This is a genomic window from Exiguobacterium sp. 17-1 (assembly GCF_023096305.1).
GTDB classification, from domain to species: Bacteria; Bacillota; Bacilli; order Exiguobacteriales; family Exiguobacteriaceae; genus Exiguobacterium_A; species Exiguobacterium_A sibiricum_A.
In genome coordinates this window covers 403,701-519,043 of record NZ_JALIGJ010000001.1, presented here as the reverse complement: position 1 = coordinate 519,043, position 115,343 = coordinate 403,701, and the positions used below count along the sequence as shown (strand labels likewise).

The 115,343-nt window shown below is 46.9% G+C and carries 118 protein-coding genes, 1 tRNA gene, 1 other RNA gene, 3 pseudogenes and 3 riboswitches (2 of these 126 cut by a window edge); of the genes and pseudogenes, 20 read left to right on the top strand and 103 right to left on the bottom strand.

The window, feature by feature from the left end; genetic code table 11:
- Positions 1-381, bottom strand: partial view of a methionine adenosyltransferase gene (metK, locus tag MUN34_RS02535; protein WP_026827677.1) — the beginning only. Its footprint begins 828 nt before the window's first position; the window shows 381 of its 1,209 coding nt (coding positions 1-381); it begins with the start codon at positions 379-381; its stop codon lies off the left edge, out of view.
- Between the two features lie 127 nt (positions 382-508).
- Positions 509-635, bottom strand: a riboswitch (SAM riboswitch).
- Between the two features lie 232 nt (positions 636-867).
- On the opposite strand from metK, the gene pckA reads away from it, so the two are divergent.
- A complete protein-coding gene (gene pckA / locus MUN34_RS02530) occupies positions 868-2,436 on the top strand; it encodes a phosphoenolpyruvate carboxykinase (ATP) (protein ID WP_247856812.1) in 1,569 nt (522 codons plus the stop codon).
- Positions 2,437-2,492: 56 nt separating this feature from the next.
- On the opposite strand, the gene MUN34_RS02525 is transcribed toward pckA, so the two are convergent.
- The 9 genes from MUN34_RS02525 to MUN34_RS02485 form a co-directional block, all read right to left on the bottom strand.
- Entirely contained in the window at positions 2,493-3,746 is a 1,254-nt protein-coding gene (locus tag MUN34_RS02525; RefSeq protein ID WP_026827675.1) for an EAL and HDOD domain-containing protein, read from the bottom strand.
- A gap of 167 nt (positions 3,747-3,913) precedes the next feature.
- Positions 3,914-4,657 (bottom strand): alpha/beta hydrolase family protein, encoded by a 744-nt coding sequence (locus MUN34_RS02520; RefSeq protein ID WP_051525121.1) that lies wholly within the window; start codon positions 4,655-4,657, stop codon positions 3,914-3,916.
- Positions 4,629-5,102, bottom strand: a complete 474-nt coding sequence (ytkD, locus tag MUN34_RS02515) for an RNA deprotection pyrophosphohydrolase (protein ID WP_026827674.1) — start codon at positions 5,100-5,102, stop codon at positions 4,629-4,631. Before ytkD ends, MUN34_RS02520 begins: the two co-directional genes overlap by 29 nt.
- Positions 5,103-5,233: 131 nt before the next feature.
- The gene (locus MUN34_RS02510) at positions 5,234-6,583 is read right to left on the bottom strand and encodes a glucose-6-phosphate isomerase (RefSeq protein ID WP_026827673.1); all 1,350 of its coding nucleotides are present in this window, start codon (positions 6,581-6,583) and stop codon (positions 5,234-5,236) included.
- Positions 6,584-6,695: 112 nt separating this feature from the next.
- On the bottom strand, positions 6,696-7,862 hold the full coding sequence (locus tag MUN34_RS02505; RefSeq protein ID WP_247856811.1) for an iron-containing alcohol dehydrogenase: 1,167 nt from the start codon (positions 7,860-7,862) through the stop codon (positions 6,696-6,698).
- Between the two features lie 126 nt (positions 7,863-7,988).
- Positions 7,989-8,381, bottom strand: a complete 393-nt coding sequence (yugI, locus tag MUN34_RS02500) for a S1 domain-containing post-transcriptional regulator GSP13 (protein WP_014971071.1) — start codon at positions 8,379-8,381, stop codon at positions 7,989-7,991.
- A gap of 867 nt (positions 8,382-9,248) precedes the next feature.
- Complete coding sequence (locus MUN34_RS02495; RefSeq protein WP_026827671.1) at positions 9,249-10,292, bottom strand: ribonucleotide-diphosphate reductase subunit beta; 1,044 nt, start codon at positions 10,290-10,292, stop codon at positions 9,249-9,251.
- Positions 10,261-10,749: a flavodoxin domain-containing protein gene (locus MUN34_RS02490; protein ID WP_026827670.1), complete on the bottom strand. Its 489-nt coding sequence runs from the start codon at positions 10,747-10,749 to the stop codon at positions 10,261-10,263. The genes MUN34_RS02495 and MUN34_RS02490 overlap by 32 nt, the downstream gene beginning before the upstream one ends.
- Positions 10,750-10,767: 18 nt before the next feature.
- Positions 10,768-12,993 (bottom strand): ribonucleoside-diphosphate reductase subunit alpha, encoded by a 2,226-nt coding sequence (locus tag MUN34_RS02485; RefSeq protein ID WP_235188901.1) that lies wholly within the window; start codon positions 12,991-12,993, stop codon positions 10,768-10,770.
- 317 nt (positions 12,994-13,310) lie between these two features.
- Here MUN34_RS02485 and MUN34_RS02480 point away from each other — a divergent pair, with 317 nt between their 5' ends.
- From MUN34_RS02480 to MUN34_RS02460, 5 genes are read left to right on the top strand one after another with little or no spacing between them, the layout of a single operon-like run.
- The gene (locus tag MUN34_RS02480; RefSeq protein WP_026827668.1) at positions 13,311-13,544 is read left to right on the top strand and encodes a DUF1871 family protein; all 234 of its coding nucleotides are present in this window, start codon (positions 13,311-13,313) and stop codon (positions 13,542-13,544) included.
- A 13-nt stretch (positions 13,545-13,557) separates the two neighbouring features.
- Positions 13,558-13,797 carry a NifU N-terminal domain-containing protein gene (locus tag MUN34_RS02475; protein WP_026827667.1) on the top strand — a complete coding sequence of 80 codons (240 nt, stop codon included), beginning with the start codon at positions 13,558-13,560 and terminating at the stop codon, positions 13,795-13,797.
- Positions 13,798-13,855: 58 nt separating this feature from the next.
- Complete coding sequence (locus tag MUN34_RS02470) at positions 13,856-14,650, top strand: glycosyltransferase family 2 protein (RefSeq protein ID WP_247856810.1); 795 nt, start codon at positions 13,856-13,858, stop codon at positions 14,648-14,650.
- The gene (locus MUN34_RS02465) at positions 14,647-15,153 is read left to right on the top strand and encodes an Lrp/AsnC family transcriptional regulator (RefSeq protein WP_081776612.1); all 507 of its coding nucleotides are present in this window, start codon (positions 14,647-14,649) and stop codon (positions 15,151-15,153) included. The genes MUN34_RS02470 and MUN34_RS02465 overlap by 4 nt, the downstream gene beginning before the upstream one ends.
- The gene (locus MUN34_RS02460; RefSeq protein ID WP_247856809.1) at positions 15,150-16,340 is read left to right on the top strand and encodes an aminotransferase; all 1,191 of its coding nucleotides are present in this window, start codon (positions 15,150-15,152) and stop codon (positions 16,338-16,340) included. Before MUN34_RS02465 ends, MUN34_RS02460 begins: the two co-directional genes overlap by 4 nt.
- Positions 16,341-16,608: 268 nt before the next feature.
- On the opposite strand, the gene MUN34_RS02455 is transcribed toward MUN34_RS02460, so the two are convergent.
- Complete coding sequence (locus MUN34_RS02455) at positions 16,609-17,499, bottom strand: MazG nucleotide pyrophosphohydrolase domain-containing protein (RefSeq protein WP_247856808.1); 891 nt, start codon at positions 17,497-17,499, stop codon at positions 16,609-16,611.
- Positions 17,465-17,650 carry a hypothetical protein gene (locus MUN34_RS02450; protein WP_026827662.1) on the bottom strand — a complete coding sequence of 62 codons (186 nt, stop codon included), beginning with the start codon at positions 17,648-17,650 and terminating at the stop codon, positions 17,465-17,467. Before MUN34_RS02450 ends, MUN34_RS02455 begins: the two co-directional genes overlap by 35 nt.
- A gap of 86 nt (positions 17,651-17,736) precedes the next feature.
- Here MUN34_RS02450 and ytvI point away from each other — a divergent pair, with 86 nt between their 5' ends.
- Positions 17,737-18,861, top strand: a complete 1,125-nt coding sequence (ytvI, locus tag MUN34_RS02445) for a sporulation integral membrane protein YtvI (protein WP_026827661.1) — start codon at positions 17,737-17,739, stop codon at positions 18,859-18,861.
- Here ytvI and MUN34_RS02440 read toward each other — a convergent pair.
- From MUN34_RS02440 to MUN34_RS02430, 3 genes are read right to left on the bottom strand one after another with little or no spacing between them, the layout of a single operon-like run.
- Positions 18,845-19,513 (bottom strand): DUF429 domain-containing protein, encoded by a 669-nt coding sequence (locus MUN34_RS02440; RefSeq protein ID WP_247856807.1) that lies wholly within the window; start codon positions 19,511-19,513, stop codon positions 18,845-18,847. The genes ytvI and MUN34_RS02440 overlap by 17 nt on opposite strands.
- Positions 19,494-19,664 (bottom strand): hypothetical protein, encoded by a 171-nt coding sequence (locus MUN34_RS02435; RefSeq protein ID WP_160168607.1) that lies wholly within the window; start codon positions 19,662-19,664, stop codon positions 19,494-19,496. Before MUN34_RS02435 ends, MUN34_RS02440 begins: the two co-directional genes overlap by 20 nt.
- On the bottom strand, positions 19,661-21,094 hold the full coding sequence (locus tag MUN34_RS02430; RefSeq protein ID WP_247856806.1) for a leucyl aminopeptidase: 1,434 nt from the start codon (positions 21,092-21,094) through the stop codon (positions 19,661-19,663). The genes MUN34_RS02435 and MUN34_RS02430 overlap by 4 nt, the downstream gene beginning before the upstream one ends.
- A 353-nt stretch (positions 21,095-21,447) precedes the next feature.
- Between MUN34_RS02430 and ptsP the strand changes: the two genes are divergently transcribed.
- Positions 21,448-23,172 carry a phosphoenolpyruvate--protein phosphotransferase gene (gene ptsP, locus MUN34_RS02425; RefSeq protein WP_247856805.1) on the top strand — a complete coding sequence of 575 codons (1,725 nt, stop codon included), beginning with the start codon at positions 21,448-21,450 and terminating at the stop codon, positions 23,170-23,172.
- Between the two features lie 318 nt (positions 23,173-23,490).
- On the opposite strand, the gene MUN34_RS02420 is transcribed toward ptsP, so the two are convergent.
- The 6 genes and pseudogenes from MUN34_RS02420 to MUN34_RS02395 all read right to left on the bottom strand — a co-directional run bounded on the left by MUN34_RS02420 (position 23,491) and on the right by MUN34_RS02395 (position 31,694).
- Entirely contained in the window at positions 23,491-25,002 is a 1,512-nt protein-coding gene (locus MUN34_RS02420; RefSeq protein ID WP_026827657.1) for an MDR family MFS transporter, read from the bottom strand.
- A gap of 150 nt (positions 25,003-25,152) precedes the next feature.
- Positions 25,153-27,246 (bottom strand): glucose-specific PTS transporter subunit IIBC, encoded by a 2,094-nt coding sequence (gene ptsG, locus MUN34_RS02415; protein WP_247856804.1) that lies wholly within the window; start codon positions 27,244-27,246, stop codon positions 25,153-25,155.
- A 155-nt stretch (positions 27,247-27,401) separates the two neighbouring features.
- Positions 27,402-28,904, bottom strand: a pseudogene (ptsG, locus tag MUN34_RS02410) (glucose-specific PTS transporter subunit IIBC); the annotation flags it as partial.
- 220 nt (positions 28,905-29,124) lie between these two features.
- A complete protein-coding gene (gene glcT, locus MUN34_RS02405) occupies positions 29,125-29,982 on the bottom strand; it encodes a glucose PTS transporter transcription antiterminator GlcT (RefSeq protein WP_026827654.1) in 858 nt (285 codons plus the stop codon).
- Positions 29,983-30,083: 101 nt separating this feature from the next.
- Positions 30,084-30,401, bottom strand: coding sequence for a YuiB family protein (locus tag MUN34_RS02400; RefSeq protein WP_012371179.1), 318 nt, complete (start codon positions 30,399-30,401; stop codon positions 30,084-30,086).
- Between the two features lie 81 nt (positions 30,402-30,482).
- Positions 30,483-31,694: an NAD(P)/FAD-dependent oxidoreductase gene (locus MUN34_RS02395; RefSeq protein ID WP_026827653.1), complete on the bottom strand. Its 1,212-nt coding sequence runs from the start codon at positions 31,692-31,694 to the stop codon at positions 30,483-30,485.
- A 243-nt stretch (positions 31,695-31,937) separates the two neighbouring features.
- On the opposite strand from MUN34_RS02395, the gene MUN34_RS02390 reads away from it, so the two are divergent.
- Entirely contained in the window at positions 31,938-32,933 is a 996-nt protein-coding gene (locus tag MUN34_RS02390; protein ID WP_026827652.1) for an NAD(P)/FAD-dependent oxidoreductase, read from the top strand.
- Between the two features lie 61 nt (positions 32,934-32,994).
- Here MUN34_RS02390 and MUN34_RS02385 read toward each other — a convergent pair whose 3' ends face one another.
- The 4 genes from MUN34_RS02385 to MUN34_RS02370 form a co-directional block, all read right to left on the bottom strand.
- Positions 32,995-33,498, bottom strand: coding sequence for a GNAT family N-acetyltransferase (locus MUN34_RS02385; protein WP_247856803.1), 504 nt, complete (start codon positions 33,496-33,498; stop codon positions 32,995-32,997).
- Positions 33,499-33,509: 11 nt separating this feature from the next.
- On the bottom strand, positions 33,510-34,013 hold the full coding sequence (locus MUN34_RS02380) for a GNAT family N-acetyltransferase (protein WP_247856802.1): 504 nt from the start codon (positions 34,011-34,013) through the stop codon (positions 33,510-33,512).
- Positions 34,010-34,876, bottom strand: a complete 867-nt coding sequence (locus MUN34_RS02375) for an NAD-dependent epimerase/dehydratase family protein (protein WP_247856801.1) — start codon at positions 34,874-34,876, stop codon at positions 34,010-34,012. Before MUN34_RS02375 ends, MUN34_RS02380 begins: the two co-directional genes overlap by 4 nt.
- A gap of 133 nt (positions 34,877-35,009) precedes the next feature.
- Positions 35,010-35,360, bottom strand: a complete 351-nt coding sequence (locus MUN34_RS02370) for a HesB/IscA family protein (RefSeq protein WP_012371185.1) — start codon at positions 35,358-35,360, stop codon at positions 35,010-35,012.
- A 117-nt stretch (positions 35,361-35,477) separates the two neighbouring features.
- Positions 35,478-35,618, top strand: a riboswitch (FMN riboswitch).
- 157 nt (positions 35,619-35,775) lie between these two features.
- Here MUN34_RS02370 and MUN34_RS02365 point away from each other — a divergent pair.
- Positions 35,776-36,342, top strand: coding sequence for an ECF transporter S component (locus tag MUN34_RS02365; RefSeq protein ID WP_026827649.1), 567 nt, complete (start codon positions 35,776-35,778; stop codon positions 36,340-36,342).
- A gap of 63 nt (positions 36,343-36,405) precedes the next feature.
- On the opposite strand, the gene MUN34_RS02360 is transcribed toward MUN34_RS02365, so the two are convergent.
- Positions 36,406-36,639, bottom strand: coding sequence for a YuzB family protein (locus tag MUN34_RS02360; protein ID WP_026827648.1), 234 nt, complete (start codon positions 36,637-36,639; stop codon positions 36,406-36,408).
- A gap of 92 nt (positions 36,640-36,731) precedes the next feature.
- Here MUN34_RS02360 and MUN34_RS02355 point away from each other — a divergent pair, with 92 nt between their 5' ends.
- Positions 36,732-37,784 carry an NAD(P)/FAD-dependent oxidoreductase gene (locus MUN34_RS02355; protein WP_026827647.1) on the top strand — a complete coding sequence of 351 codons (1,053 nt, stop codon included), beginning with the start codon at positions 36,732-36,734 and terminating at the stop codon, positions 37,782-37,784.
- Positions 37,785-37,802: 18 nt separating this feature from the next.
- Here the strand turns inward: MUN34_RS02355 and MUN34_RS02350 are convergent, their stop codons facing one another.
- On the bottom strand, positions 37,803-38,108 hold the full coding sequence (locus MUN34_RS02350; RefSeq protein ID WP_247856800.1) for a DUF1462 family protein: 306 nt from the start codon (positions 38,106-38,108) through the stop codon (positions 37,803-37,805).
- Positions 38,109-38,219: 111 nt separating this feature from the next.
- On the opposite strand from MUN34_RS02350, the gene MUN34_RS02345 reads away from it, so the two are divergent.
- The gene (locus MUN34_RS02345) at positions 38,220-38,447 is read left to right on the top strand and encodes a NifU family protein (RefSeq protein WP_012371190.1); all 228 of its coding nucleotides are present in this window, start codon (positions 38,220-38,222) and stop codon (positions 38,445-38,447) included.
- A gap of 44 nt (positions 38,448-38,491) precedes the next feature.
- Here the strand turns inward: MUN34_RS02345 and MUN34_RS02340 are convergent, their stop codons facing one another.
- Together MUN34_RS02340 and MUN34_RS02335 are read right to left on the bottom strand one after the other, a co-directional pair.
- On the bottom strand, positions 38,492-39,256 hold the full coding sequence (locus tag MUN34_RS02340; protein ID WP_247856799.1) for a TIGR01457 family HAD-type hydrolase: 765 nt from the start codon (positions 39,254-39,256) through the stop codon (positions 38,492-38,494).
- Between the two features lie 6 nt (positions 39,257-39,262).
- Positions 39,263-39,706, bottom strand: coding sequence for a DUF86 domain-containing protein (locus MUN34_RS02335; RefSeq protein ID WP_026827643.1), 444 nt, complete (start codon positions 39,704-39,706; stop codon positions 39,263-39,265).
- A 154-nt stretch (positions 39,707-39,860) separates the two neighbouring features.
- On the opposite strand from MUN34_RS02335, the gene glpX reads away from it, so the two are divergent.
- Both glpX and MUN34_RS02325 read left to right on the top strand, forming a co-directional pair.
- Complete coding sequence (gene glpX / locus MUN34_RS02330; protein ID WP_026827642.1) at positions 39,861-40,841, top strand: class II fructose-bisphosphatase; 981 nt, start codon at positions 39,861-39,863, stop codon at positions 40,839-40,841.
- Positions 40,842-40,877: 36 nt separating this feature from the next.
- Positions 40,878-41,153: a DUF3055 domain-containing protein gene (locus MUN34_RS02325; RefSeq protein WP_114595168.1), complete on the top strand. Its 276-nt coding sequence runs from the start codon at positions 40,878-40,880 to the stop codon at positions 41,151-41,153.
- A gap of 39 nt (positions 41,154-41,192) precedes the next feature.
- Here the strand turns inward: MUN34_RS02325 and MUN34_RS02320 are convergent, their stop codons facing one another.
- From MUN34_RS02320 to MUN34_RS02195, 26 genes are all read right to left on the bottom strand, one after another.
- A complete protein-coding gene (locus tag MUN34_RS02320) occupies positions 41,193-41,645 on the bottom strand; it encodes a general stress protein (RefSeq protein WP_026827640.1) in 453 nt (150 codons plus the stop codon).
- A gap of 84 nt (positions 41,646-41,729) precedes the next feature.
- Positions 41,730-42,119: a YutD family protein gene (locus tag MUN34_RS02315; RefSeq protein ID WP_247856798.1), complete on the bottom strand. Its 390-nt coding sequence runs from the start codon at positions 42,117-42,119 to the stop codon at positions 41,730-41,732.
- A gap of 104 nt (positions 42,120-42,223) precedes the next feature.
- The gene (gene lipA / locus MUN34_RS02310) at positions 42,224-43,162 is read right to left on the bottom strand and encodes a lipoyl synthase (RefSeq protein ID WP_348772888.1); all 939 of its coding nucleotides are present in this window, start codon (positions 43,160-43,162) and stop codon (positions 42,224-42,226) included.
- Positions 43,163-43,185: 23 nt separating this feature from the next.
- Positions 43,186-44,481: a bifunctional metallophosphatase/5'-nucleotidase gene (locus MUN34_RS15950; protein ID WP_247856796.1), complete on the bottom strand. Its 1,296-nt coding sequence runs from the start codon at positions 44,479-44,481 to the stop codon at positions 43,186-43,188.
- 20 nt (positions 44,482-44,501) lie between these two features.
- Positions 44,502-45,347 (bottom strand): DUF72 domain-containing protein, encoded by an 846-nt coding sequence (locus MUN34_RS02300; RefSeq protein WP_026827637.1) that lies wholly within the window; start codon positions 45,345-45,347, stop codon positions 44,502-44,504.
- A 187-nt stretch (positions 45,348-45,534) separates the two neighbouring features.
- Positions 45,535-46,101 carry a dihydrofolate reductase family protein gene (locus tag MUN34_RS02295; RefSeq protein WP_247856795.1) on the bottom strand — a complete coding sequence of 189 codons (567 nt, stop codon included), beginning with the start codon at positions 46,099-46,101 and terminating at the stop codon, positions 45,535-45,537.
- A gap of 90 nt (positions 46,102-46,191) precedes the next feature.
- Entirely contained in the window at positions 46,192-47,589 is a 1,398-nt protein-coding gene (gene sufB, locus MUN34_RS02290) for a Fe-S cluster assembly protein SufB (RefSeq protein ID WP_026827635.1), read from the bottom strand.
- A 32-nt stretch (positions 47,590-47,621) separates the two neighbouring features.
- The gene (gene sufU / locus MUN34_RS02285; protein WP_012371201.1) at positions 47,622-48,056 is read right to left on the bottom strand and encodes a Fe-S cluster assembly sulfur transfer protein SufU; all 435 of its coding nucleotides are present in this window, start codon (positions 48,054-48,056) and stop codon (positions 47,622-47,624) included.
- Positions 48,046-49,269, bottom strand: coding sequence for a cysteine desulfurase (locus MUN34_RS02280; RefSeq protein ID WP_247856794.1), 1,224 nt, complete (start codon positions 49,267-49,269; stop codon positions 48,046-48,048). The genes sufU and MUN34_RS02280 overlap by 11 nt, the downstream gene beginning before the upstream one ends.
- A 1-nt stretch (position 49,270) precedes the next feature.
- Positions 49,271-50,548 carry a Fe-S cluster assembly protein SufD gene (sufD, locus tag MUN34_RS02275; protein ID WP_247857031.1) on the bottom strand — a complete coding sequence of 426 codons (1,278 nt, stop codon included), beginning with the start codon at positions 50,546-50,548 and terminating at the stop codon, positions 49,271-49,273.
- An 18-nt stretch (positions 50,549-50,566) separates the two neighbouring features.
- A complete protein-coding gene (sufC, locus tag MUN34_RS02270; protein ID WP_012371204.1) occupies positions 50,567-51,352 on the bottom strand; it encodes a Fe-S cluster assembly ATPase SufC in 786 nt (261 codons plus the stop codon).
- A gap of 156 nt (positions 51,353-51,508) precedes the next feature.
- On the bottom strand, positions 51,509-52,735 hold the full coding sequence (locus tag MUN34_RS02265; protein WP_247856793.1) for an MDR family MFS transporter: 1,227 nt from the start codon (positions 52,733-52,735) through the stop codon (positions 51,509-51,511).
- Between the two features lie 73 nt (positions 52,736-52,808).
- Positions 52,809-53,645 carry a MetQ/NlpA family ABC transporter substrate-binding protein gene (locus MUN34_RS02260; RefSeq protein ID WP_247856792.1) on the bottom strand — a complete coding sequence of 279 codons (837 nt, stop codon included), beginning with the start codon at positions 53,643-53,645 and terminating at the stop codon, positions 52,809-52,811.
- 33 nt (positions 53,646-53,678) lie between these two features.
- Positions 53,679-54,344 carry a methionine ABC transporter permease gene (locus tag MUN34_RS02255; RefSeq protein ID WP_214853001.1) on the bottom strand — a complete coding sequence of 222 codons (666 nt, stop codon included), beginning with the start codon at positions 54,342-54,344 and terminating at the stop codon, positions 53,679-53,681.
- Positions 54,341-55,363, bottom strand: coding sequence for a methionine ABC transporter ATP-binding protein (locus MUN34_RS02250; protein ID WP_131972343.1), 1,023 nt, complete (start codon positions 55,361-55,363; stop codon positions 54,341-54,343). Before MUN34_RS02250 ends, MUN34_RS02255 begins: the two co-directional genes overlap by 4 nt.
- Positions 55,364-55,443: 80 nt before the next feature.
- Positions 55,444-55,549, bottom strand: a riboswitch (SAM riboswitch).
- 59 nt (positions 55,550-55,608) lie between these two features.
- Entirely contained in the window at positions 55,609-56,775 is a 1,167-nt protein-coding gene (locus MUN34_RS02245) for a bifunctional cystathionine gamma-lyase/homocysteine desulfhydrase (RefSeq protein WP_131972342.1), read from the bottom strand.
- Positions 56,768-57,691 carry a PLP-dependent cysteine synthase family protein gene (locus MUN34_RS02240; protein ID WP_026827627.1) on the bottom strand — a complete coding sequence of 308 codons (924 nt, stop codon included), beginning with the start codon at positions 57,689-57,691 and terminating at the stop codon, positions 56,768-56,770. The genes MUN34_RS02245 and MUN34_RS02240 overlap by 8 nt, the downstream gene beginning before the upstream one ends.
- On the bottom strand, positions 57,688-58,152 hold the full coding sequence (locus tag MUN34_RS02235; protein WP_026827626.1) for an S-ribosylhomocysteine lyase: 465 nt from the start codon (positions 58,150-58,152) through the stop codon (positions 57,688-57,690). Before MUN34_RS02235 ends, MUN34_RS02240 begins: the two co-directional genes overlap by 4 nt.
- 3 nt (positions 58,153-58,155) lie before the next feature.
- A complete protein-coding gene (locus MUN34_RS02230; RefSeq protein ID WP_026827625.1) occupies positions 58,156-58,794 on the bottom strand; it encodes a class I SAM-dependent methyltransferase in 639 nt (212 codons plus the stop codon).
- Between the two features lie 547 nt (positions 58,795-59,341).
- Positions 59,342-59,620: a thioredoxin family protein gene (locus MUN34_RS02225; protein WP_247856791.1), complete on the bottom strand. Its 279-nt coding sequence runs from the start codon at positions 59,618-59,620 to the stop codon at positions 59,342-59,344.
- 100 nt (positions 59,621-59,720) lie between these two features.
- A complete protein-coding gene (gcvH, locus tag MUN34_RS02220; protein ID WP_012371215.1) occupies positions 59,721-60,104 on the bottom strand; it encodes a glycine cleavage system protein GcvH in 384 nt (127 codons plus the stop codon).
- A 64-nt stretch (positions 60,105-60,168) separates the two neighbouring features.
- The gene (locus tag MUN34_RS02215) at positions 60,169-60,522 is read right to left on the bottom strand and encodes an arsenate reductase family protein (RefSeq protein WP_026827623.1); all 354 of its coding nucleotides are present in this window, start codon (positions 60,520-60,522) and stop codon (positions 60,169-60,171) included.
- Positions 60,523-60,558: 36 nt separating this feature from the next.
- Entirely contained in the window at positions 60,559-61,014 is a 456-nt protein-coding gene (locus MUN34_RS02210; RefSeq protein ID WP_247856790.1) for a DinB family protein, read from the bottom strand.
- Between the two features lie 74 nt (positions 61,015-61,088).
- Positions 61,089-62,873: an acyl-CoA dehydrogenase family protein gene (locus MUN34_RS02205; protein ID WP_026827621.1), complete on the bottom strand. Its 1,785-nt coding sequence runs from the start codon at positions 62,871-62,873 to the stop codon at positions 61,089-61,091.
- The gene (locus tag MUN34_RS02200) at positions 62,870-64,060 is read right to left on the bottom strand and encodes an acetyl-CoA C-acetyltransferase (protein ID WP_026827620.1); all 1,191 of its coding nucleotides are present in this window, start codon (positions 64,058-64,060) and stop codon (positions 62,870-62,872) included. Before MUN34_RS02200 ends, MUN34_RS02205 begins: the two co-directional genes overlap by 4 nt.
- 17 nt (positions 64,061-64,077) lie before the next feature.
- A complete protein-coding gene (locus MUN34_RS02195) occupies positions 64,078-66,495 on the bottom strand; it encodes a 3-hydroxyacyl-CoA dehydrogenase/enoyl-CoA hydratase family protein (protein WP_247856789.1) in 2,418 nt (805 codons plus the stop codon).
- Between the two features lie 184 nt (positions 66,496-66,679).
- On the opposite strand from MUN34_RS02195, the gene MUN34_RS02190 reads away from it, so the two are divergent.
- On the top strand, positions 66,680-67,315 hold the full coding sequence (locus MUN34_RS02190) for a class I SAM-dependent methyltransferase (RefSeq protein WP_247856788.1): 636 nt from the start codon (positions 66,680-66,682) through the stop codon (positions 67,313-67,315).
- 154 nt (positions 67,316-67,469) lie between these two features.
- On the opposite strand, the gene MUN34_RS02185 is transcribed toward MUN34_RS02190, so the two are convergent.
- The 13 genes and pseudogenes from MUN34_RS02185 to MUN34_RS02120 all read right to left on the bottom strand — a co-directional run bounded on the left by MUN34_RS02185 (position 67,470) and on the right by MUN34_RS02120 (position 77,881).
- Complete coding sequence (locus MUN34_RS02185; RefSeq protein ID WP_247856787.1) at positions 67,470-68,291, bottom strand: DUF2785 domain-containing protein; 822 nt, start codon at positions 68,289-68,291, stop codon at positions 67,470-67,472.
- 239 nt (positions 68,292-68,530) lie between these two features.
- Entirely contained in the window at positions 68,531-69,448 is a 918-nt protein-coding gene (locus MUN34_RS02180; protein WP_026827616.1) for a proline dehydrogenase family protein, read from the bottom strand.
- Positions 69,449-69,532: 84 nt separating this feature from the next.
- The gene (locus MUN34_RS02175; protein ID WP_247856786.1) at positions 69,533-70,207 is read right to left on the bottom strand and encodes a TVP38/TMEM64 family protein; all 675 of its coding nucleotides are present in this window, start codon (positions 70,205-70,207) and stop codon (positions 69,533-69,535) included.
- Entirely contained in the window at positions 70,204-70,869 is a 666-nt protein-coding gene (gene trhA / locus MUN34_RS02170; RefSeq protein ID WP_247857030.1) for a PAQR family membrane homeostasis protein TrhA, read from the bottom strand. Before trhA ends, MUN34_RS02175 begins: the two co-directional genes overlap by 4 nt.
- Positions 70,870-71,092: 223 nt before the next feature.
- Positions 71,093-71,708 (bottom strand): annotated as a pseudogene (gene hisIE / locus MUN34_RS15990) (bifunctional phosphoribosyl-AMP cyclohydrolase/phosphoribosyl-ATP diphosphatase HisIE).
- Positions 71,705-72,454 carry an imidazole glycerol phosphate synthase subunit HisF gene (hisF, locus tag MUN34_RS02155; RefSeq protein ID WP_026827613.1) on the bottom strand — a complete coding sequence of 250 codons (750 nt, stop codon included), beginning with the start codon at positions 72,452-72,454 and terminating at the stop codon, positions 71,705-71,707. Before hisF ends, hisIE begins: the two are co-directional and overlap by 4 nt.
- On the bottom strand, positions 72,448-73,152 hold the full coding sequence (gene hisA / locus MUN34_RS02150; RefSeq protein ID WP_214722093.1) for a 1-(5-phosphoribosyl)-5-[(5-phosphoribosylamino)methylideneamino]imidazole-4-carboxamide isomerase: 705 nt from the start codon (positions 73,150-73,152) through the stop codon (positions 72,448-72,450). Before hisA ends, hisF begins: the two co-directional genes overlap by 7 nt.
- Positions 73,125-73,712, bottom strand: coding sequence for an imidazole glycerol phosphate synthase subunit HisH (gene hisH, locus MUN34_RS02145; protein ID WP_247856785.1), 588 nt, complete (start codon positions 73,710-73,712; stop codon positions 73,125-73,127). Before hisH ends, hisA begins: the two co-directional genes overlap by 28 nt.
- Positions 73,709-74,290, bottom strand: a complete 582-nt coding sequence (gene hisB / locus MUN34_RS02140) for an imidazoleglycerol-phosphate dehydratase HisB (RefSeq protein ID WP_247856784.1) — start codon at positions 74,288-74,290, stop codon at positions 73,709-73,711. The genes hisH and hisB overlap by 4 nt, the downstream gene beginning before the upstream one ends.
- Positions 74,263-75,234 (bottom strand): pyridoxal phosphate-dependent aminotransferase, encoded by a 972-nt coding sequence (locus MUN34_RS02135; RefSeq protein ID WP_247856783.1) that lies wholly within the window; start codon positions 75,232-75,234, stop codon positions 74,263-74,265. The genes hisB and MUN34_RS02135 overlap by 28 nt, the downstream gene beginning before the upstream one ends.
- Positions 75,234-76,451 (bottom strand): histidinol dehydrogenase, encoded by a 1,218-nt coding sequence (gene hisD, locus MUN34_RS02130; RefSeq protein WP_028105792.1) that lies wholly within the window; start codon positions 76,449-76,451, stop codon positions 75,234-75,236. The genes MUN34_RS02135 and hisD overlap by 1 nt, the downstream gene beginning before the upstream one ends.
- Positions 76,451-77,059 (bottom strand): ATP phosphoribosyltransferase, encoded by a 609-nt coding sequence (hisG, locus tag MUN34_RS02125; RefSeq protein ID WP_012371233.1) that lies wholly within the window; start codon positions 77,057-77,059, stop codon positions 76,451-76,453. The genes hisD and hisG overlap by 1 nt, the downstream gene beginning before the upstream one ends.
- Positions 77,060-77,881: an ATP phosphoribosyltransferase regulatory subunit gene (locus MUN34_RS02120; protein ID WP_026827608.1), complete on the bottom strand. Its 822-nt coding sequence runs from the start codon at positions 77,879-77,881 to the stop codon at positions 77,060-77,062.
- A gap of 131 nt (positions 77,882-78,012) precedes the next feature.
- Here MUN34_RS02120 and hisJ point away from each other — a divergent pair, with 131 nt between their 5' ends.
- On the top strand, positions 78,013-78,807 hold the full coding sequence (gene hisJ, locus MUN34_RS02115; RefSeq protein WP_247856782.1) for a histidinol-phosphatase HisJ: 795 nt from the start codon (positions 78,013-78,015) through the stop codon (positions 78,805-78,807).
- 67 nt (positions 78,808-78,874) lie between these two features.
- Here hisJ and MUN34_RS02110 read toward each other — a convergent pair whose 3' ends face one another.
- The 5 genes from MUN34_RS02110 to hxlA form a co-directional block, all read right to left on the bottom strand.
- Positions 78,875-79,654 (bottom strand): hypothetical protein, encoded by a 780-nt coding sequence (locus tag MUN34_RS02110; protein ID WP_247856780.1) that lies wholly within the window; start codon positions 79,652-79,654, stop codon positions 78,875-78,877.
- Between the two features lie 13 nt (positions 79,655-79,667).
- Entirely contained in the window at positions 79,668-80,048 is a 381-nt protein-coding gene (locus MUN34_RS02105; RefSeq protein ID WP_247856779.1) for a hypothetical protein, read from the bottom strand.
- Positions 80,049-80,740: 692 nt separating this feature from the next.
- Positions 80,741-81,259 (bottom strand): AAA family ATPase, encoded by a 519-nt coding sequence (locus MUN34_RS02100; protein WP_247857029.1) that lies wholly within the window; start codon positions 81,257-81,259, stop codon positions 80,741-80,743.
- Between the two features lie 328 nt (positions 81,260-81,587).
- Complete coding sequence (gene hxlB / locus MUN34_RS02095) at positions 81,588-82,136, bottom strand: 6-phospho-3-hexuloisomerase (RefSeq protein ID WP_247856778.1); 549 nt, start codon at positions 82,134-82,136, stop codon at positions 81,588-81,590.
- On the bottom strand, positions 82,137-82,772 hold the full coding sequence (gene hxlA, locus MUN34_RS02090; protein WP_026827605.1) for a 3-hexulose-6-phosphate synthase: 636 nt from the start codon (positions 82,770-82,772) through the stop codon (positions 82,137-82,139).
- A 205-nt stretch (positions 82,773-82,977) separates the two neighbouring features.
- Between hxlA and MUN34_RS02085 the strand changes: the two genes are divergently transcribed.
- On the top strand, positions 82,978-83,343 hold the full coding sequence (locus MUN34_RS02085; protein ID WP_026827604.1) for a winged helix-turn-helix transcriptional regulator: 366 nt from the start codon (positions 82,978-82,980) through the stop codon (positions 83,341-83,343).
- Positions 83,344-83,398: 55 nt separating this feature from the next.
- Here the strand turns inward: MUN34_RS02085 and MUN34_RS02080 are convergent, their stop codons facing one another.
- The 18 genes from MUN34_RS02080 to MUN34_RS01995 all read right to left on the bottom strand — a co-directional run bounded on the left by MUN34_RS02080 (position 83,399) and on the right by MUN34_RS01995 (position 102,700).
- A complete protein-coding gene (locus MUN34_RS02080) occupies positions 83,399-83,908 on the bottom strand; it encodes a GNAT family N-acetyltransferase (RefSeq protein ID WP_247856777.1) in 510 nt (169 codons plus the stop codon).
- Positions 83,909-83,956: 48 nt separating this feature from the next.
- Positions 83,957-84,436, bottom strand: coding sequence for a hypothetical protein (locus tag MUN34_RS02075; protein WP_247856776.1), 480 nt, complete (start codon positions 84,434-84,436; stop codon positions 83,957-83,959).
- A 9-nt stretch (positions 84,437-84,445) separates the two neighbouring features.
- Entirely contained in the window at positions 84,446-86,482 is a 2,037-nt protein-coding gene (locus tag MUN34_RS02070; protein WP_247856775.1) for an AAA family ATPase, read from the bottom strand.
- On the bottom strand, positions 86,463-86,648 hold the full coding sequence (locus tag MUN34_RS02065; RefSeq protein ID WP_247856774.1) for a hypothetical protein: 186 nt from the start codon (positions 86,646-86,648) through the stop codon (positions 86,463-86,465). Before MUN34_RS02065 ends, MUN34_RS02070 begins: the two co-directional genes overlap by 20 nt.
- Positions 86,638-88,719: a DEAD/DEAH box helicase family protein gene (locus MUN34_RS02060; protein ID WP_247856773.1), complete on the bottom strand. Its 2,082-nt coding sequence runs from the start codon at positions 88,717-88,719 to the stop codon at positions 86,638-86,640. The genes MUN34_RS02065 and MUN34_RS02060 overlap by 11 nt, the downstream gene beginning before the upstream one ends.
- Positions 88,720-88,731: 12 nt before the next feature.
- The gene (locus tag MUN34_RS02055) at positions 88,732-91,860 is read right to left on the bottom strand and encodes a hypothetical protein (RefSeq protein WP_247856771.1); all 3,129 of its coding nucleotides are present in this window, start codon (positions 91,858-91,860) and stop codon (positions 88,732-88,734) included.
- Between the two features lie 193 nt (positions 91,861-92,053).
- Positions 92,054-92,412: a transfer-messenger RNA gene (ssrA, locus tag MUN34_RS02050) on the bottom strand.
- 58 nt (positions 92,413-92,470) lie between these two features.
- Entirely contained in the window at positions 92,471-92,941 is a 471-nt protein-coding gene (smpB, locus tag MUN34_RS02045; RefSeq protein ID WP_014971147.1) for an SsrA-binding protein SmpB, read from the bottom strand.
- A 32-nt stretch (positions 92,942-92,973) separates the two neighbouring features.
- On the bottom strand, positions 92,974-95,331 hold the full coding sequence (rnr, locus tag MUN34_RS02040) for a ribonuclease R (protein ID WP_247856770.1): 2,358 nt from the start codon (positions 95,329-95,331) through the stop codon (positions 92,974-92,976).
- Between the two features lie 14 nt (positions 95,332-95,345).
- Positions 95,346-96,086 carry an alpha/beta hydrolase gene (locus MUN34_RS02035; protein WP_026827597.1) on the bottom strand — a complete coding sequence of 247 codons (741 nt, stop codon included), beginning with the start codon at positions 96,084-96,086 and terminating at the stop codon, positions 95,346-95,348.
- A gap of 100 nt (positions 96,087-96,186) precedes the next feature.
- Positions 96,187-96,420, bottom strand: coding sequence for a preprotein translocase subunit SecG (gene secG, locus MUN34_RS02030; RefSeq protein ID WP_012371248.1), 234 nt, complete (start codon positions 96,418-96,420; stop codon positions 96,187-96,189).
- A gap of 142 nt (positions 96,421-96,562) precedes the next feature.
- Positions 96,563-97,477: a ribose ABC transporter substrate-binding protein RbsB gene (gene rbsB / locus MUN34_RS02025; RefSeq protein ID WP_247856769.1), complete on the bottom strand. Its 915-nt coding sequence runs from the start codon at positions 97,475-97,477 to the stop codon at positions 96,563-96,565.
- Positions 97,478-97,504: 27 nt separating this feature from the next.
- Positions 97,505-98,473 (bottom strand): ABC transporter permease subunit, encoded by a 969-nt coding sequence (locus MUN34_RS02020; RefSeq protein ID WP_051525117.1) that lies wholly within the window; start codon positions 98,471-98,473, stop codon positions 97,505-97,507.
- Position 98,474: 1 nt separating this feature from the next.
- The gene (locus MUN34_RS02015; protein WP_188004655.1) at positions 98,475-99,953 is read right to left on the bottom strand and encodes a sugar ABC transporter ATP-binding protein; all 1,479 of its coding nucleotides are present in this window, start codon (positions 99,951-99,953) and stop codon (positions 98,475-98,477) included.
- A 14-nt stretch (positions 99,954-99,967) separates the two neighbouring features.
- Complete coding sequence (rbsD, locus tag MUN34_RS02010; protein WP_026827592.1) at positions 99,968-100,357, bottom strand: D-ribose pyranase; 390 nt, start codon at positions 100,355-100,357, stop codon at positions 99,968-99,970.
- Complete coding sequence (gene rbsK / locus MUN34_RS02005; RefSeq protein WP_247856768.1) at positions 100,354-101,232, bottom strand: ribokinase; 879 nt, start codon at positions 101,230-101,232, stop codon at positions 100,354-100,356. The genes rbsD and rbsK overlap by 4 nt, the downstream gene beginning before the upstream one ends.
- Positions 101,229-102,209 carry a LacI family DNA-binding transcriptional regulator gene (locus MUN34_RS02000; protein ID WP_247856767.1) on the bottom strand — a complete coding sequence of 327 codons (981 nt, stop codon included), beginning with the start codon at positions 102,207-102,209 and terminating at the stop codon, positions 101,229-101,231. Before MUN34_RS02000 ends, rbsK begins: the two co-directional genes overlap by 4 nt.
- A gap of 158 nt (positions 102,210-102,367) precedes the next feature.
- Complete coding sequence (locus MUN34_RS01995; protein ID WP_247856766.1) at positions 102,368-102,700, bottom strand: hypothetical protein; 333 nt, start codon at positions 102,698-102,700, stop codon at positions 102,368-102,370.
- Positions 102,701-102,839: 139 nt separating this feature from the next.
- Between MUN34_RS01995 and MUN34_RS01990 the strand changes: the two genes are divergently transcribed.
- Positions 102,840-103,160, top strand: coding sequence for a hypothetical protein (locus tag MUN34_RS01990; RefSeq protein WP_026832178.1), 321 nt, complete (start codon positions 102,840-102,842; stop codon positions 103,158-103,160).
- Between the two features lie 493 nt (positions 103,161-103,653).
- On the opposite strand, the gene MUN34_RS01985 is transcribed toward MUN34_RS01990, so the two are convergent.
- The 10 genes from MUN34_RS01985 to MUN34_RS01940 form a co-directional block, all read right to left on the bottom strand.
- Positions 103,654-103,908, bottom strand: a complete 255-nt coding sequence (locus MUN34_RS01985) for a hypothetical protein (protein ID WP_012371257.1) — start codon at positions 103,906-103,908, stop codon at positions 103,654-103,656.
- A gap of 13 nt (positions 103,909-103,921) precedes the next feature.
- Positions 103,922-104,824 carry an acyl-ACP desaturase gene (locus MUN34_RS01980; RefSeq protein ID WP_247856765.1) on the bottom strand — a complete coding sequence of 301 codons (903 nt, stop codon included), beginning with the start codon at positions 104,822-104,824 and terminating at the stop codon, positions 103,922-103,924.
- A gap of 323 nt (positions 104,825-105,147) precedes the next feature.
- Complete coding sequence (eno, locus tag MUN34_RS01975) at positions 105,148-106,440, bottom strand: phosphopyruvate hydratase (RefSeq protein ID WP_012371259.1); 1,293 nt, start codon at positions 106,438-106,440, stop codon at positions 105,148-105,150.
- Positions 106,441-106,513: 73 nt separating this feature from the next.
- Positions 106,514-108,061, bottom strand: coding sequence for a 2,3-bisphosphoglycerate-independent phosphoglycerate mutase (gpmI, locus tag MUN34_RS01970; RefSeq protein WP_247856764.1), 1,548 nt, complete (start codon positions 108,059-108,061; stop codon positions 106,514-106,516).
- Positions 108,062-108,814 (bottom strand): triose-phosphate isomerase, encoded by a 753-nt coding sequence (gene tpiA / locus MUN34_RS01965; protein WP_026827585.1) that lies wholly within the window; start codon positions 108,812-108,814, stop codon positions 108,062-108,064.
- A gap of 27 nt (positions 108,815-108,841) precedes the next feature.
- Positions 108,842-110,026 (bottom strand): phosphoglycerate kinase, encoded by a 1,185-nt coding sequence (locus MUN34_RS01960; protein WP_214722103.1) that lies wholly within the window; start codon positions 110,024-110,026, stop codon positions 108,842-108,844.
- A gap of 123 nt (positions 110,027-110,149) precedes the next feature.
- Positions 110,150-111,157: a type I glyceraldehyde-3-phosphate dehydrogenase gene (gene gap / locus MUN34_RS01955; protein ID WP_012371263.1), complete on the bottom strand. Its 1,008-nt coding sequence runs from the start codon at positions 111,155-111,157 to the stop codon at positions 110,150-110,152.
- A 53-nt stretch (positions 111,158-111,210) separates the two neighbouring features.
- Complete coding sequence (locus MUN34_RS01950) at positions 111,211-112,236, bottom strand: sugar-binding transcriptional regulator (protein ID WP_026827583.1); 1,026 nt, start codon at positions 112,234-112,236, stop codon at positions 111,211-111,213.
- A 117-nt stretch (positions 112,237-112,353) separates the two neighbouring features.
- Positions 112,354-112,617, bottom strand: a complete 264-nt coding sequence (locus MUN34_RS01945) for a glutaredoxin family protein (RefSeq protein ID WP_247856763.1) — start codon at positions 112,615-112,617, stop codon at positions 112,354-112,356.
- Positions 112,614-113,765: an RNA polymerase factor sigma-54 gene (locus MUN34_RS01940; RefSeq protein ID WP_247856762.1), complete on the bottom strand. Its 1,152-nt coding sequence runs from the start codon at positions 113,763-113,765 to the stop codon at positions 112,614-112,616. Before MUN34_RS01940 ends, MUN34_RS01945 begins: the two co-directional genes overlap by 4 nt.
- Before the next feature lie 167 nt (positions 113,766-113,932).
- Here MUN34_RS01940 and MUN34_RS01935 point away from each other — a divergent pair.
- Both MUN34_RS01935 and clpP read left to right on the top strand, forming a co-directional pair.
- Positions 113,933-114,008, top strand: a tRNA-Arg gene (locus MUN34_RS01935).
- A 180-nt stretch (positions 114,009-114,188) separates the two neighbouring features.
- Positions 114,189-114,773 (top strand): annotated as a pseudogene (gene clpP / locus MUN34_RS01930) (ATP-dependent Clp endopeptidase proteolytic subunit ClpP); the annotation flags it as partial.
- 116 nt (positions 114,774-114,889) lie between these two features.
- Here clpP and MUN34_RS01925 read toward each other — a convergent pair.
- Together MUN34_RS01925 and whiA are read right to left on the bottom strand one after the other, a co-directional pair.
- Entirely contained in the window at positions 114,890-115,126 is a 237-nt protein-coding gene (locus MUN34_RS01925; RefSeq protein WP_012371268.1) for a hypothetical protein, read from the bottom strand.
- Between the two features lie 81 nt (positions 115,127-115,207).
- Positions 115,208-115,343, bottom strand: partial view of a DNA-binding protein WhiA gene (gene whiA, locus MUN34_RS01920; RefSeq protein ID WP_026827578.1) — the final stretch only. The gene runs 821 nt beyond the window's last position; the window shows 136 of its 957 coding nt (coding positions 822-957); the start codon falls outside the window, past its right edge; it ends in the stop codon at positions 115,208-115,210.

Here is a 115,343-nt window from a genome sequence, read left to right as displayed (position 1 = left end):
ATCGATTTCTTCATCTGACATGTTTCCTTCGCGTGCTTCAAGCGCCTGGTCGACACCGAGAGCGATGTCTGCTGACTGCTCGTCGATTGATGTCAATACAGCACAAGTGTCTGCATCGAAACCGTATTTAGCGCGTGTGTAGCCGATTTCACGAATGGTTTCACGAACGACTTTCGGGATATCCACGTAAGTTGATGTCGTGATTTCTCCTGCTACTAATACGAGTCCTGTCGTGACAGAAGTTTCTGCCGCAACACGTGCGTTTGGATCGGCTGCAAGAATTGCATCCAAAATTGAATCCGAAATCTGGTCACAGATTTTATCCGGGTGACCTTCAGTTACTGATTCCGACGTAAATAGTCGGCGATTAAGGTTTGTCATGTTTGACCCTCCCAAAAAAGAATTTGACGGTGTACTCATTTCCCCTAGTTGAGTGGGACGGTAAAATGAAAAAAACCTTTCCATGTCCAAAAATGGTCAGGGAAAGGTTGTGCGTTCTTCCTTTACCCTCTTATCGTTCGAAGTGTTTACTTCGCTTCAGGAGAGCACCTTTTCCTACATTAATGATGAAATTAATATAAGACGGTTGCCGGGTTTCTTCGGGCCTTGTTCCCTCCACCTGCTCAGAATAAGAGTATCCGTTACGAATTACATGATATAAACTTGTGTCCACTCTGTCAAGCAACGTTTTAATTTCTAGTCGAAAAAAATCAGAAGAGATGTTAAACTGTTAATGCTGAAAGCGTTTCCAGATAAATAGAAATCAGCGCATGAAAATGATTGCCCTATCATTAGTATGTCATATATAATAAATGTGTCATACTAATAGTAGAGCCAAAACCAACGTAGGGGAAAGGTGGGGTCAGGATGCCGATGACGGTCCTGAATATCGAAGAACTACTCAAGAAGGAGCATGTGTTCAAACAACTGTCCGTTGCTGAACTAGTCGAACATGCGATTCGTAACAAAGAAGGAGTTCTTGCAGAAAATGGTGCTTTGTCTGTAGAAACGGGGAAATTTACAGGTCGTTCACCGAAAGACAAGTTCATCGTCCGTGATCAATCGTGTGAGATGCATATCGATTGGGGTCATGTCAATCAACCGATGGAATCGGACAAATTCGAGCAACTGTTACAAAAAGTTCTTCGTTATATGAACGAAGCAGATCAACTCTACTACACAGAAGCTGCTGCTGGTGCCGATACGCATTTCACCCTTCCAGTGCGCGTCGTAACCGAATATGCTTGGCATAATCTGTTTGCGAAACAGCTATTCTTACGCGAATATCCTACGGTTGCGGCCTTTGAACCATTTACGGTCGTTTACGCACCACACTTTAAGGCGGATCCTGCGGTTGACGGGACAAACTCTGAGACATTCATCGCGATGTCATTTGAACACCGTATCGTCTTGATTGGTGGAACCGAGTACGCCGGAGAAATCAAAAAATCAATTTTCTCTGTCATGAACTATCTCTTGCCACAACAAGAAGTGTTGTCGATGCACTGTTCAGCTAACGTTGGACATGAAGGTGATGTCGCGTTGTTCTTCGGGCTATCCGGGACTGGTAAGACCACCCTGTCTGCAGATGACAGCCGTCAATTGATCGGCGACGATGAACACGGCTGGTCACATGACGGCGTCTTCAATATCGAAGGCGGATGTTATGCGAAGACCGTCAACCTGTCACGTGAAAAAGAACCACAAATCTTTGATGCGATCCGTTTTGGTACCGTTCTTGAAAATGTTGTCCTCGACGGCCAGCGGATTCCGGATTATGATGATACGTCAAAAACGGAAAACACACGCGCGGCTTATCCGATTACTGCCATCGACAACATCGCTATCCCGTCTCGTGCCGGTCATCCGAAAACAATTGTTTTCCTGACAGCGGATGCTTACGGTGTGTTGCCTCCAATCAGTAAACTGACAAAAGAACAAGCGATGTATCACTTCTTATCAGGTTATACATCAAAACTTGCCGGAACGGAGCGCGGCGTCACAGAACCGGAAGCAACGTTCTCGACGTGTTTCGGTTCACCGTTCCTACCGTTGATTCCAGAAAAATATGCGACGATGCTCGGAGAACTGATTGATCGCCACGGCGTCACAGTCTATCTCGTCAATACAGGTTGGACCGGTGGAGCTTACGGTACCGGTAGCCGGATGAAACTCGCGTATACACGGACGATGGTCAATGCGGCCGTCAACGGTCTGCTCACAGATATCCCGACAGAAGAACATCCGATTTTCGGTCTGCATATGCCGATTGAAGTCCCTGGTGTTCCGACCGATTTACTCAATCCGGTCAAGGTCTGGGCGGATCCATCCGTTTACGAACAACAAGCGACTGCACTCGCTCAAAAGTTCACGCAGAACTTCGCACGTTTCGAAAGTGCGACCGATGCCATCAAAGCAGCTGGTCCTCGCGTTTAAAAATATCAATAACACTAAAAAGGTTGAGCTCCTTAACGGATGCTCAACCTTTTGTGTTAGACGATTGAATCTGTCTTGTCCTGTAAATGAAGTTCCTTTTGAGAGAGCCAAACTTGGCTTTCCTTCAGTAACTCGTAGGCGCGGCGCTTCGCAATCCCGAATCGGTTACTCAGCATCTCGAATCGTTCAAATTCTCCTCGGTCTGCGCTGATTGCGAGCAACAGGCAATCTCGAAACGGATGATCCTCGCCTTGCAAAACGTTTTTCAATGCCGGTTCAATCGGAAGCTGATCAATGATTTCATCAATATCTACGGAAAGTAACGCATCGATATGCGACAGCAATCCAATCATATAGGCGCTTTCTGCTTTCAGTGTCTTCGTTTCCCTAGCAAACAACTCGCATAGTTTCGCACAATGCAACGACGAACGTAATAATTCATCTGACCATTTGTATGGACTTGCGAGTTTCATTTCACGCAAGACGATTAACGAAATCCAGCTTTTCAGTTGCGAAAAGCCTAATAAGGAAATCGCCTGACGGACAGAACTGACTGTGTTTCGAAGACCGATTCCCGGAGAATTGATCAATTGCAGTACTTGCACGCTGATGTAGGGATTTCTTTCGATTTCATCGACGACGTCGTCATAATGATCGTCTGTATCCAACCATTTCAACATCTTCAACAGCACAGGTACTTGCGGAGGAACCGCCTTTCCTTTCATCAACATCGGTTTGGCATAAAAGTATCCCTGAAACCAGTCATATCCCATCTCAAGGCTTCTCGTATGGTCTTCATGTGTTTCGACCCGTTCTGCCAAAAAGCGCATATGCGGATAATTCCGCTTCAAGATATGTAAGATTGCACTTTGTTCGCGTGGATTGATGGCTTCGATATCAATTTTAATTAGATCAATCAAATCAAACAGTTCAGCGCCATGATGACGCAACAAATCCGTCACGAAATCATCCAGTGCCAATACGAAGCCCGCTTCTTTCCACTTCTGAAGCGTCAGGAGCATGTCAGCATCAATCTGTACCGTCTCCAATACTTCAATCACGAATTGGGTCGGATCCAAATGATCAATCAGTTCAGACTGTAACAAATCACCTGTGAAATTAATGAATAATCGTTTTCCTTCTGCTACACGATCTACTCCCAGATGAATCAGTGTATTCGTCAATACATCCATCGTCGCTAAGTCACCATCAAAGACTTCAGGTGCTTCAACGGAACGATAGAGGAGTTCAAAAGCGTCAATCGAACCAAACCGGTCTACAATCGGTTGTCGCGCAAGTAAGATTTCCATCTCATATATCCCTTCTAAATCCGTTAATCTGGCTTATTTTATATGTTCTAGTATATCAAATATCGTTTTCCCTTAAAAAATCTCTTTTTTAAAACATATCAATGTTCCCATCATTTGGAGAAAAAACATCTCAATGCGAGGCATTGAGATGTTTTCACACATGTTTTTCACTTGGATAACATCCAATCAATGACTTGTTTCGTCACGAGCATTTTTTGATGGATTGGAAATTGATGCGCATACTGATACACCAACAAGCGGGTCTTTTCCGGATAGCGGGCTGCATAGTTCGTCGCATGACGCAATCGAACGTTTTGATCATACAATCCATGAATCAACAACACGTCTCCTTGAGGTGGAAAATAAAGCGGCGACCGGATGCGGTATTCCTCTAGCCGTTGTTCCGGTACTCCACCCGTGAACCGTCTGAGCATTTTTTGCATCGTCCGTTGTTCTTCATACGTCCAAATCAGATTCGTTACGCCGGCCCACGACACCGTCCGGGCAACTTCACGATGATGCGCCAGTAAAAGCGCCATCTGACCGCCGCGGGAAAAGCCAAAGACCGACGTCCGCTCGACATATTGATCAAGCCAATCAAACGCACTGATGGCGTCCAGGATGTCTTGATGTCCAAAATCTTCTTTACCGGTTCCACCTAAGTTACCGCGGTAAAAAGGAGCCATGACCAAATAACCGGCTTGCGCGAACTGCATTAAGCGGGTCGGCCGAACCATACCGATATTACGTGTCCCACCACGTAAATATAAGAGACCTTGTCCGTTCGCACGAACCGGTAAGATGATGTACGCCCCGACCTGTTCTCCGTCGGACGTTTCATAAAAGACCCGAAAGGTACGGAATGGTCCCTGGCGAGGGAGCTCAAACCAGTCGGCGTTCGGCGAGTACACGAAGAGTCTCCGGAAGGACACGGTCCTTCATCATGAAGCTGTATTGGCGGTTCGTATCTAAACGTTTCGGGATATCGTCTAGTAAATAGGCACCATCCGTCTCATCGACAGCAAGATGCGGGACCAAGGATTTGATTTCGGCGAAGTAGATATTCTTGATGATCGTATCCCCCCGCCCCTCGACCCGGTACTGTCCGATGTACTGGAGGCGTTCAATGCGCCCTCCTGTCTCTTCCATGACTTCCCGGTATGCCGCTTCCTCTGCCGTTTCCCCTGGCTCGACCTTTCCTCCCGGAAACTCGTATCCCCGTTGCTTATGATGCGTCAGTAACCATTTCCCTTCGTACACGGCTATGACCCAGACATGAAGCGGATGGACTGAAAACGGATGGTCCTCAAAACTCAGTTCAACCCGATTTTGATAATAATCTAAAAACGTAATCACGTGCGTGCACCTCATTTCTTCTTCTCTCTTCACTTTACCTGTTTCGAAAGCATTCTAAAAGTGAAAGTGCGTGGGAATTTGCCAAAATGACAAAAAAAGACATCCCTCTGAATCGAGAGATGTCTGGCTTCTTATTTCAAGCGAGCTTCAAGCTCCGCTTTTTCTGCTTCAAATCCAGGTTTACCAAGTAAGGCAAACATGTTTTTCTTGTACGCTTCAACACCTGGCTGATCGAATGGATTCACACCAAGCAGGTATCCACTCATCGCACATGCTTTTTCAAAGAAGTAGAACAAGAATCCAAGATGATACGGTGTCATCTCCGGCAATTCAACTGTCAAGTTCGGAACTTGTCCATCTGTGTGAGCAAGCAACGTTCCTTCTGCTGCCTTGTCATTGACGAATTGAATCGACTTGCCTTCAAGGAAGTTTAAACCGTCTAGATCCTGTGCATCTTTTTCAATCGTCAAGGCATGACGCGCTTGTCCGACTTTGATGACCGTTTCAAACAAGTCACGGCGTCCCTCTTGGACGTATTGTCCCATTGAGTGAAGATCCGTCGAGAAGTCGACTGCTGCCGGGAAGATGCCTTTGAAGTCTTTTCCTTCTGACTCTCCGTACAACTGTTTCCACCACTCGGACACATAGTGTAAAGCGGGTTCATAGTTAACGAGCAACTCGATTGTTTTTCCTTTAGCATATAATGCGTTTCGGACGACCGCGTACTGGTACGCTTCATTTTCCGCCAAGTTCTCATTTGAGAACTGAACTTGTGCATCACGCGCACCTGCCATCAAGTCTTCAATCGAAATACCAGCTGCCGCAATCGGCAATAAACCAACCGGTGTCAAGACAGAGAAACGACCCCCAACGTCATCCGGAATCACAAACGTTTGGTATCCTTCTGAGTCAGCAAGTGTCTTCAGGGCACCACGTGCTTTATCTGTCGTCGCATAAATCCGGTCTTTCGCACCTGTTTTACCGTACTTGTCTTCCATGAATGTTTTCAAGAGACGGAACGAGATTGCCGGTTCTGTCGTTGTTCCTGATTTCGAGATGATATTGACCGAAACATCTTTTCCTTCAAGTACTTGGAACAAATCGTGTAAGTACGTCGAAGAAATGTTATGTCCGGCATAAATGATTTGCGGAGCTTTCCGCTCGTCTTTTGACAATAGGTTGTGGAACGAATGACCGAGCATCTCGATTGCAGCACGTGCCCCGAGATACGATCCGCCGATTCCGACGACTAACAAGACGTCGGAATCCGACTTGATTTTTTCAGCCGCCGCTTGAATTTTTTCAAATTCCGCTTTGTCATAGTTCGTCGGTAAATCGACCCATCCTAAGAAATCACTGCCGGCACCTGTACCGTTGTGGATTGCTCCGTGTAATGTTTTTACCGTATCCGCCATATAGTCTACTTCATGTTGTCCTACGAATTGTAGGGCCTTCGAATAATCAAAACGTACCGTTGTCATTCACTCGTCCTCCTTATTCATTCGCAAACAAATGCGACCTTCCTTTTCATTAAAACGCAAGAAGGAAGGTCGTTCAAGTCTTTTGTGAAAAGATTAGCAAATGTTATGACGCTTACAAAGCAGCTGTTACGATTTGGCGAACATCTTCGTTGCCAAGTGATTTGAAGTTACCAAAGTCTCCACGTGTCATCGCTGACTTCACGATTGAATCGACCGTTTCTTCTTTGATGTCATAATCCGCAAGGCGGTTCGGTGCACCAAGTGATGTCCAGAACGCACTGATTGCATCGATTGTAGCGTGTGCTGCTTCCATTTCTGATTTACCTGCCGTATCGACGTCAAAGACGTTTTCACCGAGCGTGACGAAACGGTGTGCGTTTGATTCATCAAGAACGTGACGCATCCAGTTCGGGAAGAGGATGGCCAGACCGCCTGCATGCGGAATGTCGTGAACGGCTGAGACCGCGTGCTCAATGTTGTGTGACGCCCAGTCACCGCGTGCGCCCATTTGAAGAACACCGTTGAGTGCCATCGTACCGGCAAACAGGATCGTACCGCGGAGTTCAACGTTTTCGAGATCGTTGACAAGTTTCGGTGCAGCTTCAATAACTGCTTTCATGACACCTTCCGTCATCCGTTCTTGAACCGGTGCATGCGCTGTGTGGAAGTATTGCTCGAGGCAATGGCTCATCATGTCGACGATGCCGTAAATCGTTTGATCTTTCGGTACACTGACTGTGTACTTTGGATCAAGGACTGAGAATGTCGGGAACGTCAACGGGCTGCCCCAACCGTATTTTTCTTGTGTCTTCCAGTTCGTGATGACAGAACCTGAGTTCATTTCTGAACCTGTCGCAGCAAGCGTCAAGACTGTTCCGAACGGGATCACTGTTTCTGGTGTCGCTTTCCCGATGACGAGATCCCATGCTGAACCTTCGTACGGGATACCAGCAGCAATCAATTTCGTACAGTCGATGACAGAACCGCCACCAAGAGCGAGCAATGCGTCAACGCCTGCTTCACGTGCAATTTTAATGCCGCGCTCCGCTGTTTCGATACGTGGGTTTGGTTCGACGCCGTCGCATTCGACGTATTCGATTCCTGCCGCACTCAGTTCGCGTGTGACGTCATCATAGACACCATTACGTTTGATACTGCCTCCGCCAAATACGAGCATGACTTTTTTTGCACCTAGTGCTTTTAGCTCGTCTTTAATCTTGCTGACTTGACCGTCACCAAAAATAAGTTTCGTTGGATTACGATATTCGAAGTTTTCCATTGTGTGTTGCCCCCTTGATAAGTAATGAACACCTTACATTATCCACACATTCCCCTTTTGCATCTATTTTAATGCTTATAACGCAAAAAAAAGAGAACCGACCGATGTCGATTCCCTTTCAAAATCTTATTTTTGGAAGTTTGATTTTTCAATCCATTCTTCCAATTTGCCTTTTAACACGTTGAAGCCAGGAGCTTCTTCTTGTTTGAAAGCAGGACCTGCATCGCGACGGCCAGTGTTTTTGCGTGGGCCTTTAGCGCGTGCTTCGCGTTTTGGAGCTTCCTGTGTTGCTTTGATCGAAAGCTTCATTTTTTTGTTAGCTTCGTCGATGTCGAGAACTTTAACAGTTACTTCATCGCCAACTTTTACGTAATCGTTGATGTCTTTTACGTAATCGTGTGAGATTTCTGAGATGTGGACGAGACCTTGTGTTTGCTCGTCAAGTGCTACGAAAGCACCAAAGTTTTGAATACCAGTTACTTTACCAGTAACGACTTGGTCTTTTTCAAAGTTTGCCATAGTTTATACACTCCCTAACTAAATTCATCAACTTATAATAACATACTTTTTACGGATGGTAAAAAATATTTTTCAAATTGTTTATTTTTTATTTTACAAGGGAACAAATTAGTAGCAAGACTTCAAGTATTCCCCCTGATTCTGCCGGACTTTTCGAGTCCGGCCCTTTTTTTGTTTCTTCTTACTCCTCAACGCAAAAAGGACCGATTCGGTCTGCTCGCTTTCCGCAGACAAGTCATCATGCCGCTTCAGATGCGATGCATCTTCCAGGGTCATGATTAACTTGTTTTTCCGCAGGAGTCGAGCATGACCTCACCTGTCCTAGCGTAAAGGAAATTTCACGGTGAAGCAACCATAATTTAATACAGATTGATTACTCAATTAAAAGTCGAAACGTAATTGGCAATGGCCATTTACGAATGAACCTGAACGAAAGTGTTCATCGATCCAGCGGGTTCCGCGATAATGACCGCACACCCAGTGTGCATTACGATAGTGAGGCGTAATAAGACACATTCGAAACTACCTCCTTCCCTTTGAGCAGGGAAGAATGATCCGCAACATCAATCAAATAAGGTTTTACCTGAATACGCATATGTAGTATTGTTTGGTTAAGAAGATTTCAATACTATTCTTGTTCGAGCAGACATTGCAGTGTCTATTCGAACGCAACGCGCAGTTGGAAGTTCATTCTTTCCTGCCGTATTAAAGCAGTTGCGCTTTAGCAGCTGCTTTTTTTACGTTCTTTTCGAATCACCCCCTTAAAAAATCAAAATTTTCGGTTTTTTTCGGCGTTAGAAAAAGAACTAACTGATTTTGTAGATAAATTTTCATCAGTTAGTTCTTTCCACTTACATTTTATTTAGCTTACAAATCGTCAAATCCGTTCGCATCCGTTACCTTCGCATACGACCGTGATTTCTGTTCGAAGAAATCGGATTTCGTCGCATTCATCGAGTCGTCGGAATAGGCGCGAATCCACGGCATGACGTCTTCATCGTGTCCTTCATACAAATCGTCGAGTCCGATGACACGGAGACGTTTATTAGCGAGGTATTTGACGTAGTCACGCATCTCGCTGACATCAAGTCCATCCAAGTCACGTAACACGTATTCACTCCACTCGATTTCAAGATCAACGGCACGTTCGAATGTCGCGTAGACGAACTTCGTGAATGAACCGTCTGCATCGATTTCCGGATGCTCAGTCAAGACGGCACGTAACAGCTGACTGATGAAGTAGGAGTGTTGAAGTTCATCCCGCTGGATGTAACTGATCATCGTCGAAGTTCCGACCATTTTTTGGTGACGGGCTAAGTTATAGAAGAACGCAAATCCGGAATAGAAGTTGATTCCTTCGAGAACGATTGAGGCGACGAGTGATTTCGCAAAGTTTTCCGGTGTCCGGTCGTTTTGGAAATCTTCATACAGATCCAAAATAAAGGCATTCCGCTTCATGACCATGTCGTCATCTTTCGCGATGTCGAAGATCCGGTTTTGTTCCGACAACGGCACAAGACTCGACAAGACATAGCTATACGATTGGTTATGCACGACTTCCTGTTGTGCCACAATCGCCAAAATCGCATGGATTGAAGCGTCTGATGTAAACATCGCTGATTCCAGGATATAGCGGGTCTGGACAGAGTCGAGAATCGACAACAAACCGATAATCCGCTTAAACGAATCCTGTTCCCGTTCGCTCAGTTGATTCCATTGTTGCATGTCTTTTGACATCGAAATTTCGTCGGGAATCCAGAAGTTTGATAATAACTGTTTATAGATCGAATAAAACTGCGGATACGCAATGTCGTTCCAGTTGACGATCGAGCTTGTCTCCCCACCGATGATCGCTGTCGCACGATTCGGATGACGGGCATCAAGCAGTTTGATTTTTTGTAGTTGTTCCATGTTGTTCGGCTCCCTCTTGCTGTAATTGCAGTAGTGTTCGACGTGTCCACTCTTTGACCATGTGCGGTCGGTTTCGCGGCGATTGTTCGATTTTGAGTAATTCACCCGCGAGCGGTACCCCGAATTTCGCGAGATGGTAGGCCATCTCATCGACGGCACGGCAATATTTGACGAACATTTTATCACCTGTTCCGAAGACGGCTGCCTGCGGAATCGCGTGCGGACTTTCCTTTAAGACCAGCTTAAGACAATCCCGCATCTCATCCGGCAATTGTCCGTCTCCCCAGGTGTACGAACCAAAATAGACGATATCATAAGGGACTAGCTGATACGTCGTCACATCATCGGCAAAGATCATCGTCGGTTCGACCTGCATTTCGGAACATGCTTTGGCAATCAGTTCCGCAACCTCCTCTGTATTTCCGCTCATTGACGCATATACGATTGCTGCCTTCATGATATCGTCCTCCTTCTCTTATGATGAACACGACTCACATTCATCGATTTCGACGGTCGTCGAACGTGTGTAGTAAATCGTCTTCATCCCAAGCTGCCATGCTTCCATGTGCATCTCGAGTAATTCTTTTGCTTTGACACTGTTTTTGACGTAGAGATTAAAGCTGATTGCTTGGTCAATATGCCGTTGGCGTGAGGCATTTTGACGGATGCTCCAAAGCTGATCAATCTCAAACGCTGATTTATAGAACCAGTTCGTTTCCGGTGTCAAATCGGGTACTGTGACCGGAATCTTGTAGTTTTTCTTCTCTTCCGCATAAACCTTCTTGTAAATCGGATCGATCGAAGCCGTACTGCCGGCGATGATTGCCGTCGACGAGTTCGGTGCGACTGCCATCAGATAGGCATTTCGCATGCCGTGTGCCGTGATGTCCGCTTGCAGACGATCCCAGTTCAGTTCAGCCGTTGTTTTGTAGTGACGGCGGGCGATGTATTCCCCTGTCTGCCATTCCGATCCCTCAAAGAGACGGTACGCGCCTTTTTCTTTCGCCAGTTGCATCGACGCATCAATCGTCAAGTATGCAATTTTTTCGTAAAGACGATCGGCATACTGAACAGCCTCGACCGACTCCCAGCGGATGCCTTCGAGGGCAAGCAGGTGATGCCAGCCGAATGTTCCGAGACCAACGGCGCGGTATTTTTGATTCGTAATCTGTGCTTGCGGCACGTCAATCGTATTTAAATCAATGACGTTATCGAGCATCCGCATTTGAATTGGAATCAAGCGTTCCAACACATTTTCACGGACAGCACGCGCGAGCGCGATCGAAGATAAGTTACAGACGACGAAATCGCCCGGTGTTTTCGTGATGATGATTTTGCCGTCTTCCGTGTATTCTTCCGTCACGGTCGTCGGACTCATGTTCTGCATGATTTCCGAACAAAGGTTAGACGAATAAATCATGCCCGCATGTTTGTTTGGGTTGGCACGGTTTACTGCATCACGGAAGAACATGTACGGTGTGCCTGTTTCGAGCTGCGAACGCATATAGCGTTTGACGAGATCAATCGCCGGGACCTTCGTCCGGCTCAGACGCGGTTCGTTGACACACGCTGTGTATTTCTCCGTGAAGCTGCCGCCTTGTTCCGTTTCATCAAACGAATCTTCCAGGCTGAAGCCCATCACCGTCCGGATTTCGTGTGGGTCAAACAAGTACCAGTCACCGCGCGCTTCGACCGTCCGCATGAAATGGTCCGGTAAGCTGACTCCTGTGAACAAATCATGTGTCCGCAACCGTTCGTCCCCATTATTCAATTTCGCATCGAGGAACTCGAGAATATCTTTATGCCAAATATCGAGATAAACGGCGATCGAACCTTGACGCATACCGAGCTGATCGACGCTGACCGCTGTGTTGTTCAACTGTTTCATCCACGGAATGACACCGCTTGAAACCCCTTTAAATCCTTTGATGTCTGATCCACGTGAACGGATTTTCCCCATATAGACACCGATTCCACCGCCGCCTTTTGACAGTGTCGCAACATCAGTGTTCGAGTCATAGATGCCCCGTAGAGAATCATCGACTGTATCGATGAAGCATGATGACAATTGTCCATATGATTTACCGGCGTTCGATAAAGTGGGTGTCGCAACGGTCATGTAGAGATTCGAAAGTGCCCAGTACGACTCTTTGACGAGCTCGATCCGGCGGTCTTTTGGTTCTGTCTGCATGAGTGTCATCGCGATGATCATGAAACGTTCCTGCGGTAATTCGTATAATTTTTTGACGTGGTCGCGCGCTAAGTAACGGTCGGATAATGTCCGGAGTCCGATATACGTGAACAGATGATCACGTGACGGATCGATCGATGCCGCAAGTTCTTCGACTTCTTCTTTCGAATACGTTTCTAAAAGGTGGGGCGTGAAAATACCAATCTCCGTTAATTTCTCAATCAAGTGATAAAGCGAGCCGTACCGTTCGTCCGCTGTATAGCCGCGGTTTTCACTCGCTTCAAGATATAACCGGTTCAAGTACGTTGCTGTCGCAACAAATGTCCAGTTCGGTTCTTCTGCCTTCAACATGTCCAGTGCATGCATGGTTAAGAGTTCATAGACTTGATCCGCCTGTAACGTTTTTCCTTCAAGTGCCCGAATCGCGCGTTCTGTGTAACGCTCGACGTCGAGCTCCGAGTATGATGCTGTAATCTGACGGATGACCGTATATACATCTTCTATCGTCATTGCACCTTGATAGATGCGTGCTGTATTCAGTGGAGATGCCACTATGAACCACTCCCATTCTCTAACTTTAAAATAGGTTCCGTTGCCGTAAAAAATGCGCTAAACTAAAAAAAGACGCCCTACATATAGAAAGTGTTATTCAATCTTCACTCTATATATAGACGTTTCAGGCATTTTTAAACCTATTTATCTACAAGATATAGGTTATCACTAAATGCCGGAAAAATAAGCCCTTGCATTGAAATTCAGGTCAAACAAATTTGAAAAGGCGAACTACCGCCTTTTGAGATATATTGAGATAAGGAGTTTTATTGATTATGAGTTCAGAAGAACTTTTAAAAAAATATGATCCATTTCACCTAGGAGAAGGAAATTATCCGACGGAAATGTCTGCTATACTAAGCTTACTGACGGTTCATGATCAAATAACCCCTCTTGCGGAAGCAATCGGGATCGTTTTTGAAGAATCTTTTGATGAACGACCGGATCAGCAGGAATTGATTTTACTCGCAACGAACTTACTTTTATGTGAAGATTCGTGTGAACTTTGAAAGGAGACTGATTATGCAAGTTGACTACACGCCTAACCCGAACTCAGTAAAAATCACCCTCGACGGAGACCGTTTCGGTGCCAAGAGCACCAGCGTCAAAAAAGGGGATACACCGGAAGACGCTTTGCTCGCATCACTCATCACGATTGACGGCATCGATAATCTCTTTGCATACGGTGATTTCGTCACCGTCACAAAAGAAGCTGACGCTGAATGGAATGACTTACTTCCGACAATCGAAGAAAAAATGTAAATATCTCACAAGGACACCTGAATTTCAAGGGTGTCTTTGTTCTAAGGAGACGACTTAAATGCCGATGGTCTCAGTCATCATCCCCACATATAACCGGTTGCGTGAGTTGCGCGAAGCACTGACCGCACTGACAAAACAAATCTATCAGGATTTTGAAGTCATCATCTTGAACAATAATGGAGAGCCGCTGACTTCCGTCGTTGCCGATTTTCAGGACAAACTGACGATCACGGCAATTGATTTGCCGGAAAATCACCATGTCCGGGCACGAAACCACGGTGTCTCGTTAGCAAACGGAAGATATATCCTTCTCCACGACGATGATGATCTGTTGTTACCTTCACATATCGAAGAAGCCGTCGGCGATCTCGAAGCCGGAGCGGACTTGACGTATGTCGATGCGGAACTGTTCACCTACGACTGGCAACAGGATCACCGCGTCGTCAAAACAACGGAACCGTTCGCCTATCCGTATGATCGGGAGGCGATAAAAGAGGACTCGACCTATATCCCGTCCGGTTCCCTCTATCGAAAGTCGCTTCACGAAGAGCTTGGTTTATTTGACGAAGACGTCTTCAACTATTGGGACTGGGACTGGATTTTACGGGTCGGACAGGATCATCTCGTCCTGCACCCGGCCCGGGCGACCGTCCTGTATGCTTTTAATCCGTCCGGCAATCATGAATCCGCAAAACAGGATGCCTCCCGTCGTGTCTATTTTGAGCGTCTTGTGGAAAAACACGAACTGCCGACGACGGAAATGAAAAATTTTCATATCGTCCAAGAAGAACGCCGCTCCCGTCTACGTGAAACACGGCGAACGTTTAGCGGCCATTTGACAGAAAGTGAGTGATTATCGTGTATACAGATAAACAATTGGAATTACTTGAATTATTGACGCAGAATGGACCGATCGATCACGCCCTTGCTGCTCAGATGCTGGACCTGACGGAAGAAGAAGTAGTGTCGTCGCTTGAGGCATTCAAACAAGATGGCGTCCTGCTCGGTTATACAGCCGTCATCGACTGGCAAAAAATCCATGCTCACCATGGCGTGACAGCTTTCATCGATGTCAAAGTGACACCGAAACGGGGACGCGGCTTTGATGAGGTCGCAGAACGCATCCACCGGTTCCCGGAAGTGACGTCACTCTATTTGATGTCAGGCGCATACGATTTACAAGTCGTCCTTGATGGGAAATCCCTGCAGGAAGTATCGCAGTTCGTCTCAGAAAAATTATCGACACTCGATTCCGTCATTTCAACGACAACCCATTTCCGTCTCAAAACGTATAAACATGACGGCGTTTTATTCAGCCAGGATGACGGGGATAAACGATTGAAGGTGTCTCCATGAAACACTTATCTGAACGTGTCGAACGATTGGCCCCTTCCGGCATCCGGCGGTTTTTCGACTTAGCCGGTTCGATGGAAGACGTCATTTCCCTCGGTGTCGGTGAACCGGATTTCGTTACCCCCTGGAATGTCCGGGAAGCCAGTTTTGCTGCTCTTGAACAAGGTTACACGGCATACAGCGCCAATGCCGGATTGGTCGAATTACGACAGGAAATCCGCTTGTACATGCAAGAGAAATTTTCGATTGACTATCAGGTCTCGGACGAAATCATTGTCACGACCGGCGCTTCGGAAGGGCTTGATTTAGCGTTTCGGACATTGATCAATCCCGGAGACGAAGTCATCGTCGTCGAACCTGCCTTTGTCTCGTACGCTCCGTTGATCGAACTTGCAGGCGGCATCCCGATTGCAGCAGCCTGTCGTGCAGAAGATGGATTTACGATTCAGCCGGAAACGATTGAAGCGGTCATCACAGACCGGACAAAAGCGATCATCTTTTGTTTCCCGTCCAATCCGACCGGTTCCGTCATGACACGCGATCAATTGGCCGATCTCGCGTTGCTTGCGAAGAAACATGATCTTTATGTCATCAGCGATGAAATCTACGCTGAACTTTCTTATGAAGACGAGCCGACTTGTTTTGCGACCCTTCCCGATATGCGGGAACGGACGATTGTCATCAACGGGTTTTCTAAAGCTTTTGCGATGACCGGTTGGCGGCTTGGTTTTACCTGTGCCCCACCCGCGATCAGCCAGGCGATGCTCAAAGTCCATCAGTACGGCATGATGTGTGCCCCGACGCTCGTTCAGTTCGCTGGAATCGAAGCCTTACGCTCGCGTCACAAGACAGTTCCGGACATGGTCCGCAGTTACCGGCAACGGCGGAACTATTTCGTCAAAGCCTTAAATGACGCCGGACTGCCGACCCATTCACCGGGTGGGGCGTTTTATGCCTTCCCGTACATCGGCGGGACTGGTTTAACGAGCGAGGAATTCGCAGAGCAACTGTTGCTCGCGGAACGCGTCGCGGTCGTCCCCGGTTCTGTATTCGGTGCAAGTGGAGAAGGCTACGTCCGGGCAAGTTATGCCAGTTCGATCGAACAGCTCCAGCAGGCGATTCATCGAATCAACCGTTTCATGCAACACTTGAATCAGAAGCAAGCCGAACTATCTAATCCCTCAAGATGATCTACACCAAAAGAAGGGGCTGACTCAACAGTCAGTCTCTACAAAGATAAGGGTGGCAGAATCATAATCTGCCACCCTTATCTCGCAAAAAAAAGAATCACTCGCTACACGCAACTCCTACAGGAAAAAGCGCATTTTTGCGCTGTCAGAGACAAATAAGACGCGTTTTCCTGCCTAAATGAGGCAGGAAAACGGGCTTGTGTCTCGCCTGAGGAAAGGGCGTGAAAGACGAGTGATTCTTTTTTTGAGTCAGTCCCCTCTTTTTTAGTTACTCATCAACATGTAGGACGATAAACATCCGGTGATCGTCTTCGGCATGATACGGCGAAACCGGACCGAGTTGCGGAGCATAGACATCAATCCGGTACGGCGCTTCTTTAAACGACAGCGGTGTCTGTTCCTTAATGATTCGTCCGATTTCATCGGCCTGATCTTTGACGCTTCGTAAACTGTCAGTCCGTTCGATTGGAGCCTCGATGACGAATCCATCAATACCTTCAATCCGGGCACAACGCAGGAAGCGGCGTAACGACGGCAGAGCCGTTTGAATATGCGACTCGAGCGAGCGGTCAATTTCATGGACGGGTGCGCCCCAGAGACGTTCCGTATTGCCAGTTGCGCTTCGGAAATGATCAATCGTCGCTTCCGTCACCGGATCACGTGTCAAAGCAAATCGTTTCCGGTCACGATTCAGGTTCTTCTCGTTTGTGCGATCGATTTCTTCCAGGAGGTTGATTCCGAGTGGACGGGCCAATCGAAACAGTTCACGCTGGAGACGGGCGAGCGACGTCCCGACCGGAATGACGTCTTCCGTCTTTTTCGGCGGCTTGTCACCTTCATATCCGTTCATGACACGGGCGACCTGCCCTGCTTCATGAACAAGGCGGTAAAAAGAACCTTGCACCTCGTCTTCCATCGTCTCGAGCTGTTGATGCTGATGTGCTAAATCCGTCACGTATTGATTCGCAAGGCAAGTCGAAATCATCAGGACATCGACCAGTTCCGCTTGAAACGCCGACTCATCTCCGGTTTCGAGCGTCTCTCCCACTTCACCGACTTCCTCAATCAGGCGGGCTAATCCCGATAACGGGCGAAAGTATCCTCCAAGCGATCGAATCGTTTCATCAACCTTTTGTTGAAGAAGAATCATCTCCTGCATCGTCCTGCACCTCCGCCATTCCCTTCACAAGCCGGTCTTCCGATTGTTCCTTAAATCGTTTCGTGAACTGTTGGTTCTTCCGCCATTCCCGGACAGCGAGTCCACTCGCAACGGCGAGCGATACGAGTAATCCCATTTCTTTTCGTTTCATCTGAATTCCTCCCCTTTTGAATGATACGTTCGTCTGACAAACATGATATGATGATGACATTCCATACATAGTAAGAGGTGTTGCTTATGTCGACTGAACGTTTGTGGCAGTTAGCTCGTTTCATTGGCGTCATCCTTGCCATCTTTTTCACCGGTTGGCTGATCGTTCGCTTGTCTTCTTTCATGTACCCGTTCGTCTTTGCTTTTTTACTGGCTTTATTCAGTCGACCACTCGTCGACTTTTTTCAAAAACGACTTCGGATCAACCGCGGTTGGGGTGCTCTGCTATCCATCATTTTAATGAGCGGTTTGTTAATCGGCTCACTCGTTTTAATCATCATGCAGTTGATTCGTGGACTTGTTTTTGTCGCTAACCAACTACCGGCACAAATCCAGGAGCTGAGTCTTTATTTTCAAAAACTCTACAACGAAAAACTGGCACCGATTTGGAATGATGCATCGGAAGCCCTTCGCTCGCTTGAACCGTCACAGCAAAACACGGTCCAAAACAGTATCCAGTCCCTCGGCAGTTCCCTTGCCAGTGCGATCGGTGAAGGCTCCAAAAGTGTCGCCGGGATGTTGCAGACGATTTTAGCGACATTACCCTCCATCGCATTGATTTTAGTCATCGTCTTGCTCGCCTGGTTCTTCATCTCAAAAGACTGGCACAAGTACGAAATCCGGTTGAAGCAATACGAAATGTTACCGTGGTTCGCCCGTGCCGAATCGGTCGTCACGAGTCTCCGGTCCGCTTTATTCGGTTACATCAAAGCGCAACTGACGTTGATTACAATTACCTTTTTCATCGTCCTGATCGGACTGTTGATCATCGGGGTCGAGCATCCGTTTGCCATCGCCTTTATCGCGGCATTTTTTGATATCTTGCCCTACCTTGGAACCGGCTCCGTCTTTTTGCCTTGGATCGCCTATTCCATCATTACGGGAAATACAGGACTCGCTATCGGTCTCGCCATCCTCTACGGGGTTGTCATCTTACAACGTAATATCATGGAACCTAAAATCGTCGGCGATAATATCGGTATTCAACCCATCACTGCCTTGATCGCCTTATTTGTCGGGATTCAGGTGTTCGGCGTCTTCGGATTGATTTTAGGTCCATTGATTGCGGTCATCATCAAAGCGTTACACAACGCCCGCATTTTTCATTATCTTTGGGACTTTATCAAAGGATCACCTACACCATTTCGGTGAAGGTGATTTTTTTAGGTAGTGCTGCATATAACGGAAATCCGGCCGCATCGACTGGTCGATCAGCCGGCATATAGACTGCTGGTAACGTCGCGGCAACTGCAAGCAGACAGGCATCAATCCAGTCGTCTGTCGCGACACCGCGGACAGTCAGCTCCCAGTAAGCCGGACAGTTGTACCGTTGCAACAATTCGATCCGTTCCGCCACTCCCTCGACCGTCCGTTTACTGTGACGTGCCGGATGACCGGTCAGGCGGGCAAAACAGACTTCCGGATGGGATTCCATCATGCCCGGTCGATAACAGGTCCGCACCTGTTGGATTTTCGGTAACAAATACCATGCCTGTTTCGATAGACCAAATCCTGCCTGTTGCTTCGAATAATCGTTTGCTTCCGGATAACCGGCTTGCTCCAGTGCTGCACGCAACGGGGCATTAAAGACACTGCTCGTTCGGCCGGGCTTCAATTCTTCCCGTAACAACTGATCGACCACCCGGCGTTTGTCTTCTTCCAGACCAATCGGCATATCGATATAGGTCCGGGTTCCGCATTCGATTTCGTCGAGTGACGAAGCGACCGTCCAGGAAAACTGACCGTCTCGAATCGATACAGCCACCCATCCGGCTTTCGCCGCATCAATTCCGGTGACGTCCATTGGACTTCTCCCGCAGACTCTTGAGGAGCGATAACGTCGTAAAGACGCCGAAAAAAGTCGCTACCGCCAAAGGAATCTGTTCCCGTGAATCCAGGTACCAGATGATACCGATGATGGTCACTAAAATGAGAACACTGTTGACACGTATCATTTTTCGCGTTCGACGAAATGATACAGACTGCGGACCATGACACCGGTCGCCCCTTTTGGACCAAGCTCCGTCGCGGCTTTTTGTTCGGACGTTCCGGCGATATCGAGGTGGAGCCATGGCGTCTCACCGACAAATTCACCGACGAAGGCACCACCGAAAATCATATGTCCCATTCGTCCCGGTGAGTTGTTTAAATCTGCGACATCGGAGCGTCGGACCTGCTTGATGAACTGATCGACGTACGGCATCTGCCAGACCATCTCGTTTGTTTCTTGCGTCACGGCTTCGAACCGTTCGTACAATGCGGCATCGTTCGTCAATGCCCCGGTGATTTCTGTTCCGAGTGCCACCAACACGCCGCCTGTCAGCGTCGCAAGATCGATGATCATCTTCGGTTTATATTCTTTGGCATAGGTGACAGCGTCTGCCAGGACAAGTCGTCCTTCCGCATCCGTGTTCAGGATCTCGATCGTTTTCCCTGCCATCGACGTGATGACATCATCCGGTTTGAACGCGTCACCGGAAATCATGTTATCCGTCGCTGGAATGACTCCCAAGACGTTTACATTCGGTTTAAGTTGCCCGAGCGCTTCAAACAATCCGAGAACCGCTGCTGCTCCTCCCATATCCCCTTTCATCCCAACGATCCCGTCTTTTGGTTTGATCGAGTAACCGCCTGTATCGAAGGTGACCCCTTTTCCGACGACTGCAATCGGGGCCTCTTCGCCTGCTCCTTTGTATTCAAGGACAATCAGCTTCGGTGGAATCGTCGACCCTTGATTGACGGCGAGCAATGCACCCATTCCGAGCGCTTCCATATCTGTTTTTTCAAGAATTTTTAAATCATGTCCGTGACGCTCGGCAATAAAGCGGGCTTCATCCGCCAAAGCAGGTGCCGTCAACAAGTTCCCCGGCATCGTGACGAGACGCCGTGCGAGATTCGTCGCTTGCGCAAGTGCTTCCCCACGTACAACATCCTGATCTCCTGCGTCTGACCAGATCGTTAAATCCAAGTCATATGTTGCGTGGGTATTTGTTTTATAATGTTTGACTTCATATGTAGCTAAGCCAAACGTCTCAGCAATCAGTTCAACCGGTTGGTCCGGAAAAGTCGTTGCATCAATCGTCACTTTAGATAACTGGCGTACTTTCAAGAACTGAGCCGCTTTTCCGAATAATCGGCGAAGGCTGTCCGTCGTAAGTCCTTCGGCTTTCCCAAGACCGACGAACAACACACGTTCCACAGTTCCCGTCAGTGTCGGCAACAAGCGGAGTTCTCCTTGTTTCGTTGAGATATCCCCTCGGCGTACCCATTCATCCAAACGATCCGGATAAAGTGACCGGATCCGTTCTTCGACCGGTTGGTTTCCTGAAATCCCGACAACGAGTACTTCGACATGAGCTTGTGGATCTACTTGATTCCATCGCATATTCAAATCCCCCTTTAGTGATACGTATTAGTATGAAGCGTTTGATCTGATTTTCCAACTGATAGCCTTCAGGACAAATGAAACCGCTCTCAAAAAAGACGTTCTTTAATTTGTCGATTTGGAGCGTTTCAAACAATTGTTGCCCGTTTCACAATGTGATAGGATTAAACAGGTGAAAAGGACAGGCACTTCTAGCAAACGGTCATTTGGCAACGACAGAAATGTCTACGTTTTCATTCAAAGGGAGAGTCCGCAAGCGACCCGTTAAGAGAGATGCGTTTATGGGTATCTATAGATAGCAAAGAAATGACGTCGCTGCGGCGAAAAAACTTACTGAAAAGAGGGTAATGCACATGGCACAGCATATCAAAGGAATTGGCGCTTCTGCAGGGATTGCGATTGCGAAAGCATTCGTAATGGAAACACCTGTCTTTGACATTCCGACGAATAAAATCGAGGACTCGGCAGCTGAAAAGGAACGTTTCCAGGCCGCTATCGTTAAGTCGAAGGGTGAACTTGAAATCATCCGTGAAAACACATTAAAAGAACTCGGTGCAGACAAAGCGGAAATCTTCTCAGCTCACCTCTTGATCTTGGAAGACCCGGAAATCGTGAGTCAGGTCAACGCGAAAATCGACGATGAGAAAACCAATGCCGCTCAAGCACTTGATGAAGTGTCACAGATGATGGTCATGATTTTTGAGTCAATGGACAACGAATACATGCGTGAGCGTGCAGCCGATGTCCGTGACGTCACGAAACGGACGATGGCCCACTTGCTCGGCATCACATTCGTTACACCAGCTCAGATCAATGAAGAAGTCATCATCATTGCAGAAGACTTAACACCTTCAGATACAGCACAACTCAACCGGAAGTATGCAAAAGGATTTGCTACGAACATCGGTGGACGGACTTCGCACTCGGCGATCATGTCCCGTTCTCTTGAAATTCCGGCTGTCGTCGGAACAAAAGTCGTCTTGACGGAAGTCAAACATGGTGATTTCTTGATTCTTGACGGTACGGAAGGTGACGTCATCGTCAACCCTTCAAGCGAACAAATCGCAGAATATGAAGAAAAACGTTCAGCGTATATCGCTCAAAAAGAAGAGTGGAAAAAACTCAAAAACGAAAAAACAGTCACAGCGGACGGTCATCACGTCGAGCTCGCAGCGAACATCGGAACACCAAACGATGTAAAAGGTGTTCTCGAAAACGGTGCGGAAGCAGTCGGATTATACCGGACAGAGTTCCTCTACATGGACGCTGAAACGTTCCCGACAGAAGACGAGCAGTTCACGGCATACAAAACGGTTCTCGAATCGATGGGCGATAAAAAAGTTGTCATCCGGACACTTGATATCGGCGGCGACAAAGAATTGTCTTACCTCGATCTCCCGCATGAGATGAACCCGTTCCTCGGGTACCGTGCGATCCGTCTTTGCCTGGACCAAACAGATCTCTTCCGGACACAGCTCCGCGCCCTTCTCCGGGCAAGTGCGTACGGAAAACTCGCTGTCATGTTCCCGATGATTGCGACACTTGAAGAATTCCGTGCAGCAAAAGCACTTCTGCTCGAAGAAAAAGCGAATCTTCAAGCAGAAGGCGTGACGGTTTCTGAAGACATCGAAGTTGGTATGATGGTCGAGATTCCATCAACAGCTGTCATGGCGAAACAATTCGCGAAAGAAGTCGACTTCTTCTCAGTCGGAACAAACGACTTGATTCAATACACGATGGCAGCTGACCGGATGAATGAGAAAGTTTCATATCTCTACCAACCGTTCAACCCGGCAATCTTGAACCTCTTAAACAACGTCATCACAGAAGCACATAAAGCAGGCAAATGGGTCGGCATGTGTGGTGAGATGGCTGGAGAAGAACTCGCGCTTCCAATCCTTCTCGGACTCGGACTCGACGAATTCTCGATGTCCGCTTCTTCTGTCCTTCGCGCACGCAGCTTAATGACGCGCTTGAACAAAGCAGAGTGTGAAGCAATCGTCGAAGAAGTACTCGATATGGATACAGCGGAAGACGTCGTCAACTTCCTCAGCACGACATTCGATATCAAAAAATAAGGTGTTTCGGACACGTCCCATCTCGGGACGTGTTTTTTTGTCGCGTCAAAAGGAGTTACTGCTTCTCTCTAGTATTGTGCAACACAAATAAGGGACGGATTTTAAAATCCGTCCCTCTGTTTTTGCTTTAAAGAAATCTTTTGATGCACGAGACTCCTACAGGAAAAAGCGCAGATGTAAACTGCGCTGTCAGAGACAAACAAGACCCGCTTTCCTGCCCACACGGGGCAGGAAAACTGGCTTGTGTCTCGCCTGAGGAAAGCGAGTGCATATGCAAATGATTTCTTTTGAGTCAAATTTTGTTCGTTGATCTTCTTTTTATGCTTGCTTTGTTTTCGGTCGTTCGCCTTGTCCTTCTTTTAAGGTTGGTCGTTCATTCCCCATCAAGAAGACAAAGATAACGCCGAGCACTGCTGGAATCAAGGCCCACAAATAGACCGACGAAATCGATTCCGCAAGTGATGACTTGATGGCATTCGCTACTTCCGGCGGCATCTTCGCAAGGGCTGAAGCCGTCGGGAATTGTCCGCCATCCGGTGCATTTCCACCCGGCAACTGTTCACTGATTGTCGATGAAAACGTCCGTGATTGAACAATTCCAAGAACTGTTACGCCGAGCGTCATCCCAATCGTTCGGAACGTTGATCCCATCGAAGTAGCGGCTCCCCGACGCTGCATCTCAATCCCGTTGATACTTGCCAAGTTGAGTAAAGAGAAGCTGAATCCGACACCAAAACCTAAAATAATCATGTAAATCGTGATGGCTGTTCTTGATGTTTCAAGGGACATCGTGCTTAACAGATAGACCCCTAACAAGAAGAAGACTGCCGAAACGAGCATGACATTCCGGAATCCGTATTTATTCGGTAATCTTCCACCAAGTTGGGCCGAGACGACGGATGCAATCAGCATCGGCATCAAAATCAGACCCGAGTTGGTCGCACTGCCACCAAATACACCTTGGACAAAGATCGGAATAAAGACACTGGCAGAGATGAAGACGAATCCGTAAAAGAAGGCTACGCCTTGTGTCGCTGCAAACAATTGCCGTCTAAATAAACTGAACGTGATGACCGGATCGGCTGCGCGACGTTCGATGAATCCAAAAATGATGAAGGCAACGAGAGCCGCTCCAAACAAACCAAGGATTTGCGGTGAGTTCCACGCATAATCCTTTCCACCCATTTCAAGTGCCAGCAAAAATAGGACAAGTCCGGCAACCAACGTCACGGCTCCAGCATAATCGATTTTTTGTGTCCGATGCACCGGTGACTCCTTGTAAAACAGTGAAACGAGTGTTAATGCCAAAATCCCTAGCGGAATATTGATATAAAAGACCCAACGCCAGTTGATCGCATCCGTTAATACGGCCCCAAGTAACGGACCAAAGATACTTGAAATTCCGAAGACGGCCCCAAACAATCCACTGACTTTCCCGCGTTTTTCAGGCGGGAAAATATCAAAGATGATTGTAAAGGCGATTGGCATTAAAGCACCGCCACCCAAACCTTGAACGGCACGATAAACGGAAAGTTCAACAATCGAGTCGGCCATCCCGCAAAGAATGCTTCCTGCTATGAACAGTAACATTCCAAATAGGAAGAATCGTTTCCGACCGTACATATCACTCAATTTACCAAAAATCGGCATCCCGGCCACAGTCGCAATCATGTAGGCCGATGTGACCCATGCATATTGATCAAAACCGTTTAATTCACTGACGATTGTCGGCATCGCAGTCGCAACGATGGTATTATCCATTGCCGCTACCAAAATCCCGATCAATAACCCTAACACGACGTAGCGTGTTTTCGTCGAAGTCGTAGCCATCGACTCACCTCTTTCTTTTCAAAAAATAGCTAATCTTCATAATAGCTTATTCATTGTATCATCGTATGTGCAAAATCTCATCGTTAAATGTTCGCTGTATGTAAAAAACACGATTCCCCAAAAATGGAATCGTGTTTATCGTATCAATTCTTATTTAATGTCATACGAAATCTTTTCACCGGCTTCAACTGATTTCCCGACATCGACCGAAACTTTCCGGTCGCCGCTGTTCGTGACGATGATCGGTGTCAGGAGTGATGGGACAAGCGGTCGGATTTGTTCTAGATCAACGTTCAGCAACGGTGAACCCGGTTCGACCCGATCCCCTGCCTTCGCTAGCGCTTCAAATCCTTTTCCTTCAAGTGATACTGTATCAATACCGATATGAATCAGGATTTCATCTCCATTATCGGCAAGAATACCAATCGCGTGTTTCGTTGGGAAGAACGTCGTGATTTCACCGGAAACAGGAGAAACGACGTACCCTTCTGTCGGCTCAATCGCATAACCGTCACCCATCATCCGTCCGGAGAAGACTTGATCCGGAACGTCATCGAGTGAACGAATCACACCACTGAGTGGCGAGACGTATCCTTCACTCGGAACATATGCACCATCTGTTCCGGCTAAGCCTGACCGGTCATCGGTCCGCGCTTCCGCTCCTGTCGGGACTTGTGGAATCGGATCGGCTTCCGGTTTAGCAGGTGGTTGATAGTTCGGGTCGTTCATAATTTCTGCCATCTCGGTCTTAATACCATCTGATTTCGGACCAAAGATTGCCTGGACATTATCCCCGACTTCGAGGACACCGGCAGCACCCAACTGTTTCAAGCGATCTTTGTTGACACCTGATTTATCATTGACGGTAATCCGGAGTCGTGTGATACAGGCATCCAAGTGTTTGATGTTTGAAGCCCCGCCAAACGCTTGGAGAATTTCATACGGCAGTTCCCCAGCCGTCGTCGTCGATGCGGCAGCACCTTCCTGAATTGCTTCGCGTCCAGGAATCTTCAGATCAAATTTCTGGATGACGAAACGGAAACCAAAGTAATAAATGACGGCGAATACGAGACCAACCGGGATGACGAGCCACCAGGAAGTCCGGTTTGGTAAAATACCGAACAACGTGTAGTCAATCAGTCCTCCGGAGAAAGTCATCCCGATCTTGACGTTCAAAATGTCCATGATCATGAAGGATAATCCGGCAAAAACAGCATGGACTGCAAACAATAATGGTGCAACGAAAACAAATGAGAACTCAACAGGCTCAGTGATCCCTGTCAGGAAAGAGGTCAGGGCAGCCGAGAAGTATAACCCTTCAACGGCTTTCCGGCGATCCTTCGCAACAGTATGATACATTGCCAGACAGGCAGCAGGAAGTCCAAACATCATGAACGGATATTTCCCGGTCATGTATGTTCCGGCTGTGAACGGAACGCCGTCTTTTAACTGGGCAAAGAAAATCCGCTGATCCCCGTTGACGATATTGCCCGCCTTGTCGGTATATTCACCGAACTGGAACCAGAAACTTGAATACCAAATATGGTGGAGACCAAACGGAATGAGAGAACGTTCAACTAATCCAAAGATGAAGGCAGATAACGTTTCATTTGATTCGATGATCGTTTTCGAGAACGTATTGATGCCCGTCCCGATCGGCGGCCAAATATAGGACAACGCAAAACCAGCGACTAAACTGAATAGCGCTGTAGCAATTGGGACGAACCGTTTACCGGCAAAGAATCCAAGGAAATCAGGTAATTTAATTTTAAAGAATTTATTATAGCTGTACGCCGCAATTAATCCGGCGATGATCCCTCCGAACACCCCCATTTGCAGGGTCGGAATTCCTAAGACAGTCGCATACGATAAGTCACTCGATTTTTGTGCTTCTGTAATCTTTTCCGGCGTAATCTGTAAAAATGAGCTGATAACTTTGTTCATGATCAAGAATCCAACAATCGCGGCTAACCCTGCGACCCCTTCACCATTCGCAAGACCAATCGCGACCCCGACGGCAAACAATAATCCTAGATTGGCAAAGATGATATCCCCGGCATCCTGCATAACCCGCCAAATGACGACCAGTGCGTCATTTTCGAGAAACGGAAGATACTGCGTCAGATTCGGGTTTTGAAACGCCGTACCAAACGCCAGGAGAAGCCCCGCTGCCGGTAGGATCGCAACCGGTAACATCAAGGCTTTACCGATCCGTTGCAACACACCGAACACATTTTTCCACATCAGTGATTTCCCTCCTTTTTTTAACCAAACTACTTACTTCATACCCTTAATGTTTCTCACGCAAAACTATTTGCCTGATGTTTATTTTCACAAAAAAAAAGAGCCTTCCCAAATCGGGAAAGCTCTTTCAATCATTAGACTGATTTTTCTTGTTTACGTGATGCGATGACAGCTTGAATCTCAGATTTAATGTTATCTGATTTCGGTCCGTAGATCGCTTGAACGTTGTTACCAACTTCAAGAACTCCTGCAGCACCTAATTTTTTCAACTCATTTTTGTCAACTTTTGATTTATCAAGAACTTCAACACGAAGACGTGTGATACATGCGTCAAGGTGTTTGATGTTTGATTCAGAACCAAGTGCATCCAGAATACCTGCTGCGAGTTCAGAACCTTGAGCCATTGATGTCTCTTGGACTTCGTCTTCACGACCTGGTGTTTTCAAGTTGAACTTGCGGATTGCGAAACGGAATCCGACGTAGTAAACAACTGCAAGAACAAGACCGACGACGATGACGAGCCACCACTGCGTGCGTCCTGGAAGGACACCGAAGAGAAGGAAGTCAATCAATCCACCTGAGAATGTCATACCGATTTTAACGTTCAAGAGTTGCATTGTCATGAACGAAAGACCTGCGAAGACTGCGTGAACTGCGAACAAGATCGGAGCAACGAACAAGAACGCGAATTCGATTGGCTCTGTGATACCTGTCAAGAAAGCTGTAAGTGCTGCTGATCCAAGAAGACCACCAACAACAGCGCGACGCTCTGGGCGTGCTTCATGGTACATAGCAAGTGCTGCTGCTGGAAGACCGAACATCATGAATGGGAATTTACCAGTCATGAACGTACCAGCTGTCAGTGCAACGTTATCTTTTAACTGTGCGAAGAAGATTGCTTGGTCACCATGAACAACTGTACCGGCTTTGTTCGTGTACGAACCGAACTCGAACCAGAATGGTGCATAGAAGATATGGTGAAGACCGAATGGAATCAATGAACGTTCAATGAGACCAAAGACGAATGCTGCAAGTGTTGGGTTCTTCTCCATCATGAAGTGGGAGAATGTGTTCAACCCGTCTTGAGCGAACGGCCAAACGAAAACAAGTACAAGACCTGCGAATAATGAAACGACTGCTGTAACGATTGGAACGAAACGTTTTCCTGCGAAGAATCCGAGGAATTGCGGCAATTCGAGATTATGATACTTCCCGTAGGCCCAGGCTGCGATTAAACCGATGATGATACCACCGAAGACACCTGTTTGAAGTGTTGGAATTCCGAGTACGTTTGCGTACCCTTGTCCGTTAGCGACCATTTCTGGTGTAACGCCGAGCCAAACGCTCATTGTTTTGTTCATGATCAGGAATCCGACGATGGCAGCAAGTCCGGCAGCGCCGTCTCCTGCTAATCCGATCGCGACACCGACCGCGAATAAGAGTGCTAAGTTACCGAAGATGATATCCCCGGCTGCTTCCATCAATTTTGCAACCTTGATGATTGCATCATTTTTTAAGAACTCGAGTTTTGACGTCAAGTTCGGATTTTGCATCGCGTTACCGAATCCAAGTAAGATCCCGGCAGCAGGCAAAATCGCAACAGGAAGCATCAACGCTTTACCAACACGTTGAAGAACAGCAAAAATCTGTTTGAACATGTGTGTTTCCTCCTTTTGATGTAAAAACTAAAAATAATGAATAATACCAATGACGGGTTGAAAAAAGTCAGACATCCGACCGATTTTTACAGAAAAAAATCAGGCACAAGCGGATTGTAGACAAAATACACTTATCCCGTAAAAATAGAAACGGAAATAAATCATCTTGCCCGACATCCCACTCATGCCTGATCGTATCAGTAACACGTAGTCCGTGCGGTCATTTACCTAAATCGTACTGCACTAAGCGTTGCAGATGCATCGTAAGATACGTCGCTTCACCGCGCGGTACCGCTTTCTTCAACTGACGTTCCATGATGGACATCAGCTCCCAAGCAGTATCATAGCACAGCGGATATTCTTCGCGCAATAGCTTTTCTACTTTTTCTGGCGCCTCTAGGTACTCCCCATTGGAAACCCTTTCAATTGCTGAACGCAGGTGCCGGATTAAACGCTTATAATCCAGTGATTTTCGGTCGATTTTGATTTGCAGACGTTGTTCGATATGACTGGCAATCAGTCCGACCAATTGATGGTGTCGGTTAACTTCAAGGACATCTTTGAAGTTCGTCGCCGAATGGATATGAAGTGCAATAAATCCGGTTTCGGCCGGCGGTAAATAAAAATTCATTTCAGCACTGATGAATTCAACGATTTCTTCCGCCAGCGCATATTCTTCCGGATACAACGCTTCGGTTTCCGCAAGAAATGGATTCGTCACTTCCATCCCTTGCTCAAGGCGCTTGAATGTAAACGTCAAATGATCCGTCAATCCGATATGAATGTGTTCGTCAACCCGTTTCCCGAACCGTGTTTCGATCATGGAGACGATCTCATTCATCAAGGCGATGAAGTTTTCATCCAGATGTCCGACAAGCGCCTTGTACTGCGCTTGTTCGTCTTTATCCTTTAACGTATATACTTTTTCTAGCTTTTCAAGATCCGTTAGTTGATCGCCTGGCTTCCGACCGAAGCCAATCCCTTTTGCGAGGATAATGACTTCCTGGTTGGCACCAGTCGAACAAATGACGACATTATTATTCAAGACTTTGATAACGTGGTACATTTGTTTATCCATTCGCTCTCAACCCTATCTGCTCTTACACATTTTTTAAAAGACACTGTTTTTATTATAACGTGTTTTCACATACTAAAAAAGCCTACTCACTCAAGTAGACTTTAAAACATTTGGTAACCGCTCTTACGCAGGAAACGAATGGACATCCCGGCGATGATGATTCCGGCAAGACCGGCTACGAACATCGTGATGTCTGCCGTCTGCAGACCCATGATTCGTTCCCCGAGTTTCGGAATCGCTTCACGCGCATTCGTGAAATAATCAAGTGTCGACTGATTATCAATCATCATGATGATGATGATCGGATAAAGGACAAGCATGATCCACGTACTGCGTAATAACATGTTTAAGATAAAACCGATACTAAAGAACATGACGAGATAAAGAACGCTCCCAATCACGGCTTGAATGATATGCATAATGTTCCCCCTTTAAATCTCTTTTAGTATAACCGACAAAAAAGGCAAATGCACGAGTGTACATTTGCCTAAAACGTGAACTTAGAATTTACCTTTTTTGATGGCAAGACCAATCTTTTTAAGCTCAAGGAAATGTTTGTTGTCGATGACTTTTTTCATGAACGATGCGTTACGGCCGTAAATCTTCTTACCGAAGACCATTCCGATTCCATCTTTATGACCAAGTGAAGCGACAGTTCCTTTGTTTTCATATGTGAATGTCGATGTTTGACGTCCACTGATTAAGGCTGCAATGTTTTCAGCCACTTTGTGTGCCTGCTGTGTTGCGATTTGCGCAGTTGGTGGGTACGGACGGTTCGAGTTCGGATCCATAACTGCTGAACAGTCACCAATCATGAAGACATTCTCATGTCCAGGAACACGGAGGTCTTCTGCGACGACGACACGGTTACGCATCGCTTCAAAGCCAGATGCTGCAACAACCGGGTTACCACTGACGCCACCTGTCCAAATGATTGTGTTCGCTTCGATTGTTTCTGTTGTTTCACCTTGGAGCGGTCCGAATGTCACGCTGCCCGGTGCACATTCCTTGATGCCGTTACCGAGTTTGAACTCGATGCCTTGGCGCTCAAGCCATTTGTGTGCGTAGTTGACGAGATCGGCATCAAATCCAGGAAGGACCGTTGGAGCCGCTTCAATATTGACGACACGAACGAGTTCGCGTGGGATATCATATTGTTTGCAAAGTTCAGGAATCCGGTTGACGAGTTCACCCATGAATTCGATTCCCGTAAATCCGGCACCACCGACGACGATCGTCAAGAGTGAACGGTTTGTTGAACCTGTCGTTTTATACTCTGCGAATGAGTAATCGATGTGTTCCTTGATTTTCCGGACACTGTTCAATGAACTGATTGTTAGAGCATTCTCTTTCAACCCTTTGATGCCGAATGTTTCAGGGACTCCACCGAGTGCCACGACGACATAATCGTAAGGGACTGTTCCACCGTCGACAAGTTTCACTGTATTGCTTGCTGTATCGACTTTTTCGACGATTCCTTTAACAAGCTTGACACGTGAAGGATTGATGACATCGTTAATATAGATACGTGCTTGTTCAGCAGACATCGTACCTGCTGCTGGTTCGTGCAACCACGTTGTTTGATAATGGTAATCGTGTTTGTTGATTAATGTGATGTTCGCTTGGTCGACGCCAAGTTTTTTCTGAAGGTTGACTGCTGTGATCAATCCACCGTAGCCGGCTCCAAGAATAACAATGTTTGGTGTGTTCATGTTCTGATACCCCTTACGCTTAATAGTTTTGTTGTGATTTTCTTCACATTCAATTGCAGATAAATGCTCAAAAACTTTGTTCAAATAATGTTCACACGTCTATACGTTCATTGAACCATTTTCTATCATAGATTGCAAAGTAAAAATATGCAATCCCTGAAAAAAATGTGAGATGTCCCGTACTTGCAACATGGAACCCCTCTTCCTATATAATAGGGGTATCCAACTTTAGGAGGGACTCAGATGCACCAACCATATGATGTCACAATTATCGGCGGCGGTCCGGTCGGACTGTTCACCGCGTTTTACTCAGGCATGCGTCAAATGAAGACGAAAGTCATCGAAAGTCTGCCGCAACTCGGTGGACAATTAGCGACGCTCTACCCTGAAAAATATATATACGATATTGCCGGCTTCCCGAAAGTCAAAGCTCAGGACTTAGTCGATCGCCTGCTCGAACAAGCAAATGAATTTGATCCGACGTATGTTCTCGGCGAAACGGTCCTTGCTTACGAACGCCTCGATGACGGACTAATCCGTCTCGTCACGAACAAAGGTGAACATTATACGAAAACCGTCATTCTGACAGCCGGGAACGGTTCGTTTGCTGCCCGTCCACTCGGTGTCGCCGATGCAGAACGGTTTGAAGCAAGTAACCTGCATTACTTCGTCAACGAGATGGATCGCTTCAAAGACCGTCAAGTCGTCTTGCTCGGTGGCGGTGATTCAGCGGTCGACTGGTCACTGATGCTCGAACCAATCGCCAAATCGGTCACGCTCGTCCACCGACGTGATAAGTTCCGTGCCCATGAACATACAGTCGAATTGTTGCATAACTCGTCTGTCAATGTCATGACGCCGTATACACTCGAATCGGTCACAGGTGATGACAGCATCGAGACGCTGACGTTCAAACATGCCGAAACGGATGAAGTCATCGTCGTCGGTGCCGATGATGTCGTCTGTAACTTTGGTTTCGTCTCCTCGCTCGGACCGCTCAAGGAGTGGGAAGTCGAATTCGAACGCAATTCGATCCGCGTCAACTCGAAGATGGAGACAGCGATTCCCGGTGTCTTCGCCTGTGGGGATATCGCGACCTATGACGGTCGTGTCAAATTAATCGCGACCGGTTTCGGGGAAGCACCGATTGCCGTCAACCAAGCGAAGTTGCTTGTTGATCCATCGGCCCGTCATCCGCAACACTCCACCAGTCTGTTTGAAAAAGTTAAAAACCATTAAGTATTAACCAACAGCAGCGTCACCTCGATTTGCGAATCGAAGTGACGCTACTTTTTTGAATTTATACATTAGATGATGGTTGAAGCATAATCCGATACGTATACTCAATCAGTTGTTTTCCGCCCCGTTCGATTGGCTGTCCGGAAACGAGACGTCCGCCGAAGCGTTCATAAAAGAAACGGGACGGGTTATCTGCCAACACGTTGACGACGCAAGACGAGCAACCTTGCTGCCGCAGGTCTTCCAGAACGTGGTCAAACAAGCGCTTCCCTGTCCCTTGTCCCTGATGACTCTTCAGAAGATAGAGCGCGTACAGTTCTCCCTCCATCACACTGTTTTTCCTGCTTGGTCCACCGTTCGCAAAACCGATGATTTCGTTTGTCTGATCAAGCGCCACGAAAACCGGACCTTCGGCAAGACTTTTCCGCCAACCCGGTTCCCGGTTCTCCGCTGATAAATGATCGAGATATGGATCCGGCATAATCGTCCGGTACCTTTCCCGCCAGGATGCGACATGAATCCGGGCAATCACAGCAGCGTCTTCAAGTACCGCTGCACGAATCAAAACAGGCCTCCTCATAACGAAATGATGAAGCGACGTGTCTCGCGTCCATTGCGAACAGTCGGTTCGATTTCCTGACCACCGTTCGCTACGATGACACGGCGCGATGCGAGATTTTCGACACCACACGTCAGCAATACTTGATCGAGTCCACGCTGTCGTGCTTCCTCGAGTACGAGCCGAAGACCTGTCGTCGCATATCCTTTCTTGCGCTCGGACGGTCGGATGCCGTATCCGATATGCCCTCCATACAACTTCAAATTCTCCGTCAAGTCATGTCGGAAGTTCAATGCACCGACAATCCGTTGTCCGTCGACCATCCAGTACGTTGAATGCGTAACACGTCCCGGGCTCACTTCCGATTCCTCCGCTTCTTGCTCAGCGAAATAGGCTGCGAGCGGTTCATACGTATCTCCGACAACTTCCGGTACGATCGATTCTCCCGATTCTCGCCAGTCTTCTAAAAAGGCACGGTATTCTTTTTCCCATGCGATCGTTGGTTTCATCAATTGCATCATTTGTGGTTACGGACCTCCTCTTCAATCAGTCGATCGAGCCAGTCATCGACATTCTGGAATAAATACCCTGCTTGCTTGGCTGCTGTCGTATCCATATAGAAGTCATGTTCCGGTGCAAGTGGTGACGAATCTTCGCCTGTCGTCTCAAAACGCGATGTCGTCTCTGCCACGTGATCAATCTTATCCATCAAGTCTTGAATCGACAACACGCCGTCGCTTGCAGCATTAATAGGTCCCGTCATCGTCGAACGGCCGCACCATTCGAGGAAAGCTGCTGCTTCATAACTTGAGATGTAGCCCATCTTCGCATACAAATTTTCAGCGATGATCGGTTGACCGGCCAAGGCGCGTTTGACATGAAAGACTAGTCGTTCCGTATAATCATCCGGTCCCAGGACAACCGGGAAACGAACGGCAATGACCGGGAAGGTCGCCCGTTGGAAAAAGTAACTTTCCGCCTGACGTTTTCCTTCCCCGTAGTCATGTTCTTTTTCAAGGTCATATTTCCCGGGAAACGGATTGTAGGCACGTTCTGAAATCTTCGTTCCACCCTTCTCATAGACCGACATCGTCGACGTCAGAATGTAACGTCCGACTTTCCCCTCGAACGCATCGACCGCAAGCTTCGCCTGATATGGATTAAAGCAGATGTTGTCATAGATGATATCCCAGTTCTGACTCCCTAAGTCTTTCATCGTGCTGCTTGACGTTCGGTCCCCTTTAAAAAATGTCAAGCCTTTCGCGACAGGTGGCGTATGCTCGCCGCGCGTGACAATCGTCACATCATCCCCCGATTCCGCAAGCCGTAATGCCAACCGTCGACCAAAGTAGCGTGTTCCACCAAAAATCAGTACCTTTCGCATCGATAGTCCTCCCTTGTCATAGCATGCTCATGTTCTTGTTAGTCCTTCTCCATCCGCATCGAAAAGTCCTGTTGATCCGCTGCCGAAAACAAAAAAAACGCAGACGGAATCGTCTGCGTTTAGAGTGATTTGATTAACATCCGCCCGGTGTCCCGGCATTAGTTGCGGTCCGGAACGACGTCCCGCATCCGCATGTCGCAATGGCGTTCGGATTCGTGATCGTGAATCCACCGCCGAGCATCGATTGTTTATAATCTACTTCCAGTCCTTTGACGACCGGATAATCTTTTTGATCGACAATGACTTTGACCCCGTGTTGCTCGAAGGTTAAGTCTGTCTCTTTTTCACTGTCAAAGCCCATGCCGTAGGAGAGACCACTGCATCCGCCACCTTGAACGAGCATGCGCAGATTTTGTTCATCGTCCGGCGCCTGCAACATCATCTCTTTGACTTGGAGTGCGGCCGCTTCTGTTAAATGAATCATGTCATCACCTTCCCTTTTTTATTAGTATACGCAATTTTAAGGTGAATCGAAACCTAGTTGCTTGAAACTATCTTGAATTCGTTGTATAAAGGAGTTGTATCAAAAAAAATTAAATCGTTCCATCTTCAGGGCAGGGTGAAATTCCCGACCGGCGGTAAACAGACGATTCGTCTGAAGCCCGCGAGCGAATAGGGCGCTATTTGCTGATTCTGTGTGACTCAGGAGCCGACAGTATAGTCTGGATGGGAGAAGATGGCGGCATGTTTCTATTTCTTGAACCGATTTTTGCAAAAATCGTTCAGGTTTAGTTTACTGCGGACTTCTCCCCTATCGAATACTTCGATGGGGGTTTATTTTGAACGCAGCCATGCCAATACTTCATCGAGAGGAACGAGCAAAAGGAGATTATACTCGTATGAAACGCACACAAAAAATGGTCACATTATCCATGTTAGGTTCAATTTCATTTGTTCTTATGCTACTGAATTTCCCGCTTCCGTTTTTACCGAACTATTTGAAGATCGACTTCAGTGATGTTCCTGCTTTGATCGCCGCCATCATGTTCTCACCGGTCGCCGGCGTCATCGTCGAAGCACTCAAAAACGTCCTGTACTACATCTTCCGCGGAAGTGGTGTTCCGGTCGGCGAGCTTGCCAACTTCGCAGCTGGTGTTGCCTTCATTCTTCCGGTCAGTTGGTTCTATCATAAAAAGAAATCTACAAAAGGTCTTGCAACCGGTCTTGTCGCTGGTACAATCACGATGGCACTCGGTCTTGCAATCCTCAACTATATCTTGATTCTTCCAGCGTACGCTTGGTTCTTCGGCATGGATTACATGCTTGATCCTGCCGTCAAGTGGACGACGATTACAGCCGGTATCTTACCGTTTAACATCATCAAGGCGATGTTCATCTCAGCCCTCTTCATTCCGCTGTTCTTGAAACTGAAACCTTGGATGATGCGTCGTCAACAAACGATCTAAGTCCGAAGCCGCGCCCGCTGACAGACACGAATCCCCGGTCTCATCTGAGACACGGGGATTTTTTTAGAATTCGTTTTCTTCAATTTTTAAATAAATCTTTTCTAACAATTCTTCCGGTGTCTCGCCGACAACCGTTTCTCCGTCAACCAGACAGAAATGATCGAGGGAACAGATGCCGCAATAACCGAGACAACCATATTCGACGACATCGACATTCGGGTCCCGTTCGAGTTGTTGCATGACGACCTGGGTCCCTGTCGCTAAGTTACTGATACAAAATTCAATAATCGGATTCACTTTTTTTCCTCCTTTAAGCAGGAATTATCTTTCCTCATGTCGTATTATACAAGGTCAGACTGATTTAGGGGAACTAAGGGGGATTTTAAGTTATGAAGCAACTGGTTGTTTTAGGTGGTGGATACGGTGGGATGCGGATTTGTGAACGATTTAAGGATGAAGAGGTCGCTGTGACACTCGTCGATCGTTTACCGTATCATGCCTTAAAAACAGAGTATTATGCACTAGCTGCCGGTACATTATCGGATCGTGATGTTCGGATTGCTTTTCCGGAAGGCGAACATCTCACATATAAATATGGACATGTCGTCCAGATTTCACCGGAGACGAACTCCGTCCATCTGCAAGACGGGACGGAACTGTTTTATGACGATCTCATCATCGCTTTAGGGTGTGAAGATAAATACCATAACATACCGGGCGCACAAGAGTTTACCTACAGCATCCAGACACTTGAAGAGTCGCGGAAAACGCAGCAAGCGATTTGCGGACTTTCACCCGGCGCGGTTGTCTCGATCGTTGGAGCCGGTCTATCCGGCGTCGAACTCGCCAGTGAACTGCACGAAAGCCGGAAAGATTTAAAAATCCGCTTATTTGACCGCGGACCGTCCGTTTTGTCTTTCCTTTCGGATAAGGTCTCGACCTATGTCCAAGAGTGGTTCGAAGAACATGATGTCGAGGTCATCAATAATTCCAACGTCACATTCGTCACGGCAGATGATGTTCAAAACGGCGATGATGCCTATCCGTCGAACTTGACGATTTGGACAGCCGGGACACAACCGGTCAAAGTCGTCCGCGATCTTGGTTTTGAAGCGGACAGCGGCGGACGAATCAAGCTGACGGATCACCACCATGTGCCGGAACATGAAAATGTTTTCGTCATCGGGGATTGCGCCAGTCTGCCGTATGCACCAAGCGGACAGCTCGCCGAACATCAAGCCGATCAAGTCGTTGATGTCCTGCAGGCGAAATGGGCCGGCAAGAAGTTACCGAAACTGCCGGAAATCAAGTTACGCGGCATGCTCGGGTCGCTCGGGAAATCAGACGGTTTTGGAATCGTCATGGGGAAACAAGCCTTGACGGGAAAAGTTCCGCGTCTTCTGAAGTCCGGTGTCCTCTGGAAACATAAAAAAATTAAATAAGAAAAACGGCGCCGGTCATCATTCCGGGGCCGTTTTTTGCACTCTCATATCAATCGCCTGGGTGATTTTCTTCAGCTGCACGTATCCTTCATCAATCATCTCGCCATCGAGCAGGACGAGCGGATAAAAATAAACATCGTCCTTTAAGGCTGTCACCCACTCATCTTCGAGCGGCACGGCCTCGAAATCGACATATTCAAAGGTTAATGCCGTCTCGTATTTCCGTCCGAGAACCGCTTGCAACCAACTGTACGTCTCTTCAGAACTCGGTGCCCCGACACAGCTCGGACAAGTCTTTGCAGCCCCGTATACCTTGATTTCCATCCTATATCCCCCTTTTTTTTCTGCACTTCTTTTTTAGTATACAAGTTTTCCAGATTGAGAACATTTTTCAACCCTGTTACAATGAGTTTATAAGAAAGGATGTGTTTACGCATGGAAATGTTTGATCAAGTAAACGAAGTACTCGAAAAATTGCGTCCGTTCCTTCTTCGTGACGGAGGAGACGTTGAACTCGTAGATGTAGAAGATGGTATCGTCAAACTCCGTTTGATGGGAGCTTGCGGCAGCTGCCCAAGTTCAACAATCACACTGAAGGCTGGTATCGAACGTGCCCTGCTTGAAGAAGTAGCCGGCGTCGTTGAAGTCGAACAAGTTTTCTAATCAGTAAAATCCCCACTGACATCCGTCAATGGGGATTTTTTTGGTTAGAGAATCCATTCTGCCAACGTATCAACCATATACGTCGGTTGGGCATCCTGCCCTTGAATGAAGACCGGTGTATGGACGCCGGAGTTGACATGCATCGTCCGGATGCCGCCATTGATCCCAAACAAAATGTCCGTATGGTAGTTATCTCCGACCATGATGAGATCTTCTTTCGCAAGACCAATCATTTCGGCTGCGATATTGACCATGACCGGTTCCGGTTTCCCGATATAAAACGGTTCTTTTTCCGTCGTCACACGTAAAACGGACGTCAACGCCCCGTTTCCAGGCAGGAATCCGCGCTCTGTCGGAATCGCGATGTCTCCATTCGTTGAGATGAAGCGGGCTCCAGCCCGGATTGCCAGTGCTCCGACGGCTAACTTCTCATACGTGATCTGACGGTCGAGACCGATGACAACATAGTGGGCATGCTCATCCGCGACGACTTGTAAGCCTTGACGTTCAAGGGCATCAATCAATCCGCCTTCTCCGATTGCATAGACTTCCGCACCCGGATCGAGTTCTGCGATGTAGCGACCTGTCGCCATCGCACTCGTTAAGACGTGTTCCGCATTCGAATGCACACCCATGCCGCGTAATTTTTCAGCAACGGCTTCCGCCGTCATCGAGGCATTGTTCGTAACGAACAGATACGGTACGCCTTCTTCCTGCAACCGGTTCACGAAATCGACTGCTTCTTTGACGGGTTCTGTCCCGTTATACATTGTACCGTCTAAATCAAATAAATATCCTTTTGCTTTCATCCTGGCTCACTCCTCGTTTGGTAAAAATGCAGAGACGGGTCCGAGTTCTGTCTCTAAATAACGTCGGACGGCGTCCGGAAAACGACGTAATTGTGTTTCTTCTTCCAAAAGACCATCCCGGATTTCCGCTGTACTCGATGTCGTAAATTCACGGACGATTCGTGTCCGCAACGCAACGATACGCTTCAAGCTTGTCGCAAGTGACGCATCAATGACCCGCTCATCTTCTAAAATCATGACGATATCTTCATAACTTCCCGGATCACGCATGATGAAACCATCAATCATACTGTTCCCGATATCGATGATGCTTTCAATCACTAAAAATCCGATTCGTTCCCACGCAAGTGAAACTGTCAAAGCATCCCCTGTTAACTCTTTACTTTGACGCAAGGCCGTTTCAAAACAAACAACGGTTTGTTCAATCTTTTCACGATTTACAAAATACATCTTACATTCCCCCTCACACCCTTCATTTTAGCTCTATCGGCGAAACATGAAAAGCAGAAAGGCTGTTTGCATCACATTGCTCAATGTGTTATCCTCAATTTAGATTTTTACGAAAATAGTATGTCACATTGAGTGACTTGGAGGTTATTCATAGATGGAACGCGAATTAGCACTAGAAATCGTCCGAGCAACAGAAGCAGCGGCACTGGCATCCGCCAAATGGATTGGCCGGGGCAAGAAGAACGAAGCCGATGATGCGGCAACGACTGCCATGCGCGAAGTCTTAAATACCGTCAACATGGCGGGAACCGTCGTCATCGGTGAAGGGGAACTCGACGAAGCACCGATGTTATTCATCGGTGAAAAAGTCGGTACGACAAGCGGTCCGATCGTCGATATCGCAGTCGATCCGCTTGAAGGAACGAACATCGTTGCCAAAGGTCTCGGTAACGCAATGGTCGTCATCGCTGTCGCTGACCAAGGTGCTTTGTTACATGCGCCGGATATGTATATGGATAAACTGACCGTCGGACCGAACTTAAAAGGACATGTCTCACTTGACGACCCGCTCGAATTCATCATTCAAAAAGCAGCGGAATTGAATCAAAAACGAATCGAAGACGTCACCGTCATCATGCAGGATCGTCCGCGTCATGATCACTTCCGGGAAGCAGCAATGCGTGTCGGCGCACGTGTCCGTCTGTTTGAAGACGGCGATGTGTCAGCAGGAATCGCTCCACTTTCTCCTTCAACTGGAATCGATATCTTCATCGGAACGGGCGGCGCACCGGAAGGCGTCATCACGGCAGCTGCCGTCAAGGCGATGGGTGGCGACATGCAGGCCCGTCTGCACCCGATGAATGAGGAAGAGACAGCACGTGTCATCCGGATGGGACTTGCCGATCCGTTGCAATTGTTGACACTCGACGATTTGATTAAAAGTGACGACTGCATCTTTGCTGCAACGGGCGTCACGACAGGTGAGATGCTCGACGGCGTCCGCTTCTTGACGGACGATATCGTCGAGACGACGTCACTTGTCATGCGTTCAAAAACACGGACGATCCGGAAGGTCATCGCAGAACACAGCCTTTCGCGTAAGCCGTACTTGCAAAAGGTTCCCCAAACCCTTTAATCTAATCAGAGATGAAGGAAATGAGGGAACTGACAGATGATGCAAGAACGCGATTTTTTATACGACGATGTTGAACAAACAAAAACCCGGTTCGTCTGCTGGATCGGTGAGACGAGCCGTTTCGATTTGGCCATTACCCACTCCGAACACTTCTTCGGCAAGATTTTGGTGCTGAACCTGTTGTCGAACCGGTTTGCAATCATCGGTCCGGACGACTTTGACGAGCCGGGCTACATCGCTCATGCCTTTGATTTAGAAGATGAGGCGGCAGACGAGCTCGAGGGCTACCTGCGCGACTACATCGGACTATAAAAAAACAGCCAGCTCCCTCGGGAGCTGGCTGTTTTGCTGTTACAGTAACCGGTCGTTTCGCTCATTGAGCGTGTTTGGACCGCTGAAAACGTTTGTATTATCCGATTCATCGTGGGCTTTTCGTTCAGAATGTTGATCCGCTTCATCGCCGACGAGTAAGACGAATTGTCCCTCTTCCGCTGCTTTGTTGGCACGGTTGACATCCTCTTTCGTCAATCCGCTCGCTTCCAGTACATCGCTGTGCGAAGAAGATCCGGCACTGTCCTTTTTAAAGATGCCTTTGATCTCTTGCCATAGATTCATGTGTTCTTCTTGCGACAGACGAGTCGATGTTTGTTGATTGTTCAGATCTGCCAACTCTTCGATTTGTTCCAAATCATATCGATCATGGGCAATGACTTTTAAATCTGTTGAAACAACTCCTGCGACACGTAAATCATGAACAGCACTGACGACTTCTGGTACTGAATGATAAATCCCGACGATTCTCATGGATAGTTCCCCCTATAGGTGCGTAATACTATACTATTAGCCGAAAACACCCAATCGGAAACATCCTTTCAAATGTCATTTTGATTACTGTTCGCTTTTGACTTCGTTTGCTTCTTCTTTTTCCGCTGAGAACTTCCGTTTCAGTTTTAACGTATTCGCCGAAGATCCGTCGAAGCGAGGTGGTGCTTCTTCTCCTTCTACGAATTCCATCCGTTTGACGATAAAGTACGCACAGCCGAAATTGCAGTATTCGTACAAATAATCCGCCACGTGGGAGATCTTTGTATCAAACGTTGCTTTTTCATGGTTATCTTCATAGAAACCACGGAGCCGCAATTGTCCGTGTCCCCAGTCTCCGACGATGTAGTCATATTTTTCGAGCACATCGCTAAAGCGGCCGATGAAGGCTTCTTCGTGGAATCCTTCCCGTTTTTCTTCGACGATTTCATATCTTTCACGATTGACTTGTATCATTTTTCCACCCCCTGCTTCTTTTATCTTACCATAATCATACTTGAAAACGAATCGTCAGACAGCAGAAAACCGTCCCCGCACGCGGCGTGGACGGTCCCTGATCGTCAGTCAATCGGTAGAGCAGCTTTATTTTTTTTCGCAGCGTTGACTTGTTCGTCGGCGTGGTAAGACGAGCGGACAAGCGGACCGGCCTCACAATGCGAGAAGCCTTTTCCGAGCGCAATCTGTTTTAATTCAGCAAACTCCTGTGGTGTGTAGTACTTGATGACATCCAAGTGCTTTCTCGTCGGTTGCAGGTATTGACCAATCGTCATGATGTCGACATCATTCGCCCGTAAGTCGTCCATCGTCTGCAAAATTTCTTCCCACGTCTCACCAAGACCTAACATCAGACTCGATTTCGTTGGAATTTCAGGTGCGAGTTCCTTTGAACGACGCAGGAATTCAAGCGTCCGGTCGTACGTTGCTTTTGCCCGGACCGTTGGTGTCAGACGGCGTACCGTCTCGATGTTGTGGTTCATGATGTCCGGCTTGGCTTCAATCAGCGTCTGTAACGCGTCGAAGTTCCCACCCATGTCGGACGGTAAGACTTCAATCGATGTCTCCGGATTCATACGGCGCACTTCACGCACCGTCTCCGCGTAGACACCGGCTCCGAAGTCATTTAAATCATCACGGGCAACCGCTGTGATGACCGCATGTTTCAGATTCATCAGACGAACGGATTCCGCTACTCGTTTCGGTTCTTCCAAGTCGAGTTCGTTTGGTCGCCCTGTCGTGACGGCACAAAAACGACAAGCCCGTGTACAGATACTTCCAAGAATCATGAACGTCGCCGTCCGGCGCACAGCCCAACATTCATGAATGTTCGGACACTTGGCTTCCTCACATACCGTGTGGAGCTTTTTCTCACGCATCATACTTTTGAGTTCTGTGTATGTCTCATTCGTGTTCAACTTGATTTTCAACCACTCTGGTTTACGTTGTATCTCTCCGCGTCCCATGAATCGGTTTCCCCCTTTATCCGTAAAAACTGACCTGATTTCTGTTACAGTATAACAAATATTCAGTGTTTGCGGACGGGTAATTCACCAAATTCTGACTTCTCCGATAGGCGATTGAACAACAAATCCCGTAATAATTCCGGCATGAAATATTCTTTCGGCATTTCTTTGATTTCCGGAAATAAAGGACCAAATGTAAACATATCCGGAAGGACGACAGTATAGGTTTTCGTATTGTCAATTTGGTGATGATTTCCAGCATAATGCATCTTGCCCATTAATTTACCGCGGAAACCGAGACCGCGCACTTTCAGCTGTTCAAAACGCTCACTGTCGACCTCGGCGATGAACGCTTTTAATTCCACACCCGTCATCGTCACCTTACACGGATTGATCGGATGCGGACAAAGCCGGTGCAAATCAAACGCGGACACCGGTCCCGGGGACAATGAGCCAAGCAACATCCCGGCCGGCACACAGGCGAGGTCCGCCTGACACCAGTCGCGCATCGTATCCGCGAGCAGTTGCGTAAACGGGGACGGGTTGAACCAGTCATTCGCCAGACCTGATGTCCGGCCAATCGGTTGTTTCATCTGACGCTCCGCTAAATACTGTTCTTTATCGAGTAAGACCGATGTCGCCTCGTCTGCCGGATACGCTTCAAGCGGATGCAGGACCGCCTCTTTTTCGCCCGTATCCGTGTTTAAGTAGATTTCCCCTGCGTACTGACCGTACTTTCCGGCCTGGGCAATCAACACGCCGTTTTTGACGACTCCGTCATCGAGGACGTGGTGCGTATGCGCTCCGATGATCAAATCAAGCTCCGGGAACCGTTCCGCCAGTTCTTCATCCTGATAAAAGCCGAGATGACTTAAACAGATCAAGACGTCGACTTGATCCCGCAAAGCTTCGATCTCACGTGCTGCTGCTTCAAACGGATCTTCAATCGTCCATCCGAGTAAGGCGTACAGCTCGTAATAAGGAGCTGTCAGCCCAAAAATCCCAACTTTTCCCGTCGGTAGGTGTTGAATCATGCCGGCTTTCGCAAACGGTGCCGTCAAGTTCGAGACGAGAACCGGGAACGTCGCGTCCGTATATAAGTCCGCCAACCAATCATGCGGAAACGTAATGCCTTCATTGTTTCCGATCGTGACAGCCGTCGGGGACAGTTCATTTAATAGATGGGTATTGATTTTACCTTGCGTCGCTTCCGTCGCCGGTGCGACCCGGTCCGCATGGTCGCCTAAATCGAAGACGAGGGAATCGTACGTCCGGTGTTCTTTCATGAACGACATATAGCGAGGCCACATATCAAAGTGTGAATGCAGATCGTTATAATGAATGACGTGTAACTTCACGCTTAAGCCTCCTCTAGGTGTTAAAACAGGGAAATTTGCCGGGGCGCAAGCGATTCATAATCAAGACCTAAAATCTCGATCAGTCGTTTGGCGTTTGGTACGGCGTCTCCTGCTGAGTTGTTGTTAAAGAAAACATACACGTCTTTTGCCTGTTCGGCAAGTGAACGGATGTGTGTCGCCAAACCTTGCAGTTCTTCTTCCGAGTAACGGTACAGGCAACGGACCTTCCGCCAGTCCTCACTGCTTTGGCCGGGCTTCTTGAGCCATCCGTTGATATTACGGCCGTGCAGACGGACAAATGCCGTCTCTTGTGTCACGACGGGAACAAACGGCACAGATCCGTCTTCCGTCTGCGGTTCATCACAGATCGTATGGATGAACTGATGCTCCGCCAAAAAACGCAGCGTCCGCTCTTGGTACGCTTCGGAATACCAGGACGGATTCCGAAACTCGATCGCGACAGGGAGACCGGCAAGCGACTTCCGGATCGTCTGAAGGTACTCGAGATGCACTTTACTGACATCGAACCAGGGCGGGAGTTGGACGAGAATTGCTGCAATCTTTCCACTCTGCCGCATCGGTTCAATCGAAGCGAGGTATTGTTCAAAGATCGGACCAAGCGGATCCTTGTTTTCCCGGTCATGACCACTCATCGCCCGATGGACCTTGACGATGAACCGAAAGTCATCCGGTGTTTCCGCGACCCATTTTTGATAATTCCGTTCCGGTTGAATCGCATAATACGTCGAATCGACCTCGACTGCCGGAAAATGGCCCGCGTAGGCAGCGAGCTTCTCCTTCCGATCCTGTGGTGTCGGATAGAGGCTGTCGTGATCGCCCCAACCGGTCACGCCGACATAAATCATCCTTCCCCCTCCTCATCTGTGTGTGCTACATATTTTTTATCATAGCATAGCGGAATCGGGAATTTCTTCTTCAAGACTCGTCTTCGAAAAGACGTGTATTCTTCATATAAAAAACAAGCAAATCCTTCCTACTCCTTCAAAAATAAGGAGAAAAAGACTGCCTGTTTCATGGATTCATTGCTGATCATCAGGAGTCGGTTCGAATCCGTTCATACGTCAAGGCGATACACCCGGAAGCAAATGTCTGCTGCTCTACGAGCTGTAAGGACAAGGAATGCTCAAACAACGGAAACATCCGCTTGCCGCCTCCGAGTAAGACGGGATAGATGACGACATGGTAGCAGTCGATCAAGTCCAAGCGGACGGCTTCTGCCGCAAGCGTCGCCCCGCCGATCGCAATCTGTTTCCCGGGTGCCTGCTTCAATGCTGCCAGTTCCTCCGCGAGTGGTCTCGTCGCAAGACGTGCGTTGCCCTCGACTGCTATCATCGTTTCCGAGAACACAATCTTTTCGAGCGCTTGCCATGTCTTCGCATACGCTACGATGATCGGATCTGTGTCCGTTTGATCCGCGGTCTCCCAGTACTGCATCATTTCATACAGACGACGTCCATAAACATGGGTATCAAATTCTGTTTCGTAGTCATTGAAATACTGATGCAGTTCAGCGTCCGGTGACGCAAACGCGATGCTGCCTGACGCATCCTCGATGTACCCGTCGAGCGAGACTTGAAAAGAATAGATGAGATCACGCATGATGGCTCCCTCCTTTTTTAATCCTTTACCCGTTTTTACCTGTTTATTAAAAAAACCCTCTCATCCGCAGATGAGAGAGTAAAAAACGAATTATCCGATTGAACCTTCCATCTCGAACTTGATGAGACGGTTCATTTCGACCGCATATTCCATCGGCAGTTCTTTTGTGAACGGCTCGATGAAGCCCATGACGATCATTTCAGTTGCTTCTTCTTGTGAAATCCCGCGGCTCATCAGGTAGAACAATTGCTCTTCTGAGACCTTCGACACCTTCGCTTCGTGTTCAAGCGAAATGTTATCGTTGAGAATTTCGTTGTACGGAATCGTATCTGATGTCGACTGGTTGTCCATGATCAACGTGTCACATTCGATGTTCGAACGTGCGCCGGTCGCTTTACGGCCAAAGTGGACAATTCCACGGTACGTTACTTTCCCGCCGTGTTTTGAAATCGACTTCGAGACGATTGTCGACGACGTGTTTGGTGCAAGGTGAATCATCTTCGCGCCCGCATCTTGGTGTTGACCTTTACCCGCGATCGCGATTGATAATGTCATACCACGTGAACCTTCACCTTTTAAGATGACGGCCGGGTATTTCATCGTCAATTTCGAACCGATGTTACCATCGACCCATTCCATCGTCGCGCCGGCTTCACAGATCGCACGTTTCGTAACGAGGTTGTAGACGTTGTTCGCCCAGTTTTGAATTGTCGTGTAACGGCAGTACGCGTTTTTGTTGATGAAGATCTCAACGACTGCTGAGTGAAGCGAGTTCGTCGTGTAGACCGGTGCCGTACATCCTTCGACATAATGCACCGATGCTTCTTCGTCAACGATGATCAACGTCCGCTCGAATTGACCCATGTTTTCCGAGTTGATCCGGAAATAGGCTTGAAGCGGCGTATCCATCTTGATGCCTTTTGGTACGTAGATGAATGATCCACCCGACCAGACCGCTGTGTTAAGAGCAGCGAACTTGTTATCCGTCGGCGGAATCAATTTACCGAAGTACTCACGGAATAAATCTTCGTTTTCTTTCAGTGCTGTATCCGTATCTTTGAAGACGATTCCTTGATCTTCAAGCTCACTCTTCATGTTGTGGTAAACCACTTCTGATTCATACTGTGCTGAAACACCTGCGAGGTATTTTTGCTCAGCTTCCGGGATTCCGAGTTTGTCAAACGTACGTTTGATTTCTTCCGGTACTTCATCCCATGATTTTTCAGCACGTTCTGATGGTTTAACATAATACGTGATGTCATCAAAACGAAGATCTGATAGGTCGCCGCCCCATGCTGGCATTGATTGTTCGTTGAAAATCTTGAGTGATTTCAGACGGAAATCAAGCATCCATTGCGGTTCTTCCTTCATTTTCGAGATCGTCTCGACGACTTCTGTCGTCAAGCCGCGTCCAGAACGGAAGATCGAGATATCGCGATCGTGGAAACCATATTTATAATCGCCAATTTCAGGCATGTTCTTAGCCATGTTCGTTTCCTCCTCTTACTTACTGACCGAAGTTACTTCCCTTCTTCGACGCCGCGTTCGAGCGCCTTCCAGGCAAGTGTCGCACACTTGATTCGTGCCGGGAATTTCGTCACACCAGACAGTGCTTCCGCGTCTCCCAGATCAAATTTCTCATCGTCGTAATCTTTTCCTTGAACCATCTCGGAAAAGACGTTGGCGAGTTGTAATGCTTCTTCGACTGTTTTTCCTTTGACGGCCTGTGTCATCATCGACGCAGACGCCATACTGATGGAACATCCTTCACCGTCGAACTTCGCATCTTTGACGATATCGTCTTCGATTGCGAGTTGCAGACGGATTGTGTCGCCACATGTCGGATTGTTCATATCGATTGTCACACCACCGTCAATCGCACCACGATTGCGGGGCGTTTTATAGTGGTCCATGATCACTTGACGGTACAAGTGATCGAGATTGTTAAAATCCATGACTGAAATACTCCTTCGTTTGGCGAAGTCCTGTTACTAATGCATCTACTTCTTCCTTTGTATTATACAGGTAGAAGCTTGCTCGTGCCGTTGAACTGGCTCCAAGCCAGCGCATCAGAGGTTGCGCACAATGGTGACCGGCACGGACGGCGATGCCTTGCATATCGAGTACCGTCGCGACATCATGTGCGTGGACATCACCGAGATTAAAGGTGACGAGACCCACCCGTTCTTCCGGACCGTAAATCGTCAGTCCTTCGATGTCACGCATTTGTGCCATCGCGTACTGGGCAAGCTCACGTTCGTGGGCTTCGATATTACTGAGTCCGATTTGTTCCAAGAAATCGATTGCTGCCGACAAGCCGACAGCTCCTGCGATGATCGGTGTTCCTGCTTCGAACCGGTACGGTGATGGTTTGAACGTCGACTCTTCAAGCCCGACGTAGTCAATCATCTCGCCTCCGAATTCGACCGGCTCCATCGCATTGAGTAATGCTTTTTTGCCGTACAGGACGCCGATACCGGTTGGTCCGCACATTTTATGTGCCGAAAACGCCAGGAAATCACAATCGAGATCCGTGACATCGATTTGTTGGTGCGGTGCACTTTGCGCTGCGTCGACGACCATGACGGCACCGACTGCGTGCGCAAGCTGTGTCACTTCTTTGATCGGATTAATCGTCCCGAGGACGTTCGAGACATGCGCCATCGCGACGACTTTCGTCCGATCGGAAATTTGTGCTTTGACCGCTTCAATCGTCACACGACCGTCCGCTGTCAAATCGACATATTTCAGTTTCGCTTTTTTCTTTTTCGCGACTTGTTGCCACGGAATCAAATTCGCATGGTGCTCCAGGTATGTGACGACAATCTCGTCCCCTTCTTCGACATGCTCCATTCCGTAACTCGACGCGACAATATTAATCGCAGTTGTCGTCCCGCGGGTAAAGATAATCTCTTCATGGTGTTGCGCCTTGATGAAACGACGTACGTTCTCACGCGCACCTTCGTACGCATCCGTCGCTCGTGTTCCGAGCGTATGGACGCCACGGTGCACATTCGAATGAACCGTCTTGTAGTAGTTGTCAATCGCCTCAATGACGACGAGCGGCTTTTGTGAAGAAGCTGCACTATCTAAATAGACGAGTTTCCGGTCATTAACCTGCTGGTCAAGAATCGGAAACTGATTGCGGATGGATGCATCGATTCCCATATTAGTTTACTTTCCCTTCGATCACTTGAACGAGACGTTCTTTGACAGAGTCAATCGCGAGTTCTGAAACAACCGGTTGTAAGAAACCATGAACGACAAGACGTTCTGCTTCTTTGCGTGATAAACCACGGCTCATCAAGTAGTAGAGTTGAAGTTCGTCGACACGCCCGACAGATGCCGCGTGTCCTGCCATGACATCATCTTCATCAATCAAGAGGATCGGGTTCGCGTCACCACGTGCCTTTTCAGACAACATGAGTACACGTTCCGTCTGCACACCGTTTGATTTTGAAGCGCCATGGTGAATCATCGATGTTCCGTTGAAGATCGATGTTGCCGAATCTTTTTGAACACCGTGAATCAAGATGAAACCTTCCGAACCTTTACCAAAATGGTCTGTCCGGACGTTGAAGTTTTGTTTTTGATCGCCACGACCAACCGTTACGGCTTTCGTGTCAGAGAACGAATCGTTACCGACGAGGTGTGTTTTCGTTTCTGTGATCGTGTTTCCGTCATTCATGTGACCGAGTGCCCATTCGAGTTTCGCGCCTTGTTTGACGACACCACGACGGTTCATATATGTGACAGCACCTTTTGCCAGTGTATCGACACCACCAAAGAGGACTTTCGCGTTGTCTTCAACGAACACTTCCGTGACGACGTTGACGTTATGCGCTTCTTCGCCATACGACACGAAACTTTCGATATACGTCAGTTCGCTGTCCGCGTCAGCAATGATGATCGCATGGTGGTAAAGTGCACCACCCGCTTGCTCCAGCGTATAGATTGCTTGCATCGGAACCGTCAACTTCAAGCCTTTTGGTACATAAAGGAATGTACCGCCGTTCATGAGTGCCGCGTTAAGTGCTGCGAGACGGTCTTCATTGACGTTGACGCCTTCTGTCATGAAGTATTTCTCGATCAGTTCCGGGTGATGTTTCATTGCGTCTTCGAGTGTCGTGAAGATGACACCGTTCGCCGCTTCGCTGTTTTGCGCGTGAACGAGTTGTCCGTTGCGCGTGATCAGCATATGGTCACGGTTTTCACCGATCAATGTTTCGATATCCGGTGTGAGACCTGTTACTGTCTCAAGCTCTGCTGTACCTTCCGTGAAGTTCCAGCCACCGATTTTGATTTTTTCTACTTTTGGCAATGCGAGCGTTGGGGCAAGATCAAGTGCATCTTGACGCTTAGAGATCATCCAAGCGGGTTCCCCTAAGCGAGTCGCACGTTCTGCCACTGCCTCGCGATTTACTGCAAGATTCAGTTCTACAGTCATCATGCTTCCTCCCTCGTCTTACGCTTTTGTTTCGATTTCGACTTCTTCGATGCCGAGTTCTTTTTTAACCCAGTCATAACCTTCTGCTTCTAAACGGTGTGCAAGTTCTTTTCCACCTGACATGACGATTTTTCCGCCCATCATGATGTGGATGAAATCTGGCTCAATATAGTTCAAGAGGCGTTGATAGTGCGTGATGATCAAGCAGCCGAATTCAGGTGAACGCATTTCGTTGACACCTTTTGCGACGACTTTGAGCGCATCGATATCAAGACCTGAATCGATTTCGTCAAGGATGGCGATCGCTGGTTTCAACATCGTCATTTGGAGGATTTCATTCCGTTTCTTCTCTCCGCCTGAGAAACCTTCGTTGAGGTAACGGTGTGCCATTTCGCCCGGCATTTCGAGAAGACCCATTTGTGCGTCGAGTTGACGGATGAATTTCATGAGTGAGATTTCATCGCCTTCTTCGCGGCGTGAGTTGATTGCTGAACGCAAGAAGTCTGAGTTCGTGACACCACTGATTTCGCTTGGGTATTGCATCGCGAGGAACATACCTGCTTGTGCGCGTTCGTTGACTTCCATCTCGAGGACGTCTTCGCCGTCGAGTGTGACTGAACCAGACGTTACTTCGTAAGTCGGGTGACCCATCAATGCTGATGCGAGTGTTGATTTACCAGTCCCGTTTGGTCCCATGACCGCGTGGATTTCGCCGCCTTTGATTTCTAAGTTGACGCCTTTCAAGATTTCTTTGCCGTCGATTGCGACGTGTAGATCTTCAATCTTCAAGTGTGAAGCCTTCATGTAGAATCCCTCCATCTATTCATTTCGTGTCTGACGATTCAGTTCACGAGAGTTACTAATTTAGTATCATTCTAATCTTAATGAATCATACCACATTATTCAAGCGTCATCGCTCATGGTTTTTTCTCAAAACGAGCGTCTTTACTGAGAATGACTTTAAAGTGAGACGACTTCCTTCTCTTCTTCCGGTTTCGACTGACGGTGAACCCGCTGTGACAGTAAGAGCAGTGGGATACCGAGCAATGTCAAGAGGGCTAGGACACCAAAAATCGGCAGTGGTCGATCTGCACCAAAATAAAGTAACAATTGACCGCCGACGACCGGTCCGACCGATTGACCGATTGACGTCAAGCCCATCGCCCCGAAATAACTACCCCGTAATTCCGGTGTCGCAAAGCTGTCGGTCAAGATATCCGTCATCGTGAACATCATCACTTCCCCGCACGTGAAGATGAACATCGCGCCGATCATCAGCCAGACCGTACCGGCCGTTCCCATAACGAATAAACCGACGGCGACGGTCGCAATGCCGACCGTGATCGATACGAGCGGCGACGTCTTGACACCAAACTTCATGATCGGGTACTGGACGACGAGTACCGTGATTGCGTTAATCGTAATCAACAAGGCAAACAAACTCGTCCCGCCCGACAATAGCGTCGTCGTCGTTAAAAACTGCGGCAATGTCGAGTTGAACTGACTGTATCCGAAGACTCCGAAGATGATCCCGGCGAGCGCGAACGTAAAAGCGACGTCGGTCTTCAGCAGACGGACCGTTGCCCCGAACGACACCTTTTTCCCGCCGTGACTTTCCGTGATCGGATGCCGCTTAAACAGGATGAAGATGGCGACGCCGTAGCCGAAGTAAACGAACGCCGTAATATAGAAGGTAATCGACGTATTGCCCGCACTGAGCAACAAGGCAATCCCCGGTCCAATCGCCGCTGCAATATTGATGCACGTATAACGGATGTTAAAGACGAACAACCGGTTTTCTTCCTCCGTCGTATCACTGATCAACGCCCTCGCCGACGGTTCGAAGATGGAACGAAAAACGCCATTTAAAGCACTTAAGATGAAAAATGCCCAAAATGTCTCGACTTGCGCCAAGGCGATGAAAACGAGGACAAATCCAAAGGTTCCGCTCAGCATCATCGTCCGCCGCCCATACCGGTCGGATAACGTTCCGCCGATGAAGCTCATGACAAGACTCGCGATGGCCGAGATACTGAGAATCCAGCCGACATCAACCGGACTGAACTTTAAGACGACCGATAAGTAAATCGCAAAAAACGGCATCGTGATGAATGTCCCGAGCCGGGCGAAAAACGTCCCGAGCAAAACCCCGATCGTCAATGGATGAAGCTGTTTCAAACGTTGCATGGAAATCCCCCTTTCGCACAAAAAAACAATGCATCCTTCCATTATATAGGAAGAATGCATTGAAGGAAGCAACTTATTTACTGACCGGGACGACGGCCCCTTTGTATTCTTTTGTGATCCAGTCCTGGTTCTTTTTCTCATGGAGAATATCGAGTAATGTCGTGACACGTTTATCTTTTTCGTCGCCGTCACGTGTAACGATGATGTTGACGTATGGCGAAGACTCGTCCTCTAACGCAATCGTATCTTTCAACGGGTTCAATCCGTTGTCGATTGCGTAGTTCGTGTTGATCAAGACAGCATCGCCTTCGTTGTTTTTGTAAGCTTGCGGTAAGAGTGATGCTTCGATGTTTGTTTTGAACTTGATGTTTTTCGGGTTTTCTGCGATGTCGTTGAGCTGTGCATCCGTTGTTTTACCGTCTTTCAACTTGATGAGTCCTTCATTTTGGAGGAACGTCAAGACACGTCCGCGTTCTGCGACGTTTGAGCTCGTTAAGATTGTTGCGCCTTTTGGTAATTCATCCAGCGACTTATATTTCTTAGAATAGACACCGAGTGGTTCAACGTGAACGCCGCCGGCACTCGCGAATTTATAGTCTTTGTTTTCCTTTTCCTGTTGCTCCAGGTACGGCACGTGTTGGAAGTAGTTTGCGTCGATTTCTTTTTCAGCAAGTGCTTTGTTCGGAAGAACGTAATCTTGGAACTTTTGAATTTCAAGTTTATAGCCTTTTGCTTCATATTCTTTTTGAACGTGCTCGAGAATTTCAGCGTGAGGAACGTTTGACGCTCCGATGACGAGTGTTTTAGAGTCCTCGCTGCCTGACGAAGAAGATTCTTCTCCGCATGCCGCGAGGCTGATTGCTAAGACCGATACGGCTGCTGTGCCGACGAATTTTTTCCAAAGTTTCATGAATGATTCCTCCCAAGTTAAATAAAATAGGTCTTACCGTTTATCGATGGCTTTGACGAGCAGGTCACCAATAATTTGAATGATGAAGACGATGACGAGAATCAACAACGTCGCGATGACGGTGATGTTATTTTGTGAGCGCTGGAATCCTTCAATGAAGGCCATATCGCCCAGTCCACCACCACCGGCTAACCCGGCCATTGCCGTGTAACCGACGAGTGCGACGAGTGTGACGGTGATCCCGGATACGATTGCCGGAAGAGCTTCCGGAATCAGGACTTTATAGATGATTTGGAACTTCGTTGCGCCCATCGATTCGGCTGCCTCGATGACACCCTTATCGACTTCACGAAGAGCCAGTTCGACCATTCGGCCGTAAAACGGTGCTGCACCGAGAATCAACGCTGGTAAAGCAGCGGTCGGGCCTAAAAATGATCCGACGATGATTTTCGTAATCGGAATCAACAGGATCAATAGGATAATAAACGGGATCGACCGGAAGATATTGACTAAAAAGCTGAGCACGGAATACAGTGCCCGGTTCTTAAACAACAGATCTTCGTTTGTCGCATATAACAACAGACCGATCGCCAGTCCGAGGACGAACGTCGCGAGTCCTGCAACAGCCGTCATATAGACGGTACTGCGGGTTGCTTCCCAAACCATATCCCAATCCACATCTGTAAAAAATGTACTCATCGGTGATCCACCTCCACTTCAACGTCACTCGCTTGAAGTTTGGCGATGACCGCTTGTGCTTCCTGTTCCGACCCGAGCAGCTGAATGAACAGCGTTCCGAGTGCCCCGTCCTGCGTCTGTCCGACGTTTCCGCCGATGATATTGAATAATAAGTTCGAGTCTTTCATGACTTCGGCAAGGATCGGACTTTCCGCCGTCGAACCGACGAACGTCAGCTGGACGATTTTTCCGGTCGGGTAGCGTTCGCGTAATTTCGCAAACGTCAATTCGTTTTCGGATGGTGATGTCAATTGTTTGACGAACTCTTTTGTCATCGCCTGTTTCGGGTGACGGAATACTTCGGCAACCGGTCCCTGTTCAACGATTTTCCCGGCTTCCATGACAGCAACCCGGTGACAGATTTTTTGAATGACATGCATCTCGTGTGTGATCAAGACGATCGTCAGTTTCAATTTTTTGTTGATGTCGACAAGCAACTCTAAAATTGAGTCCGTCGTTTTCGGATCCAGCGCGCTTGTCGCTTCGTCACATAGTAAGACATCCGGGTTTGATGCCAGTGCCCGGGCAATCCCGACCCGTTGCTTTTGTCCACCTGACAGTTGGGACGGGTAAGCACCTTCGCGTCCGTCGAGTCCAACGAGTTGAATCAGTTCAGCAACCCGTTCTTTGCGACGGGCTTTCGGATAACCGCCGAGTTCGAGCGGGAACATGATGTTTTCTTCGACAGTCCGTGACCACAGCAGATTAAAGTGCTGGAATACCATTGAGACGTTTTTGCGGACGCCGCGTAATTCTTTCGGTTTGAGCGTCGTCATTTCGACACCGTCGATTTGAATCGATCCGCTCGTCGGTGCTTCGAGCATGTTCAGCAATCGGATCAAGGTTGACTTCCCTGCTCCCGAATAACCGATTATTCCAAAAATTTCACCGCGCTCGATTGATAAGTCGACATTGACGACGGCTTCAACCGATCCGCGCTTCGAACGATAAATCTTTCCTACATCCTGTAAGCGAATCAATACGGTCCCTCCTAAACATAAAAAAAGTGCGCACGTTTTAGAGCAAACGCGCGCACTTTTTCAGTACACAAAACCATTTGCTCTCATCTTGCAGACATTCGTCTGCTGGAATTAGCACCACTTCGGAATAAATTCCGCGGTTGCCGGGTTTCATCGGGCCAGTCCCTCCACCACTCTCGATAAGAGTTATCGGTATTTAGTTATTTTTAATATAATCTGAATATTAGCAGGGCTTATTTTGCTTGTCAAACAGTTTTTTCTGAAACCGGCTGAAGCAGGCTGAAAGCACGTGCTAAATCTTCTTTCAAGTCTTCTGCATCCTCAAGTCCAACCGAAATCCGGACAAGACCATCCGTGATGCCGAGCTCAGCGCGACGTTCTGCCGGAATCGAGGCATGTGTCATGCGTGCCGGAACAGAAATCAAGCTTTCAACAGCTCCAAGACTCTCAGCCAACGTGAAGAAATGTGTCGCTTCGACGAGTTTCTCCGCGTTTTCCGCTGATCCGACATCAAAGCTGATCATGCCGCCAAAACCAGTCGCCTGTTTCTGTTGTGTCGCATGTCCCGGATGTGTTGGAAGTCCTGGGTAGAAGATGTTCGAGACGACGTCCTGTTCCTGTAAGAACTGAACGAGATCATGTGATGTTTCTTCGATTGCATCCATCCGGATACCAAGCGTCCGTAAACCACGGACGAGCAGGAAGCTGTCCTGCGGTCCAAGAATACCGCCGGTCGAGTTTTGGATGAAATGAAGATCTTCTCCGAGCTCGTCGCTGTTGACGACGACGAGTCCGGCGACGACGTCCGAGTGACCGCCGATGTATTTCGTTGCACTGTGCAAGACGATGTCTGCGCCGAGTGCGAGTGGTTGCTGCAGGTATGGTGTCGCAAACGTGTTGTCGACGACAAGTTTCAGATTGTTGCGTTTCGCGATTTCAGAAACAGCTGCGATATCCGTCACTTTCAACAACGGGTTCGTTGGTGTTTCGACATACAACATCTTCGTGTTGTCTTGAACCGCGGCTTCCGTCGCGGCGAGATCCGTCGTATCGACGAATGTCACTTGGATGTTGAATTTCGGTAAGACACGTTGCATCAAACGGAACGTTCCGCCGTAGACGTCATCGGTCATGACGATATGGTCACCTGACTCAAGCAGGTTGAAAACCGCGTGAATCGCAGCCATTCCTGACCCGAAGGCAAAACCACGTGCTCCACCCTCGAGGTCGGCGATCAATCGTTCAATGCTCGTCCGTGTCGGGTTGGCTGTCCGCGAGTATTCGTAGCCTTCTTTTAATTGACCGATTTTCTCTTGTTTGTACGTACTTGTTTGATAGATTGGAGGTGTAACGGCACCTGTTGCTCGATCGACGCCTGTTCCTCCATGAATCAATGCTGTCTTTTTACGCATGTGTCTCGTCCACCTTTTCAAAGATTTGTTGGCTCAAATACCGCTCGGCACTGTCCGCGAAGACGGTGACGATGGTACTGCCGGGAAAACGGTTTGCCAGATCAAGCGCTGCTACGAGTGCCGCACCGGCTGAACTGCCGACGAGCAACCCTTCACGAGCCGCCAATTCATGGACTTTCGTGAATGCATCATGATCCGAAACCGTATGAATTTCATCTACTAAGTCGCGAGAGACGAGACTTGGCCATTTGGCCGTCCCGATGCCTTCCGTCTTGTGCGGTCCGGCTGGTCCCCCATTGAGGACGGAGCCTTCCGGTTCGACGATTGCACCTTTCGTCCCGAGACGTTCTTTTAAATAAGCCGCTGTTCCGGCAAACGTTCCACCTGATCCGCATCCGGCAACGAACCAATCAATCTGATCCAGTTCCGCCATCAGCTCAGGACCAAGTGTCCGCTGATAAGTAACCGGATTTTCTTCGTTTTCGAATTGAAGCGGAACATAACTGTTCGGAATCGTTTGTCCGAGTTCTTTTGCTTTATCGATCGCACCCTGCATATCGAGCTCAGTCGGTGTGTTGACGACAGTCGCGCCGAGTGCCCGCATCAACGTCTGTTTCTCCTGGCTGAACTTTTCCGGAACGACACAGATGACCTCTAGATCATATTTTTTGGCGGCGAGCGCCAAACCGATGCCGGTATTCCCGGCTGTCGGTTCGATGATCGTTCCACCTGGTGTCACATATCCTTGTTCGATTGCGGCATCAACGAGTTGAATGCCAAGGCGGTCTTTGACGCTGCCCCCAGGGTTCATCCATTCGAGCTTCGCCAAAATCCGCGTACCAGCAGGCAAATCGAATGAAGTAATCTCGTAAAGCGGCGTATTTCCGACGAGGTCGCGAACTGACTTCGCAATCATCCGAAGACGATGTCCCATTCATCACGACCGGCAAGCATTTTCTCGGCATAGTGCTTCGCTCCTTTAAGGTCGTGGGCGCTTGCGAATCCGCATTGGACTTCGTTTTGCGCTGGAATTTCTTCTGCTGCTAAGACGTCTTGTAATGTCTTCTCAACGAGTTCGCTCATTTTTTCGACCGAATCAAAGTTCATCATCGCCATGTAGAAACCTGTTTGGCAACCCATTGGCGAGACATCGATGACATCATCCGAATAGTTACGGATGTTTTCTGCCAGTAAATGTTCCAGTGTGTGCATCGCACGCATCGGCATCTGCTCGACGTTTGGTTGTGTGAAACGAATATCGTATTTGACGACTTGGTCGACTTTTCCGTCTTTGTAACCGGCAACGCGAATATATGGTGCTTTGACTTTCGTATGATCCAAGTTAAAGCTTTCTACGTTCATTTTTTTAAGTGTCATGATTTATTCCCCCATTTTCTCGGCTTCTACGAGCCAGACGAAGTGATTGTATTGTGTGAATGTCACGTCAAATCCACGTGACGCAAAAATTTGTTCCATGACCGGAATCAGTGGATAAAACTCACGTTCCAAGTCTTCTGCCAAACCGTTAAATCCTTGTGCTTTCGCTTCAGCGATCGTCTGCAGACGCGCTTCTTCCGATACGAACATCGTGTCGGCGTAGACGATTTTTCCGTCTTCAGGCAAAATCTTCGCCATCAGATCAACTGCTTCTCCCTTTTCCTCATCCGTCAGATGATGAAACGCATAGGTCGAAACAAAACTTTTCGCATGGTCTGCCGTAAAGGACAGGAAGTGTCCGTCCTGTACAGGTAACGTTGGAATCTTATCGATGAGGATTTCCCGCATCTCCGGACTCGGTTCCACCGCCAAAACGTCTTGATGCCGATCGAGCAACCGTTGGGTCAGATTCCCTGTTCCAGCCCCGAACTCGACGACCGGTGAGATCGCTTTTGTTGCCACCGTATCTAATATTTCTTCATAACGACGAAAGACTTCTTTGTACTCCGGATCGTGCCCCGTAACCGTGTCGTCGTATGTCGACGCCCACTCTGTAAATACATCCATAAAACGTACTGTCATGCCTGTTCGTCCTCCGTATCTCTTTTTTAATTCCGACTAATCGGATATGAATTAAAGTAATTTACCTTAATCGCATTGTAGCAGGGTCATTTCTGATTGGCAAGACGACTGCTTTAAATTTTTTCGAAAACAAAAAAAAGGCGCTGCCGGAGAACCGGCAACACGAATAATGTGGTTAGAAACACTACGAAGGAAAACCCAGCCCTGACACGAACTTCTTCGTTCGTCGTACCAGAGGACGGCGCCCTTTCGACATATAAACCAAACTGTCCTCGCATTCAGATTACCTGCTCCAATCCTGGATGGTCTTTTTGGGCCGCTTCGTCTTTGGGGGACGACTTAAGGGGAGACAAACAAACAACCTAGGATTTTGTTGAGCGGTTCTGTCATGAAAAGAAACAGCCGATTTACATCTCTGCCAGACTTCCTATAAAGTATTTCTAGAAGTTGATATGAATATACCATTCATAATTTAGCATTGTCAATCAATTATTGTAAATATTCCGACAATTTAGCGTAAAGAGAAATCTTTTTTTGATTCCTCTTCTTATTCCGTACAAAACGCAAAGACATTTTGAACCGATTGGAAGGCATAAAGCCTTGATACGACTCGATTATCCTCGATTTTTAATAAAGCGGGAACACTCATGACCTGGGCTTGTTCCAAAAACTCCGGAATGAAATTTCCATTCGCTTGTTGAATCCATTCCCCGTCTTTTGTCGCTTCGACAATCGTAAGCATCCGGCTTGCGATGGCACACGTCCCACACATCGGTGCATAGACATACAAAAAACCGTTTTCTGGTACTGCTGTGACTTCCTTCATTAACCCTGTCCTCCCTTCCTATTTCTTATCTTGTGCCAGTATACAGAAAAAAAGACGACGAGGAAACGAAATCGTTTCCTTGTCATCTTTTCGTTAAGTATTACTCGTTGATCATTGATTTGTAAGCAGCAGCGTCCATCAATGCTTCGACTTGTGCTTCGTCTGCGATCTCGATATCTACCATCCAAGCACCTTCGAATGGTGATTCGTTGACGAGTTCTGGGGAATCTGACAGTGATTCATTGATGGCAACGACTTTCCCTGAAATCGGTGCGTACAATTCGGATACCGTTTTAACGGATTCGACTGAACCAAACGGCTCGTTTGCCGAAATCGTATCGCCGACTTCTGGCAGTTCAACGAAGACGATATCGCCAAGTTCATGTTGCGCGAAATCCGTAATACCGATTCGTGCCTTGTTTCCTGTTACTTCGACCCATTCATGCTCTTCCGAATAACGTAGATTGTCTTTGACTTGACTCATTTGCGATTCCCCCTGTGATCTATAGTGGACTAACGCATTCAGTATACCAAATGAACTAGCCTTCTTAATACCATTTTCCGTGATAGAGTTCTTCTTTGAATCCAATCGTCACGTCTTTCCCGTCTGTTACGATCGGTCGTTTGAGCAACATGCCGTCACTTGCGAGCAGTTCATATTGCTCCTGTTCCGACAGATTCGGCAGGCGGTCCTTGATGCCTTGCGAACGGTACGATTGACCACTCGTGTTAAAAAACTTCTTCAACGGCTCGCCACTCTTTTGATGAAGTGCCTGAATCGTCTCGGCACTTGGTGTCTCCTCGACGATGTGTTTATAATCGACCTCGACGCCATTTGCCTCAAGTGCCTTTTTTGCTTTGACACACGTACTGCATTTTGGATAGCCATACATAGTTACCATCTTTTCCTCACCTCTGTCTTCAGACTAGCAGATTGGTCAGCCCCGTTTCAAGCGGGCAAGCGCTGCATCGATTTGATCTTGATGATGGTGATCGTGTGCAATGAAGGAGGCGACAAACGATTTCGGCCGGAATGTGCCTTCATACGTCCGTTCATATTGCTCGTCCGTCAACCGATCGAGCTGCGCGATCAATTCCTGCCGCACGGCAATCGCTTTTCTCAACAAGGCGAGTGCATCGATGTGATGGGCATATTCGACCGCCAGACGATTGAACTCATCGTAGTCGGTTTCAACCAGCGTCAACGGTTCATCCGGTAATTTCGACACCGCATGATCGAGGTAATACCGATCCCATAAAAACAGATGACTGACACATTCCTGGACCGTCCATTTATCGATTGCGAGCGGTAATTCCCATTCTTCCCCGGAAAGCCGTTCAAGTGATTTATAATAGTCGATCGCAAACTGGAGTTCCGTCAATTCTTGTCGCATGTTGCTCCCTCCTTCAATGAAAAAATTCGCCCTTACAGAGATTTTCCCTGCAAAGGCGAATCGGTAAACCTGACTTAGACTGTATATTTGTTGGCTTCAATCAAACGTTTGGCAATCAGACGTTTTGTCCCAATCGAGTTGATCGGCTGGTACCGGCTGAACTTCTTCAAGGCCGAGAGAAGCATCCGGAGTTCGTCGCCGCTTGCTGCCGCGTACAACGTTTCCTTCGCGTCCCGCTCCACGCCTTCAAAGGCTTGTTGTGCAAAGACTTCCGTATAACGGATTTTCAGTTCGTTCTTCTCGACGCCTTTTGCAGCAATCGCTTTTTCCGTCCGGACAATTGCCGACTCCAGGGCATAAATCGCACTCATGATGTCCGCTGTGTTTGCGAGGATTTCCTGTTCACCCTGCAATTTGTCCTGATACTTCTGAACAGCTGTTCCAGCCGTCAGCAGGAAGATCTTTTTCATCATCGCCAGCAAATGACGTTCACGGTCAAGAGGTTCCGATCCGACTTCCGTCGGCATGAAGCTCATGACTTCCTGTTGCAGACGTTGCGCTTCTGCGAGGAGCGGTAAGTCGCCTTTCATTGCTTTTTTCAGCAACGTGCCCGGTACGAGCAGACGGTTGATTTCGTTTGTTCCTTCGAAGATCCGGTTGATCCGTGAATCACGGTACATGTTCTCGACTTCGTATTCGGCCATGAATCCGTAACCACCGTGAATCTGGACCGCTTCGTCGATGACATAATCAAACGTTTCCGAAGCGAAGACTTTGTTCATTGAGCATTCAATCGCGTATTCGGCAATCGCATCCGCGATTTTCTTGCCGTCTTTGCTCTCTTCTTCCGACAACTGATCGAGACTGTCCTGGAACAATCCGCCTGTCCGATAGACCGAACTTTCCATCGCATAAGTCTGCGCCGACATCGTCGCCAGCTTTTCCTGAATCAATGGGAACGAGCTGATTGGTGTTTTGAATTGTTTGCGTTCGTTCGCATACTGGACCGCAAGATCGATCGCACGTTTCGATGAACCGACCGCACCGACTGCTAATTTATAACGACCGACGTTCAAGATGTTAAAGGCGATGACGTGTCCGCGCCCGATTTCACCGAGGACGTTTTCAACCGGCACTTCCGCATCTTGTAAGATTAGCGTCCGTGTTGACGACCCTTTGATCCCCATCTTTTGTTCTTCGAGTCCGGTTGAGACACCCGGGTACTCACCTTCGACGAGGAACGCCGTGAATTTATCACCGTCGATTTTTGCGTAGACGACGAACAGACTGGCGAAGCCGGCGTTCGTGATCCATTGTTTTTCCCCGTTCAAGATATAGTGCGTTCCGGCTTCATTCAAGACTGCCGTTGTCTTCGCACCAAGGGCATCCGAGCCTGAGCCTGGTTCTGTCAACGCGTACGACGCGATCCATTCACCAGATGACAGTTTCGGGAGATATTTTTGTTTTTGTTCTTCGTTCCCGAAGAAGACGATCGGCAATGAACCAATCCCGACGTGCGCACCATAACTGAGGGCAAACGAGCGACCACGGGCAAACTTCTCCGTGATGATTGAAGACGAAATTTTATCCATCTGATAGCCGCCGTATGCTTCCGGGACATCAGCACCGAGCAAGCCGAGCTCGCCTGCTTCGCGCAGGAGACCGACCGACAATTCAAATTCATGTTTTTCGATCCGGTCGAGGACCGGTACGACACGGTCTTCGACGAACTTCGCCGTCATGTCACCAATCATTTTGTGTTCTTCCGAAAAATCTTCCGGTGTAAAGAGACGATCTGCTTGTAACTCATCCAGTACAAAACTTCCACCTTTAATCAATTCGTTTGTTGTTTGGCTCATTGTCCTGTTCCTCCTTCAACTAGTTCGAATACGCCGGCAGCACCCATGCCGCCGCCGATACACATCGAGACGACGCCATATTGGACGTTCCGTCGTTTCATTTCATGCAAAAGTGTTAAGGTCAGTTTCGTTCCGGTACATCCGAGTGGATGACCAAGCGCAATCGCGCCGCCGTTGACGTTGACGATGTCTTCGTTCAGTCCGAGTTCCCGGATGACACCGAGTGACTGGGATGCAAAGGCTTCGTTTAATTCAATCAATCCGACATCTTCGAGCGTGATGCCAGCGAGTTCAAGTGCCTTTGGAATCGCGACGACCGGTCCGATTCCCATGACTTCCGGACGGACACCACCGACGGCAAACGATTTGAACTTTCCGAGAATCGGCAGTCCTTGGCGTTCCGCTTCTTCGCGTTCCATGATCAAGACGGCAGCAGCACCGTCTGATGTCTGAGACGAGTTGCCCGCTGTGACACTTCCGCCGAGGCGGAATGCCGGACGGAGCTTGGCGAGACCTTCCGATGATGAATCGGCGCGGACACCTTCGTCATGTTCGACGACCCACGTCTTTTCTTCAATCTTCAACTCATCGTTGACGTATTGTTCCGTGACCGTCACCGGGACGATTTCGTCGACGAACTTTCCGGACGCAATCGCAGCGGCTGCTTTTTGATGGCTTTTCAGTGCAAAGGCATCTTGATCTTCGCGTGAGACTTGATAGGTCGCAGCGACTTGTTCTGCCGTATGCCCCATGCTCATATAATATTCCGGTGCCGTTTCGACGATCGATGGATTCGGTCGGACGACGTGTCCTGGCATCGGGATTTGGCTCATCGATTCGAGTCCACCGGCGATGACAGCTGTCGCTTGTCCTGTCATGATCTTCATCGACGCATCGGCAATCGATTGGAGACCGGACGAGCAATACCGATTGATCGTGATCGCCGGCACTTCATGCGACAGTCCTCCGAGGACCGATGCATACCGGGCGATGTTCATCCCTTGTTCAGCTTCCGGTAAGGCACAACCGAGAATGACATCATCGATTGCTCCGGTGTAGTTCGCGCGTTTCAATGTTTCCTTGATGGCGATTCCTGCGAGTTCATCAGAACGCATCGACTTAAACGATCCTTTTTTGGCTTTGCCGACTGGTGTCCGTGCACCAGCGACGATTACTGCTTCCTTCATTCGAATCCCCCCAGTCATCAGTTACGAAGCGGCTTGCCTTTGACAAGCATATGCTGCATCCGTTGTTGTGTTTTCATCTCACCAATCAAGCTCAGGAAGGCTTCCCGTTCGATGTCGAGCATGTACTGCTCATCGACCTGTGTGCCGAACGAGACGTTCCCACCGGCAATGACGTGTGCGAGTTTACTTGCGATTTTTAAATCATGTTCCGAGATATAGCCGCCGTAGAACATCTCGCGGGTTGCGAGTTCAAGCGTCGCTTTCCCGGCACGACCGACGACTGGAATCTTGGCATGTGCTGGCGCCGTATAGCCTGTCCGGTCGAGTTCAAGGACCAGTTGTTTCGCATCAAACGTCAAGTGGTCCCGGTTCATCGAAATTTGATCGACGGTCCGGACATACCCGAGTTCCCGTGCTTCAAAGGCCGATTTCGAAACCTTCGCCATCGCGACGTTCTCAAACGTCTTCTGCGCGGCTTTTTCGATGTTGACGAGTCCGTCCGGTGTATTTTCGAGCAGACGACGATACGTGTTGACGTTTCCGCCGCCTCCTGGAATCAGACCAACACCGACTTCTACGAGTCCCATATACGTTTCAAGACCTGCCTGCAAACGGGCTGCCGGAAGCGAAATTTCCGTTCCGCCGCCAAGCGTCATCCCTTGCGGTGCAACGACGATTGGACGGGACGCGTAACGAATTTTTTGAATCGACTGCTGGAACTTATTGATGATCCAGTCGAGTTCGAACCAGTTTTCATCCTCTGCTTCCATCAACATCATCGCCAGGTTCGCCCCGACACAGAAGTTTTTGCCGTCGTTTGCGATGACAAGACCACGGTGATTTTTTTCAACGAGATCAATCGACTGTTCGATCATCTGCATGATGTCGACGCCGATCGCGTTACTCTTCGACGTGAATTCAAGGACTGCGACATCGTCTCCAAGATCAAGCAGACGGGCACCGTTGTTTTCAAGCAAGACGCCGTTTGATTTGCGGACGTCACGTAAGCGGATTTCTTTCGGATTGACGGCACTGCCGACATACGTTTGTGTCTGCGCATCATAGAACTGACCGTCTTCGTTGTAAAAGCTGGTGACACCTGACGCAAGCATTTCGTCGACCCAAGCCGGTACGTCATAGCCGTCCTGCTTCATCTTCGCGACCGTCTTCTCGACGCCGAGCGCATCCCATGTCTCGAACGGTCCCATTTTCCAACCGAAGCCCCATTTCATCGCTTCGTCAATCGCTTTGATGTCATCCGCGATTTCGTGTGTCAGTTGAGCCGAGTACAGTAACGTCTTCGCATGGATCGGCCACAATAAGGCACCGACACGGTCCTTCGAAAAGACAACAGCCTTGAGTTTATTTTTGGCGCCCGGAAGAGCTTTTGCCTGGCCGATCGATGGTTCAGTAAGCGCTTTCTTTTCGACATATTCAAAAGTTGCAAGATCAAGTTCCATGATCTGTTTGCCGACTTTTTTGTAGAAGCCTTGACCCGACTTTGCCCCGAGTGACCCTTCGTCAACCAATCGTTTCATTTCTGCCGGTACGGCAAACGTGTCTTTTTCCGCTCCGTCCGGTAACAGGTCGTACACGTTATTGGCAACGTGAACGAACGTATCAATCCCGACGACATCAAGCGTCCGGAATGTCGCGGAGCTTGGACGACCGAGTAATGGTCCGGTGACGGAATCGACCTCCCCGATCGAATAGCCGCCTTTTTTCATTTCATCCATCGTGACGAGCAACCCGTATGTGCCGATCCGGTTGCCGATGAAGTTTGGTGTGTCTTTTGCGATGACGACGCCTTTACCGAGACGTTCTTCGGCAAACTGTTTCATGAACTGGACGACTTCCGGATTCGTATCACGTGTCGGAATCAGTTCGAGTAACTTCAAGTAACGCGGCGGATTAAAGAAGTGGGTCCCGAGGAACCGGGCGTTAAAAGAATCCGAACGTCCTTGACGCATCGCTTCGATTGAAATCCCTGACGTGTTGGAACTGACGATCGCATCTTCGCGTAAGAACGGTTCGATTGTCGCAAACAACTGTTGTTTGACGTCAAGCCGTTCAACGATGACTTCAATCACCCAGTCCGCTTCTTTGAGGCGTTCCAAGTCGTCTTCGAGGTTTCCGACTTCAATTAAATCAAGTAATTGCTTCGAAGCCAGTGGTGCCGGATTTTGTTTGAGTAACTTCTGCCGGTTGTCACGGGCAATCCGTGAACGAACTGCCGCATCATCCAGCGTCAATCCTTGTTTCGTCTCCTGCGCGGTTAATTCTTTTGGTACGATATCAAGCATCAATGTCCGGATTCCCGCGTTCGCGAGGTGTGCGGCAATCCCTGCACCCATGACCCCTGAACCGATAATGACGGCGAATTGAATATGTTTCGTCGTGTGTACTGTGGTCGGCTGACCGATTTGACTCGCCATGATAGACCCCCTGATTCGTAATTGAATGAACAACCATTCATTATTCTGACAAAAAAAGAAGCCGTCCGTTTTTCCACTGCTTCCTTCTACCTCTCCATCATAAATGAATTATCATTCAGTAGCAATAAAAAATCAGCTATTGGTCAAATTTTCCTGTTAGACTGAAGGCAAAGGGGGAATTCTCATGAAACCGACGGAACAATTATGGGATCAAAAAGCGATGGATTGGGCGGAACGATCGGAGATGATGTGGACGACAGGCAGCCGGAAAACAATCATTCCGTTTCTGAAGTCCGTCATCACATCCGGCAACTTACTCGACTTAGGATGCGGCGACGGCGCGGCTTGCCGGTTGCTCGCGGACGCGTTTCAGGTCACAGGACTGGATTTGTCGGAAGAAATGATCCGGATCGCCCGTGCCAAATCACCGGCACTCGATTTCGTCGTCGGAACTGGTGAAGCGTTACCGTTTGCGGATGATACGTTTGACGTCGTCCTTGCCGTCAATTCACTCGAATGGTCGACGCGTCCCGTCACGGTACTTAAAGAGATCAGCCGCGTTTCCCCACTCGTCGTCATCAGTCTGCTTGGACCAACGGCGGCACCACGAGCGTTATCATACCGTCGCCTGCACGGAGAAGACGCACCGATGGGCAATACGATGATGCCGTGGGAACTCGTCCAACTGGCAGATGAACTCGGCTGGACGTTGCTTGACGAAGCCGTCATTCAAAAAGAAGGTGCCGTCATGACCGGACACCGGTTGCTCGATCAGGCCCATGCGTTTTCCTGTTTGTTTGCGTTTCGGACAAGAGATTAAAAAAAATACCTATTTGCAACAGACGTATGTCCACCCGCTTTTCTCGGGCGGGACGCAAGCTAGCTGTCATCTAGATGACCGGGTCTTGCCTGTCCCTGACGGAAGCAAGCTTCCTTTTCCCATAGAAGTCGAATGGACACGTCTGTTTTTTTGTTTACTGATATTGTTGATGGATTTGAAATAACAAGTGTTCGATCTGTTCTGGGAGCATGGATGTCTTGTCTTGCCATTTCACTCGAAAGTACAGTGTCCGTAGTAATTGTTTTGTATTGCGGAGAACATTGAATTGAGCATCATCCCATGTCACCGGCAAATCGAGCCATGCTTCGATCGGTCCCTCAAGCATTGTTAGAAACACATCATCCTCAATACCTCGTTTTCTTGCCGCTAACCAAGCTGTGATGACACGTTCTTGTTCCTCATCGATAAAAACATAGTCCGGTGTCATCAAAATCTCGATGAACCGTGTAATCGCTGCTTGCTCATTCCTGACCTGACACCGGGGATGCTTGAACCAAGCGTCGTAGGCATCGGCAATATGGGCAATACTATGCGCCCAACCACAGTCAGGAACAAATCCTCTAAAGTCGGTTTCGTTACTCAGATATTCCAATAATTGATTAGATATCTGTTCGTATGTCTTCTCCTCCAGTTGTGGATGCGCTGCGTCTGTTTCTAGTACTACTGCAAGAAGCAACGCTGAAAACGAACGGGTGAAAACGGCAGTGTCATCCGGCTCCGTCAATTGATAAAATAAGCCATTCTGACTCAAAACAAACGATACAATCCGTTCAGCTGATGTTGCGGAAAACTCTTCCGACATGATCCATTCCGCCAGTCTTGAAAAAATCAGGTCATCGCGAAGGACCGGATCCAAACTGCCGATGTGGTGCAACATTGGCTCAAGCAATTCCTTCGAAATAACAGTATCCTTTTGTTGCAGCTGCATTTTCAACTGCTGTTCCGTTACCTCCATAACCATGCCTCCTAAATAGTAAGTGAAGAAAGATTTGCTTCCCGTGACTCCTACGGGAAAAAGCGCGGTTTTTTGCGCTGTCAGAGACAGGCAAGACCCGGCTCGTTGATCCCATGGGTCAAAGAGCCGCGACTTGCGTCTCGCCCGAGGAAAGCACGGGACGTAAAAATCTTTCGAACAATCATTAAGAAATGATAAAAAAAGATGAAGCCATGACAGCTCCATCTCACGTTTCCCTATTAACCTTTAACCATGCCTTTAAGGACAAACGCCACGTTCGCCGGACGTTCCGCCAAACGACGCATAAAGTAGCCGTACCAGTCACGACCATACGGGACGTAGACGCGGACTTTATAGCCGAGCTTCACGAGTTCAAGCTGACGCTCGACACGGATGCCGTACAGCATCTGGAATTCGAACTTGTCGTTGCCGATACCATTGTCTTTCGCATAACGGATAATCTGTTCGATCATCGCATCGTCATGCGTCGCGACTGCGGCATAGTTACCGAGTGAGAGTTGCAGTTTGACGAGCTTGATGTAGTTATGGTCAACATCTTCTTTTTCCGGGAAGGCGACCGTTGCCGGTTCTTTATACGCGCCTTTGACAATCCGTAAGTTCGTCTCGAATCGTCCGACACGTTTGATGTCGTCTTCCGACCGGTACAAGTAAGACTGAATGACCGTTCCGATATTATCAAAGGATTGACGTAATTCTTCGAATAATTGAATCGTTTTTTCACAACGCGGCTCATCTTCCATATCGATTGTGACGAAGACGCCGACTTCCTTCGCCCGTGTCAAAATCCGTTCCATGTTCGAGCGGATCAATTCATCCGAGATATCAAGACCAAGTGACGTCAATTTCAGTGAAAGTTGCGAGTCTAGTTTCTCTTCCGCAATCATTTCCACTGCACGAATACATTCCTGCGTCATCATTTCCGCTTCTCCGACCGTTGAGATGAACTCACCGAGGTGATCCATCGTGACGCATAATCCTTTTGAGTTCAAATCCTGAATCGCGCGTTTTGAGGCTTCCAGTGAATCCCCTGCGACGAAGCGACCTGCACCGAATTTAAGACCATACCGTTTTGCCAGACCATTCAATGTCTTGTTTTGCGATAAAAAGATAAAACCATCCCGTAATACTCGTTCCATCACTCATTACTCCCCCTAAATAAATGCTAGGCTGTTTTACCATGTCGGTTCACATCTCTGCATTCATATTATGACATAAAGCGCTTACATATGCTCATTGTTTTGTTTTTTCCGTAACATCCGTTGTGCAAAAAAACCGATGGTAAAAAATAAGAGATATAAGAAGATCGCAAAGAAAAACTGCCAGGAAAACGGATCCCGCAGACTCGCACCGATGTTGTTGTAGACAAAGGCACCCGGAATGATACCGAGGTAACTCGCGAATGCAAACTGCCGGAATTTAATTTTCGATAAACCCGACGCGTAACTGATCGCGTCAAACGGAAACAGCGGAATCAGCCGGACGATCAAGACGACGACAAATCCGTTCGTCGCTATCCGTTCGTCGAGCGCTGTTAGTTTACCGGTACCAATGATTTTTTCAATTCCGCGCCGACCAAGCAGGCGGGCAATCCAAAAACTTAATAAACTTCCGGTCCCCGCACCGACGACATCGAGAATCGTCCCAATCCACGGACCATAGGTATAACCGCCAAAGACCGTCAGCAAGCTCGCCGGGAAAAAGACGAGCGGTCGGATCGTATAAGCCAATATGTACAGCAACATGCCGAAGGCGCCTTGCTGACGAATCCAGTCAGACAACGCTTGAATATCGAACTGCTCCATCATTCCCGAAAAACGGAAATACAGGAGCAGTCCAACACCCATCAGCATGTAGAGTGTAAACGGGAGCCAGTCCCGTAACTTTAAGTTTTTCAAGACAGCGGTGCCGATGCCGGCGCCACGTAATAGAAGATTGACAAGAAAATTAAGATGCTGCCGGCGAGTACAAACAGATGCCAAATCGCATGATTGTAAGGCAAGCGTGCCCAGACGTAAAAGATGACACCAAGTGAATAGGCGAGTCCCCCACCAAGCAGGAGAAGGAATCCTTGTAAACCAAGCGCTTCATACATCGGTTTGATCGCAAACAGACAACACCAGCCGAGAATCAAATACGAGGCGTTCGAAATCCAAACGTGTTTTCCGGTCGAATACAATTTCCAGATGATCCCGAGTATCCCGACACCCCAGACGATGCCGAGCAACGTCCAACCGAGTGGTCCGCGCAACGTGATCAAGGCGAAAGGTGTATAGCTCCCGGCAATCAATAAGTAGATTCCCGCGTGGTCGAGAATCTGCAACACTTTATTGGCACGCGTATGCATGAGTGAGTGCATCAACGTCGAGAACAGATAGAGTAAAATCATCGTCGCACCAAAGATACTGACGGCGGTGATGTTCCAGGCACTGCCCGACTTCGAGGCTTGCAGGACTAGCAATACTAAAGCGACGATACTGAAGATAACACCCAGTCCGTGGGTGATCGCACTAGCCACTTCTTCTTTTAACGAGTCGCCTTTCGCAAGCAACTCTTCAATCGTTTCTTTTGATTGTTCTTTGATCGTTTTCGTGATTTCTTTTTTCGTGATCAAGGTGACACCTACTTTCTGGACAAACAGACTATGCTCTTGATTATACGCCCGCTTTCTACTAAATGCCTATCAAAATGTTCTGACGATTTAATGACACTTCTTTTGTTGTTTTCCCGTTTTTTTCAGCAAAAAAACTCTGCATCCCGTTTGAGGAATGCAGAGCCGTAAATTACCACTGTTCGATATCCGGTCGATCCTTGAACGTCGACTTCGTCCCGTGACGTTCGTTCAAGACGGCTTCAACGTCGGTAAACGAAACACCCCGATCAGCAAGTAACACTGTCAAATGATACAGCAAATCCGCTGTCTCTTCCGCGAGTGTGTCGTCGCCCGCGAGGACGACTTCAAAGGCCTCTTCGCCAAACTTCTTAGCGATTTTTTCACGCCCCGCTTTGACCAGGTAGTTCGTATAAGACGCCTCATCTTGCGACGCGATTTTTTCTTTTACCGTGCGTTCAAGTTCATGTAGCATGCGGCACCTCCACTTCTGTATAGAAACATGTCCGATTGCCGGTATGGCACGTCGGTCCGTTCGCTTTGACGGTAATCAACAGACTGTCCTGATCGCAGTCGATCCACATACGGCGTAGTTCAAGCGTATGTCCGCTCGTCTCGCCCTTCGTCCAAAGCCGATTTTTCGTCCGTGAGAAGAACGTGACGAGTCCGGTTGCAAGCGTTTTGTCGTAAGCAGCCTGATCCATAAAGCCGACCATCAGGACATCGTTTGTCGTCTCATCTAAAATCACGGCCGCGACAAGTCCCTTCGAAAAATTCAATTCGATCATCGGACGTCGACTCCTCTCGCCTTCAAGTAGTCTTTTGTCTCCGGCATCGTATAGGTCGCTTCGTGGAAAATCGATGCTGCAAGTGCCGCATCGGCTCCCGCTTCGAGACCTTCCGCCAAGTGTTCGAGTGTCCCGACCCCACCGGAGGCGATCAACGGGACATTGACGACTTCGCGTAAACGTTGAATCAATTCCAAATCGTAGCCGTCCTTTGTTCCGTCTGCATCCATCGACGTGACAAGCAATTCACCGGCTCCAAGCGATACCGCTTCTTTCGCCCATTCGATTGCATCCCGTCCAACGGCTTGTGTGCCGCCGTGCGAGAAGACGCCCCACGAATCACCTGTCCGCTTGGCATCGATCGCGACGACCGTCGCCTGAACACCAAACAAGCGGCTGATGTCTTGAATCAGTTGCGGGTTCTGTAAAGCCGATGAATTGAGGGAGACTTTATCGGCACCAGCGCGAATCAATCGTTTCGCGTCTTCCAGCGTCTTGATGCCGCCGCCGACCGTAAACGGCATGTAGATGACTTCCGCCACCCGCTCGACGATATCGAGCATCGTGTCGCGTCCTTCTTGCGTTGCCGAGATATCAAGTAATACCAGCTCATCGGCACCTTGTTCGTAATAGTATTTCGCGACGGCGACGGGATCTCCGAGGTCACGCAGATTTTGAAACTTCACGCCTTTGACGACGCGCCCCTCCTTGACATCAAGGCAAGGAATGATCCGTTTCATCAACATACGCGAAGCACCTCTTTCAACGACAATGAACCGTCGAGCAAGGCACGGCCGATAACGGCACCGTCCATCCCGATCTCTTTTAAGCGGGCGACGTCTTCAACTGTCGTCACACCACCGGACGCAATCAGTTCAACGCCGTCCCGTTTTAAGCGGTCGAGTCCGTCGACATCCGGTCCCTGCATCATCCCGTCGCGGGAGATATCTGTGTATAAAAAGGTCTTAATGCCTTTTTGAATCAAGTGTTCGATTGCCCGTTCGAGCGTCCAGTCACTCGCTTCGAGCCAGCCGCGTGTCTGGACGATCCCGTCTTTGGCATCAAGTGCCACAGCCAACTTATCACCGGCCCGCTCAATCATCTGTTCGAGCAACGCTTCGTCTTCAAGCGCGACCGTCCCGATCAAAATCCGGTCAATCCCGGCGCCAACGTAGGCTTCGACCGTTTCGATGTTGCGGACGCCGCCGCCGGCTTCAACGAACAAACCGGTTTCTTTTTTGATGTCCGCGATCAGGCTCAAGTGAAGAGGTTCACCGGCTTTGGCGCCATCGAGATCAATCAAGTGAATCGCTGTCGCACCATCTTCTTTAAAACGTCTCGCAATCGTCAACGCATCTCCGAAAAAGGTCTGCTGTTGAAAATCACCTTGTTTGAGCCGGACGGCCTGTCCGCTCATTAAATCGATTGCTGGGTAGAGTTGCATGTCGTCTCTCTCCATTCCTTAAGTAATTTCAATCCGACTTCGCCACTCTTCTCCGGGTGGAACTGCATCCCTGTCACCAAGTCCTTTTGGACGATGGCCGGGACGAGTCGTCCGTATTCGACCGAGTCGACGATCCAGTCCGGATCACAGACGGCACCGTACGAGTGAACGAAATAAACGGCTTCGCCATGGTTCGTCAACTGATGCCAACCCATATGGGGCAAGCGAACGTCACTCGGTAACTTTTCGACTGTTCCCGGTAAAATACCGAGCCCTTGCGTCTGTCCGTCTTCATCACTTGATTCAAACAACAGTTGCATCCCGAGACAAATGCCGAGGAATGGTTTTTTCGTCGCTTGTTCCTGTAAGAACTCAATCAATCCCGTCTCTTCTAACCGGGCCATTGCCGGGGCATAGGCACCGACACCCGGTAAGACGAGCGCTTCCGCCTGTCCGAGCAGTTCCAGATCATTCGTGACGATGACGGCTTCCCCGAGCTCTTTTAACGCCCGTTCGATGTTGGCGATATTGCCGACACCATAATCTACAATCGCGATCATTGATCAATCAGTCCTTTCGTCGACGGGACACCGTCACCGGTTACGGCAACCGCTTGACGGACAGCCCGGCCCAGTGCCTTAAATAGTCCTTCGATCATGTGGTGCGTATTCGAGCCGTAAAGGACTTGGGCATGAATCGTCATCCGGGCACTGCGGGACAAGCCTTGGAAAAACTCTTCCGCCAGTTCCGTATCAAAATCACCGAGCTTCGGATTTTTGAATTCAGCGAGGAAGACCGTATACGGACGACCGCTGAAGTCGAGGACGACCGAGGCAAGCGTCTCGTCCATCGGCACACGTGATTCGCCGTACCGTTCGATGCCGGCTTTGTCGCCTAACGCTTCCGTCAAGGCAGCTCCGAGAACGATGGCCGTATCTTCAACCGTATGGTGGGAATCGATCCAGAGATCGCCCTTCGCTTCAATCATAAGACCAATCCGGGCCTGGAAGGCAAACAAGGTCAACATGTGGTCAAAGAAGCCGACACCTGTCTTAATCTCAACCGGTCCGCCACTGAGGTCGACCGCCACCCTGATTTCTGATTCTGAACTTACTCGTTCACTTGTCCCACGACGCATTGAAGTTCCTCCTCTACACATTTCTCTAAGATTTCCATCGCTTCCGTCGAACCGCAACTGACACGGAAGGCTCCGTCAAACAATCGGATCCGCAGTCCGGCTTTGGCACAACGTTCGGTGAAGCGTTCGGCTTCCTCGTATTCAACGTAAACAAAATTCGCGGCACTCGGATACGTTCTGCCAAGCGGTTCGACCAGACGGGCAATCGTGTCCCGGCTCGCAAACGTTTCTTCTAACACAAGATCCAGCTCCGGCTCGGCCATGATGGCGATTCCGACGGCAGCCGAGAGTCCGGAGACGTTATACGGCGACTTGATTGATTCGACTTCCGCGACGACCTGTTCACTGGCAATCAGGAAACCGAGCCGCAGTGAGGCGAGACCAAACGCTTTCGACAACGTCCGGAGAATGATCGCGTTCGGATACTCGTCGAGCAGACCGACCATCGATTGCTCAAAGGCAAAGTCGATGTATGCTTCATCAATTACGACATATTTTCCGCTGTCGAGCAATCGGCGGACATCCGCTTCCTTCCGCAAGATCCCCGACGGATTATGCGGGTGACTGAGGAAGATGATGTTACCCGGCGCAGCAAGCAGTCCATCGACATCAAGCGCCATCCCATCGAGCAACGGGACTTTACTGAAGTCGGCCCGTGCGCGGTCGGCATAAAACTGATACATGACGAAGTCCGGTTGCGAGGCAATGACCGGTGACTCGGGTCCGGCGTAACGGGCACAGAGGTAGCCGATCAGTTCGTCGGAGCCGTTCCCGGCTACAAGTTGGGTCGGGCGGACACCGGCGTACGTACTGTAAGATGCTTTGACTTGGTCGATGATATCGACCGGATATTCATTGATCGGAAACGTCTCGACGAGTTGTTTGATCGTCTCGATGCCAACCGGGCTGTGTGCCGTGAATCGTTCATTTTGGTGTAATCGCATCAGTTCTCCCTCACTTCTATCGCTTGTGCGTGTGCTTCGAGTCCTTCGACCCGAGCGACCGTTTTCGCGGCATTCGCTAGTCGAGCGACACCTTCCCGTGTCGCTTCGAGCATCGTCTGGTGACGTAAGAACGTTCGTGCCGATAAGCCGGACGCAAAACGGGCCGTCCCGGATGTCGGTAAGACGTGGTTCGTCCCGGCGACATAATCCCCGAGTGTTTCCGGTGTTTCGTGTCCGAGGAAAATCATCCCCGCGTGACGGATCAACTTGACGACCTCTTGCGGGTTCGCGACAGCGAGCTCCAAGTGTTCGGCTGCCAAACGGTTGGCTTCTTCAATCGCTTCATCAAGTGAGGCAACGAAGACACCACCGTTTTCCATCGCCCGGCGTGCAATCTCCTGGCGTGGTAACTGTTGCAGACGGCGTTCGATGTTCGCATCGACGTCCGCTTTCATCGCTTCCGTCGGGACGAAGGCAATCGCAACCGCATCACGATCGTGTTCTGCTTGGGCGAGTAAATCGGCGGCAATCCGGTCCGGATGTGCCGTCTCATCAGCGATGACGACGACTTCTGACGGTCCGGCAACCGAGTCGATGCCGACGATTCCGTAGACTTGACGTTTTGCTTCGGCAACAAACCGGTTGCCCGGTCCGACGATCAAATCAACTGCTTGAATCGATTCCGTCCCGAACGTCAAGGCAGCGACGGCTTGGGCGCCACCGATTGTATAGATTTCTGTCACACCGGCGATTTTCGCCGCGACCAACACTTCTGTGCTGAGTCCGGTGACCGGTGTTACCATGACGACCCGCTCGACGCCGGCGACTTTAGCCGGAATCGCGTTCATCAGGACGGTCGACGGATAACTTGCGGCTCCGCCCGGGACATAAATCCCAACCGAGTCAACCGGAACAAACCGTTGGCGACGGGTGACGTCCGCTTCGACGAGCTCGATGTCGGACGGCAATTCTTGTTCGTGCCACTCGACGAGTCGGGTCGCCATCAGTTTTAACGAGTCGACCAGATTCGGATCGGCTTGATCAAACGCTTCTTGAATCTTCGTTTCATCCAAACGGAAGTCTGTTAAATCAACGCGGTCAAATTCACTTGTATAGCGACGGACGGCCGCATCGCCGTCGTTTGCCACTTGTTCCAGAATCGACCGGACAGCTTGCTCCGTCTCACGGTCAACACTGAAGTTTTTTGTCGTTGCCATTACCGAGTCACTCCTTCTGTCAGCTGTTCGAGTAATTGAATCACTTCGACGCGTTTGCGTTTCAACGTCCACTCGCTTGTAAAGAACCGGGCATTGATATCGATGATTTTTTCGTATTCATTCAGACCGTTTGCCCGGAGTGTTTCACCCGTTTCGACGATATCGACGATCGCATCGGCAAGTCCGAGCAATGGTGCCAGTTCAACCGAACCGTTCAGCGGCACGATATCGACATCGACACCAAGTTCACTGAAGTAACGTTTCGCGATGACCGGATATTTGGTCGCAATCCGAACCCGGCGTCCGCCTTCGAACTGCAACGGTTCTTTCGCACAAACCGACATCCGGCAAATCCCGAATGGCAATTCTGCCAGTTCCGACAATTCCTGATCCGATTCGAGCAGGATGTCACTGCCGGTGATGGCGACGTCGAGGACGCCTTGGGCGACGTACGGAATCAAATCCGACCCTTTCATGAAGACGAATTCATGTTCGCCGCGTTTGACAATCAATTCACGTTCGATCGCCCCCCATGTTTCGACGCCCGCTTCTTTTAAATACCGTTCCGTCGTTTTCGACAGCCGGCCTTTCGTAATCCCAATCCGCATTTAGAGCACCTCCGCGAGTCGTTCGACGGAAAATCCAATCCCGAACGCTTGTTGTTCCTGACCAAATTGTTCATACAGCCGGTCGTATCGTCCTCCGACCAACACCGGCTCGGTCACACCTTCAATGAAACCGTGAATCGTCACGCCATCATAGTATGTCTGCAGCCCCATCTGTCCGAAGTCGAGATCGGCATTGACGGCGTCTGCTAAATCGATGACGGCATTTAAGCGGGTTTCGTCGACATATGGCAATATCTGTTCCGCCCCTTCCCGACCAAATAAGAGCGGGAGTTTGGCGAGCAAGGCATCATCGAGTTCACGGGCAATCCGTTTCAGTTCGATGACGTTCCGTAACCGCAACATCTGCGTCACTTGATCCCGCAGGTGGTGATCACCGACCCGTGTTTCAATTAAGTGTTCAATCAGTCCGGCGTCGCCAATCGACAATGTTACTTCTTTACCGGTCAATTCTTCGATCAACCGGACACCGAGTTGGATCGCTTCGACCTCGGCGATCACGCCCCTTTCTTCAAAACCAACTTGGAACTTTTCTTCCGGCTGGAAGACCGAACCACTGTAAAAGACGCGTTTATATTGTTCGCGGCCCCGCTCACTGAGCGCCCGCGCGACACTTGTCGTAAAATCCATCCGAATTTGTTCCCGACCACCGACTTCTTCAATTAAAGGGGTGATTAATCGGGTATAGTTAGATTGTTCGAGTCCATCCTCGAGTTGGCGGATGACACGTTGCAGGCGTTCAGCTGATTGCCCGACGTAGTCCGTCGCCCCGTCTTTGAGTCGAATCGTAGAAAATGATTGCATGTCGCCACTCCTTTATCTTGTTATCACTGTACCACGCTAAATTATTTATCGATAAGATACCTTTTTTGTGGTTCGATTGTCAATCCTTTTGCCTGTTTTCGTACTGAAAAAAACATATTGGAGGTTTTGTCATGCAATTGATCAAATGGGACGGTCACGTCCACAGCCCGTATTGTCCGCACGGAACAAAGGATCCACTCGAAGCCTACATCGAACGCGCCCTGTTACAAGGTCTCGAACGGATCAGCTTCACCGAGCACGCTCCGCTTCCGGAAGGACTCGTCGATCCGGCACCCGATAACGATTCCGGGATGTCGTTTGCGACCGCCGAACGCTACATTGAAGAACTGAAGACGTTACGCGACACATACAAAAACGACATCGACATCCGGATCGGAATGGAGTTTGATTACTGGGAGCATGACGTCGACGGCACGCGAGACATCATCGCCCGTTATGGTCCCGAGCTGACGGACGGCATCCTGTCGCTGCATTACCTCTGGATCGAGGACCGGTATTACATGGTCGACTTCAGCAAGGAAAGTTTTGGTGAGATCGTCACGGCGACGGGCAGTGTCACGGCGGCTCACGAACGGTATTACGAAGGCATCCAAGCGCTCGTCATGACGAACCTCGGGACGCATCAACCAAAACGTCTCGGTCACCTGACGTTGCCGACAAAATTTATCCAAGCCTATCCGCTCGAACAGACGCCGGCAAATCTTGACGAGACGGTCCGTAAAATCCGCCAGGCGGACTTTACGCTCGACCTCAATACAGCAGGACTGCGTAAACCGTTATGCGGTCTTTCCTATCCTTACCCGGAACTCCTGCAACTCACGCAGTCTTTAGGCATTCCGCTCGTTTACGGATCGGATGCGCACCTCGCGAAAGACGTCGGTGCTGATTTTGGTTTTAAATGGTAAAAGACTTAAAGCCGACATTTCACCTTAGAATGTCGGCTTTAAGTCTTTTACATCCATCAATCTTTTTTTAATTGAATTCTGCAATTAATCGTTTTTTCATATTTAATAGTCCAATACCAATATCATCGATTCGAACTTTGTTTTTAAAGTAAAAAATATCGACTTTATTAAGGTCAAGCAATTGATAAGCAATATCTTGGGCATGTGGCGCTATCGTTTTATTAATTTTTCTCGCAGCAAAACCTCCGGCAATCGCACCCGCTGGTCCTGTAACAGCAGCACCAATTCCTGCAAAATGAGCACCTACTGCACCTCCTGCTATAGCTCCAACAGAAGTGAGTGTAGTGGTCACACCGAATTTAGAAATTGTAACAAGTGCTTTCGCAGCCATTATATTTTTCTTTTTATCATTTGGCATTCCTGTGAATTCTTTATTTACTGCTTTTATATCTAATAATAATCTTATCCCTAAAATAAGTTCAGAAGCGCCCGGAAGTAAATCTAACCCCTCGGGTAAATCTAGGCCCATCATATTTGACATCACGTTCTCGATTTCTTCCATAGAATCTGTGACAAAGCTAAAATCTAAATTCATATCTAAAATTTCAGGAAAATCAGGCATCTGGTCAATGAGAGAAAGTGTAAATCCCTCTACTTGTTCTGCTACATTTGCCAATATATCATTGGGTCCAAATTTTTCTTCATTGAAGATATGTTCAGATATGGCTTCCTTGTATTTTTCTCGTTGCCAAACACTATTATCTTTTAATACACTTTTTAATACACTTTTAGAAATTACACCTGTTCCATTAACAGTAAGTTCTTCGATTATGTGTGAAAGTAGCATTTATAAAATCTCCTTAAAAAATAGCTATGGATAGAATACTTATTAAAATTGAGACTAAAGATAGAGTTATAGCACTAATGGCTAATCTTTCTTCTTTTTTCGACTTCAATCTTGGTCGCTCAATTAAATCGTTTATTTTTTTATTTTGATCTTCTATTTGATTACTAAATACTTGATTTAAATTCTCGATATCCGTAATTCTATGAAGATTTTTTTCATTTTCAGATTTGTATTTAATATATTCGTTTTTAATTACTTCCGCTTCTACTGCCTGAATTGCAGTCTCTTTTCTTAAATCAACAAGTCTTTCAACAATCAGGTTATTAATTTGTTCTTGTTCTTCCCAAAACTTCATTTTTTCAGCTATCTTAATTTCTTCATTTATTTCGTTCATTTTAATCGTCCACCTTTTACAACAAATTTAATGACTCATTTTTTAATTATATTAATTATCAACTTCTTACACTTGTATTTTATCTAAAAATAAGTATATGTTTTCCTTTTTAGACTAAAAACATTAGAATTTATATCAAAAAAGACCAGTCGGACAAATCCGACTGGTCAATTGCAAGATATTCAGCTTCTGTAAAAACCTTTGCTTCAAGTAACACGACACCAAACCTACGACCCGTATAGGCATCCATCAAACCGATCACAAGGTTCGCCCTGTGACGGATTCTAATTGGTTTGCCACCGACGACCAATACATAGCCGACGAGCTGTTCATCAACATCAACGACAAAGATGTCCGAGTTCGCCGCCTGAGCAAATCGTTCGATAAACGCTTCCGACTGCTCCGTCTACATGCTGCGTTCTTCCAGTTCATACAACATATATTTCGTTTCCCGATCAATCCGTCGAATCAAATCCGATAAGGCCTTCCCGTCCATCAACGTGGCACGTCGTATCATAAGATGTCAGATTCATTTCCACAAAACATAATATGAAAAAATTTGTTATTTTAGTGTACTTGATTCAAACGTAACACGTAACCCTTTTTGAAATCTTGGATTGCAATGCACTACATTTCTAATCAACAAAGATGTCTTTTAGGTAGTATACTCGTAATCCGGTACATTCCCCTTTTTATGAACAGGGCGATTCATTGATTTGATGAAGAATTAAGTCCACGATATCTTGTTGGCTCATATCGCTGGTGAGCATCATTTCTCCGTTTATTCCCAAGTGATCATTCGGAATCCACCAAGTATTTAAACGTTCTTCTCCAAACTCCTTTGCAGAAGAACGTAATTTATGTCGCTCGACCGTTTCTGTAAAAGGTAAATCAAAATAATAGGCATAGACGTGATGATCAAAGTAGTCAATGAGATTAAGTAGTAATTCTTCATAAACTTGTTTTTTCAATATCCCCTCTAAAATAACCACTTTGCACGTACCTTTAGCAAACTCCGTAATTCTTTTAATCAACTCGATTGACATATTGCCCTGTAAATCCGATACCATCAACATCTCGCGTCGTACAACGTCTTGCGAAACAAGCAACGTTTCTTCCCCTAAATTTTTTTGAAGCAATTTTGCAATTGTTGTTTTCCCGCTTCCAGAATTCCCACGTAAAATAATCAATTTCGTTTCGATTTTAATCAGACCTTTCAAAAATTAAATTCCGAAATGAATCATGTACTTTTTTCTACTGCTCTTATGATAATCAAAGCCAGTTCTTGAAGACCAGCAGATTTTTTAAAATAACTTGAAGAGATGACGATATCACAAAATATCGATAGTGACTCAAGCAGAATAATTGTAGTGCCATGGTATGCCAAACCACAAGCTGGTCGATTAAATGTCTGGAAATGTGTTTTCAGTTAGGTGTTGCACTTAATATTACAATTCGTCTTATAAATAACTAACTATTCAATAATAACTGAAAAGACCGATCGGCGTGTCACCACGTCGATCGGTCTTTTGATTTCTTCTATTCCAAATTAGCATGTTTGCCGTACATCGTTTTTGAATCAAGTTGTTTCGCCGCCATGATGTGAAGAATCAATGCGTCGTAAAACAGCAACATCGTTTGCTCAAACAATGATCCCATCGGCTGAACCGTTTCGTCCGCCGTGGCTGTCCGCTCTTTCGGCACTCCCGGCAGTTTCACGGTTAAGTCCGCTAGCTTCGCCAGTGTCGACGTCGGCTCAATCGTGACGACCGCGACGGTTCCACCGATCTGTTTCGCTTTCTCGACAATCGGGACGAGTGTTTTCGTCTCACCGGATCCTGATCCGATGATCAACAAGTCGCCTTCCCGCAAGTTCGCTGTGACCGTCTCACCGACGACGTACGCATCGAAGTTCATGTGCATCAGACGCATGACAAACGCTTTGCCCATCAAGCCGGAGCGACCGGCTCCAGCGAGAAAGATCCGGTCTGCCTTTAGAACGGCTTCCGCGAGTTGCGTCGTCTCGGCTTGATCAATCGCTTCGACCGTCGACGTCAGCTCTTGTACAATCATTTGAATATGTGTCATTTACGCCTCTTGCAGCATCCGACGCATCGTTGACGCTGTTCCTTGTTTATCGTCTTGTCCGGTAATCCCGCCACCGACGATGATGAGGTCAGGACGCGCTGCGATGACTTCCGGTAATGTTTCCATCTTGATGCCACCAGCAACTGCTGTTTTAGCATTTTTAACAACGGATTTGATTGTCGCGAGATCCTCGAACGAGTTTTGACCGACGGCTTGAAGATCGTAACCTGTGTGGACACAGATGTAGTCAACACCGAGTTCATCAAGTTCTTTCGCACGTGTCGCGATATCTTTGACAGCGATCATATCAACCAAAATCTTCTTGCCTGATTTTTTCGCTTCTTCAACGGCACCTTGGATCGACATATCTTCGGCTGCTCCAAGAATCGTCACGATATCGGCACCGTGTGCGACAGCTTGGCTGACTTCATAGCCGGCAGCATCCATGATTTTTAAGTCGGCGAGAACCGTTAAGTTCGGGAATGCCGCTTTCATTTCTTTAACGGCGCGAAGCCCTTCGTTGATGACGACCGGTGTCCCGATCTCAACGATATCTAAGTTTTCTTCACCAATTTCTTTGACTAAAGCGATGGCACCTGCTGTATCTACTAAATCGATTGCGAGTTGTAATTTCATAATTGATCTCTCCCATTCTTCTCTCTATTTTGTGAATCCTGGCACTTCCTTCTGACGTTCGTGAAGGAACATGACTAAATATAATCCTCATGGACGAACTTGGAAAGTACGCACTTTTAATTTACATAGTGCGGTTTTTCATACATAGTGCGGAAAAGTATACTGTCGATGACAAGAGGGCTATACTAAAAAAGGAGGTGGATTGATGCCACATTTTGAAGACCGGCAGTTTAACTGTGAAAAAGAATTGACCCTATCGATCATCGGGGGGAAATGGAAGATGCTGATTCTTTGGCACCTTGGTAAAGAAGGGACTAAACGCTTCGGAGAGCTGAAAAGTCTGATGCCCGGCATTACGCAACGGATGCTCGTTAATCAATTACGGGAGCTGGAAGATCACCATATCATTCACCGGGAAGTCTATCCGGTCGTTCCGCCGAAGGTCGAATATTCATTGACGCCACACGGCCACAGTCTGATGCCGATTTTAGATGCGATGTACGATTGGGGTAAGGATTATGCAAAAAATGTCCTCGAAGTCGAGTTCGAACAACAAAAATTATCACAATAAAAAAGATGCTCGTCTGTCCCGTCTCAATCTGAGAGGAGGCAAGCGAGCATCTTTTTTAGGTTTCTTCTGCTGTAAATATTTTCGACATCGCCAGTTCGTCGACGTACTCGCCGTCAATAAACAGCGAGGCAATCCGTGTTCCTTCGATGTTGAAGCCGAACTTATGATACAACTCGATTGCCCGCAGGTTATCTTTGCGGACCGTCAATTCGAGCCGGACGAGTCCCGCTTCAACGGCAAAGGCATCGACTGCTTCGAGTAATCCGGCACCGAGCCCTCGACCGGTATAGGCATCGAGCAAGCCGATGACGAGGTTCGCCCGGTGACGGATCCGGCTTGGTTTTCCACCGACGACCAACACATAGCCGACGAGTTGCTCATCGACATCGACGACGAAGATGTCCGAGTTCGCCGCCTGACCAAATCGTTCGATGAACGCTTCCGCCTGTTCCGTTGACATGCTGCGTTCTTCCGGTTCGTACAACATATACTTCGTTTCCCGATCAATCCGTCTCATCAAATCCGATAATGCCTTTCCGTCCATCAAGGTGGCACGTCGTATCATAGATGTCAGCTCCGTTTCAAATTCTCAAAAAAAGTTCGTTGTATTTACCTACATTAAATATTGTAACCAACTTTTTTGAAAATCAAGAGTTTTTGAATCACCTATAAATGTATAATGGTTATCTCTATAAGTAAAATAATCCTTTAATAATTCTTCCCAAAGAATTTCCATGCCACGATCTGCGTAAGATTCTACGATTGACTTGAGCGACTTTACGTCATTAAATTTATCTGCATTCAAACCATCTTGGTCCGAAATAGCAATTAAAAAATAAATAGTACGTAATTCATTTGATTTTATTGAAGAAAAACGAAAGGCTGTTGTTTCTAAAATTGATTCTGATTTTTCGCCTTTATTTATAGCTAGCATAGCGCAGAACAAAAAAAGTTCACCATTATCTTGAAATAAAATACCTTCCTTTCCAGTATCATGATCTCCAGCAAGTTCTTTATAAATTCCTTGGAATGATTTGCGATATCTTAATCGAACATCATCTCCAAAATTAATATAACGAATTGGTCTGTTCATATATATACCTTAACGTTTCGGAACAAATGTCTTCACGTTCCCTTCTTCAATGATTGCTTTACCAGGTCCTATTAATTTAATTTCATATAATTTCCCCCAACGATTTGTTGGTCTCAATGCGCTCACTTCAGAACTAGTAAACTCGGTATCTGTCACTAATAAAATCCATTGCGCTGCTTTTTGAGGAATTGTTTTTAAAAGGTTATCACGATTTTCACCAGAAATACGACCGAAGGGTGTATCCATAAATAATGGCGTTTTCAACTGATTTCCTTTACCTTCTGAGATTTCTAATAATGCTAAAATAAACGATATTGATAAAATATGGCGTTGACCTGAAGAAATGTTAGATAAAAATTCAAAATTACCATACGAAGTTATGTCTAATGAAAAATCTTCTTTTACTATAACCTCGTTAAAATTCATACGAGAATCTTTATCTAGTAATTGCTTAAATATACGTGTTGAAACATTTGAAATTTGTTTAGCCATTTCCTCTGTAAATTGAGCTTTTACCGTTAACAATTCTTTAAGTGATCTCTCAGCGAATTCTTTATAATCTTCATAAATACTTCGACTAGCTTCTAATTTTCTTAATTCTTCAGTTTTAAGTTTTTGAATATTTCTTTCTTCACGATTTTCAACAAGTTTTTGTCTCAATATATTTATTTTAGCGTCCGTTTCACCCATTTTACGAATTATCTTTTCACGTGCCCATTCTTTTTCTTTTGCATCTTGATCGCCAAAGTTTCGTATCTCTTGATCAATTTCAGGGATATTTTTTTTTACACTCTTAATTTCAATTAGTAATTTGCTTATTTCATCACGTAATGAATGAATATGACTTTTACTTTCATCTACTTTTTCATGAACAATTGCTACATTCAAGTTTAATTCATTTAGTGCTTCTCGATATTCAGATTCATTGATATTATCCAGCAGATTTTCAATTTTTAAATATTCAATAGATCCATTTACAGCAGGTGTACCACAGACACCACAAGTTTCTTTAGTTAAAAACTCTTTTAACACGCCATAGCTAATATTAAAACTTTCACCCAAATTTTTAAATTCCATCTTAATGTTTGATTGTGTTGATTTTAAAAGTACTTCAGAAATCGAAAAAATAGATTTACTTCCAGCTTCTTTTACACTCCGCACTAATGATTCCTTAGATTTTTCTAAAGATTTCAGTAATTCTTCAGCTCTTTCGCGTTCTTCTACTTTTTTTCTGACTGTACTATTTTTTTCAAGATACTCATTAATTTCTTCCTTATCTCTTTTCATTCTTTCAATATCGAATTCTAATTTCTGGATTTCCTCGTACATACTTTCTTTTTCTTGATCGATTTTTTCTAATTTTTCTAATGCAATTAAATGCTCGCCTTTAGCCTGATTTTTTATTTTTTTCTTATAATCATTTACGATTTTTTCAATGGTCTCAATGGTACTATATAAAGAATCTACGCCTAATAATTTTTTAATACCATCCTTAACTTGACGTCGCTGCTCTAGTGTAGATTTTGTCATTTCTTCAATTTGTTCACCATCAAATAAAAAATATTGACGCATTCTCTTGCTTAAAGCTTCTTCAGCAATTTTGTTAATTTCATCAATATCTCTAAATGTATCCGTTAAACCGTTTTCAGTAATTTTTAAATATGTTTCTGATTCTAAATCTGCCTCTTCTATAACTTTACCTTCTTGTGTTGCTACCATACTACGTTTGATTTCATAGTACTTTCCCTCATGTTCGTACGCTACTCTTACAGAAACATCAACATATCCATTTTCTTCAAGTGCTGCAGTGTTCCCAATATGATAAATTTCATTTCCACTTTTATGATTTTTACTTAACTGCCCATCACGCTCTAAACGTTTGTCTCCATGAAATGCATATATAAAAGCACGATATATAGTAGTTTTACCTTTACCATTTTCTCCGTATACTACTGTAACGTTCTCATTATCACTATCAGCGAAGATTACACGATGAGTACCATAGAATTGCTTAAAATTCGTGATTTCAATCCATTTTAATTTCATTACGTTCCTCCACATAAATTGAAATATTTCTTTTGTATTTTGCAGTTAATTCCTCAACAGTAATATGTTCACTATCAACTAATATATCCTCAATAAAATGCAAAATTTGCTTATCTTCAGTTTGCAACATGTTTATAATTCTTTTATATATTTTATTATTTGTCATAGTCTCCTCCTAATAAAGTATAAATTTCTTCACGATTAAAATATAATAAATGTTCTAAATCTAGAGCTTTCAAGAAAGGTCGAATATATTTTAAACACTCTTCACTGTTAAGGGAACAGAATTGAAATTCCATGAACCTAGCTAATTCTTTTTTTACTAGGAGTTTATTAGATTCTAATTTCATATTATTTATAGGGAATACTAAATAGTCATGAATAATAGCTTCTTTTTTCCCATCGAATATCCTTAGTATTCTACCTCTTCGCTGAATAAACTGCCTCGGATTACTTGTACTGGCTAAGAAGTATGCTCGTTTCGTCGCGGGAATATCAACGCCTTCATCTAAACATTTCATCGCTACTAACATTTGTATTTCTTTTTTAGAAAACTCATCTAAATAAAGTAAACGTTTTTTAACATTTGTACTTCCTACAATTTGTTGTACAAAAAGATGATATCTTGAAATTTTCCTTAAAATATCCCGATGATTACCTTCAGGGCAATAAACTATTGTATGTGAAACGTTCTCAATTTGTTCATTTTCAATTTGATCTTCCAAGTCTTTAAAAAACTGTAATTGCTTATTCTCTGCTGTATGGATTATTTGATTACGTCTTCGAATGATTGCTTCAACATATTCACTAGAACTCTGTAATGCAGCTGCAATTTGACGAGACAAATTTGTATAGTTTTGTTGTTCTTCTTCGTTCAAATAAACAACTTTCGGTATATATTTATAAGGAGTTAAAAAACCTTTAGATATGGCTTTTTCGATTGGGAATGAAAAAACCTCCTTATCGAAATAGTCATTTAAGATTTTTGTCCCCTCTTCATCTCTCCATCGTTTAGGTGTTGCAGATAGACCTAAACGCATTTCTATACTATTTCTCAAACTATGTCTTAAAGTTCTAGATCCTAAATAATGTACTTCATCCGCTATATATAGAATTTCATTTTGACGCTTTATACGACTTAATAAAGATAAAAACCCTTCTAAATTTGAGTTAGATTGATGTGTCACTATCAGCGTCAAATGTTTTATATCACCATAATTATATTCATCGATTGCAGATCGCATCTGAAGTTTCCATTTAGTATTATCACTTAAACATTCAATAGGCTCGTAACCAAATCTTTTTGCATCAGCAGCCCATTGTTTAACTAAATGTTGGAACGGTACAGAGATTACATTCACAATTCTATTTTGGCGTTCAAATTGATTAATAGTCGCCGATAGTGCTGTTATAGTTTTCCCTGTTCCTGTTGCCATCGTTAAAAGTCCTTTTTTTTCATTCTCTTCCCATGCTTTTATCGCCCTTTCTTGGTAATCGTGAAGTTTTAAGTCCGATGGAATTGCAGGAATATCAATCAAATCTTGTTTTAAATGATATGGACGATTGACGTTATTTTCTTTAAATTTTATAACAGCATTTTTGATACCAGATGGAATATCTAATACAGTAAAAAAATCATTTTGATTACTATTTAATAACTCAAATTTTTTTTCATGAAATGAAATATAATCACCCAATCCTTTTTCCCATGATTGAAAAACAGATATCCCTTCACCATTGTTTGTAAAAGCATTATAAGAATCGTTTAAGGAGCCATGCAGAACAACCTTGTTACCAACCTCATCTGTGAAAATAGCATATTTATCATGAAACATACCTTTAGTGTGTTTGGGAATTGCAATTTTAAATGTTAGTAATTCATCAGCGACTAACCAAGCTAATAAAATTTTACTTTCATAATTCATTTTTCTTGACATATTTTCTACTTCTTTAAAAAGAACTTCGTAAAGTGTTGCACTTTCTTTGGCTCTTTCCCCATATGCTAAGGCTTCTACATCGATATTTTCTAAATTAGGTGATGTAATAATTGTTGCATGTCCGTTGTTTTCAATAAATTCAAGTATTCCATTTAGATTAATTGATAACCAACTGCTAGTAAAAAAACCTACACCTCTTTTATAGTCCACAGAGTTTTTCAAAAGTGGAATAATTAAATCTTTACTAATATTATCAGTTGTTGTGTCGTAAACTGCTTTTAAATTTAATGAGTCTAGCATAAGACACCTCTTTTACTTCTTTACTGAAATGAATAAATTATCGTGTTCATAATTAACATCTTCTTCTTCTAAAATACTTTTAAAATACTTACTAGACATCATTTCATTTTTAAGAAGCCATTTCTCAAAACTTTCAATTGTTGCTTTGCCCTCAAATTTTGTATTTAATATATGAACAAGGATTGACTCGATATCATTTAAATTATATTTATTTTCTTTAGCAAACAAATTTGAGTCTTTAAAGAAAGGTGTAAAAAATTTATTTGATATTTTTAAAATTGATCTAAGAAGATCCACTGTCCATAGTTGATTTGCTTTAAGCTTGGGAAAATCAATATCTTGTTGTAATAAATAAAGTGATTCTTCATTTATAGTAATAAAAAATTTATTTTGACTTTCATAATTTTTTACATAATATTCAAATATACTATTTGATAAATAATTAATATGTTCATCTTTTAATCCTAAAACATCACGATGAGCATACATTTTACCTTTCTCTACCGGAAGTATATCTTCAGATAACGAAATACGAGTCGAAATTTCATTATTAGTCCAACCAAATTTAGAAAAATGAGCATAAATTTGAGACATATATGAAATCTCCCCTTGCATTAAAATATGAGTTTCTAATTGCGTTTTCAACGATAGATACCCTAGCTTTACATCTTCCTTTTTGGTAATCAAAGGATAACGATAATATGTAAATTTTTCTGGGTAAAAATACTTCAACAGTGAAAACAAAAGAGGGTAAGATTGAATTTTTGCACGCTTTAGTAAAGCTTTTTTTATGATTGTTATAGGTAGAGAAACATCAAATTTTTCGATTTCTTTATCTAGCTGTATTACTAAACCTTCTAAATTTTCTTCTTTTATCTCCAGATTATCAATATGAACAAACTCATTAAAATCAAATTGCATGATATTATGACAATCTAAAGTTAATCTTTGATCAAAGCTATATTGCTTCATTCCAATAGTTTTCATAAAGTATTCCAAAGCTTTATTACGATTCACAGGTTCTTGTGCACGCAAAAAATAATTTTCTATTCTTTCAGCATGCGTAATATGTTCATCGTTTGAATACTCTATTAAACGAATATATGGTACTTTGCTAAAGTAAATGCTATTTGGATCCAAATATTTTAAAACAGTATGAAGCGCATAATAATTATCAATCCCTATAACATTTAACATTTTTTTATAGCTTTCAAAAACTAGATTTATATTCATTTCAAATAAATTATTATTCCTCAGATGATGTTCAATTGATTTAATAATCTCTTCGAATTGCATAATTGAATAACTTTTTATTTTTTCTTTAGGTACGTAATAACCACGATTCCACAAATAAGCCGTACGTTGAATATAACTAGTAATACTGCGTGCTGTAAAATTAAACTGAACATTTGGTAACTCTTCTTTTAAAACCTCTATAAAGCGATGAGATTCTTTTGGTAAGAATAATCCATTTTTAAAATACATTCTGTAGACTTTATAAGCCATTTCTTCAAGTGAATCTTTCAAAAATAAGTTCGTTTTTCCATCTATTATAATCTGCTTGACATCACTTTTCTCCCAAAAAAAATTAACAGGAAACATTTTATATTCTGCTTGAATTACCAATAATATTTTTTCAATATCTGCATAAGTTACGTATAATTTGTTCAAAAACAGCTGATTCACTCTAACTTTTATAACTTCATTTAAAAGCTGTGCATCCTCATTTGAAGTTGTATGGTAATAACCTTCTTCTTCGTATACCCAGTGATCAGTTAGTTCTGATAAGATAGCTCCGATAAACCTTCTCTCCTGCTTTGTAAAAGATGAATTAAATAGAATATCGATCTCTGAATCAGATATATATCCAGCTGTTGAGATAAAACTTTGAAGCTCAATCCAAAACCAGTAAAAGTGACTTAACATAGTTATAGTCACTTTTTTTACAATTTGTCTGACTCCTTCTCGGGTCATCCCATATTCTGAAGAAACACTTTCTAGTGTCTTAAAACCACCTTCAAAATAATTGTAACGTCTTTTAAAAATTTCTAAATTTCTTTCTTTCAAACCTAATAATTTTAAATCATATCCTTCTTTCAAAATGCACTTTAGAGTGTATTTAAAATCGTCGATAATTTTTTGTTTCGATTGATTTGTTGTAATATTTATTAAGAATTTAGTAAAATCATTAACTTTTTTAGTTCCTAGTTGAGGTATGCCAACTAACTCTTTTTTAATATCTCCTTTTAACTCTTTAAAATAAAATATATTTTCTTTTATTAAATATTCTTTGATTTGTTTTGCAAAAAAAATATTATCAATTCTTTTTTCTAAAAACATTAATGGAATATCATATGTTTTTTTATCAATCAGTAGTTCCCCCGGCTCAAATTTCACTTTAACTATTTGATTATCAACAGGAATTAATTCTAAGTACTTATCATGTAATCCATTTGATACACTTTCTAAATAGTAAAGAATTTTATTTTTTTTACTAATACCTATGCCTTTTTTCGTGTTGAAAAAACTATCTAAATTATCCGGTAAATCTCTTATAAGATTGATATTTTCCTCAATAAAATAGCGGTTTATTATTCCTAAATTTGTGCTAGTAGTATCTATAGGTATACTTAATTGATTAGATTTAAAATAAATAGTTTTATCTAAAATAGTTACTCCTTTTTCTTTATGATCAAAATTGATTTCTGAGAGTAAATATTCTATTTCTTTTTGAATAGTTTCTTTAGGTAAATAGTGCCCCACGTATTCAATAAACTTTTCAATATTAACGCCGTTTAGACTTTCTATAGTTTCAAATCCTAAATTATTAATAATAAGTTTAAATTTTTCATTCTTAAAAACATTGATTAGTTTTGTTTGACTGTCAAAACTAAATATCTTCTTTGAATTAGAATCAATATTTAAGCGAGCGTTAAACCCTTTAAAAGATAAATTATATAGTGAAAGTATCCTTAATAAATCATAATATAAACATGAATCCATATCTGAAATTAACTTTAAAATTCTATCATTAAAATCATACATTGACTGAAGTTCAGTTATCTTTAAACATTTTTGAAAAACTATTTGATTATCAGAAATTTTTATATTCCTCAAATACTCATCTTTTTCTTGAATCATTTTTTCTTCTCATCCTTTTATTATAATTCACATCTCCAAAATATCACTTGTAATACTTTCTAATAATAACAATAGTATATCATTTTTGAAAATATTACATATTATCTTTTGAATTAACATTTTACAGAATACACAAAAAAACCCTTGTATTTACAAGAGTTTTGACAATCTTTGAAATCTTAACGATTTCAGGGTATGGAGACGGTGGGAGTCGAACCCACGTCCGAAGGCATCGTATACTTAAGCTTCTACGTGTGTAGTCAATTTATTGGGATCTCGTCGTCAGGCTGCCAATTGACAGGCGTCCGTCCGACCAGTCTGATTCCATCTCTTCTCTTTCCCTCCAGACGGAAGGGTCCAAGCGTAGCCTGTTTAAAGTGAGACCCTAGAAATCAGCCGACCAGGCGACGGCTGCTAGGATCCGTAGTAGCTATTAAGCTGCTGCGAGTTGTGTGTTAGTTTTGCCAGTTATGGCTGATGCGTTTTAACGAGGCCGACCCCTCGACACGCCACAGAAGACCGAACTACCCCCGTCGAATCCGTAACGTCCCCAAGATATAAAATTGGGGCTTTCCGAATACTATTATAATAGCAGAAAAGTGTTACGGGTTCAATACTTTTGCTTGTCGCGTAACGCACGGTCGATATCACGCTTCGCATCCTTCTTCTTCAGATCGTCACGCTTGTCGAATTTCTTCTTCCCGCGGCCGAGTCCGATCAGACATTTCGCATAGCCGTTCTTGATGTAGACCTTCAGCGGCACGATCGTGTAGCCGTCGCGCGAGACGAGTCCCATCAAATTGGCGATCTGTTTTTTGTGCAGCAACAGTTTCCGCGGACGGAGCTGTTCGTGGTTATACCGGTTCCCTTGTTCGAAGTGGGCGATGTTCGAGTTCCAGAGAATCGCTTCCCCGCCGTCGAACCGGACGAACGCGTCGCCGATACTGATTTTTCCTTTACGGACCGATTTAATTTCGGTTCCCGTCAAGACGAGACCCGCTTCGATCGTATCTTCAATCGCATAATCAAACGACGCCCGTTTGTTGTTGGCTAATACTTTTGAACTTGTACCTTTTGGCATCTCTCTTCCACCACATTTCTAAACAGAAGCGCTTATTTGCGCTTCCGTTTTTTATTCGAGACCGCTTTATGGAACGGTGGTTTATCCTTCTTGTCCTTCAGCGCGAACCCTTTGCCTTTCGACTGGTCCTTCGGCTTACTCGGACGCTTCGACTTCCCGCGACGGTCGTCTTTCTTGTCGTCGCGTTTTTGTCCCGGACGGCCGCCGCTTGAACGGATCGTCTTCGACTCAAAACGTTTTTTCGGTTGACGTTCCGGCATCCCGACGACAGCGAAGTCTATTGTCTTCTCATCGATGTTGACACCGGTGACTTTGATCTCAACGACGTCGCCGATCCGGAACTGTTGTTTCGTCCGTTCGCCCATCAATTGATAGTTCGCTTCGTCGTAACGGTAGAAGTCATCCGTCATCGCCTGAATGTGAACGAGTCCTTCGATCGTGTTCGGTAACTCGACGAACATGCCGAAGTTGGTCACCCCACTGACGACACCTTCAAATGTTTCGCCGATGTGTTGTTCCATGTACTCGGCTTTTTTCAGAGCATTCGTTTCCCGTTCGGCATCGACGGCACGACGTTCACGTTTTGAAGCGTGATCGGCGATTTCCGGCAGGATGGCAGAGTAGCGGTCCTGTGTCTTTTGCGATTTATCATTAAAAATGATGTACTCGCGCAGGAGACGGTGGACCATCAAGTCCGGATACCGGCGGATCGGTGACGTGAAGTGAGTATAGAAATCGGTCGACAGACCAAAGTGACCAATCGGTTCGACGTCATATTTTGCTTGTTGGAGCGACCGTAACATGACCGTACTGACGACGGCTTCTTCCGGTTCGCCTTCAACGGCGTTCAAGATCGATTGCAACGTCTTCGGTGCGACCGACTCGCCTTTGCGTTCAACATTGATCCCGAAGTTGGCGATGAACTTGAAGAACGTATCGAGACGTTCTGCTTTCGGCTCATCGTGGATCCGGTACATGAACGGCAGTTTTTGGTGCTGGACGTGCTCCGCCACCGTTTCGTTCGCTGCGAGCATAAACTCTTCAATCAGTTTTTCAGCAACGGACCGTTCGCGTAAGATGATTTCGCTTGTCTTGCCTTCTTCGTTGACGAGGACTTTTGCTTCCGGGAAGTCGAAGTTGATCGCCCCACGGCGCGAGCGGCGTTCGCGAAGAATCGCAGCGAGTTCCGCCATCTGATCGAAGTTCGCGACGAGGTCGTGATACTTCGCGATGACTTCTTCGTCTTCGCGTTCGATGATTTTCCGGACATCGGTATACGTCATCCGTTCCGTCGTCTTGATGACACTTTGTAAGATTTCCTGGTTGATGACGGCACCGTTCTGATCAATCTCCATGATACAGCTGAGCGTCAAACGGTCGACGTGTGGATTAAGTGAACAAATCCCGTTTGACAAGCGGTGCGGAATCATCGGAATCACGCGGTCGACGAGATAGACACTTGTCCCACGTTCGCGGGCTTCTTCGTCGAGCGGTGAATCTTCCTTGACGTAATGTGAGACGTCGGCGATATGGACACCCAGCTCGTAGTTGCCGTTCGCAAGTTTCTTGACGTGGACGGCGTCATCCAAGTCTTTTGCGTCAGCGCCATCAATCGTGACCGTCACTTCCTTGCGTAAATCGACGCGACCGACGAGATCTTTCTCATCGATTTGATCCGGAATGTCATTTGCTTCCGCAATCGCTGCGTCCGAGAAGTCGACATTGATGCCGTGCTTGTGGACGATCGACAGGATATCGACACCCGGGTCATTTTTATGGCCGATGATTTGCAGGACTTTGGCAGTTCCCGCGTAACGGCCGTCCGGATACTTCGTGATCCGTGCGAGGACTTTATGTCCGTCGACGGCACCGAGTGTATCTTCGTTTGCGACGACCGGCAGGAACGTCAGCTTCGAATCATCCGGCTCAATGTAGGCAATCGACTCAATCCGTCCTTTTGGACTGACAAACGTCCCGACGAAATCAGCCGGTCCGCGTGAGAGAATCTTGAGTAACTTGCCTTCACGGCGGTCCCCGCCGTTGGATTCAGCAAAAACTTTGACGAGGACACGGTCCCCGTTATAGACATTGCCGAGTTCCGGTGCCGGCAGGAAGATATCGCCTGCAGAACCGTCTTCCGGTGAAACGAATCCGAATCCACGTTGGTGGACCGAGATTTTTCCGGCGACTTGCCCGATTTGGGCGAGGGTTCCGTATTTGTTCGAACGGGTCCGCGCGACAAGCGCTTCTTCTTCAAGTTCATTTAACGTCCGGATCAGTTCCTTGAACTGTGCCGTATCCGTTAATTCCAGTTTTTTCGTTAATTGATCAATCGACAACGGACGTTCGTCCGCCGCGATGACCTCTAATATGCGTTCACGTAATTCCAACGTGACACCTCCAGTTAATGGCTCCAGTTCAAGCCGTCCAAAAATTCATGGATGTCTTGGTGGAGCGTTTCTTTTTCTTTGTCGAGCGTAATGACATGACCTGAGTTCTCATACCAGATCAGATCTTTTTGTAAGGCACTGACACCATCATGGATGATGTTGGCTGAATCCGTGTTGATCATATGATCATTGCGGGCTTGGATGACGAGTGTCGGTGCATAGACATCTTCGAGTGAATCGCGTGTATCTTTCAGCAAGGCTTGCAGATCCTTTAAGGTCGGCATCGGTTCGAACACAGCCATCTCCTGCTCGATTTCCTCGACCGATTTTCCTTCTCGCTTCTTAAATTCTCTGGCATACTCCGTGACTCCTGCATACATGACGTCTTCACTTTTGATGTAAGCCGGCGCACACATCGGAATGACCGCTTTGACCGGACGGTGCATCGAAAGTCGAAGCGACATGACACCGCCGAGTGACAGTCCGCAGACCGCAATCTCGTCGTATCCTTTCGCTTTTAACTCTTCGTAACCGTCGAGGACATCCTGCCACCAGTCGGCTGGCCCGGTCTTCGTCAGCTCTTCGGGTGGGGCAGCGTGTCCTTTATATTGTGGTGCCAGTGATGTATAACCATGTTTTTGCAAGTAACGTCCGAGCATCCGGACATCGGCGCTTGAGCCGGTGAAGCCGTGCAACAACAGGACTGCCCGGTTGCCGCCTTCAAAAAAGAATGGTTTTGGTAATGTGATTTTCATAAAATGATTCCCCCTCTAACTCTATACCCCAAAATGAAAAAATAGAAATCGAGAAATAAGAAAAAACGACAGCGCGATCGGACGGCTGTCGTTTCAGTACTCACTTATAAAAAGCGACGAGTAACGCCAAGATAAAGAATAATGCCCCTAAAATAGACGCTACACGATTTAGGACCGCATCCAAGCCACGGGCTTTTTGGCGACCAAATAATTGTTCTGCCCCACCTGTCAATGCTCCGAGTCCAGCCGTACGGCCTGACATCAAGAGAACGACGATGATGAGAAGAACGGAAACGACGATGAGGCCGACAAGAGCCACGTTATGAATGATCATCGATGATCCTCCTTCAGTAATATACGCTTCTTTCATTATAGAGAAAAACAACTACGGGAACAAGGTATAGATTCGCGAAGTTCATCTTACCTCCAAAAAACACCAGCCGGCTGACAAAATCAGCCCGGCTGGTGAGGAAAAATTATTGTTTGATGAGATCGAGTTCGACTGGAATGTTCTTCTCGACTTTCTCGCCTTTTAAGTGTTTGATCGCTGTGTCGATTCCCGTTTTACCGATTTCAGCCGGTTTCTGAGCGACTGTTCCGGCCATCTTACCATCTTCGACTGCTTTGACGGCATCGTCTGTTGCGTCAAAACCGATGACTTTTACATCTTCCATGCCTGCTGCTTTCAACGCTTCGACGGCACCAAGGGCCATTTCATCGTTGTGTGCGAAGACCGCTTTGATGTCTTTGTTGTTTTGAAGGATGTTTTCCATGACCGACAGACCTTTTGCCCGGTCGAAGTTTGCTGATTGTTTCGCGACGACGTCAAGCTTGCTGTCGACTGCCGCGTGGAAGCCTTCGCCGCGGTCGCGTGTTGCAGATGCGCCCGGGATTCCTTCGAGTTCAACGACTTTCGCTTTGTCGCCAACGAGTTCGATCATGTACTCACCCGCTTGTTTCCCACCTGCTACGTTATCCGACGCGATGTGCGCGATGACGTCGCCGGCTTCTGCATTCCGGTCAACTGTGATGACTGGGATGTCAGCATCGTTTGCTGTTTGAACTGCCGCACCGACTGCTGCTGAATCCGTCGGGTTGATCAAGATAAGATCAACTTTCTTTTGAATCATATCTTCGATGTCGCTTGCTTGTTTGGCCGCATCATCTTGTGCATCCGCGACTTGTAATGTTGCGCCTTGTGCTTTTGCTTCTTTTTCTGCCCCTTCTTTAAGTGAAACAAAGAACGGGTTGTTGAGCGTCGAAATCGACAGACCAATCTTAAAGTCTTTTGTTTTCTTCTCTTTTTCCGTGTCACTGCCCGGTTGTTCCGTCGAACAAGCCGCTGCGAACACCATTAAAGCCATCATGACGAGTGCGAGTAGTTTTTTCATATCAATATCCTCCTTTTGGATGGTAAATCACGTAGTTTGTTTCCGGTCCGCGAGTACCGCGAACAGGATAACGAGCCCTTTGACGACGAGCTGGAAGAACGAGGAGACACCAAGCAGGTTAAGTCCGTTGTTGAGTGTCCCGATGATCAAGGCACCGATCAACGTCCCGACGATCCAACCGCGTCCACCAGATAAGCTCGTTCCACCAAGGACGACCGCTGCGATCGCATCGAGTTCGTACGATGTTCCGGCTGTCGGTTGCGCCGAGTTGAGACGCGACGTCAGGATGATTCCAGCGAGTGCTGCCATTAAACCAGACAGCGAGTAGATCAAAATCTTCACTTTGTTGACTTGAATCCCCATCAGTTTTGCAGCTTCTTCGTTTCCACCAATCGCATACGTGTAACGGCCGAACGTCGTTTTCTTCAAGATGAAGTACAGGACGCCAAAGGCAATCAACATCGTCACGACCGGGACCGGGAAGATCCAGAAGTAGCCGCGACCGAATAATTCGAACCAGCCGCCTTGGCTGAGTCCGGTAATCGGCTTCCCGTCCGTATAGACGAGTGTCAGACCGCGGAAGATCGTCATCGTTGCGAGTGTCGCGATGAACGGTGCGACTTTCCCGAGCGAGATGACCATTCCGTTTAAAGCACCCATGATTGCCCCGACGATCAAGCCGGCAAGCACAGCGAGAATCGCGGACGTTCCGTCGGTCATCAGACCGGCGACAAACGCGGATGACAACGCAAGAATCGAACCGACCGATAAGTCGATCCCGCCCGTTAAGATGACGAACGTCATCCCGAAAGCAATCAAGGCATTGATCGAAACTTGGCGTAAGATGTTAAATAAGTTATTAAGCGTTAAAAAGTCCGGTTCCATGATCGAGACGACGAGAATGATGGCGAACAGTCCGGCGAGCGGACCGAGCTTTTGACCAATCCCGAGTCGTCTCGGTTTCTTTTCTGTCAGTTTCCCTTGCATCAATTCCATGTCATTGTCCTCCTGTCGCAAGCGTCATGATACTCTCTTGCGTTGCCTCTTCTTGATTGAGCATGCCGCTCATTTGCCCTTCACGCATTACATAGACGCGGTCGCTCATGCCGAGGATTTCCGGCAGATCAGAACTGATCATGATGATTGCGACACCCGATGCGGCCAGTTCGTTCATAATCATATAAATCTCTTTTTTCGCCCCGACGTCGACACCGCGTGTCGGTTCGTCGAGAATCAGGACATCCGGTTTGGTTCCGAGCCATTTCGCGAGGACGACCTTTTGCTGGTTCCCGCCTGATAAAGACTTCGCCGGTTGATCCATCGAGCTGTGCCGGACAGATAACGACTTGAGATATCCTTCGGCGAACTGCCGCTCCGATTGATCGGAGATGACACCGGACTTCGATAACGACCGGATTGTCGGCAAGGAGATGTTTTCCCGGAGTGAAAAATCGAGGAACAATCCTTCGCCTTTTCGGTCTTCCGTTAAGAAGCCGAGTCCTTGTTTGATCGCATCGTGCGGTGATTTGATTTTGACGACGTTGCCGTTTAAGCTGATCGTCCCTGCTTTCATCCGGTCGACCCCGAACAAACCGCGCATGACTTCTGTTCGTCCTGCTCCCATCAAGCCAGAAAAGCCGACGATTTCACCGGCACGGACCGAGAATGAGACATCCTCGAATCGTTTACCCGTCGCCCCGGTGACTTCGAGGACCGTCTGACCGAGTGTCACTTGACGCTCCGGATAGCGTTCGCCCATCTCGCGTCCGACCATTTCGCGGACGATCTGTTCAAACGAAGTGTCGGCAATCCGGTGGGTCGAGACCGAGACACCGTCCCGTAACACCGTGATCCGGTCACACAGTTCGAAGATTTCTTCCATTCGGTGTGAGATATAGACGATCGAGACTCCTTGACCCCGCAATGCCGTCGCGACACTGAACAAGGCGCGGATTTCACGCTCTGTCAAAGCGGCCGTCGGCTCATCCATGATGATGACCTTCGCGTCCGTCATCAACGCTTTTGCGATCTCAATCATCTGCTGTTGTCCGACCGATAACGTCCGGGCGAGCTGATTGACGTCCATGAAGACGTTCAATTCTGCCAGTTCGCGTTCGGCAAGCCGTTTCATTTCCGCCTGCTTCAAAACACCGAAGCGGGATTTCAGTTCCCGTCCGAGAAACAGATTTTCCGTGACCGTTAAGTCCGGTAAGATGTTCAGTTCCTGGTGGATGAAGGCAATCCCCGCTTCTTCCGCCAGTTTCGGATTTTTATACTGCTGTTCGACTCCGTCGACTAAAATCGTTCCTTGATCGGCTTTATGGACACCGGTCAGAATTTTCATCAGTGTCGATTTTCCGGCACCGTTCTCTCCCATCAAGGCATGAATCTCACCGGTCGCGAGAGTGAAGTCGACTCCCTTCAAGACGGGAACGGGACCAAACGCTTTTGTGATACCTGTCATCTCAATTTGCATCGTACTTCCTCCCCTTAAAAAATGACGCCGGCGTGTAAGATGACGTTCGCATACGGTGTCGCTTCACCCGTCCGGATGATGACTTTCGCCTGCTTCGTCAATTCTTTGAATGCTTCGTGCGACACATAATCTTGCGGTACGTCAAGCTTCGTCACAGCCTCGAGCGCAACCGGATTAGCCTCTTTGATTTCCGATGCCAGTGTCACCTGTTCAACCGCCATGTCGTCTGCGACGATCCGGACGACATCAACGAACGATGGTGTCCCGAGTTCAAGTGCCAAATCGATCCGCTCTACGCCTGCAGGAATCGGCAGACCGCAGTCAGCGATGACGACCATGTCCGTATGACCAAGATCCGTTAAGACTTTACTGATATGACTGTTTAAAATCCCGTGTCGTTTCATGATTCGACCTCCATCTGTTCGCGCGTCGGCATTCCGCCTTGTGCTCCGAGTGCCCGGACGGACATACCGGCTGCCTTGTTCGCAAACCGAATCGCTTCCGTCAATGACGTTCCTTCCGTCAAGCTGACAGCAAGTGCTCCGTTGAAGGTATCACCGGCACCTGTCGTATCGACGACGTCCGTCTTGATGGCTGGAACCGTCACAATCGCGTCTCCGTCATAAAAGCGGGCGCCCCGGCTGCCTTCCGTCACGATCAATTTATTGGGATATTGGCTTAACCAATGTTCAAGTGACTGCTGTTGTCCGAAAATCAAGCCGCATTCATGTTCGTTTGGTGTCAGGTACGTCACGTCTTCGAGCAACTCGTCGTCAAGGACGATGGCTGGCGCCGGATTCAAGACGACGGGAATACCATGTGTCTTGCCGTAACGCGCCACCTGTTTGACGGTTTGAAGCGGAATCTCGAGCTGTAACAAAATCATGTCCGTCTGACCGAGCAAGCTGTCGAGTTGGCTCTCGTCATAAACGACCGCCAAGTTCGCTGACTGGACGACGACAATCGAATTGTCGCCTTCTGCAAGCGTGATGTGGGCTGTTCCGGTCCGTTCATTCGCAATCGTCTGTAAATGCGTCGTCCCGACCTGCTCCGTTTCGAAGTTCTGACGGATCGCATCGCCGTTTGCATCGTCGCCGATACAGCCGACCATTTCGACGTTACCGCCAAGCCGGGCAATCGCGACTGCTTGATTTGCGCCTTTGCCTCCCGGTACGGTATGGAAGGCGGATCCGATGACCGTTTCCCCTGCTGACGGACGACGATCGCTTTCGACGACCAAATCCATCGAGATACTTCCGACTACACTGATTTGTTTCATGACTGTTCACCCTTCCGCTTCGTTGTTTCCCGTTCAATGACTTCGACCATCAGTTCATGATGGACGGCCGCAATCTCTTTTCCTTCAATCCGTTGAATCAATAACTTCGCCGCCAGTTCGCCCATCTGATAGATTGGCTGGGCAATCGTCGTGAGCGGTGGAGAAATCATCTGCCCCAGTTCAATTCCGTCATAACCGATGATCTGTAATTGATCCGGAATCGCGATTCCCCGCTCGGCCGCGACTTGAATCGTCGCTGCGGCGATGACATCATTCGCTGCGAAAATCCCGTTGCAGTCGTAATGGTCAAATAAGTAGTTGGCGGCTCCGAGGGCGCCTTGGAAATGGAACGGCGACTCGATGCTTGCGACCAAATGTTTACCTGCGATTTCTTCAAATCCGTCACGCCGCTTGCGAATGGTCGGTAATTTTGAAGGACCGCTGATGACGACGAGTTCAGTCGCCCCGTGATCGAGTAAGAACTGTGCTGCTTTTTTTCCGCCGTCATGACCATTTGATGTGACCGTCGGGATCGCTCCTTGCAGGACACGGTCGAGGGCAACGATCGGCACTTCGATTCCTTCATAGTTCGGGTTGTTCGAATAGTTCGTCGTGATGATCAGCCCGTCGATATGCATCGCTTCGAGTGACTGAATATATTCTTGTTCTTTCTGAAACTGTTCATCCGTGTTACACAAAATCACCTGAAATCCGTGCTGATGTGCCATATCTTCCACAGCCCGTGCGAGTTGCGGGAAAAACGGATTGGTGATGTCAGGGACAATCAAACCAATCAGACCAGATCGTTTTTGGAACAACGACCGGGCGACCCGGTTCGGTCGGTAATCGAGCTGCTTAATCGCTTGTAGGACTGCTATTCTAGCTTTTTCGCTGACATACCCCTTCTCATTCATGACACGTGAGACGGTCGCAACGGAGACATTTGCCACTTTCGCTACTTCCCGGATGGTCGACATGTTCGCCACCTCTTTCTTTTGATAACGCTTACAATATGTATCATATTGTGTAACCGGTTACACATCAATCCTTTTTGCCAAAATATATTTTATTTATTTTTTCAGACAGACGAAAAAGTCCGATCAAACGTGTTACGACAACGTTTGTCCGGACTTCTTCAGTGATTGGGATGGTGTTTTTGATATAACCGTCGAAACAAGGCGACAAGAAATGCTAAAATCGCGAGCGGCTCCAATAAGTAAATCAACAGGAACGTGATGTCGATGATTGCATCTTCCGGGTTATACCGCAGAATATAGATGGCTCCCGGTAGAAGCGCAATCAGACCCGTGATGCCAAGGACCGTTCCGAGAATCATGCTTTGACGTGAAAAGCGACTCGTAATCTGATACAGACCGATAAAGAAAATCAATTCTGTAAAATAGATGATTCGTAATTGAATGTCATCAATCGCGGGGTCCATACCCAAAAATAAATAACGAAATAGCATATTCATCCCCCCTACCTCTTTCTGTACCCGGTTATTGAATCCGTTAATGCACCGATTCCAGTTTGTCTGCATATCCTATCTGACTTTAGGGAATAGCTTGATAGTAACAGCTACTTAAAAAATTTTGGGGGTCCGACCGATGAAAGAAGAACATTCAATGAAGGTCGTCAGTTGCTTAAACGACTTTTTTCAACGCAACGAACAACCACTTCAGGTCGACTTACTACGCGGTCTTCCTCCAGTCGTTTTATTGTTAAAAGATGAAGCCAAACGTTCCTTCGCAGCGGAAGCAAACTTGCACGATGAATTACTCAGCGATATCAAACGTCTCGTCCAGGAGTGTCTCGATCCACAGACACTACGTGAACTCGATATCGATGTCGACTTACCCGAGTTCTTCGTCACACGTGCTCCACTCTATTCTGCCCATCATTACCTCGTTACGTTTATCGAGGATTGATTTTAAGGAGTATAATTCTATTTTGATACTACGGGATTCGACGTTTAGTCGGTCTCGTTTTTTTATATGTACCAAAAATCATTCATTCGCTCGCTTTTCTAGGGCGGAATGCGAGCCGCGGATTTCTTTCAGATCTCCGGGTATCGCCTGTTCCTGACGGAAGCGTTGCTTCCTTTTCCCTTAGAAGTAAGTCGAGCTATGAATGTTTTTCTGCTTTCCTATGAAACTGTTATCACGCATTTCACGCGACTCCTACAGGAAAAAGCGCAAGCCTGCTTGCGCTGTCAGAGACAAACAAGACCCGATTGCCTGCCTCAATGAGGCAGACAAACTGGCTTGTGTCTCACCTGAGGAAAGCGCGTGAAAAAAAGCGTGCTCCCTTTGCACCTAACCTTAGAAAAGCAAACGAACGGCTAGTTTTGTCAAACCATACTCAACGCAAAAAAACAGCCTCCCGCCAAGCGGGAAACTGTGGACTCAATCCGTAGATTACTTAATTTTCGACTTCAAGAATAGCTTCGATTTCTGCCTCGACTTCTTTATTCACCATCTGCGAACGTTTTTTTCTCAATTCAAGATCCATTTCTTGATCAATGAACTCGTTCGTATGCTTGTCAAAACAGCTGTAACAAATCGGATAAAAGTCTTTTTCTTCTGTCTTCAACGAATTGAATTCCCACGTGTTCAGTTCCAAATAACTGACTTGGTTATTCGTTTCTTTTCCGCATATTTCACACGTCATTTTCATTATTCTCCCCTCGTCATGCATCGATCTTATTTTTTGCTGATTGGCGATCCTTGATTCGTTTCAAACGCCCGTGATATTTCATGATATTCGCTTGTGATTGTTTCGCCTCTTCAGTCGTCGGTTGCAAGTTCTCAATATCCCAGTATTTCACGACGACATCTAATACTTGGTCAAAGTATTGGAGCGGTCCGTAATTCGTATCCACTGCGATGGTCTTCATACGCTCGGTAAAGTCCGGCATGACCGCACCCGGCATCGAGAAATTGATGATGACATCTTCAAAGAACACGATGAAGTTCGGATCGAGCTCAAGGTGCGCTTTCACCGTGTCGCGGTAGAACGCATAATGAAGGGCTTCATCTTTTGCCAAACGGCGGAGCAGTGTCGCCAAGTCTTTGTCGTGCGCTCCTGCCACTCTCGCTACGTTGTTATAGAAAACGAGTGTCGCAAGCTCTTGCAACGACGTATAGGCCATGGTTGCTAAAGGATTCGTGAAGTCCGGGAACCAGCCGCTTTCAACGACGCGTCTTCTTAATTGATGCAGTCGTGTCGGATTGACGTTTCGTGTCACGAGTAAATACGTTTCGAGTAAGCTTGAGTGCTGGTCTTCTTCAGCCGTCCACGTGCGGACGAAATCATTGATGACTTCCATCGAGTTTTTAAACGTGTAATCCAAATGTGACGTATACCAAGGTAAGTTCACTTCTGTCAGTAAGGCGGTTTCTACGGCAACGATGACACCTTCCGGAAGCGTGACTTGACTCTCTTCCCAAGGAACGCGTTTGAACGACATCGCCTTGTCCCATGGAATAAATTCGTGATAACTCCAGTCAATATTGGCTGAGCGCTCCTTATGTAGTCGATACAACTCTTTAATGCGTGGTTCTAAACGTATATCTAAATCTGAATTTAACATGATCATTTCTCCTTTAGATGTTTTTTGAACCTTCATCCGTTCAAATGTAGTTAAGCCTTATAATGATTGTGCTTAAACTTATTTATAACTATAACATTTTAATGACCAGGTAGTAAAAGAAAGGTCCTAAAAATTTGATTTTTGTAACGGTTAGAACTAAGTCGGCTAATTGTGAGCGATAGAAACCGGCGTTTGCATTTTGGAGTGAACTCAATTCCTTTTACTAAATTGATCATAGATATAAAAAAACCTCCTATTCGTATGAATAGGAGGCATCGGCTGTACAGTGAATGTACAATACACTTTAAATCATCAACCCAAAATTACTTCTTGAGGTTGTAGAATGATTTGATTCCGTCGTAGACAGCAACATCTGAAAGCATGTCTTCGATGCGGAGAAGTTGGTTGTATTTCGCGATACGGTCTGTACGTGAAAGTGAACCAGTTTTGATTTGACCAGCGTTTGTCGCAACAGCGATGTCAGCGATTGTTGAATCTTCTGTTTCACCAGAACGGTGAGAAACGACTGCTGTGTAACCAGCTTTTTTCGCCATTTCGATTGCGTCGAATGTTTCAGTCAACGTACCGATTTGGTTAACTTTGATGAGGATCGAGTTCGCGATGCCTTTTTCGATACCTTCAGCGAGTTTCTCTGTGTTTGTTACGAACAAGTCATCACCAACGAGTTGGACTTTGTGTCCGATACGATCTGTAAGAAGTTTGTGGCCATCCCAGTCGTTTTCGTCACAGCCATCTTCGATTGAGATGATTGGGTATTTGTCAACGAGTTGTGCATAGAATTCAACAAGCTCTTCTGTTGAAAGGACTTTGCCTTCGCCAGCGAGGTTGTATTTTCCAGCTGCTTTGTCGTAGAACTCAGAAGAAGCGACGTCCATTGCAAGGTAAACATCTTCGCCTGCTTTGTAGCCAGCTTTTTCGATTGCTTCAAGGATAACTGTGATTGCTTCTTCGTTTGATTTCAAGTTTGGAGCGAATCCACCCTCGTCACCAACTGCTGTGTTAAGACCCATTCCGCTAAGAACTGATTTCAACGCGTGGAAGATTTCAGCACCCATACGAAGAGCTTCTTTGAATGTTGGAGCTCCAACAGGCATGATCATGAACTCTTGGAAATCAACGTTGTTGTCAGCGTGTGATCCACCGTTGATGATGTTCATCATTGGAGTTGGCAATGTTTTCGCGTTGAATCCACCGAGGTACGTGTAAAGTGGAAGACCAAGCTCATCTGCAGCAGCACGTGCAGCAGCCATTGAGATACCAAGAATTGCATTGGCACCGAAGTTACCTTTGTTTTTCGTACCGTCGAGGTCGATCATTTTTTTATCGATTCCAGCTTGGTCGAAGACATCGTAACCGATGATTTCAGGTGCTAATTTTTCGTTGACGTTGTCAACTGCTTTTAAGACACCTTTACCGAGGTAACGTGATTTGTCGCCATCGCGAAGCTCAACTGCTTCGTGCTCACCAGTCGATGCGCCTGATGGGACGAGTGCGCGACCAAAGCCGCCATCTTCTGTATAAACTTCTACTTCTACCGTTGGGTTACCGCGTGAATCAAGAATCTCGCGTGCATAAATCTCTGTAATCATTGACATTTAAATTCGCTCCTTTTTGTTTGAGAAAGATTAGTTTGTAGTGAGACAGTGACAAGTCGATCGATTGACGGGATTATTTCTTTAATACAATCGATTTCCCGGTCATTTCTGCCGGTTGATCTGCTCCGAGTAAATCGAGAACAGTTGGTGCCAAGTCTGCCAGTACGCCAGTCAATGGCTTAAGGAGTTCGACGTCCTCGACCGTGACGATACATGGAACAGGTTCTGTCGTGTGCGCCGTCATCTTGCTGCCATCGGCATTGAGGACTTTGTCCGCGTTTCCGTGGTCGGCTGTGATGATGGCTGCGCCACCTTTGCTGAGAATCAAGTCAACGACTTGACCCAGACATTTATCCACCGCTTCGATTGCCTTTTTCGTCGGCTCGAGCATACCCGAGTGACCGACCATATCGGGATTTGCGAAGTTGAGGATGATCGCGTCATGTTTGTCCGAGTTGATTGCGTCAACGAGTGCTTCTGTGACTTCATAGACACTCATTTCCGGTTTCAAGTCGTATGTCGCGACCTTTGGAGATGGGATCAGAATCCGATCTTCTCCTTCGTACGGCTCTTCACGTTGACCGTTAAAGAAAAACGTGACGTGCGGGTACTTTTCAGTTTCCGCAATCCGTAATTGTTTAAGGCCTTGTTTTGATAACGTTTCACCGAGTGTGTTTTTGATGTCTTCCGGTGGGAAGACGATGTCCGTATCAATCGCATCCGAGTACTTCGTCATGGAGACGAGCAGCAGGTTCTTCGGTGCGTTGTCCGGCAATTCAAAACCGGTGAAGCCTGTTTTTTCTTTATACGTCTTGGCGAGCTGAATCGCACGGTCCGGACGATAGTTGAAGAACATGATCGCATCGTTATCGTGGATCGGTGCTACTGGAGTACCGTCTTCCTGCACGACTACCGTTGGTTCAATGAACTCATCTGTAACGTCTGTTTTGTACGAAGCTTCGACCATCGCGATTGGGTCTTTTGTTGTCGGACCGTCTGCGAACGTGATGACGTCATAAACTTTCTTGACGCGTTCCCAGCGGTTGTCGCGGTCCATCGCATAATAACGACCAGAGACACTTGCGAATTGACCGACGTTTAACTCATCCATCTTCGCTTGTGCATCACGAAGGAAGCCGGCTCCTGATTGTGGATCACAATCGCGGCCATCCGTGAAGGCATGAAGATAGACTTTTTCGATTTCGTGAAGTTTGGCGAATTCAAGCACCGCATACAAGTGGTTGATGTGACTGTGGATTCCACCGTCAGAGACCAGACCGAAGATATGAAGGGCTGAACCGTATTTCTTCACGTGACCTGCCGCATCGTTCATCGCTTGACGCGAGAAGAACGAGCGATCCTTAATGGCATTGTTGATTCGGGATAGCGATTGATAGACGACGCGACCTGCACCGATGTTCAAATGACCCACTTCTGAGTTCCCCATTTGTCCTTCAGGCAAACCGACGTATTCTCCTTGCGCATTCAACAACGTATGCGGGTACTGTTCCCAGTAACGGTCGAAGTTCGGTTTGTTTGCTGCCGTGACAGCATTTCCGAACTCCTCGTCACGCATACCGAAACCATCAAGGATGATCAGTGCGACTGGACGTTTTTTCATTTAAATCGCCTCCAACAGTTTGAGGAACGATCCTGTCTCAAGACTTGCGCCACCAACTAAAGCACCGTCGATGTCAGGCTGAGCCATATATTCTTTGATGTTGTCCGGTTTGACACTGCCGCCGTACTGGATGCGGACTGCTTCTGCAGCTTCCGTACCGAATTCAGCTGCGATGACATCGCGAACGAATTTGCAAGAATCTTGTGCGTCTTGTTCTGTTGCAGATTTACCTGTTCCGATTGCCCAGACAGGCTCATACGCGACAACAAGGTTTTTGACTTGATCGACTGTTAAGCCTTTTAAGCTGTTCGTTGTTTGTTCACGGATGACTGATTCGAATTTTCCGCCTTCGCGTTCTTCGAGTGTTTCACCGACACAAACGATTGGCACGATACCATGCTCAAATGCTTTTTTCGTTTTGCTGTTGATGAACGCATCTGTTTCTCCGAAATACTCACGACGTTCTGAGTGACCGAGGACGACGTATGTTACGCCAAGTTCTTTGAGCATCACTGGGCTGATTTCACCTGTGAATGCGCCGCTCTCTTGGTCGTACATGTTTTGAGCGCCGATTTTCAGGTCCGTTCCAGCTGTCGCTTCTGTCAAGTGTGCAAGGAATACAGACGGTGCACAGACAGCCGCGTCGACTTTCGAAGAAGCGGGTACAGTTCCTTTGACTTCCTCAGCGAATGCCACAGCATCCTTGAGGGTAAGATTCATTTTCCAGTTACCTGCGATAATTGGTTTACGCATTGAAAACACTCCCTTGTGAACTTTAGATTACTTGTCGTTAAGCGCTTCGACACCTGGAAGAGCTTTTCCTTCCATGAACTCGAGGCTTGCGCCGCCACCTGTTGAAATGTGACTCATTTTATCTGCAAGACCAAACTTCTCAGCCGCTGCAGCAGAATCTCCACCACCGATGATCGAGTATGCATCGCTGTCAGCTAATGCTTGAGCGACACCTTTTGTTCCGTTTGCATATTTATCAAGTTCGAACACACCCATTGGTCCGTTCCAGACAACAAGTTTCGAAGCCTTGATTGCTTCTGCATACAGTTCTACCGTTTTTGGACCGATATCGAGTGACATGTGATCCGCTGGGATACTGTCGATGTCGCGTGGTCCAACATATGTTTCTTCGCCGAATTCCTTCGTGATGACACAGTCAACCGGCATCAAGAATTTCACGCCTTTGTCTTCTGCTTTTTTCATGAATTCCTTCGCCTGTTCGATTTTGTCGACTTCAAGAAGTGACGTACCGACTTCATAACCTTGAGCTTTGAGGAATGTATAAGATAATCCTCCGCCGATGATCAACGTGTCGACGATATCAAGCAAGTGATCGATGACGCCGATTTTGTCAGCGACTTTCGAACCACCGATGATCGCTGTAAACGGACGATCCGGGTTTGAGAGAGCTTTACCGAGAACTTGAAGTTCTTTTTCAATCAACAATCCTGCTACAGCAGTCTCGACATGATGGGCGATTCCTTCTGTAGAAGCGTGCGCACGGTGAGCTGCACCGAATGCGTCGTTGACGAAAACGTCTGCAAGTTTCGCAAAACCTTCTGCGAGTTCAGGATCGTTTTTCGTTTCACCTGGGTAGAAACGAACATTTTCAAGAACGATGACATCGCCTTCTTCAAGCTTGCTGACCGCTTCTTCAGCGACCGGACCGTATGCTTCTTCAACGAGCTTGATGTCTTTACCAAGCAGTTCGCTGAGGCGTGCTACGACTGGTGCAAGTGAGAATTCAGGGTTCTTCTCGCCTTTTGGACGTCCCATGTGGCTTGCGAGAATGACTTTCGCTCCACCGTCAACCAAGTGTTTGATTGTCGGAAGGGCAGCACGGATGCGTGTATCATCTGTGATTTTGCCGTCTTCTAGCGGTACGTTGAAGTCCACACGTGTAAACACGCGTTTTCCTTTTACATCGATATCGCGAATTGATTTCTTATTCATACATTCGTCCTCCGTCTCATACGTATAGTGAGGGGCTAATGCGCCCCTCCAGACTTTTTTCCGCAATAAGAGCGGAGACTGTATCGTTTCCGCTCTTATTCAATTGCTATTTAATTGCTCGAATTACTTAGCGATTTCTGCGAAGTGTTTGAGTGTGCGAATGAGCTGGCTAGTGTAAGACATTTCGTTGTCGTACCAAGCAACTGTTTTAACGAGTTGTTTGTCGCCGACTGTAACGACTTTCGTTTGTGTTGCATCGAAGAGTGATCCGTAAGAGATACCAACGATGTCAGAAGAAACGATTTCGTCTTCAGTGTAACCGTAAGATTCGTTAGCTGCTGCTTTCATCGCCGCGTTAACTTCTTCAACTGTTACTTTCTTCTCGAGAACTGTTGTGAGCTCAGTGAGTGAACCTGTAGCAACTGGTACACGTTGTGCTGCGCCATCAAGTTTACCTTGAAGTTCTGGAAGAACAAGACCGATTGCTTTAGCAGCACCAGTTGAGTTAGGAACGATGTTAGCTGCCGCTGCACGTGCACGACGGAAGTCACCTTTAGGGTGTGGAGCGTCGAGTGTGTTTTGGTCGCCAGTGTAAGCATGGATCGTTGTCATGAGACCTTGAACGATTCCGTAGTTATCTTGAAGAACTTTTGCCATTGGCGCGAGACAGTTCGTAGTACATGAAGCACCAGAGATAACTGTTTCAGTTCCGTCAAGAATTTCGTGGTTCGTGTTGAAGACAACTGTTTTCATGTCGCCAGTAGCAGGTGCTGAGATAACGACTTTTTTAGCTCCAGCTTTCAAGTGAAGCTCAGCTTTTTCTTTGTCTGTGAAGAAACCAGTACATTCGAGAACGATGTCAACACCGAGCTCGCCCCATGGGAGTTCTTCTGGGTTGCGGTTAGCAAGTGTTTTGATTTCTTTACCGTTGACGAGGAAGTAACCATCGTGTACTTCAACTTCGCCATCGAAACGACCTTGAGTCGTATCATATTTCAAGAGGTGTGCAAGCATTTTAGTGTCTGTAAGGTCATTGATTGCGACTACTTCGATTCCGTCAAACTGAAGAATTTGACGAAGTGCCAAACGTCCGATACGTCCAAATCCATTAATACCAACTTTTACTGCCATGATAATTTTCCTCCTTTTAATGTAAAGCGAGTTATCTATTATTCAAAAGGGGGCTACCCTTTCAAAATCGTTGTTGCTGCCCCTTCATCCGTAATCAGGATGATGTCCGGGGACTGTTTGACATACGCGTTGATGGCTTCCGCTTTGGAATGTCCTCCGGCGACGACGATGACGTGTTCGACTTGTTTTAAGTCGTCCAGTTGAAGACCAACCGTCTTCACCCGATGCACGATCTTTCCGTCCCGATCGAAGTAATACCCAAATGCTTCTGCTACCGCATGTTCTTGTTCAAGCTGTTCCAGTAACTCGACTGAAGCGCGACGACGTTTTGCCATCGTTTTTGCCTCACCAATTCCATGTACCACGATTGAGGCATCTTTAATCATTTGTAACACATTTTTAATGCTTGGCTCTTCCACCATCTTCACAAACGTTTCCTTGCTGACCATGTCTGGAATGTGCAATAAGTGATAATCACTTTGTGCACGAGATGCCATCCGTGAACAGACCGTATTCGCTTGTAATTCAAGGGTTTCACCTAAGCCGCCACGTGCCGGCACGAATGTCATCGGACGGTTTTCCTTATCGGGCGACATCATCGCCGCGACGGAAGCCATCGTCGTACCTCCTGTGACTGCAATCGTATTGTGTACAGATGAAGAAAGTTCTCGTTTCAAACGTGCGACCGTCGCACGTCCCATATCGCGTTGCACCCAGAAGGTTTGATCCGAATCTCCTGGTACGATGACGACATCCCGGACGCCCAGTTTTTCCTTTAAGGCTTTCGCCATATCAGAAATTCCGGCCAGTTCTGCCATCACACTGTGCATACTTCGTAAGACGATCCGCCCTTCATCTGTCAAAGACATTCCTTGTGTCGCCACTTCGAGCAATCCTTGCTCTTTCAGGAAGTCCACTTCCCGACGTAACACCCGTTCCGTCAAGCCAAGGCTTGTCGCCAGTGTCCGTCGACCAATCGGCTGCATGAGCCGGACATAATGAAGTATGTCGTAACGTGTCTGCATTTCTTCGATCAGATCAGGCACGATTCGTTTTTGGATCTGTACTAACTGCCGAATCATGTATTCCCGCTCCTCTCAAATTGCTGGACACTTTACGTCCCGCGTGTCATATCTTGTCCCACTTGGTACATCCTCATCATAACAGCCCTCGTACAAGGATTCAAGCCTCGCCCTTTAACTTTTTTCAAGTAAGCGGTTTCTTATCGTCTCCGTCTCAAATTTGCCATAACTCCAAATTTCAGACTGATGCATCACGACAGGAATTTCATATAAAAACCGGAGACTGAGCGCAGCATCTTCTTCAATGTTAATTTCTTCGAACGTCCAATCCGGAAATTCATCAAGTACGAAATCAAGTAAGAAGGCGGCTTCCTCACATAGCGTACATCCGGGACGTGAATACAGTGTTAAGGTCGTGTGTTCTTTTGATGGCATCATTCATTCGCCTCTCGTCGTTTCGTCATGTCGGACCGGGTCAAGTTCAGACTCGCTCGATACTTCGCGACTGTCCGTCTTGCGACTTGGATGCCTTCCAGGTCAAGACGGTTGACGATCTGTTGATCCGACAGCGGCGCGGTCGCTTCCTGAATCAATTGTGCCATTCGGGCCTTGATTAAAAAGCTCGATGTGCCACTTTGCGTCTTCGATACGAAAAAATTCTCAAGCTCAAGGGTCCCCTGAATCGTCCGGATCGTTTTGTTGACGATCGCCCGACCAATCGTCGAAGGATGGTATCCCGTTTGTTCGGCGACCTCTTTTTTCGTCAATGGTTCTAAATGGAGTTCCCCTTTGAACCAACGGATTTGCCGTGCTACTATGACGTCTAGAATCGCATGCAGTGTCTTGCGTCGTCGTTCATAAGCGCTCAAAAAAGGTGTTGCTTCCTCAAGATCCGTCCAGGACGTATCGAGCGTTAAGCCGTACCAATTAATTTGCGCCTGACCGTCCACCCACGCGACATCGGCTTCCGGTATCGTTCTGGTGGTCGATGTCGGTAAGACCGGTGTTTTCGGCAACCGTTCAATCCGTCGCTTCATGTGTCTCCGCTCTGTCCCATCATCGATTTTTTCCAGCACCTCTTTCAGAGACCGCCCTTCTGACAGCTCTGCAACCAAATCAATTAAACGATCTTCTTCAAGCTCCATGGCATGCAACAGGCGACACTCTGCTTCCGAGCGTGCCGCAATTCCGGTAGGTTCACATTGCTGGAGCAGTTGTCGTGCTTGCCTGATCATCGGCTCCTCACTATCAAGCAAGACCGCTAATCGCTCGTCTGTCGTTCTGAGTAATCCATCCGCGTCTAAGTACATGATGAGTTGTTCCGCCATATATCTTATTTCCTGTCTGACCGATTCTAAACGTATTTGCCGAAGAAGTTCCGCTTCAAACGAGTCAATCCGGTCGGCGACTTGCTCCAAATCCGGCGGAATCATTTTTCCTCCATTATGTTCTGTCCGAGCAGCACGACGAATGATTCGGTACAGACGCTCCTCGAGTTCTGCCCGCGTCTCTTCCAGCACTGCCAATTGAAACAACTGGGCTGCGGACATCACAAGACGTTGTGCTTGTTCTTGTCTCTGTTCCATCCGTTCACCTCCCCTTTCCCGATTGAATTCGATTCTGCTTCTATTATATAGGATGGACCTCGATTCAATCGTCTCTTACGTTTTGACAAAAAACCAACAAACTCGAAAATCTAGTATTGCTTTTCTGAAAAAATGTCGGTATACTATTAATTGTTCAGTACAAACATGCACCCGTAGCTCAGGGGATAGAGCACTGGTTTCCGGTACCAGGTGTCGGGAGTTCAAATCTCTCCGGGTGTACCATACTTGAATCTTCAGGCAATACCGTTTACGGTGTTGCCTTTTTTCTATATTGATATGTTTAGCAGCACTGGTTTCAGGAAAAATACATAAAACCAACAGCGTATCTTTTGACCAATATTGACCAAAGGATTATGATAAGGACAAGTCGAATATGAGCTACATACCAACTATAAGGAGGCAAAGACTATGTTAATTCCAACAGTCATCGAACAAACCAACCGCGGGGAACGTGCTTACGATATCTATTCACGTTTGCTCAAGGACCGTATCATCCTTCTCGGGAGCGCGATTGACGACAACGTCGCCAACTCAGTCGTTGCCCAGTTACTCTTCCTAGCAGCAGAAGATCCAGATAAAGAAATCTCGCTTTACATCAACAGCCCAGGTGGCTCAATCACAGCAGGTATGGCGATTTACGATACGATGAACTTCATCAAACCACAAGTTTCAACGATTTGTATCGGAATGGCTGCCTCAATGGGTGCATTCTTGCTTCAAGCCGGCGCTAAAGGAAAACGTTTTGCCCTTCCAAACGCTGAAATCATGATTCACCAACCACTCGGCGGTACACAAGGTCAAGCATCGGACATCAAAATCCATGCGGAACGTATCATCAAAATGCGTGAACACTTAAACAAAATCATGGCTGAAAACACAGGACAACCACTTGGAGTCATCGAGCGTGACACAGAGCGCGATAACTTCATGTCTGCTCAAGCAGCAGCTGACTACGGTTTAATCGACCGCGTCATGGAACGTGCATAATTTTCACCAGACCGTCTTCGCTGATTGCGAGGACGGTTTTTTCGTACATACAAAAAAAGACCTTCGTCCCTTGCGTCGCTCTTCTCAGAACAGACACGGACAGAGGTCCTTATTTATTAGTCGATCAAATCTGTGATATCAGAAACGATATCGTGGTTTTCGCGAATCAATGTGTAAATCCCGTTCGCATGCGGTGAAAGCTCTTCTTCTGCCTGTAATTGCTTCAGGAACAACGATGTCGCAAAGGCGACGAGCGTACTTTTTGGCACACCGATCGTTTTCGCTTTTTTCGTAAGCACTTCATCAAACTTCGCATCAACTGTCAGCGAAATACGTTTTTTCTCATTAGCCATTTCAAAAACTCCTTAATTCGAACATTTAGTTGCATCGACTATATATTATAGTAGACTATGGTTCATCTCGCAAGTTACTCCCTAAAGAGACCCGGTCATCGACTCCCCGTTTCGCATTTTATCCGCAATTTGATCAATCTTGCGCAATCGATGATTGATCCCGGATTTCGAGATGGAACCACTCTCGACCATCTCACCTAACTCCTGCAAGGTCACA

Bases quoted from the DNA above. Each gene is read 5' to 3' on its own strand.
- pckA (WP_247856812.1), top strand. From the start codon at position 868: ATGCCGATGACGGTCCTGAATATCGAAGAACTACTCAAGAAGGAGCAT.
- MUN34_RS02525 (WP_026827675.1), bottom strand. From the start codon at position 3,746: ATGGAAATCTTACTTGCGCGACAACCGATTGTAGACCGGTTTGGTTCG.
- MUN34_RS02510 (WP_026827673.1), bottom strand. From the start codon at position 6,583: ATGACAACGGTACGTTTTGATTATTCGAAGGCCCTACAATTCGTAGGA.
- MUN34_RS02505 (WP_247856811.1), bottom strand. From the start codon at position 7,862: ATGGAAAACTTCGAATATCGTAATCCAACGAAACTTATTTTTGGTGAC.
- yugI (WP_014971071.1), bottom strand. From the start codon at position 8,381: ATGGCAAACTTTGAAAAAGACCAAGTCGTTACTGGTAAAGTAACTGGT.
- MUN34_RS02495 (WP_026827671.1), bottom strand. From the start codon at position 10,292: ATGGAACAACTACAAAAAATCAAACTGCTTGATGCCCGTCATCCGAAT.
- MUN34_RS02490 (WP_026827670.1), bottom strand. From the start codon at position 10,749: ATGAAGGCAGCAATCGTATATGCGTCAATGAGCGGAAATACAGAGGAG.
- MUN34_RS02485 (WP_235188901.1), bottom strand. From the start codon at position 12,993: ATGACGATAGAAGATGTATATACGGTCATCCGTCAGATTACAGCATCA.
- MUN34_RS02480 (WP_026827668.1), top strand. From the start codon at position 13,311: ATGAGTTCAGAAGAACTTTTAAAAAAATATGATCCATTTCACCTAGGA.
- MUN34_RS02475 (WP_026827667.1), top strand. From the start codon at position 13,558: ATGCAAGTTGACTACACGCCTAACCCGAACTCAGTAAAAATCACCCTC.
- MUN34_RS02470 (WP_247856810.1), top strand. From the start codon at position 13,856: ATGCCGATGGTCTCAGTCATCATCCCCACATATAACCGGTTGCGTGAG.
- MUN34_RS02460 (WP_247856809.1), top strand. From the start codon at position 15,150: ATGAAACACTTATCTGAACGTGTCGAACGATTGGCCCCTTCCGGCATC.
- MUN34_RS02455 (WP_247856808.1), bottom strand. From the start codon at position 17,499: ATGCAGGAGATGATTCTTCTTCAACAAAAGGTTGATGAAACGATTCGA.
- MUN34_RS02450 (WP_026827662.1), bottom strand. From the start codon at position 17,650: ATGAAACGAAAAGAAATGGGATTACTCGTATCGCTCGCCGTTGCGAGT.
- ytvI (WP_026827661.1), top strand. From the start codon at position 17,737: ATGTCGACTGAACGTTTGTGGCAGTTAGCTCGTTTCATTGGCGTCATC.
- MUN34_RS02440 (WP_247856807.1), bottom strand. From the start codon at position 19,513: ATGGACGTCACCGGAATTGATGCGGCGAAAGCCGGATGGGTGGCTGTA.
- MUN34_RS02435 (WP_160168607.1), bottom strand. From the start codon at position 19,664: ATGATACGTGTCAACAGTGTTCTCATTTTAGTGACCATCATCGGTATC.
- MUN34_RS02430 (WP_247856806.1), bottom strand. From the start codon at position 21,094: ATGCGATGGAATCAAGTAGATCCACAAGCTCATGTCGAAGTACTCGTT.
- ptsP (WP_247856805.1), top strand. From the start codon at position 21,448: ATGGCACAGCATATCAAAGGAATTGGCGCTTCTGCAGGGATTGCGATT.
- MUN34_RS02420 (WP_026827657.1), bottom strand. From the start codon at position 25,002: ATGGCTACGACTTCGACGAAAACACGCTACGTCGTGTTAGGGTTATTG.
- ptsG (WP_247856804.1), bottom strand. From the start codon at position 27,246: ATGTGGAAAAATGTGTTCGGTGTGTTGCAACGGATCGGTAAAGCCTTG.
- glcT (WP_026827654.1), bottom strand. From the start codon at position 29,982: ATGGATAAACAAATGTACCACGTTATCAAAGTCTTGAATAATAATGTC.
- MUN34_RS02400 (WP_012371179.1), bottom strand. From the start codon at position 30,401: ATGCATATCATTCAAGCCGTGATTGGGAGCGTTCTTTATCTCGTCATG.
- MUN34_RS02395 (WP_026827653.1), bottom strand. From the start codon at position 31,694: ATGAACACACCAAACATTGTTATTCTTGGAGCCGGCTACGGTGGATTG.
- MUN34_RS02390 (WP_026827652.1), top strand. From the start codon at position 31,938: ATGCACCAACCATATGATGTCACAATTATCGGCGGCGGTCCGGTCGGA.
- MUN34_RS02380 (WP_247856802.1), bottom strand. From the start codon at position 34,013: ATGATGCAATTGATGAAACCAACGATCGCATGGGAAAAAGAATACCGT.
- MUN34_RS02375 (WP_247856801.1), bottom strand. From the start codon at position 34,876: ATGCGAAAGGTACTGATTTTTGGTGGAACACGCTACTTTGGTCGACGG.
- MUN34_RS02370 (WP_012371185.1), bottom strand. From the start codon at position 35,360: ATGATTCATTTAACAGAAGCGGCCGCACTCCAAGTCAAAGAGATGATG.
- MUN34_RS02365 (WP_026827649.1), top strand. From the start codon at position 35,776: ATGAAACGCACACAAAAAATGGTCACATTATCCATGTTAGGTTCAATT.
- MUN34_RS02355 (WP_026827647.1), top strand. From the start codon at position 36,732: ATGAAGCAACTGGTTGTTTTAGGTGGTGGATACGGTGGGATGCGGATT.
- MUN34_RS02350 (WP_247856800.1), bottom strand. From the start codon at position 38,108: ATGGAAATCAAGGTATACGGGGCTGCAAAGACTTGTCCGAGCTGTGTC.
- MUN34_RS02345 (WP_012371190.1), top strand. From the start codon at position 38,220: ATGGAAATGTTTGATCAAGTAAACGAAGTACTCGAAAAATTGCGTCCG.
- MUN34_RS02340 (WP_247856799.1), bottom strand. From the start codon at position 39,256: ATGAAAGCAAAAGGATATTTATTTGATTTAGACGGTACAATGTATAAC.
- MUN34_RS02335 (WP_026827643.1), bottom strand. From the start codon at position 39,706: ATGTATTTTGTAAATCGTGAAAAGATTGAACAAACCGTTGTTTGTTTT.
- glpX (WP_026827642.1), top strand. From the start codon at position 39,861: ATGGAACGCGAATTAGCACTAGAAATCGTCCGAGCAACAGAAGCAGCG.
- MUN34_RS02325 (WP_114595168.1), top strand. From the start codon at position 40,878: ATGATGCAAGAACGCGATTTTTTATACGACGATGTTGAACAAACAAAA.
- MUN34_RS02320 (WP_026827640.1), bottom strand. From the start codon at position 41,645: ATGAGAATCGTCGGGATTTATCATTCAGTACCAGAAGTCGTCAGTGCT.
- MUN34_RS02315 (WP_247856798.1), bottom strand. From the start codon at position 42,119: ATGATACAAGTCAATCGTGAAAGATATGAAATCGTCGAAGAAAAACGG.
- MUN34_RS02300 (WP_026827637.1), bottom strand. From the start codon at position 45,347: ATGATTTATGTCGGCGTGACCGGTTGGGGCGATCACGACAGCCTCTAT.
- MUN34_RS02295 (WP_247856795.1), bottom strand. From the start codon at position 46,101: ATGCGTGATCTCATCTATTCTTTTCAAGTCTCGCTCGACGGGTACATC.
- sufB (WP_026827635.1), bottom strand. From the start codon at position 47,589: ATGGCTAAGAACATGCCTGAAATTGGCGATTATAAATATGGTTTCCAC.
- sufU (WP_012371201.1), bottom strand. From the start codon at position 48,056: ATGGATTTTAACAATCTCGATCACTTGTACCGTCAAGTGATCATGGAC.
- MUN34_RS02280 (WP_247856794.1), bottom strand. From the start codon at position 49,269: ATGGGAATCGATGCATCCATCCGCAATCAGTTTCCGATTCTTGACCAG.
- sufD (WP_247857031.1), bottom strand. From the start codon at position 50,548: ATGACTGTAGAACTGAATCTTGCAGTAAATCGCGAGGCAGTGGCAGAA.
- sufC (WP_012371204.1), bottom strand. From the start codon at position 51,352: ATGAAGGCTTCACACTTGAAGATTGAAGATCTACACGTCGCAATCGAC.
- MUN34_RS02265 (WP_247856793.1), bottom strand. From the start codon at position 52,735: ATGCAACGTTTGAAACAGCTTCATCCATTGACGATCGGGGTTTTGCTC.
- MUN34_RS02260 (WP_247856792.1), bottom strand. From the start codon at position 53,645: ATGAAACTTTGGAAAAAATTCGTCGGCACAGCAGCCGTATCGGTCTTA.
- MUN34_RS02255 (WP_214853001.1), bottom strand. From the start codon at position 54,344: ATGAGTACATTTTTTACAGATGTGGATTGGGATATGGTTTGGGAAGCA.
- MUN34_RS02245 (WP_131972342.1), bottom strand. From the start codon at position 56,775: ATGCGTAAAAAGACAGCATTGATTCATGGAGGAACAGGCGTCGATCGA.
- MUN34_RS02240 (WP_026827627.1), bottom strand. From the start codon at position 57,691: ATGATTGCGAAGTCAGTTCGCGACCTCGTCGGAAATACGCCGCTTTAC.
- MUN34_RS02235 (WP_026827626.1), bottom strand. From the start codon at position 58,152: ATGACACTTAAAAAAATGAACGTAGAAAGCTTTAACTTGGATCATACG.
- MUN34_RS02230 (WP_026827625.1), bottom strand. From the start codon at position 58,794: ATGACAGTACGTTTTATGGATGTATTTACAGAGTGGGCGTCGACATAC.
- MUN34_RS02225 (WP_247856791.1), bottom strand. From the start codon at position 59,620: ATGAAGGAAGTCACAGCAGTACCAGAAAACGGTTTTTTGTATGTCTAT.
- gcvH (WP_012371215.1), bottom strand. From the start codon at position 60,104: ATGAGTCAAGTCAAAGACAATCTACGTTATTCGGAAGAGCATGAATGG.
- MUN34_RS02215 (WP_026827623.1), bottom strand. From the start codon at position 60,522: ATGGTAACTATGTATGGCTATCCAAAATGCAGTACGTGTGTCAAAGCA.
- MUN34_RS02210 (WP_247856790.1), bottom strand. From the start codon at position 61,014: ATGCGACAAGAATTGACGGAACTCCAGTTTGCGATCGACTATTATAAA.
- MUN34_RS02205 (WP_026827621.1), bottom strand. From the start codon at position 62,873: ATGAGCCAAACAACAAACGAATTGATTAAAGGTGGAAGTTTTGTACTG.
- MUN34_RS02200 (WP_026827620.1), bottom strand. From the start codon at position 64,060: ATGAAGGAAGCAGTAATCGTCGCTGGTGCACGGACACCAGTCGGCAAA.
- MUN34_RS02195 (WP_247856789.1), bottom strand. From the start codon at position 66,495: ATGGCGAGTCAAATCGGTCAGCCGACCACAGTACACACGACGAAACAT.
- MUN34_RS02190 (WP_247856788.1), top strand. From the start codon at position 66,680: ATGAAACCGACGGAACAATTATGGGATCAAAAAGCGATGGATTGGGCG.
- MUN34_RS02185 (WP_247856787.1), bottom strand. From the start codon at position 68,291: ATGGAGGTAACGGAACAGCAGTTGAAAATGCAGCTGCAACAAAAGGAT.
- MUN34_RS02180 (WP_026827616.1), bottom strand. From the start codon at position 69,448: ATGGAACGAGTATTACGGGATGGTTTTATCTTTTTATCGCAAAACAAG.
- hisF (WP_026827613.1), bottom strand. From the start codon at position 72,454: ATGTTGATGAAACGGATCATTCCTTGCCTTGATGTCAAGGAGGGGCGC.
- hisA (WP_214722093.1), bottom strand. From the start codon at position 73,152: ATGCAACTCTACCCAGCAATCGATTTAATGAGCGGACAGGCCGTCCGG.
- hisH (WP_247856785.1), bottom strand. From the start codon at position 73,712: ATGATCGCGATTGTAGATTATGGTGTCGGCAATATCGCCAACATCGAA.
- hisB (WP_247856784.1), bottom strand. From the start codon at position 74,290: ATGCGTCGTGGGACAAGTGAACGAGTAAGTTCAGAATCAGAAATCAGG.
- MUN34_RS02135 (WP_247856783.1), bottom strand. From the start codon at position 75,234: ATGCGATTACACCAAAATGAACGATTCACGGCACACAGCCCGGTTGGC.
- hisD (WP_028105792.1), bottom strand. From the start codon at position 76,451: ATGGCAACGACAAAAAACTTCAGTGTTGACCGTGAGACGGAGCAAGCT.
- hisG (WP_012371233.1), bottom strand. From the start codon at position 77,059: ATGCGGATTGGGATTACGAAAGGCCGGCTGTCGAAAACGACGGAACGG.
- MUN34_RS02120 (WP_026827608.1), bottom strand. From the start codon at position 77,881: ATGCAATCATTTTCTACGATTCGACTCAAAGACGGGGCGACGGACTAC.
- hisJ (WP_247856782.1), top strand. From the start codon at position 78,013: ATGCAATTGATCAAATGGGACGGTCACGTCCACAGCCCGTATTGTCCG.
- MUN34_RS02110 (WP_247856780.1), bottom strand. From the start codon at position 79,654: ATGCTACTTTCACACATAATCGAAGAACTTACTGTTAATGGAACAGGT.
- MUN34_RS02105 (WP_247856779.1), bottom strand. From the start codon at position 80,048: ATGAACGAAATAAATGAAGAAATTAAGATAGCTGAAAAAATGAAGTTT.
- hxlB (WP_247856778.1), bottom strand. From the start codon at position 82,136: ATGACACATATTCAAATGATTGTACAAGAGCTGACGTCGACGGTCGAA.
- hxlA (WP_026827605.1), bottom strand. From the start codon at position 82,772: ATGAAATTACAACTCGCAATCGATTTAGTAGATACAGCAGGTGCCATC.
- MUN34_RS02085 (WP_026827604.1), top strand. From the start codon at position 82,978: ATGCCACATTTTGAAGACCGGCAGTTTAACTGTGAAAAAGAATTGACC.
- MUN34_RS02080 (WP_247856777.1), bottom strand. From the start codon at position 83,908: ATGATACGACGTGCCACCTTGATGGACGGAAAGGCATTATCGGATTTG.
- MUN34_RS02075 (WP_247856776.1), bottom strand. From the start codon at position 84,436: ATGAACAGACCAATTCGTTATATTAATTTTGGAGATGATGTTCGATTA.
- MUN34_RS02070 (WP_247856775.1), bottom strand. From the start codon at position 86,482: ATGAAATTAAAATGGATTGAAATCACGAATTTTAAGCAATTCTATGGT.
- MUN34_RS02065 (WP_247856774.1), bottom strand. From the start codon at position 86,648: ATGACAAATAATAAAATATATAAAAGAATTATAAACATGTTGCAAACT.
- MUN34_RS02060 (WP_247856773.1), bottom strand. From the start codon at position 88,719: ATGCTAGACTCATTAAATTTAAAAGCAGTTTACGACACAACAACTGAT.
- MUN34_RS02055 (WP_247856771.1), bottom strand. From the start codon at position 91,860: ATGATTCAAGAAAAAGATGAGTATTTGAGGAATATAAAAATTTCTGAT.
- smpB (WP_014971147.1), bottom strand. From the start codon at position 92,941: ATGCCAAAAGGTACAAGTTCAAAAGTATTAGCCAACAACAAACGGGCG.
- MUN34_RS02035 (WP_026827597.1), bottom strand. From the start codon at position 96,086: ATGAAAATCACATTACCAAAACCATTCTTTTTTGAAGGCGGCAACCGG.
- secG (WP_012371248.1), bottom strand. From the start codon at position 96,420: ATGATCATTCATAACGTGGCTCTTGTCGGCCTCATCGTCGTTTCCGTT.
- rbsB (WP_247856769.1), bottom strand. From the start codon at position 97,477: ATGAAAAAACTACTCGCACTCGTCATGATGGCTTTAATGGTGTTCGCA.
- MUN34_RS02020 (WP_051525117.1), bottom strand. From the start codon at position 98,473: ATGGAATTGATGCAAGGGAAACTGACAGAAAAGAAACCGAGACGACTC.
- MUN34_RS02015 (WP_188004655.1), bottom strand. From the start codon at position 99,953: ATGCAAATTGAGATGACAGGTATCACAAAAGCGTTTGGTCCCGTTCCC.
- rbsD (WP_026827592.1), bottom strand. From the start codon at position 100,357: ATGAAACGACACGGGATTTTAAACAGTCATATCAGTAAAGTCTTAACG.
- rbsK (WP_247856768.1), bottom strand. From the start codon at position 101,232: ATGAAACAAATCAGTGTAGTCGGAAGTATCTCGATGGATTTGGTCGTC.
- MUN34_RS02000 (WP_247856767.1), bottom strand. From the start codon at position 102,209: ATGTCGACCATCCGGGAAGTAGCGAAAGTGGCAAATGTCTCCGTTGCG.
- MUN34_RS01995 (WP_247856766.1), bottom strand. From the start codon at position 102,700: ATGCTATTTCGTTATTTATTTTTGGGTATGGACCCCGCGATTGATGAC.
- MUN34_RS01990 (WP_026832178.1), top strand. From the start codon at position 102,840: ATGAAAGAAGAACATTCAATGAAGGTCGTCAGTTGCTTAAACGACTTT.
- MUN34_RS01985 (WP_012371257.1), bottom strand. From the start codon at position 103,908: ATGAAAATGACGTGTGAAATATGCGGAAAAGAAACGAATAACCAAGTC.
- MUN34_RS01980 (WP_247856765.1), bottom strand. From the start codon at position 104,824: ATGTTAAATTCAGATTTAGATATACGTTTAGAACCACGCATTAAAGAG.
- eno (WP_012371259.1), bottom strand. From the start codon at position 106,440: ATGTCAATGATTACAGAGATTTATGCACGCGAGATTCTTGATTCACGC.
- gpmI (WP_247856764.1), bottom strand. From the start codon at position 108,061: ATGAAAAAACGTCCAGTCGCACTGATCATCCTTGATGGTTTCGGTATG.
- tpiA (WP_026827585.1), bottom strand. From the start codon at position 108,814: ATGCGTAAACCAATTATCGCAGGTAACTGGAAAATGAATCTTACCCTC.
- MUN34_RS01960 (WP_214722103.1), bottom strand. From the start codon at position 110,026: ATGAATAAGAAATCAATTCGCGATATCGATGTAAAAGGAAAACGCGTG.
- gap (WP_012371263.1), bottom strand. From the start codon at position 111,157: ATGGCAGTAAAAGTTGGTATTAATGGATTTGGACGTATCGGACGTTTG.
- MUN34_RS01945 (WP_247856763.1), bottom strand. From the start codon at position 112,617: ATGATGCCATCAAAAGAACACACGACCTTAACACTGTATTCACGTCCC.
- MUN34_RS01940 (WP_247856762.1), bottom strand. From the start codon at position 113,765: ATGGAACAGAGACAAGAACAAGCACAACGTCTTGTGATGTCCGCAGCC.
- MUN34_RS01925 (WP_012371268.1), bottom strand. From the start codon at position 115,126: ATGGCTAATGAGAAAAAACGTATTTCGCTGACAGTTGATGCGAAGTTT.